This window comes from Rhodococcus sp. AB351, from assembly GCF_049538275.1.
Taxonomy (GTDB): Bacteria; Actinomycetota; Actinomycetes; order Mycobacteriales; family Mycobacteriaceae; genus Rhodococcus.
Map to the genome: position 1 here is coordinate 114,055 of NZ_JBMVFW010000006.1, position 115,343 is coordinate 229,397.

Below are 115,343 nucleotides of genomic sequence, written 5' to 3' on the forward strand. Positions count from 1 at the left end.
ACACGTCCTCGTAGGACTGCACGCGCTCGGCGATGAGCAGCGTGTTGTCGCACGCACCCGGCACCTCGCGGTCCCACTGCTCGCGCATCTCCTGCGCCGACTTGAGGTAGTAGCCGTCGCCGTCGAACTTGAAGCGGGTGGGGTCGGAGAGGGTCTTACCGGTCTGGATGCACAGCAGCGCCTCGTGGTTCGCGGCCGCATCCTTGGTGACGTAGTGGCAGTCGTTGGTCACCAGCGGCGGGATGTCGAGCTTGCGGCCGATCTCGATCAGGCCCTCACGCACCCGGCGCTCGATGGACAGGCCGTGGTCCATCAGCTCGAGGAAGAAGTTGTCCTTGCCCCAGATCTCCTGCCACTTCGCGGCGGCCTCGAGCGCTTCGCGTTCGTGGCCGAGGCGCAGGCGCGTCTGGATCTCGCCCGACGGGCAGCCGGTCGTGGCGATGATGCCCTCGTGGTGGTGGGCGATGAGCTCTTCGTCCATACGGGCCCACTTGCCGAGCTGACCCTCGATCGACGCGAGCGAGGACAGCTTGAACAGGTTCCGCAGACCCGTCGAGTTCTCGGCGACCATCGTCATGTGGGTGTAGGCACCCGAGCCGGAGACGTCGTCGGACTTCTGGCCGGGATCGCCCCACTGCACACGCTTGGTGGAGAAGCGCGACTCCGGCGCGACGTACGCCTCGATACCGATGATCGGCTTGATGCCGAACTTCTTGGCGACGTTGTAGAACTCGCTGGCGCCGTACATGTTTCCGTGGTCGGTCATGCCCACGGCCGGCATCCCCAGCCGTTCGGCCTCCTTGAACAACGGTCCGACCTTCGCGGCACCGTCGAGCATCGAGTACTCGGTGTGGGTGTGCAGATGAACGAACGAGTCAGCCACGCGTGCCTCTCCCGGGATGTCTGTGGGCAGAGACGAGTCTAAGCCGCGCGAGGCTCCGCGGTGACCACGGCACGCTGACGACGGGCCCGCACGAGCGCGTCCGTGCTGTAGACCGCCAGTGCGATCCAGATCAGGACGAAACCGATCCACCGCGAGGCGGGCATGTCCTCTCCGAGCACCACCACACCCCACGTCATCTGCAGGCTCGGCGTGAGGTACTGCAGCATGCCGAGTGTCGCGAGCGGGACCCGCTGTGCGGCCGCGCCGAAGAGCAGCAGCGGTACGGCGGTCACCAGGCCCGCCGACACGAGCAGGGCGGTGTGATCGATGCCGTGCCCGAGGAAGGTGCCGGTGCCGGTCACCGCGAGGAAGATCACGTACCCGAGCGCGAACGGGGCCGCGACGATCCCCTCCCCTGTGAGGGAGGTGCGCGGATCGAGCGGCACGATCTTCTTGATCACCCCGTAGGACGCGAACGACAGCGCCAGGGTCAGGGCGATGATCGGCGGTCGGCCGTAGTCGACGGTGATGACCACCACCGCGCACACCGCGAGCACCAGCGCCGCGATCTGCGCCGGCCGCAGTCGTTCCCGGAAGAACAGGACACCGAACACCACGCTGACGAGCGGGTTGATGAAGTAGCCGAGCGCGGTCTCCACGACCCGGCCCGAGACGACGCCGTAGATGTAGACGCCCCAGTTGACCGCGATCGCGGTGGACGCCGCGGCGACCAGGCCCCAGGTGCGGGCGGACAGGCCGCGCAGGGTGCCCAGGCGTCCCATGACGCCGAGCACGATCAGCATGAGCACGAGGGTCCACAGCACGCGGTGCGCGAGGATCTCGACGGCGCCGGCGGGTTCGAGCAGACCGAAGTAGGCGGGGAACAGTCCCCACAATCCGTAGGCGCCCAGACCGCACAGCACCCCCGTGCGCACGATGTTCCGCTGCCCCGAGTCGTTCCGTTCCCCCGAGTCGCCCTGTTGCCCCGAGTCGCTCACCGGCTCACCCTACGGCGCCGCCGTTGCGCTGTCGTTTCGAGACACCGTCGTTTCGAGACACCGCTGTTCGAGACACCGCCGTTTCGGGACGGGATCGCACCGCGCCTTCACACCTCCCCGTCGTCCGGTCCGGGCACGACCGTCTCGACGTGGGTGGGCAGCAACGGGGTCACCGCGAAGCGTCCGGCGATCGCGTCGGCGGGCAGGACCTCCACGGCCCGCACGTCCGGCGCGTCGGCGACGGCCCGGAACTGTGCGGGAGTGCCACGGAGCACCGCCGCGACGACACAGTCGCAGCCGTCGGCAAGACTTTGCGCGGAGACCGCCCCGACCCGTGCGGCGCGTTCGGTCCCGAACTCCACCAGGCTCAGCCGGCCCGCGGCGACCGAGGGGGCACGACGCACCGCCTCCGCGTTCTCCGGCACCGCGACCGGCACCAATGGTGTCTGGACGCGGTCGATCGGCACACGGAGGAGCACCTGCGCCACGCGCACCTCGTCGGTGAGTTCGACGACCCGGTCGATGCCGACGGTGTCGGTGAACGACACCAGTCCCCAGTGTTCGAGGTCTCCGTCCGCCTCGGCCTCGGCCAGGCTGTCCGCGGCCCGTGCCAGATAGTCGGCGACCACTTCCCCGTTGTCGGGACCGAGGGTGTCGCTGCCGACCGGGGTCGGCCGCGGCGGTGAGGTCCACCCGGCGACGAGCACGGCGACCACGAGAACGACGACCGCCGCCCAGGGCAGGACGCGTCCCATCGGTCAGGCGTTGCGCAACACGGCGAGCGCGTGTTCGAGATCCGGCGGGTACTTGCTGGTGATCTCGACCCAGTGCCCACGCGTGGGGTGCGAGAACCCGAGGGTGCACGCGTGCAGCCACTGCCGCTCGAGACCGAGACGCGCCGCGAGACGCGGGTCGGCTCCGTAGGTGAGGTCGCCGCAGCAGGGATGACGCAACGCCGAGAAGTGCACCCGGATCTGATGGGTGCGACCGGTCTCGAGATGGATGTCGAGCAGGCTCGCGGCCTGGAACGCCTCGATCGTGTCGTAGTGCGTCACGCTGGGCTTGCCGTCTGCGGTGACCGTGAACTTCCAGTCGCTGCTGCGATGGCGGCCGATCGGGGCGTCGATGGTGCCGCTGCTCGGATCGGGATGCCCCTGGACGAGCGCGTGGTACCGCTTCTCGACCGTGCGTTCCTTGAACGCGCGCTTGAGGACGGTGTAGGCACGTTCGGACGTCGCGACCACCATGACGCCGGAGGTGCCCACGTCGAGCCGATGCACGATGCCCTGGCGTTCGTGGGCGCCGGACGTGGAGATCCGGTAGCCGGCGGCGGCGAGGCCGCCGATCACCGTCGGTCCGGTCCAGCCGACGCTCGCGTGGGCGGCGACACCCACGGGCTTGTCGACCGCGACGATGTCGTCGTCGGCGTAGAGGATCTCCATGCCCTCGACGGGCTGGGCCTCGATGGTCAGGGGGCGGGGCGGCTCGGGCAGTTCCACCTCGAGCCAGGAGCCGGCGGACAGTCGGTCGGACTTGCCCACCGCCGCGCCGTCGACCACGACGGCGCCCTCCTCGGTGAGCGTGGCGACCACGGTCCGGGACAGACCGAGCAGGCGCGCGAGGCCTGCATCGACACGCATCCCGTCGAGCCCGTCGGGTACGGGCATCGCGCGGGTTTCCCTCACTGGTGTGATTCCTTTCTCGTTTCGTCCGCATCCGGCGCTGCGCCCCGGCCCTTCGAGGCACCACCGTCGGGTTCGACGCCGAAGACGGTCAGGGCCACGAGCAGGATCGCTCCGCACACGATGGCCGAGTCGGCGACGTTGAACACCGGCCACCATCCGACCGACACGAAGTCGACGACGTGGCCCTGCAGCGGTCCGGGCGAGCGGAACAGACGGTCGGTGAGATTGCCGAGCGCTCCCCCGAGGACGAGGGCGAGGCCGAGTGCCCACCATCCCGATCTCAGGGTCCGGCCGATCTTCACGACACCGACGACGACGGCGATCGCGACCAGCGTGAGCAGCCAGGTCATGCCCGTGGCCATGGAGAACGCGGCACCGGGATTACGGACGAGTGTCAGGGTGATCGTGTCGCCGACGATCGAGATCGGGTCGGCGGGGTCGATGTAGTGGACGGCGAGCACCTTCGTCACCAGATCCGCGACGTAGACGACGAGCGCCACGAGCAGCAGCGGCCGCAGCATGCGCCGGCCGATGGACGGGGACGGCTCGTCGGCACGACCGGGAACCGGCGTCTCCGCGTCGCGGTCGGGTCGGGAAGCTTCGTTCGTCACCGCTCCATCATCCCCTACCGGACGACCGCGGCGGTTCCCCCACCCGCCGTGGCTACCCTGGGTGGCGTGCCTGCGCTGTCCAGATTCCCCCGCTCGGGGCCATGTGCCCTCGCGGCTGTGCTGTCCCTCTCCGCTCTCGTCGCCGGTTGCGGTGGTCCTTCGGACGGCGCGCCCGCCGTCACGGCGGCGACATCGACGGAGGTGACGGTGCCGGTGTCGGCAGTGACCACGACGGTGCTCGACCCCGGCGCCGAACCCCGATCGGTGGTGCGGCTCGCACCCGAGGCGGGAATGCAGCAGGGCGTCGTCCTCACCACCCGGTCCGAGGTCTTCCAGCGCGTCGGCGACGACCCGCAGCAGGACTTCTCCACTCCCGAGCTGACCCTTCCGCTCTCGGCGACGGTCGAGCAGGCGGTCTCCGACGAGAATCCGAGCACCGTGGTCGACATCACCGTCGGATCGGCCACGTCGCCGGACGAGACGCTCGGCTCCGCGCTGGCCGATGCAGAGGGTTCCGGAGCCGGACTGACGATCGGGCCGACCGGCGCGATCAGTGCGCTGCGCCTCGAGCCCGCTCCAGATGCGGCGAACATCGCACGGTCGGCGATCGAGCAGGCGTTCTACCAGGCCGTCTACCGCATCGTCTCGTTCCCGGAGGAAGCCGTCGGTGTCGGCGCCGTGTGGGAGATCCACCAGCAGGTGATGAGCGCGGGGATCACCCTCGACCAGGTCGGGACGGCGACGCTCGTCGAGCGGGACGACGACCGCATCACGGTCGACGTGAGGGTCGAACAGACACCGCGCGAGTCCACCTGGGTGCTGCCGAACGGGCAGGGCCGTCTCGACATCGAGCAGTACACGATGGCCGGTGAGGGGTCGATGACGATCGACGCGTCGCTCCCCCTGCCCGTCGGCGGAGAACTGACGGTGCGGGGCGATCAGACCTACGTCGAGCCGGACGGCGGAACACGCCTGTCGCAGTCGCAGGTCGACCGGGTGGGCTGGAACACCCCGGAGCAGTAGTCCGGGAGACGGACCGACGAACGCCGACGGCCGGCGCGGACATTCCGCGCCGGCCGTCGGGTCGTTCGGGACGAGTACTACATCACGCGCAGGCCGGGGACTGCAGCTGCGCCATGTTGATGACGATGGAGCACGCGTAGTCCTTCGACACCTTCCAGGTGCCGTCCTCGGCGACGAAGTCGACCGTGCCGAAGGACGGCTGGTCGCTGCCCGCGAGCGCCATCTCGACACCGGCGGTGATCGTGCCGTTCTCGTTGTCGGTCACGTCGACGACGTTGACCTGCACACCGGCGTCGTTGGCCGCCTGGGCGACCATGTTGATCAGCTCCGGATCCTCCTCGGCGCCCTGGACCAGGTCGGTCTTCTCGGCGGCCGGGACGCTCAGGTCGAAGGCGCGCGCGAGATCGGCGTTGAGCTCCTCGACGGTCGGCACCGGCGGGTAGTCGACGGCCGGGGCCGCGGCGGTCGTGGTCGTGCTGGTCTTCGCGGTCGTCTCGGAGGAGCTACCGCCGTCGTCCGAGCTGCAGGCGGACATCGTGAGGGCGGCGGCGAGCGCCACGGTGGCGACGGTGATCTTGCGAAGCTTCAACTTCTCGTCCTTCTCGTTCGGTCGTGCACGATGTGTTCGTCGTGCTCGGTCATCCGGCAGCGGATCGCCCGCAAGAGTACCCGGCGGTAGTAAGAAGACCACGAGGGCGCCGGGAACATGTTTCAGTTCAGGCTCGCGAGCGGATCGGCGACAGTGAGGTCGGGATCGTTCTCGTCGAGCGTCCGCGCTGGTCCCGGACCCGTGCTGCGTGTCTCGAAGCGGACGGTGACCACACCGTGCCCCGCACCCTGCACCCATCCGTGCCCGAATTCCGGATGGCAGACGTCGGCGCCCGGCGTCCACCGCGTGGCCGGTCCGCTCGCCGCGACGCGCTCCTCGTCGTCCTCCTCGGCCGGCCCGGTCTCCTCGGTCGTCGTCCGGTCCAGTTCGGGGAACAGGGTGTCCTGCGCGATCGCGGACAGACCCGCATAGCCCACCCCGACGAGCCGGACGGGACCGATCTCGAGGGGATCGAGCGCGAGGCGCTGGGCGGCGGCGGTGAGCACCTGCACGTCCTCGGTGGCGTAGGGCAGGGTCGACGACCGGGTGAGCACCGACATGTCGGCCTTACGCAGCTTGAGCACCACCGTGCGGGCGGCACGCCCGTCCTTGCGCAGGCGCGTGTGCGCGGCGGTCGCGGACGCGGCGATCGCCCGTCGCAGTCCGGGCATCGCGACGATGTCCGTGGGGAAGGTGGTCTCGGCGCTGACCTGTTTCGCCTCGGCGCGTTCGGCGACGGGCCGGTCGTCGAATCCGTTGGCGAGCCGGTGCAGTCCCGGCCCGATGGTGCCGCCGAGGATCGACGCCGCCTCGGCGACGGGCAGCGCCGCGAGATCTCCGATGGTCTCGATACCGAGTCGCCGCAACCGGTCCTCGGCCACCGGACCGATCCCCCACAGCTTGCGCACCGGCAGGCTGTGCAGGAGCGGAAGTTCGCCTTCGGGCCGGACGACGAGCAACCCGTCCGGTTTCGCGAGACCGGATCCGATCTTCGCGATCTGCTTACCCGATCCGGCTCCGATGGAGGCGACGAGACCTGTTTTCTCCCTGACGTGTTCGCGTAGCTCCGAACAGAAGCGTTCGACCTCGTCGGCGTCGGCGCCGGCCAGTTCGAGAGGTTCGGCGAACGCCTCGTCGAGCGAGAGGGTCTCGAGGATCGGGATCCGGGCGCGCAGGGTGTCGAAGACGAGTCCGCTCAGTTCGCGGTACAGGATTCCGCGCGGAGGCAGCATGACCGCCGCCGGTCCGACGAGGCGGCGTGCGCGGCTCATCGGCATGGCCGAGCGCGCACCGTAGACGCGGGCCTCGTAGCTCGCGCCGGCCACCACCCCGCGGGCACCGAGCCCACCGACGAGGACCGGCCGGCCCCGCAGGGTCGGCCGGGTCAACTGCTCGGCGGACGCGAAGAACGCATCGAGATCCAGGTGCAACACCCAGCGCCGACTCACGGAAGCGGGCACGTGTCGAGACTAGTGCGCCGCACCCACACGTCCGGTGGGAGGCCGCAGGTCGGTGCTTCCGGAAGGGCACTCGGCCCTTCCGGAAGCACCGGCCCGGTCACGCCTTGACGATGGACGCGCGGGTTCCTTCGCCGAGTTCGATCGCCTCGCCCTCGGGAGCACCGAGTTCGAAGGTCGTGGCGAGGATCTCGCCGGCGATCAGATCCCGGTGGCGGGCAGCCCATTCGGCGCGTTCGGCGGGAACCTCGAACCGCACCGAGATGCGGTCGGAGACCTCCAGGCCGAGGTTGCGGCGCGCGTCCTGGAACTCGCGGATGCGGTCCTTGGCCCAACCCTCGGCCTCGAGTTCCTCGGTGACGGCCGTGTCGAGGACCACCAGGCCGTTGCCACCCGGCAGCGCGGCGGTGGATTCCGGCTCGGCCGCGACGAGACGGCTGGTGTACTCCTCGGGCAGCAGGGCGATGCCGGCCGCGGTGACCGTGCCGTCCTCCGCCTGCGTCCAGTCGCCCGCCTTGACGGCCTTGATGACCTTCTGCACGTCCTTGCCCAGACGCGGACCGGCGGCACGCGCGTTGACGACCACCTCGAACCGGCCGTGGGCCTCGACGTCGTCGGTGGTCACGACCCGCTTGACGTTGACCTCGTCCTTGATGAGGTCGACGAACGGATCGAGATGCGACGAACCCGGCGTCGCGACCGTCACCTCGGGCAGCGGCAGCCGCACGCGCAGCTTCTGGGCCTTGCGCAGCGACAGCACGGTCGAGCACACACCGCGCACCTCGTCCATCGCCGCGACGAGCGCGGGATCCGAGGGCAGGTCGTCGGCCGCAGGCCAGTCCGCCAGGTGCACCGACCGGCCACCGGTCAGACCCCGCCAGATCACCTCGGAGGCCATCGGCAGCAACGGCGCGGCCAGGCGCGTGACGACCTCGAGCACCGTGTGGAGGGTGTCGATCGCGTCGGTGTCCTCGTCCCAGAACCGGTTCCGGGAGCGGCGCACGTACCAGTTGGTCAGCGCGTCGCAGAAGGTGCGCAGCTCGTCGCACGCCCCGGCGATGTCGACGGTCTCGAGTGCCTCGGTGATGACGTCGCGGGTCTGCGCGAGCTTGGCGAGGATGTACCGGTCGAGCACGTTCGTCGAATCGGTCCGCCAGGTGCCCGGCTTCGACGCGTACAGCTGCAGGAAGCTCCATGCGTTCCACAACGGCAGCAGCGCCTGCCGCACGCCCTCGCGGATGCCCTGCTCGGTGACGACGAGGTTGCCGCCGCGCAGGATCGGCGAGGACATGAGGAACCAGCGCATCGCGTCGGAGCCGTCGCGGGCGAAGACCTCGTTGACGTCGGGGTAGTTGCCCTTCGACTTGCTCATCTTCAGGCCGTCGTCGCCGAGGACGATGCCGTGGGCGGCAACGCATTTGAAGGCGGGACGGTCGAACAGCGCGGTGGCCAGGACGTGCAGCGTGTAGAACCAGCCGCGGGTCTGGCCGTTGTACTCGACGATGAAGTCGCCCGGGTAGTGGGTGTCGAACCAGTCGCGGTTCTCGAAGGGATAGTGCACCTGGGCGAACGGCATCGAGCCGGACTCGAACCAGCAGTCGAGGACCTCGGGGACGCGACGCATGGTCGACTTCCCGGTCGGGTCGTCGGGATTCGGCCGGGTCAGTTCGTCGATCATCGGCCGGTGCAGGTCGGTGGGCCGCACACCGAAGTCGCGTTCGAGTTCGTCGAGCGAACCGTAGACGTCGACGCGCGGGTACTCCGGATCGTCCGAGACCCACACCGGGATCGGGCTGCCCCAGTAGCGGTTACGGCTGATGTTCCAGTCGCGGGCGCCTTCGAGCCACTTGCCGAACTGACCGTCGCGGATGTGTTCGGGCACCCACGTGATCTGCTGGTTGAGCTCGACCATGCGGTCGCGGAAACGGGTGACGGCGACGAACCACGACGGCACCGCCATGTAGATCAGCGGCTGACCCGACCGCCACGAGTGCGGGTAGGAGTGTTCGATGGTCTCGTGCCGCAACAGCTTTCCGGCGGCCTTGAGGTCCTTGATGATGACCGGGTTGGCGTCGAAGACCTGCAGGCCCTCGTAGGGCGGCACCATCGAGGTGAACTTGCCGCCCGGATCGAGCGGCTGCACGAGCTCGATGCCGTTGCGCTGGCAGTACTCCATGTCCTCTTCACCGAAAGCCGGTGCGAGGTGGACGATTCCGGTACCGGACTCGGTGGTGACGTAATCGGCGGCGATCACCCGGTGCGCGTTCTCACGGCCGGTGAAGAAGTCGAACGGCGGCTCGTAGGCGAGGCCGACGAGGTCGGTGCCGCGGTAACGGCCGAGCACCTCGGGCTCCTCGCCGAGTTCGCGGGCGTAGTGGCCGAGACGGTCCTGCGCGAGCACGTAGGTCTTGTCGTCGGCGCCGCGCACGGCGACGTACTCGATCTCGGGGTGCACCGCGATCGCGAGGTTGGACGGCAGGGTCCAGGGCGTGGTGGTCCAGATGAGCGCGCACGCGCCGTCGAGTTCGGAGCCGGGTGCGCGCAGCACCATGTCGACGGTGACCGCCGGGTCCTGACGCATCTTGTAGGCGTCGTCGAGGCGGGTCTCCTGGTTCGACAGCGGCGTCTGCTCGTACCAGCTGTAGGGCAGCACGCGGAAGCCCTGGTAGATCAGGCCCTTCTCGTACAGCGACTTGAACGCCCACATGACCGACTCCATGAAGTCGAGGTCGAGGGTCTTGTAATCGTTGTCGAAGTCGACCCAGCGGGCCTGACGGGTGACGTAGTCGCGCCACTCACCGGTGTAGCGCAGCACCGACTGCTTGCAGTAGGCGTTGAACTCGGCCAGTCCCATCGAGTCGATCTCGGACTTGTCCTTGATGCCGAGCTGCTTCTCCGCCTCGAGCTCGGCGGGCAGGCCGTGGCAGTCCCAGCCGAAACGGCGGTCGACCTTCTTGCCGAGCATGGTCTGGAAGCGCGGGACGACGTCCTTGACGTAGCCGGTGAGCAGGTGCCCGTAGTGCGGGAGGCCGTTCGCGAAGGGCGGGCCGTCGTAGAAGACGAACTCGTCGGCGCCGTCGCGGTTGCGCAGCGAGGCCTCGAAGGTGCCGTCGGAGGCCCACTGTGCGAGCACACGCTCCTCGAGCGCCGGGAAGTCGACACCCGAATCGCGCGGCAGGTCGTAGTCGACGCGCGGATATCCGGCAGTACTGCCGGCGGTTGCTGCGGTGGGATCCGGTGCAGCGTGGTTCTCGGTCACAGCGTGGCTCCTCCGTGCCTGGATACGTCTCGGCACGGGGACGATCGCCGTACGCGTGCACGGCCACCGCGGTACCACCCCGCTTGCACGTCCCGAGGGACGGCCACTCGTTCGGGCTGTGACGGGCCCACCCGTCCGGTTCTACTGGGCGACCGGCAAGGTCGCCGTTCTTCCGGAGGCTCCCCGGTGATGGCCGGATCGACGCCGCCCGCGATCGCGGGATCGAGCTTCACGCTCGGTGATGCATATTGTAGGACGCTTCAGCGATCCGACGAATTCCGGTCGCCGGGACGCCGGCGCGGTGCGCGTCGACCGGGACGTCCGCCCGAGGTGCCGGCCTGCCCGACGGAACGGGGATCGGCCCACTCACCTTCGGCCGAACTCCGTCCGCCGAGTGCGCTCGCCAGCAGGAGCACCGCTCCCACGACGCACACCGCGATACAACCCCATGCCCAGAGCACCGAACCGGTCATCAACGCGATCACGAGAAGACCGAATCCGACAGCTGCGAGTACCAGCGTGACGACGAGCACGACGCTCCTCCTCTACCGAGGTACAGCACCAGGCCGTACAGCACCAGCCGGAGAGACCGTCGGTCAGCTGTTGCCCTTCGCGAAGGACGACGATCCGAACGACGACGACGAGTTGGACTGGTTGAACACTTCCTGTCCACCGTCCACCGGAACGGCGGAACCGCGCTGCTCGAGCTCTTCGAGCTGCGACTCCAGGTAGGACTTCAGGCGCACCCGGTATTCGCGCTCGAACGTCTTGAGCCGCTCGATGCGCTCCTCCAGCACCGAACGCTGCTGGTTGATCGTGGCCATGATCTCGGTGTGCTTCTTCTCCGCGTCGGCCTGCAGCGCATCGGCCTTCTCCTTGGCCTGACGCAGCTGGGTCTCCGAGCGGGTGCGCGCATCGGCGAGCATCGCGTCGGACTTCTGCCGCGCGTCGGCGATCATCGCCTCGCTGCGGGTGCGGGCGTCGGAGACGAGCTGCTCGGAGTTGGTCCGGGCGTTGCGCACGAGCTCCTCGGCCTCGGCCTTGGCGTCGCCGGTGAGGCGGTCGGCCATCTCCTGCGCGAGTCCGAGGACCTTGGCGGCCTGCATGCTCGCGTCGCCGCTCGACGGTGCCGCGGCGACCGGGGCGGGTGCCGGAGCCGGCGCCGGAGCGGGTTCCGGCTTGGGTGTCTCCACGACACGTGCGGGTTCGGGTTTGGACGGGGCCGCCGGCGCGGACGACGACGCGCTGCGCGGCGCCTTCTTGGCCTCGGCGAGCTCCTGGTCGAGTTCGGCGACCCGCTGACGCAGGTCGGCGTTCTCCTCGATGAGGTTCGTCAACTCCTGCTCGACGAGATCGAGGAAGGCGTCGACCTCGTCCTCGTTGTAACCACGCTTCCCGATCGGAGGCTTGCTGAACGCGACATTGTGCACATCAGCTGGTGTCAGCGGCATGGAAGGATCCCTTCACGCGTCGAGTAAGCGGTCAAGCAGGCGTTCTGAGTAATCGACAGTGCGTTACGCGTATCAAAACCCACTGTATATGGCACTCCATTGTGGCACACGGCAGCTCCGGGACGGCCCGACACGACGTCGGACACAGGCATCATGCTGCGCCGCCCCTGGGCAGGAATGCCATGAGGAAATACACGATGAACAGCAAGACCATGATGGACAGATCGAGCCGTACACCACCGAGATTGAGCGGCGGAATCAGTCTCCGCAGCAGCTTCACCGGCGGATCCGTGACCGTGAAGATCGCCTCGAGAACGACGACCACGAAGCCGGACGGCTTCCACTCCCGCGCGAAGGTTCTGATGAACTCGACGATGATCCGTCCGATCAGCAGAAGCCAGAAGATGAACAGCAGGAACCACAGCACCTCGAAAACGGCCACCTGCCCACAATGCCCGACGATGACGGGTCGATCAAAACCGAAACGCCCGGCCTGCAGTGATCTGCATCATGGCCGGGCGTGTCGGGACGCTCGAGGGACAGCGGCGGGCATGCGGCGACGGACGTGCCGTGTGCACGCCTGCGCAGCGCGCGTCGACTACTGCTGGTTGTAGAAGCCGGTCTCGGCGATACGCCGACGTTCCTCGGCGGAGACGTCGATGTCGGCGGGCGAGAGCAGGAAGACCTTCGTGGCCACCTTGTCGAACGAACCGCGCAGCGCGAAGGCGAGCCCGGCCGCGAAGTCGACGAGACGCTTGGCGTCGGCGTTGCTCATCTCGACGAGGTCCATGATGACCGGCGTTCCGTCGCGGAAACGCTCACCGATCGTGCGCGCCTCGCTGTAGTCGCGGGGGCGCAACGTGGTGATCTTGGACAACGGACCTCCCTCGTCGAAGAGCGCACCACGCCGAGGCTCGGCACGCTCGAGCCGGCTCTCGGCCGTCAGTGGTGCACGGCTGGGAACCGCGCGGGCCGGGGTGGGCGCCGGACGGGGGCTGCGGGCCGTGATGGGTTCGACCCGCGGACGCGGTGCCGGCTCGTACCGGTCGAACTCGTCGTGCTCGAACTCGCGAACCGGTTCCTCGCGGTGCGACGGGGCGTACTCGTCGCGGTGCGACGGCGCGTAGCCGCCGTAGGTGGCCTCGCCGTAGTCGCGATTACGGTCGCGGCGGCCACTCGCCGGATCGTCGAGGTACTCGTCCTCGTAATCCTCGAGCGGCACCATCCCGAAGTACGCCTTGAACTTGTGGAGTGTGCTCATCGATCGCCTTTCCCTCGCGCGGCGGATGTCATTCAGGCTAACGGTCGATACCCCAAGACGGCCGTTCCGACACGCACGCACGTCGAACCCCATCGAACCGCGTGTTCGAGGTCACCCGACATGCCGGCGGACAACTCCGCCGCCGCCGGGTGGTCCTGCAGCAACCGGGCGTGCATGTCGTGCAGCTGCTCGAATGCCCGCTTGGGCTCCCACCCGAGCGGCGGCACCCCCATCAGGCCTCCGAGTTCGAGGACCTCGGACGCGGCGACCGCCTCGGCGAGGGCGGGAAGATCCTCGGCGACCACGCCACCGCGCTCCCGATCGCCGTCGAGGCTGACCTGCAGCAACGCCCGCAGCGGGGCGGTGCGTTCGCCGGCGTCGAGGGCGGCCCGCACCCCCTTCTCGAAGGCCTGCACGAGACGGAGACTGTCGACCGAGTGCACCGTGTGCGCCCAGCGGGCGACGGCACGGGCCTTGTTGCGCTGCACCCGCCCGATCATGTGCCACTCCACCGGCGCGGTGACGCTCTCCCGGAACTCGGCGATCTTCGCGCTCGCCTCCTGCTCGCGGGACTCGCCGAAGCGTTCGCATCCCAGCTCGTGGAGGAGCACGGCGTCGGAGGCGGGAAAGAACTTGGTGACCGTCAGCAACGCGACGTCCGACGGATCACGTCCGGCCGCGCGCGCCGCGGCGTCGAGCCGCTCGCGTACGGCGGCGAGACGTCCGGCGAGTTCGTCGCGCCGCTCCTCGGAGGTGGGGGCGCTCACGCCGTTCCCTCCTCGCCGGCCTCCTCGAGCCAGACGACCGAGGCGAACCGACCCGTGGGTGCCGAGCGCCGGTGACTGAACAGAGAGGTGTCCTCGATCGTGCAGCGCGGATCCTCCACCACGGCGGTCACGCCGTGATCGGCGAGCTGGCGGCGCAGTCCGGCACGCAGGTCGAGTCCGGGAGTACCGCGGTTCGTGCGGGTCGCGCTGCCGGGCAGGTGTGCCTCGACATCGGCCCTCATCGCCGCGGGCACCTCGTACTGCCGGCCGCTCGCGGCCGGTCCGAGCAGCGCGCCGATGCGATCGGGGCGGGCGCCGAGATCGACCATGACGTCGAGCACGCGCGGGAGGATCCCGATGCGCGCCCCCACCCGGCCGGCGTGCACCGCGGCGATCACCCCGGCCACCTCGTCGGACAGCAGGATCGACACGCAGTCGGCGCTGAGGGTCACGAGCGCGAGCCCGGTCTCGCGGGTGACGAGCGCATCGGTGGCAGGAACGGGTTCGGACACCGGCCCGTCGACCACGGTGACGTTGCGGCTGTGGATCTGTTCCATCCAGACGAACCGCTCGGGCGGCAGCCCGATGACGGACGCGAGCCGCCGCCGGTTGGCGGCGACTGCGGCCGGATCATCACCGACGTGGTCGGCGAGGTTGAAACTGTCGTACGGAGCTGCGGACACCCCGCCGGCTCGTGTGGTCACGACCCGGCGGGCGCGCAGCAGGCGGTGCGGAGCCGTCAACGGCGCATGAAGATCGGCACGTCGACGTCGTCGTCACCGTCGTCGTCGATGTCCACACTGCGAGGTGCGTTGCCGCCTCCGGCCGGCGGCTGGTTGCCGACGGGGGGCTGCTCACGCACCGGGGTGGGTTCGACGGGCTCGCGCTCGGGACGGCCGAGTTCGCCGGCACGCGCCACGCCGATCGCACCGGGCCGACCGGTCGGCTGCTGCTGTTGCTGGGGCTGCTGCTGCGCCTGTCCCGGCTGCTGCTGCCCCACCTCGACGGGACGACGAGTGGGCGTTCCGCCCTCGAAACCGGCGGCGATGACGGTCACGCGGACCTCGTCGCCGAGCGAGTCGTCGATGACCGTGCCGAAGATGATGTTGGCGTCGATGTGCGCGGCCTCCTGCACGAGCGAGGCGGCCTCGTTGATCTCGAACAGGCCGAGATCGGATCCGCCGGCGATCGACAGCAGAACACCGCGCGCGCCTTCCATCGACGCTTCGAGCAGCGGCGAGTTGATCGCGGCCTCCGCGGCCTTGATCGCACGACCCTCACCGCGCGACGAACCGATGCCCATCAATGCGGAGCCGGCACCCGACATGACGCCCTTGACGTCGGCGAAGTCGACGTTGATCAGACCCGGGGTGGTGATGAGGTCGGTGATGCCCTGGACACCGTTGAGGAGCACCTCGTCGGCGGAGCGGAAGGCGTCCATGAGGCTGACGGCGGCGTCGCCGAGCTGGAGGAGCCGGTCGTTGGGGATGACGATGAGCGTGTCGCAGGACTCGCGCAGCGTCTGGATGCCGGTGTCGGCCTGGCTGCCGCGGCGCTTGCCCTCGAAGGAGAACGGACGCGTGACGACACCGACGGTGAGCGCACCGAGCTTGCGGGCGATGCTCGCGACGACGGGAGCGCCGCCGGTACCGGTTCCACCACCCTCGCCTGCGGTCACGAAGACCATGTCGGCGCCCTTGAGCACCTCTTCGATCTCGTCCTTGTGATCCTCGGCGGCCTTGCGGCCGACCTCCGGGTCTGCGCCGGCGCCGAGTCCGCGGGTCAGTTCGCGGCCGACGTCGAGCTTGACGTCGGCATCCGACATGAGCAGGGCCTGCGCGTCGGTGTTGACGGCAATGAACTCGACTCCCTTGAGTCCCTGCTCGATCATGCGGTTGACCGCGTTCACGCCGCCACCGCCGATACCGACGACCTTGATTACGGCGAGGTAGTTGTGCGGGGGCGTCATGTGCTCTCGCCTTCCTGAAGTTCCGGGTGGTGCATGGTGTCCGGGTGGTGCTGGGTCTGGGTCTGGCTCGATGTCGGTCACGTCCGCCGGTCGGGCGGACGGCTCCGCAGCGCGCTGCCCCGACAAACCCTCAACCACAGCTTGAAGGTTATGTCAAGTAACGCGACTGTCCGAAACGCTATGGCACGGGTACCGGGATTAGCCAGTAGACGCGCCGGACACGCCGGACGAATTTCGTCGATCCCTCACCTCACCGTCGGCAGGTCGGGACTCGCCACGTCGAATCGCTCCCCCGGCTGCGTCAGCAGCGGGCCGACGACCGCCGCCTTCCGCTCGGAACGATCGGTTCCGCCCCACACCACGACACGCCCGTCGGTGAGGACGATCGAGATGTCGGACGGGGAGGGCGCTTCGATCGTCTCCACCTGCACGCGCAGCTCGGGCGGCAACCTGTCGAGCACCTCCACGGCGGCGCGGGTCGCGGGATCGCCGGTGCCCGGCGTCGGGGTGACGAGGCGGGGAGTGAACATCGGAGGCGGCTCGACCGCGAAGTCGACCCCCTCGATGTCGACCGAATGGGTGCCGTCGGGTGCATCGAAGAAGACCATCGCCTCGCGCTCGGTCACCGTCACCCGCACGGTGGAGGGATAGACCCGCTGGACCCGGACCGACGCCGCGCGCGGAATCGTCGCGACCCGCTGGGCCGCCCCGGCCGTGTCGACCCGGAGCAGCGGCGTGCCCTCGGCGACCGCGAGCGCGTCGACCACCTCGTCGTAGGTGACGACCTCGATCCCGTCCACCTCGATCACCCGCACGGACAGCAACGGCGACAACCAGGCCACCGCGATGCCTCCGAGGAGCACCGCCACGACAGCCGCCCCGACGAGCACGGTCCGCAGGCGCACCGACCGCCCGGACGGGCGCCGGGCGGTGCTGCGTTCACGGGCTTCGTCGGGCTCACGGGATTCGCGTGACGGTCGCCCGCGACGGCGGCGTGACGAGACGGCGGCGGGCGTCACGAGCCGATCGGCTCCGGTCCGGAACCGCCGGGTGCGCGGAATCCACCGGGCTCGGGAACCGCCCCGGCCGGACGGAAACGACCCGGTTTGCTGTGCAGCGCGTCGAGGATCTGCCGCCCCAGCATCGTGACGTCACCGGCGCCCATCGTGATCACGACGTCGCCCGGCCGGGTCAGGCGCGCGACCTGCCGGGGCACCGCGGACAGATTCGGCTGGTAGTGCACCGGCTTGCTCACCGCCCGCGCGACCAGCGCACCGCTCACCCCGGGGATCGGTTCCTCCCGGGCGCCGTAGACGTCGAGCACCACGACCTCGTCGGCGAGGTCGAGCGCCTGCCCGAACTCGGTGGCGAACGCCTCGGTGCGCGAGTAGAGGTGCGGCTGGAAGACGACGATCACGCGGGGTCGTTCGGTGCCGGTCTCGGTGTAGCGCAGCGGCTCTCCGGCGACGAGTTCGGCCGCGGCCGCGAGGACCGCGCGGACCTCGGTGGGATGGTGGGCGTAGTCGTCGAACACCCGCACGCCGTGTTCGCGGCCGGTGTACTGGAACCGCCGGTGCACACCGCCGAAACCGGCGAGTCCCTCCAGCGCCTCGTCGACCTGCGCTCCCGCTTCGAGCGCGGCGAGCAGCGCAGCCAGAGCGTTGAGCGCCATGTGCCGGCCGGGGACGGACAGTCGCACGGTGCGCGGCGAATCCTCACCCGCGAGGTGGAACTCGGCGACGCCGCCGACATCCTTGGCCTCCCAGCCGAGCAGCCGCACCCCGACGGGAACGCCGCGGTGGTCGCCTGCCGTGCCGATGACGTCGGCGGTGCCGTAACCCTGCACCCGCAGGTCGTCGCGGCCGAGGGCGACGACGCGTTCGGCGAGGGCCGCCGAGCCGGGATCGTCGAGGCACACGACGAGCAGGCCGCCGGGCGCGATGCGGGCGACGAACTCGTCGAAGACCGCCGTGTACGCCTCCGGCGTGCCGAAGTAGTCGAGGTGATCGGCCTCGATGTTCGTGACGATCACGGTGTTCGGGTCGTACTGCAGCAGCGAGCCGTCGCTCTCGTCGGCCTCGGCGACGAAGACGTCCCCGCTGCCGTGATGCGCGTTGGTCCCGGATTCGTTGAGTTCACCGCCGACCGCGAAGGACGGATCGAAGCCGCAGTGCTGCAACGCGACGACGAGCATCGACGTCGTGGAGGTCTTGCCGTGGGTGCCCGAGACCAGGAAGGTGCGGTTCCCTCGCATCAGCGAGGCGAGGACCGCGGGGCGCAACAGGATCGGGATGCCCCGCTCGCGGGCGGCGACCAGCTCGGGATTGTCCTTCGGGATGGCCGCGAACGTCGTGACCAGGGCGGTGGGGCCACCCTCGAGCAGGTCGAGCGCCTCGGCGGCATGGCCGATGCGGACCTGCGCACCGCGCGCCCGCAGCGCGAGCACACCGCGGCTCTCCTTCGCGTCGGAACCCGACACCTGTCCCCCACGGGCGAGCAGGATCCGGGCGATGCCCGACATCCCGGCACCGCCGATACCGACCATGTGCACCCGCTCGAGTTCGGCGGGCAACTGCGCACTCATCGTTCACTCCTGTTCGGTTCCACTCCGGCAACCTCGAGCACTATGCGAGCCATCTCGTCCGCGGCACTGCGGTGACCGGCGGCCGCGGCGCTGCGCCCCATCTCCACGAGTCTCCGCTCGTCGCCGAGCAACGACACCACTTCCGTGGCGACATAGTCCGAACTCAGGTCGCCGTCGGCGACGATCCTGCCACCACCGGCCTCGACGACGGGCCGGGCGTTGAGTTCCTGTTCACCGTTCCCGTGCGGGAGCGGCACGTACACGGCGGGCAGCCCCACCGCCGAGACCTCCGCGACCGTCATGGCCCCGGACCGGCAGACCACCGCGTCGGCGGCGGAGTACGCGAGGTCCATCCGTTCGAGATAGGGCACGGTGACGTACGGGGCGCGGGCGTGACCGGGATGGGCGGGGATGTCCACGGTGTTCTTCGGTCCGTGCGCGTGCAGCACGGCGATGCCGGCCTCCGCGAGCGCCGCGGACGCGCCGGCCACGGCCTCGTTCAGCGAGCGGGCACCCTGCGACCCGCCGAACACGAGCAGCACGGGCACGTCGTCGGGCAGACCGAAGTGCCGTCGTGCCTCCGCGCGCAGCCCGGCGCGGTCGAGACCGGTGATCGACGAGCGGACCGGGATCCCCACGATCTGCGCGTCGCCACGCCGGACGATGCCCGAGCGCGGGACGGCGGCGAGCACACGCTCGGCCCGCAGGGCACCGATCCGGTTGGCGATGCCCGCGCCGGCGTTGGCCTCGTGGACGACGACCGGGATGCGCCGGCGTCGACGCAGCGGACCGGCGCCGGCTGCGAGATAGGCGGGCAGCGCCACGTACCCGCCGAAACCGACGACGACGTCGGCTTCGACCTCGTCGAGGATCTGCCGGGTGCGGCGCACCGACGAGACGACCCGGCCCGGCAACTTCAGCAGGTCGGTCGTCGGCTTGCGGGGCAGCGGCACCGGTGGGATGAGTTCGAGAGGATATCCGCGGCGCGGCACCAGCGTCGTCTCGAGTCCCCGTTCGGTGCCGAGCGCGGTGATCCGCGCGTCGGGCACGAGTGCGCGGACGGCGTCGGCCACCGCGAGCGCCGGTTCGATATGACCGGCCGTGCCGCCTCCGGCCACCACCACCGACAGTGCCGGCCTCTCCCCACTCACCTACGGTTCCCTCTCTCTCCGCTTCGTCCGTTCGATCCGCGTGTCGTGCGGTTCGTCTGCTGCCGGCCCCGGGCGGGTTCGCGCGCGGGTTGCGTGCGCCGGGCCCGGCCGGTCCCCTCGCGGGGTTGCGTCCGGCCCGCCGATCCCCGGCGGTCCTGCGCAGCTCCCCGTTGCCGCTCGTTCGGCGCCGGGGTCTGCCGCTTGCGCGAGCCCCCACCACCCGCCGCGGGGCGGGCACTGCGCTCGGGGACCGCGGCCCGTGCTCGTGGCTGTCGTGCTGCGACCGTACGCGCCGCCGAGGAACGACCGGCCCGGTAGGCCTCCGGCTTGCGCAGGCGCAACAACCGGGCGAACCGGCCGTCCTGTCCCGCGTGCAGCGCCGCGATCGCTTCGGGTTCGTGTCTGGCCGCATTGGCGATCAGACCGAACATCAGCAGGGTGGTGGCCGTCGAGGTGCCACCGGCCGACACGAGCGGCAGCTGCAGGCCGGTCACGGGCAGCAGTCCCACGACGTAGCCGATGTTGATGAAGGCCTGGCCGATGATCCACGTCGTCGCAGTCGCGGTGAACAGGCGCAGGAAGGGGTCGGCCGAGCGCATCGCGATCCGCAGTCCGACATAGGCGAACAGACCGAACAGGCCGATGACGGCCACTCCGCCGAGGAAGCCGAGTTCCTCACCGATGATCGCGAAGATGAAGTCGTTGTGGGCGTTGGGCAGATAGCTCCACTTCGCGCGGCTCTGGCCGAGCCCGCGACCCCACAGGCCGCCGTCGGCGAGGGAGAACTTCGCCTGTCGCGCCTGATAACCGGCGCCCTGCGGGTCGTCGCCGGGGTTGAAGAAGGCCCGCACACGCTGCGAGCGGTAGCCGGCCGTCAGAGCGAGGATCACCGCGAGTGTGGCGGCCGTGCCGACGATCCCGAGGAACACCTTGAGCGGCAGGCCCGCGAACCACAGCAGGGCGAGCACGATGATCACGATCGACACGGTGGTGCCGAGGTCGGGCTGGAGCACGATCAGGCCGGTCACGAGCAGGGCGGCCGGGACGAGCGGGACGAGCATCTCGCGCAGCGTCGAGTTCTCGCCGCGCCGGGACGCGAGCAGGTGCGCGCCCCATACGGCGAGCGTGATCTTGGCGATCTCCGCCGGCTGCAGCGAGATACCGGCGATGACGAACCAGCCCCGGGTGCCCTGCGAGACCGTACCGATGCCCGGTATGAGCACGAGCACGAGCAGCACGACCGAGAACGCGAACGCCGGGAAGGCGAAGCGTCGCATCACCCGGACCGGGATCTGCAGCGCGATGTAGAAGATCACCATGCCCAGGACGGCGAAGATCACCTGGGAGGTGAACAGTCCGTAGGCCGATCCCGCCGCGGCCACCGCGCCGACGCTCGACGACGACAGCACCATGACGAGGCCGAGCACGGTGAGCAGGACGGCGATCGTCACCACGAGATGGAACGACGCGAGCGGTCGCGCCATCCAGGCCCCGAACCGGCCGCGTACTCCGACCACCGGCTCGTCGGTGTTCGCCCCTGCTCGGGTCGCTCCTGCCCGAGGGGTCACGGTTGCGTCCCGCCCCCGCGGAGTTCCTCGACCGCGGACGCGAAGCTACGGCCGCGTTCCGCGTAATCGGCGAACATGTCGAGCGATGCCGCGGCCGGCGCGAGCAGCACCGTCTCCCCCGGCGAGGCGAGCGCGGCCGCTTCCCGGACCGCCACGCGCATCGCGGCGGGACCGTCGGCGCCCGGCGCCGCGGCCCTCCGCACCGGAGCAGTGCCTGTCGCGTTCACCGAAGCGGTGTCGGTCTCGCTCGTCGCATCGGTCATCGCTTCATCGTCGCCCGTGTCGACGACGACGACCGGGACCTGCGGGGCGTGTCGCGCCAGCGCTTCGGCGATTTCGCCGGCATCGCGGCCGAGCAACACGGCTCCGGACAGTCGTGGCGCCACCTCGGCGACCAGGTCGTCCACGCGGGCGCCCTTGAGCAGACCACCGGCGATCCACACCACGCGGTCGCGGGCGAGCAGCGAACTGCGGGCCGCGTGCGGATTGGTCGCCTTCGAGTCGTCGATGTACTCGACGCCGTCGACCTGTCCGACCGGCGCGGCGCGGTGCGGGCCGACGCGGTGCCGTCGCAGGCCGTCGTGCACCGCCGAGGCCGGCACGTCGATCGCCCGCGCGAGGGCGGCGGCCGCGAGGGCGTCGGACAGTCCCGCGGGGCCGGGCGGCGTCACGTCGTCCACGCGAGCGAGTACAGCGGAATCGGCGAACGCCCGGTCGACGAGCAGTTCTCCGCTGATCCCGAGTTCACCCTCCTGCGGATAACCCAGGGTGAAACCCACGGTGAGGACGGCACGGGAACGGTCGCCGAGACCACCGGCGATCGGGTCGTCGAGACCGATGACGCCGACGGCGCCGGTGAGGGCACCGAGTTTGGCCTCGATGTAGTTCTCGATGCCGCCGTGCCAGTCGAGATGGTCCTCGGCGATGTTGAGCACGACACCGGCCTCGGGCCGAACCGAGGGCGCCCAGTGCAGCTGGAAGGACGACAACTCGACGGCGAGGACATCGGCCCGCGGCTCGTCGCGGCGCAGGGCGTCGAGCACGGGAAGACCGATGTTGCCGCACGCGACGCTGCCGAGACCGGCGGCCTCGAGGATCGCGTGCAGCATCATGGTGGTGGTGGTCTTGCCGTTCGTCCCGGTGACCACCAGCCAGCGTCGGGCCGGACCGTAGACCTCGGCGCGGTCGATGCGCCAGGACAGTTCGATGTCGCCCCAGATGGGTATCGCCGCACCGGCCGCACGCGAGAGCAACGGCGCGTCGGGCGGGAATCCGGGACTCGTGACCACCAGGGCGAACTCCCGCAGCGCGGTGGGGTCGTCGAGGAGGCTGTCGTGGTCGACAGTCCGGGCGCCGAGCGCCGCGCACTCGGCCAGTGCCCGCTCGTTGCGGTCGGTGACGGTGACGTGGGCGCCGAGATCGGTGAGGGGTTGGATCGTCGCGCGGCCGGACACCCCTGCCCCGGCGACGAGCACCGCCCGTCCCCTGAGCCGTTCGAGTTCGTCGGTCACGGTCAGTCCCCGATCGCCGCGAGGTATTCGCTGTAGAAGAGGGCCAGACCGATCGCCGAGGCGATGGCGGCGAGCAACCAGAACCGGATGATCACCGTGGTCTCGGCCCATCCACCGAGTTCGAAGTGATGATGGAAGGGTGCCATCCGGAACACCCGCCTGCGGCTGGACCGGAAGACCGCGACCTGGATGACCACCGAGGCGGCCTCCGCGACGAACAGCGCGCCGATGACCACCATGAGCAGCTCGGTGCGGGTCGTGATGGACAGACCGGCGAGCATGCCACCGAGGGCGAGCGAGCCGGTGTCACCCATGAAGATCTTGGCCGGTGCGGCGTTCCACCACAGGAAGCCGATGCAGGCGGCGGCGCCGGCGGCGCACAGCAACGCCAGGTCGAGCGGGTCGCGGACGTCGTAGCAGCCGGCGGTCGGTTCCACGGCGCACGCGTTGCGGTACTGCCAGAAGGTGATGATGACGTAGGCGCCGAGCACCAGCGCCATCGAACCGGCAGCGAGACCGTCGAGGCCGTCGGTGAGGTTCACCGCGTTAGACCATGCGCTGACCAGCAGGTAGACGAACAGGATGAACACGATCGAGCCCATCGAGACCGTGGCGATGTCGCGCACGTAGGACAGATCGGTGCTGGCCGGGGTGAGGCCGTCCGCATTGCGGAACTGCAGCGCGAGGATGCCGAAGCCCACGGCGACGACGAGCTGGCCGACGAGCTTGGCCGTCTTGTTCAGGCCGAGATTGCGTTGCTTGCGGATCTTGATGAAGTCGTCGAGGAAGCCGACGCCACCGAGCGCGGTCGTCAGGCCGAGCACGAGCAGACCGGAGGCGGTGGGACCTTCCGCGTCGTATCCCATGCCGATGAGATGCGATCCCCAGTAACCGGCCCACAGACCGGCGAGGATCGCGACGCCGCCCATGGTGGGGGTGCCGCGCTTGGACTGGTGGCTCTGTGGGCCCTCGACCCGGATCTCCTGCCCGAAGCCCTGCCGGGAGAACATCTTGATCAGGACGGGGGTGAGCAGGATCGAGACTGCGAGCGCGATGCCCGCCGCGAACAGGATCTGTCTCACCGGGCGTCCTCCGTCCCCACAGCAGCGTCGTTGTTTCCGTTACCGGCCGGGTCGTCCGCGAGGACGGCCTCGGCGACGGTCCACAGTCCCACGGACTGCGATGCCTTCACGAGCACGATGTCGCCCGGTTCCAGTTCGTCGCGCAGCAACGCGATCGCGGCGTCGGCATCGGGGACGTGGCTCGCTTCCTCACCCCACGATCCTTCCATCACGGCGCCCTGGAACAGACCCCGGACCGGTCGGGTGGCGCCGACGGCGATGATGCGGGTGACGTCGAGGCGCACGGCGAGGCGTCCGATGGCGTCGTGGGCGACGACGGCGTCGTCCCCGAGCTCGGCCATCTCCCCCAGCACCGCGAAGGTGCGCCGGGGAGCCGGGCCGGACCGCGCCATGGTGACCAGGGCCTTCACGGCTGCGCGCATGGAATCGGGATTGGCGTTGTAGGCGTCGTCGATGACGGTCACCCCGTCGGATCGGGTCTGTACCGCCATGCGGTGCGCCGAGACGGGACCCGCCGTCGCGAGCGCCTCGGCGGCCTGCTCGACCGTCGCACCGCATTCCACGGCGACGGCGATCGCCGACAGGGCGTTGCCGATCTGGTGTTCGCCGTGCACGGCCAGGCGCACGGGCACACGCCGCTCCTGTCCGTCGGCGCCGGGAACGACGGCGGTGAAGGAGGCACGCGCCTGATCGTCGAGGTGGATGTCCTCGGCGCGGTAGGCGGCACCGGACCCGGTCCCGACGGTCACCACGCGACCGGTGGTGCGGGTCGCCATCTTCGACACGAGGGTGTCGTCGGCGTTGAGGATCGCCACTCCCCCGTCGGCGGCGCTGGGCAGCGCCTCGACGAGTTCGCCCTTCGTCTTGGCGATGACCTCCTGCGAACCGAACTCGCCGAGGTGGGCGGTACCGACGTTGAGCACGACACCGATCCGCGGCGGGGCGATGCGGGTCAGGGTCGCGATGTGCCCGGGGCCCCGCGCCGACTTCTCGAGGACGAGGAACCGGGTGGATTCGGTGGCGCGCAGCGCGGTCCAGGGGTGGCCGAGTTCGTTGTTGAACGAGCCGGGCGGGGCTACGACCTCCCCGAGCGGTGCGAGCACGGCGGCGATCATGTCCTTCGTGGACGTCTTGCCCGCCGAACCGGTGACACCGACGACGGTGAGGCCGGCGTCGGTGAGCGTGTCCACCACGGTGCGGGCGAGCTTCGCGAGGCCGGCGAGCACGGCCGCGCCGGATCCGTCTCTGTCGTGTTCGAGCGCGAGGGCGTTGGTCTCGGTCGGCGGGATCGGCGGCACCACGATGGCGGGCACACCCACCGGCCGTGCGGCCAGGACCGCGACCGCACCGGCGGCGACGGCGGCCGCGGCGTGATCGTGTCCGTCCGAGCGCGCACCGGGCAGCGCCAGGAACAGGCCGCCGGGACCGATCCGTCGCGAGTCGAACTCGACGGAACCGGTCACCTCGGCGGACGGATCGTCGACGTCGTGCAGGGTGCCCCCGACGACCTCCGCGATCCGAGCCAATGTCATCGGGATCATGCCTTGCCTCCGTGATGCGAACCGCCCGCAGCAGGCGGATGGTCACCGTCGGGTCCTGCGGTCCGGTACTTGTCGAGAGCTGCGCCGAGGACCTCGCGGTCGTCGAAGGGATGCTTCACTCCGTCGATCTCCTGCCCCGTCTCGTGGCCCTTGCCGGCGACGAGGACGACGTCGCCCGGGCGCGCCCACGCGACCGCGGCGGCGATCGCCGCGGCGCGGTCGCCGATCTCGAGGATCTCGCCGCGTTCGGCCGGCGGAACGGAGTGCGCACCGTCGAGGACGGCCGCGCGGATGGCGGCGGGGCTCTCGGTTCGGGGGTTGTCGTCGGTCACGACCACCAGATCGGCGGCCCGCGCCGCGACCTCGCCCATGATCGGCCGTTTCGTCCGGTCGCGGTCGCCGCCCGCACCGACGACGACGGCGATGCGTCCCTCGGTCGCGGCGCGCAGGGTTCCGATGACCGCTTCGAGTGCGGCGGGCTTGTGGGCGTAGTCGACGACGGCGAGGAAGTCCTGTCCGCGCTCGACCCGTTCGACCCGGCCGGGCACCGCGACATCGGCGATACCGCGGATCGCGGCGTCGATGTCGGCGCCCACCTCGGCGCAGAGCGCCACGGCGAGAGCGGCGTTGGTGACGTTGTAGCGGCCCGGCAGGCCGACGGTGGCGCGGCGGGCGATCCCGTCCGGACCGGTCAGGGTGAACTGCTGCACGCCCGTCTCTTCGGGGACCTCGTCGGTCACCGTCCAGTCGGCACCGGCGCGACCGGCGGCACCGGATGCACTGTCGCCACCCGTGGTGACCGTGCGGACTGCGGTCGCGTCGTCGCGGCCTGCCGATGCGACCTCGGCCATGCGGCGTCCCCACGCGTCGTCGGTGCACACCACCGCGCGGTGGGCCCGGACCGGCGAGTCCTCGGCGAACAGCCGGGCCTTCGCGCCGAAGTAGTCGTCGAGGTCCTTGTGGAAGTCGAGATGGTCCTGGGACAGGTTGGTGAACCCGCCGACGGCGAACTCGGTGGCGTCCACGCGACCGAGCGCGAGGGCGTGGCTGGAGACCTCCATCACGACGGTGTCGACACCGCGTTCGCGCATGACGGCGAACAGGGCGTGCAGCTGCGGTGCCTCGGGGGTCGTGAGGGTGCTCGGCACGCGGATCCCCTCGATCCGGGTCTCCACCGTGCCGACGAGACCCACGACGCGTCCGGCCGCGACCAGACCGGCCTCGACGAGATAGGAGGTCGTGGTCTTACCGGACGTGCCCGTGATGCCGATGACCTGCATGCTCCGGGAGGGGTGTCCGTAGACGGTGGCCGACGCCGCCCCCAGCGCGGCACGCGGCTCGGGATGGACGAGGACGGCGACCGGATCCGAGGTGGCCTCGGCGACGAGATCGCGACCGGCCTCGTCGGTCAGCACGGCGACCGCTCCGCGCTCGAGCGCGGTGCCCGCGAAGGAGGCGCCGTGGGCGCGCGCGCCGGGCAGCGCGGCGAAGACGTCGCCGGGGCGGATGCCCTGGGCGCGCAGGTCGATGCCGGTGACCGCGGCCGCACGGGCCGCATCATCTCCGGCGGCTGCATTGACGATCTCGACGCGCGCCCCGATGGCGTCGGCGAGAACCGAGATCTGCGTCATCGGTGGGTGCTCGGGTCTCCGCCCCTCCTCCGGAGGAGCCGGATCCGGACTCGATGGCACAGGCACCAGTTTCCTCTCGCTTCGCTGCAGCTCGTCTGCAGGCACTCCGACGGATGTTCCCGGGTTCGTTCCCGATGCGGTCTCGGCGACGATCGTCGTGTCACGTTACCGACGTGTCAGCCTACCGAGGCGCCACGGTCACCTCGTCAGTCGACCTGGAGGATCAACTTGCTCTCCGGTTCGGCCGACAGCGGCACGCCGTCGCGCTGCAGCAACCACGACGCGATGTTGCGGAACAGCGGCGCAGCCGATTGGCCACCGCTGCCGTCGGAGCTGCGGGTCGGGGCGTCGAGCATGATGCCCACGACGTAGCGCGGATCGTCGGACGGCGCGATGCCGGCGAAGGTGATCCAGTAGTCGGAGTTCGAATAGCACTTGCAGTTCTGGTCGATCTGCTGGGCGGTGCCCGTCTTGCCCGAGATCCGATAGCCCTCGATGGCGGCGCCCGCGCCGGTGCCCTGCTGGTTGCCCGTGTCGGACTGGACGACGGAGCGGAACATGTCGCGCACCGTCGCGGCGGTCTGCGGGCTCACCACCCGCACCGGATCGGGGCGGGGTGTCTCGGTGCGCGTGCCGTCCGGCGCGACGGTCGCGCGCACGACCCGCGGCGGGACACGCTCGCCGTCGTTCGCGATGGTCTGGTAGATCGCGGTCATCTGCAGCAGCGTCATCGACAGACCCTGGCCGATGGGAAGGTTCGCGAAGGTGCCGCCCGACCACTGCTCCCGGCTGGGCAGCAGACCCGCGGATTCGCCGGGCAGGCCGACGTCGGTGCGCTGGCCGAGACCGAACAGTCGCAGCATCTCGGCGAAGCGGTCCTCGCCGATCCGCTCCGCGAGCATGAGCGTGCCGACGTTCGACGACTTCCCGAACACACCCGTCGTGGTGTACGGCACGACCCCGTGATCCCAGGCGTCCTTGACGGTCGCGCCGGCCATGGTGATCGTGCCGGGGACCTGCAGGACCTCGTCGGGTCGGGTCAGACCGTCCTCGATCGCCGCGGCCGCGGTGATGATCTTGTTCACGGATCCGGGTTCGAACGGCGAACTGACCGCGAGATTGCCCTGTTCGGCGTCGGGCGGGTTGTTCGCGACACCGATCGACGGGTCGAAGGTGCTGTCGTTCGACATGGCGAGCACTTCGCCGGTGTGCGCGTCGAGCACCACGGCGGAGGCGTTCTTCGCTCCGGACAGGTCCTTCGCGCGCTGCACCTCCTGCTGCACGTGGTACTGCAGGTCGTTGTCGATCGTGAGCTCGACGGAGGAACCGTCGACGGCGGGCTGACGGTCGCGCCAGCTGCCCGGGATGACGGCGCCGTCGGACCCGCGGTCGTAGGTGGATGAACCGTCGGTACCCGCCAGCACGGCGTCCATCGACGCTTCGAGCCCGATCAGGCCGTGTCCGTCCCAGCCGGTCGCGCCGACGAGATTGGCGGCGAGCGATCCGCCCGGATACAGACGGATGTCCTGACGCTCGGTGCCGACCTTGTCGTACTCGTCGACGATCTCCGCCGCGACCCCCGGATCGACGCCGCGGGCGAGGTAGACGAAGGTCTCGTCGCTCTCGAGCATCTCGAGCACGTCCCTCTCCGGCGCCGCAGCACCGAGCGCCTCGTGGACCGCCGACGCGACACCCTCGAGATATTCGGAGACCTCGGGCCGGGACGGGTCCTTCGCGCGTTCCTCCTCGAGTTCCTTTCGCACCCGCACGGGTTGGAAGGTCAGTGCCTTCGCCTCCATGGTGTAGGCGAGCGGTTCGCCGTTGCGATCGGCGATGGTGCCGCGGGTCGCGGGTTCGACGAGTCGGGTGGTGCGCTGGCTGGCGGCTTCGGCGGACAGTGCGGGAGCCTGGACGAGCTGCACGGACAGCAACTGGGCGACGGCTACGCCCAGAATGCCGAACATGCCGATCCGGCCCCACTTGTTGCGGAACGCGAAACTCGTCCGGTCGCGCTGCTTGCGATCGCGCGGCGCGGGCATTCGAGCCCGGCCGCCGCGCGTCGCCGGGGTGGAACGTCGCTGCGGTGCACGCCGAGGGGTGGAGCGGTTGTTCACCGAGGCCCGCCCTCGGGTTCCGTCGGCACGGCCTGGACAGGTGCTTCGGGCGCCGCCTCACGGGGCGCTTCGGATTGCGGCAGTTCGCTCACGGGTACCGATTGTCCTGCCGCGGGCGGTACAGGTGCGGCACCCTCGACGTCCGGCGTGGCGGCCGCGGGAGCCTCCGCCGCGGGTGCGGGGACGGGAGCCGGTGCCGGTTCCTCGCCCACCGGGCGGCCGTCGGCCGACGGCGCGGCCCGACGCGTGTCCTCGGTGTCGGTGCGCGGCCGAGGTTCCTCGCTCACGTCACCGAGCGGCCGCGGAGTCTCCGCCCCGGCGCTGCCGGCCAGCGGGGTCTGGACGCGGGCGTCCTCCCGGGCGGGCGGGTCCAGCGGGACCGGCGGGGCACCCTGGGCCGGGACCGGATCGCCCACCACCTGCACCGAACCGTCCGGAGCGACGACGATCCGTGCGACCTGCCCGGTGGGGATCATCCCCAGTTCCGCCGCGGCGACCGCGAGCGCGGGAGCCGACTCGGCCGTGGCGACGTCGCGCTGGAGCACCGCCCGCTTCTGGGCGAGCTCCTCGTTGAGCGACCGCGCCGCGCTGAGCTCGTAGGAGTCCTCGGTCGCCCGAGTGGTCAGCAACAGCGTCACGGCCATGCCCACGCCCAGAAGCCCGATGATGGTGGCGACGAACGGGATCCGGGTGCGGACACGTCCGGCGCCCGTCGTGCGCCCGCGGGTCTGCACCTGTTCGACCCCGAGCTGCGCTGCGCGCTGCGACCGTCGCTGATAGGCACGCTGCGCTGCGGTCGATCGCCCCGGGTTCCGGCGCTGCGGGGGTGCCACCTGTACGGTCATCGGTTACCTCCTGGCGATTCGTTCTGCAGCACGCAGGCGGACGGGCGCCGAACGTGGGTTGGCCTCGATCTCGTCGTCCGTCGCCCGCTCCGCACCGCGGGTGAGGATGCGCAGTTCCGGTCCCATCCCGGGCAGTTCGACCGGAAGCCCTTCGGGACTGCGGGACTTCGCACGGGGTGTCAGTTCCTGTTTGACGACCTTGTCCTCGAGCGACTGGTAGGACATGAAGACGATCCGGCCGCCCACCGCGAGAGCGTCGAGAGCGTCGGGGATCGCATTGCGCAACGAGTCGAGCTCCGCGTTGACCTCGACCCGCAACGCCTGGAAGGTGCGCTTGGCCGGGTGACCACCGGTACGGCGGGTCGCGGCCGGGATCGTGCGGTACAGCAGTTCGACGAGTTCGCCGCTCGTCCGGAACGGAGCCTTGGCCCGGGTCCGCACGATCTCGGAGGCGATCTTGCCGGCGAAGCGCTCCTCGCCGTAGGTGCTCAGGATGCGGGCGAGGTCGCCGTGGCTGTAGGTGTTGAGGACATCGGCCGCGGTGATGCCGGTGGTGGCATCCATCCGCATGTCGAGCGGGGCGTCCTTGGAATAGGCGAAGCCGCGCTCCGCCTCGTCGAGCTGCATCGAGGACACGCCCAGATCGAACAGGGCCGCGTGGACCGAGCCGTACCGGTCGAGGCCGACGCTCTCGAGCGCGTCGGCGATCCCGTCGTAGCGGGTGTGGACGAAGTCGGTGCGGTCGGAGAACCGTGCGAGTCGCTCGCGGGCGATCGCGAGTGCGTCGGTATCGCGGTCGAGGCCGACAAGCCTCAGCTTCGGGTAGATCGTCAGGAAGTGTTCGGAGTGCCCACCGAGACCGAGCGTCGCGTCGACGTAGACCGCGCCCTCACCGTCGGGACCGACGCTCTCGATAGCGGGGCCGAGAAGATCGACGGCCCGCTGGAGCATGACGGGCACGTGGCCGAACTCCGCCGCAGATGTCACATCGGCACCGGTGGCCTCATCCGTACCATCGACGGATTCGTGCTCGCCGTCCACCATGTGTCCTCCGGAATCCTGCTCGGGCCGCTTACGGTCTGTGGGGTACTCGTCGGGTGGACGGTGGTGTGCCTCGTGCCTGCCTGTCGCTCGTCTCGCTACCGTGCTCGCCGCCACGGGGGTGGATACGGAAGACGGCGAATGCCTCGAGGTCTCTGTCCGAGTCCGAAGAGACCTGACGCCGGGGAAGTGCGTCAGGGCCCTCCGGTCCGTACCTGGCGCTGGGGAAGTGCGTCAGGGCCGGCACATCGGGCAGAGGCCTCGCGGCACTCGCCGCGCAGCCCGAGCCGTGGTTACAAGATGTCGCGTAGTGCTTCGTCTCTCGCTTCCGAGAAGTCTTCTTCGTGCTCGGCGAGGTAGGTCTCCCATGCCGTCGCGTCCCAGATCTCGAGGTACCTGACCGAACCGATCACCACGCAGTCCTTGGTGAGACCGGCGTACTTGCGGTGGGCCGACGACAGCGTGATCCGGCCTTGTGAGTCGGGTCGCTGCTCCTCCGTTCCCGACGCGAGACTCCGCAGGAACGCACGTGCCTGCGGGTTGCTCCGTGAGGCACTCGCAGCGCGTTCGGCCAGAGCGGCGAACTCGTCGCGAGGGAACACGGTGAGGCTGTGATCCTGCCCCTTCGTGATCATCAACCCTCCCGCCAGCTCGTCTCGGTACTTCGCCGGCAGCGTGAGCCGGCCCTTGTCGTCCAACTTCGGGGTGTAGGTACCGAGGAACACTCGGCGCCTCCCCGCTGCCGGACGGATGCTTCGCGCGACAGGACACCTTGTCCCGCCGCGCCCCACATTACCCCACTTTGCCCCACCGGAAACGGATTACTGCCGCCCGGCCACGCGTGTTGTCGTCACATTCCCAGCTCAGAGCAGGTGGCGAAAAATGGGGACACGCCCTCGCGCGACGACACCGGATTGACCGTCGTCGGCGCCCCGACGCTCCGCCCCACCGGCGGAGCGAGGACCGAGCAATCGGCGACCAGGGAAAACACTGCGTCCGGAGCCGGGGTGGGAGGCGGTGGGGAGACGGGGAACGCGCGGGTGGGGCACGGTGGTGGAGGGACAGTGGAGCGGACGGACGGGCAGAGGTCCAGAGGTCGGTCGACAGAGAAACGACGACGGCGCGACCCGTGGGTCGCGCCGTCGTCGATACACCTGATGGTCGAGGAGGTCAGTCCTGCTCGAAACGCCTCCGGAACCGCTCTTCCATGCGGTTGGTGAAGCCACCACCCGAGGACTTCTTGCCGCCGCGGGAACTTCGACCGGTCTTTCCGGAACCGGAACTACCGCCCGTCGCCCCTGGAGTCGACGACCGACGACCGCCGAGGAGCAACAGGACTCCGGCGGCGAACATCACGAGGAACCCGAGCAGACTGATGATCGGGAAGCCGCCCGGCTTGAGCGGCAGGGCAACGCCGGCGATCAACAGCGTCAGGCCCAACACGAACAAGGCGCCGGCCTGCAGCCGCCGCCGGTTCGACGCCATCCCCAACCGGCTGCCACGCACGGTCGAGGCGAACTTGGGATCCTCAGCATAGAGCGCGCTCTCGATTTGATCGAGCATGCGCTGCTCGTGCTCGGAGAGTGGCACGGTACCTCCCCCGGCACTAAACGGTGGCCACCGGATCCGTGGGGCGAATCCGGCGGGGGGCCGTCCGTACGGCCGCCTGAGTCAATAATACGAGCAGATGTCGCTGTGGACCACAAACTCCACACGTGAGTTCGATCCCCTCTTCGGCGAAGGCCCTCGTGAGGGGGCGAAAGTCACCCACCGACACCGACCTCCGGCTCTGCTTCGGCGTCGAGATAACCCTCCACGTCGTGCAGGAAGTGGCCCACCTCGTCGTAGAACGCACCGGATTCGTCGGCTCCCACCGCCTGCGCGACCCCCGCCTCGACCGCGGTGCGGGTGGCGGAACGATCGGCGAAGTAGTCGGCCCAGACGGCGAAGGACTCGTCGGCGCGCGCCATGAGTGCCCATGCGTTGCGCGTGGCGGGGCGGCGGGGCCGGATCCCGGACCGCAGCTCCGCGGCGGCGACCACCGCACCGGCACCGCGCAGCGCTGCCAGATAAGCGAGCCGGAACCGCTCGCCCGGATCGCCGGCACCGGCGGCACCCGAGAGCAGATCGTCGGCCTTGCGCAACAGCGTCGCCGCGCGCGCCGAGGTGGCACGGTCGATGCATGCGGACGGTCCGAGCGTGGGAGACGTCCGACGCGGGCCTCGACTCGCGACCTGACCGTTGGCCATGTTCACGCACCTCCTCGGCGTGGTCTCACCACTCGTTACAACGAGCGGTATCCGGTGGCATTCCCGCCGAAACGCCGAGGAACGGAGATCACTGTCCTCGAGTGAGGCCCGACACGGACGCCGAGCGGGAGACCCCAGGGTGATCCGGGGATGTTCGCTTCCCTCGAACATCCCCGGATCACCGGTGTCGAACATGCGTTCGACGTATTCAATATAGCTGGACCCACCGACAACCCGTCAAGAGAAAGCGGCCACGTCATCCCGAACGATCAGCGAGACCCGAGCACCTCCGACGCAGCGCGAGCCACCCGAACGAGTCACGCATGACCACCGACCCCCGCCACGACGCCCCGATCCTCACCGAACTCTCCCCCGCGGACTTCCGTGCGCGCCTGCCCCAGCTGCTGGCCGTCTACGTCGCGGCGATGCGGTATCCCCGCGGCACGGAGTACCACCGCGCGCCGATGTGGTCCGAGCATTCGGCCCGCGCGGGATGGCAGGCGTTCGCCGCGAGTCTCCCCGAGGATCCGGACACCGTCGTCGGAATCGCGTACGGCTATCGGGGCGACACCCGCCAGTGGTGGAACCAGCAGGTGCGCGCCGGCATGCGCCATTCGGGACGGTCCCCCGAGGAGATCGATCGCGTCCTCTCCGACTACTTCGAGCTCACCGAACTGCACGTCCGACCCGACATGCAGGGTCGCCGCATCGGTGAACTGCTCCTGTCGGCGCTGCTGCGGGAACGCACCGAAGCAGCCGTACTGCTGTCCACCCCCGAGGTGCCGGGCGAGGACAACCGGGCGTGGCGGCTGTACCGTCGGTTCGGATTCCAGGATGTCGTCCGCCGGTTCGTCTTCACCGGCGACGCCCGCCCGTTCGCGGTCCTCGGCAGGAGCCTGCCCCTCGAGCCGGACCTCGTTCCGCACCACCACCACACGATCGACGATCCGGACGGAAGCGGTACCCCATGAACTCCACACTCGACGTCGTCGTCGTCGGCTCGGGCCACAACGCCCTGGTCTCCGCGTGTTATCTCGCCCGCGACGGATGGTCGGTGGAGATCCTCGAACGCGACACCGTGCCGGGCGGCGCCGTCTCCACCGTCGAACGTTTCCCCGGATATGCCGTCGACCGGGGTTCCTCGGCGCACATCATGGTGCGCCATTCGGGGATCGTCGAGGAACTCGATCTCGCCGCCCACGGCCTGCGCTACATCGACTGCGACCCGTGGGCGTACGCGCCGCCGCCGGCGGACTCCGACCGTCCCGGCATCGTCTTCCACCGCGATCTCGACCGGACCTGCGCCTCCGTCGAGGCCGCCTGCGGACGTCGCGAGGCCGACGCGTACCGCCGCTTCGTGCAGGACTGGGGCCCGCGCAGCGCGGCGGTGATGAAGTCGTTCACCCGTCCCCCGACCGGCCGGCACCTGCTGTCGTCGTTCTGGGGACTCGACGCCGGTGAGGGCGGCAGCGCCCTGTCCCGCCGGTTCCTCACCACCGGCGACAGCCTGCTCGACGAGTACTTCGACGACGAACCTCTCAAGGCGGCCCTCGCCTGGTTCGGCGCGCAGTCCGGGCCGCCCATGTCCGAACCCGGCACCGCGGCGATGGTGGGCTTCGCAGCCCTCATGCACACCCTGCCCCCGGGCCGCGCGATCGGCGGGAGCGGCGCGCTCACCCAGGCCCTGCTGTCGCGGCTGCGGTCCGACGGCGGCACGGTGACCTGCGGCGACGCCGCCACCGAGATCCGCCGGACCGGCGATGTGTGGACCGTGCGCACCGAATCGGGACGCTCGGTGCAGGCCCGCAGGGTCGTCGCCGGATGCCACGTGCTGACCACGCTGGATCTGCTCGACCGCGGCGGATACGACCGCGACCGGCTCGAGGGCTGGCGTCGCAGCATGCGGGTCGGCCCGGGCATCGGCATGGTCCTGCGCCTCGGCACCGACTCGCTGCCCCGCTACCGCGGCTGCGACGAGCCCGAACTGACGACCTCCGGTCTGCAACTGCTCGTCGACGACCGCGCCCACCTGCGCGCCGCGCACGGTGCCGCGATGGCGGGAGACCTGCCGCCGCGACCGGCCGTCCTCGCGATGAGCTTCTCCGCCCTCGACCCGACGATCGCACCCGACGGCAAGCACCAGATCACGCTGTGGTCCCAGTGGCATCCGTACGCGCTGCGCGGCGGACGTCGCTGGGCGGACATCGCCGGCGCCGAGACCGACCGCATCCTCGCCGAGATGGAGACGCGCTCTCCCGGCTTCACCGCGAGCGTGGAGCACTGTCACGTGCAGACCCCCGCGGATATCGAGAGCGAACTCGGCCTGCTCGGCGGGAACGTCATGCACGTGGAGATGTCGCTGGACCAGATGTTCCTGTGGCGCCCGCTGCCGGAGCTGTCCGGTTACCGGGTGCCCGACGCGCCCGGCCTCTACCTCACCGGCGCCTCCACCCATCCCGGCGGTGGTGTCTCCGGTGCGAGCGGACGCAATGCCGCCCGGGTCGCCCTCGCCGACGCCAAGGGGAGCCTCGTCGACCGCGTGAAGGGCTGGGTGTCGCGGTGACCGACACCCGCGTCCCCGCACCGCCCCGGCCGGCCCGTCGGCGGACGATCCTTCCGATCGTCCCGGCCGTCGCCGCGGTCCTCGCCCAGATCGCTTATCCCCTCACCGCGGGTGATGCCCGGGACGCCGCGACCGTCGCGGTCGTCACGCTGCTCACCGCCGCGTGCCTCGTCCATGCCGCGCTGAACCGCGGCCTCACCTTCGCCGTCGTCCTGTTCGTCAGCTCGGCCGGCATCGGATATCTGTCCGAGGTGGTCGGCACGATGACCGGCTATCCCTACGGCTGCTACAGCTATGTCACCGACCGGCTCGGACCGGCCGCCTTCGACGTCCCGCTGGTGGTGCCGCTGGCGTGGTCGGCGGGTCTGTACCCCGTCTGGTGCGTGGCCTCCCGCCTCGTCCGCAACGGTCCCGGCCGGATCGCGGCGGTCACCGTCGGCATGCTGGGCTGGGATCTCTACCTCGACCCCCAGATGGTGGCGGACGGTCACTGGTCGTGGTGCAACGCCGGCGGCCTACCCGGGATCGAGCACATCCCGCTCACCAACTACGCGGGCTGGATCCTCGTCGCCGCGATCATGGCGACCGTGCTCGTGCTCGTCGATTCCCGGTCGGACCGTGCCGACACGCCCCGGCACGATGCCGTGCCCATCGCGCTGTTCCTGTGGACGTGGCTCGGTTCGGCGCTCGCCCACAGCGTCTTCCTCGACGCTCCCGAACTCCGCTACTCCGCGGTGTACGGGTTGCTCGTCATGGGGGTACTGGGTGTTCCCCTGCTGGTCTCGCTCGTCCGGTCGTGGCGCGGACGCGTGTCCGGTCCCGGTCGGGACGAGGCACGACTCGCCGCGAGCGACCCGAACGACCGACGAGGATGACCGTGCCTGGCACCATGTTCTCCGTGCAGTCGTCCAACCTGTCCGTCCGCCGTCGTGTCGTCGCGGTCGTGGGGCTCGTGCTCCTCGGCCTCCCGCTCCTCACCGGCTGCCTGCGTGTGCAGGCGACGATGGGGATCTCCTCCGACGACCGTGTGTCGGGGCAGATCGTCGCCGCGACCATCCCCGCCGACGAGAACGATCCCGGTCCCGAGCTCACCGCCCCCTCGGCTCTGGCCGGGAAGGTGCGGGTGCAGGAGTACTCACAGGACGGCTACGTCGGGAGCCAGGTCTTCTTCAACGACCTCACCTTCGGCGACGTCCAGCAGCTCGCCACGATGTCCGATCAGAGCGCCGGCATGTTCCAGCTCAATCTGCAGCGCTCGGGCGATCTGGTCGCCCTGAACGGACGTGTGGATCTCGAATCCGCTCCCACCCAGGGCACCGACGTGCAGTTCACCATCGCGTTCCCCGCCCGGGTGGCGACCACCAACGGCACCCGCGAATCGGATTCGATCGTGACCTGGAAGCTTCCGGCCGGTGAGGTGAGCAGCCTCCGCGCGGAGGTGCGCTACGCCGATCCCAACACGCGCGGTTTCGCGGGCTGGGCCGGGATCATGGCCGGCGCCGCCTTCGGTGTCACGCTGATCATCGCGGGCGTGGCCTGGTTCACCCGTAATCCCGCGCCGCAGTGGTCGTCGGCGAACGGGACGCGGTCCTGACCCGCCTTCCGCGCGACCCGTCCCCCGGTCTCACGCGACTCGTCGCCGGTGGCGCTCTCGTCGCCTCCTACGGCGCGGCCGTCGCTCTCGCGAACCGCGTCGCGCTCCCCAGCCTCGTGCCGGGACCGGTGGTCGACGAGCAGGTCACCGTCGTCGTCCCCGCCCGCGACGAGGCGCCCCGCATCGCCGCGATCGTCTCCGACCTGCGGGCCCAGACAGGACTGCGCGCCCTGCGCGTGGTGATCCTCGACGACGACTCGTCCGACGGCACCGCCGAGGTGGCCGGGGCCGCCGCCGAGGGCGACGAGCGCATCACCGTCGTCCGGTCGACACAGCCGCCTCCCGAGGGATGGACCGGAAAGGCGGCCGCGTGTGCCGCAGCCGTCGCCCACGCCGGAACGGCAGCCGACAGCGGCGTCGTCGTGTTCGTCGACGCGGACGTCCGGCTCGCACCCGACTCGCTCGCCGCCGCCGTCGCTCCGCTGCGCCGCCAGGACGCCGCGCTCGTCTCACCGTTCCCGTACCAGCTCACGGGATCGGCGCTCGAACGGCTCGTGCAGCCGCTGCTGTTCTGGTCGTGGTTCTCGGTGCTGCCCGTCGCGGTCTCGCACCGCACCCACCGGCCGTCGATGGCGGTTGCGTGCGGGCAGTTCCTCGTCTTCGACGCGCGCGCCTACGCGGCGATCGGCGGGCACGCCGCGGTCGCGGCGAGTCCCACGGAGGATCTGGATCTGGCCCGGGCACTGCGTCGCGCCGGACTGCGTACGACGGTCGCGGCCGCGGGCGGGCTGGCGTCGTGCCGGATGTACGACGGGCCCCGCCCGCTGATCGGCGGTTACACCCGCTGGTTGTGGTCGGCGTTCGGTTCCCCGGCCGGCGCGGCCGCGGTGGTCGCGCTGTATCTCCTCGCCTATCTCGTGCCCCCGGCGGCGGCGCTTCTCGGCGAGGGGCGGACGCGGCGCTGGGGCGTGGCCGGTACCGCCGCGGGCATGGCGTCACGGCTCCTTGCGCGCGCCACCGAACGGGGAGGACGCACACACCCGGATGCTCCGGACCGTCCCGTCGACGACCTGCTGGACGCCGCGGCACACCCGGCATCGGTCCTGGCCTTCGGTGCGCTCACGGCGTCGTCGATCCGAGCCCGGCGCAGCGGACGCGCGGCGTGGAAGGCCCGCGTCCTGCCCTGACCCCCAGCCGGAACGGGACGGATGTCAGGCTGGCTGCACCACGGCGGGAGCTTCGAGTTCGTAGCCGAGACGGTCGAGCACCTCGCCGGTCGCGCGGGCGAAGTTGAGCGTGATGAAGTGCAGGCACGGCGCACCCTCGGAGATCAGCCGCTCGCACATCTCCGTCGCCACCTCGATGCCCACCTCGCGCACCGCGGCCCGATTCTCCTCCGGACCGTCGCCCGCCGCGCGCCGCAGCCGCTCCTCGAGTACGGGCGGCAGATGCGAACCCGACAGTTCGAGGCTGCGCCGCGCCGAGCGCAGCGAGGTGATGGGCATGATCTCGGGGATGATCGGCTTGAGTCCCTGCTCGGTGTCGCAGGCCACGACCCGGTCGCGCAGACGCAGGTAGTGCTCGACGTCGAAGAACATCTGGGTGATCGAGTACTCGGCACCCGCACGCAGCTTCTGCACGAGATAGCGGGTGTCGTGGTCGAGGTCCGGGGACCGATGGTGTCCTTCGGGGAACGACGCGACGCCCACGTGGAAGTCGCCGAGATCGCGCACCAGCCGCACGAGTTCGTCGGCGTATTCGAGACCCTCCGGGTGCTTCTCCCACTCGCCGAGCGGGTTACCCGGCGGGTCGCCGCGCAGGGCGAGGATGTTGGTGATGCCGCGATCGGCGTAGGCGCCGACCATCGCGCGCAGTTCGTCGATGCTGTGCCCGACGGCCGTGAGGTGCGCGACCGGCAGGAGGGTGGTCTCCTCGGCGAGACGTCCGGTGACCCGGACCGTACGGTCGCGGGTGGATCCCCCGGCGCCGTAGGTCATCGATACGAAGGCCGGACCGAGACGTTCGAACGTCCGCACGGCACGCCACAGTCGTCCCTCGGCCTCGGCGTCGCGAGGCGGGGAGAACTCGACGGAGAACGGAATGCGGCCCGAACGCGCGGACCCGAGACGGTCCACGATCGACGGGGTCCGAGAAATCCCGCCGTCCTCGGTTGCCCTGACGAAGTCGCTTGTCACCGGTCCAGCATAGGTGGCGCCCCCGGGGCGGTCGCTACCGGCGACGACCCGACTGTGCGGATAGGCTGGTCGCGGCACCTCCGGCTCACCCGCCTCCGAGGCGCCGTCACCCATCGACCTGGAGGTTTCGTCCTGTCTACCGGCGCCGATCACTTGTCTGCCGAGCAGCTCCCCCATCGGGTGGAGGACTCCCTCCGGCAGTTCTTCACCTCACGCTCCGACCTGGTCGACTCGGTGGGCGGTGGATACCGGCAGGCCGTCGACACTCTGGAGGCGTTCGTGCTGCGCGGGGGCAAGCGGGTGCGTCCGCGCTTCGCGTGGACGGGCTGGCTCGGCGCCGGCGGTGACCCGACCGGGCCGGAGGCCGAGGCCGTCCTGCAGGCGTGCTCCGCGCTCGAGCTCGTGCAGGCCGCGGCACTCGTCCACGACGACATCATCGACGCCTCCACCACGCGTCGCGGATTCCCCACCGTGCACGTCGAGTTCACCGAGCAACACCGGAAGGCCGGCTGGCACGGCAGGTCGGAGCAGTTCGGCGAGTCGGTCGCGATCCTGCTCGGCGACCTCGCCCTCGTGTGGGCGGACGACATGCTGCACTCGGCCGGGCTCGACCCCGCGACCGTCGCGCGCGTGGTCCCGGCCTGGGCCGCGATGCGCACCGAGGTGCTCGGCGGGCAGTACCTCGACATCGCCAACGAGGTGGCGGCGGACGAATCGGTGGAGGCCGCCACTCGGGTCAACCGGTTCAAGACCGCGGCGTACACGATCGAACGCCCGCTGCACATCGGCGCTGCCCTCGCCGGCGCCGACGACGACCTCATCGCCGCCTACCGCCGCTTCGGCACCGACATCGGCCTGGCGTTCCAGCTGCGCGACGACCTGCTCGGTGTCTTCGGCGACCCCGAGGTCACCGGCAAGCCCTCGGGCGACGACCTGCGCTCGGGCAAGAGGACCGTCCTGTACGCGCTGGCGCTCGAGACGGCCGACGCGTCCGATCCTGCCGCGGCCGAGCTGCTGCGCACCTCCATCGGGACCGATCTGTCCGACGGGCAGGTCGAGCAGCTCCGCTCGCTGCTCGTCGATCTCGGCGCGGTCGCCCGGATCGAGAACCGCATCACGGCACTGACCGACAGCGCGTTCGAGGCGCTCGAGTCGTCCGGCGCCACCGAGGAGGGCAAGGCCCTCCTGCGCGAGTCGGCGGTCGCCGCGACCCGACGGGTGGCGTGAGGACGGTGCGGACGGTTCCCGGCGCCGACCGGGTCGTCGTGGTCGGTGCCGGTCTCGCCGGTCTGTCGGCGGCCCTGTACCTGCGCGGTGCCGGTAGGGACGTGACGGTGCTCGAACGCGCCGACGACGTCGGTGGCCGGGTCGGCAGCTATCGAGGCCCGGGCTACGAGATCGACAACGGAGCCACCGTGCTGACGATGCCCGAGCTGATCGACGACGCGCTCGCCGCGGTCGGCGCCGACCGGAACTCCGTCCGGCCGGCCCTGCGCACCCGGCGACTGTCCCCCGCCTATCACGCACGGTTCGCCGACGGCACCTCGATCGACGTGCACTCCGATCCCGACGCCATGGTCGCGGAGATCTCGCGGGTGTGCGGACCGGAGGAGGCACGCCGCTATCTGCGGTTGCGCGCGTGGCTCGCCGACATCTTCGACGCCGAGTTCGACCGCTTCATGGACGCGAGTTTCGACTCGCCGCTCGACCTGGTCTCGTCCCCGGCGGCGCTGCGCGACCTGGCGCGTCTGCTCCGGCTGGGTGGGTTCGGCAGGCTCGGCGCTCAGGTGAACCGCAGGATCACCGACCCGCGCCTGCGCCGCGTCTTCACGTTCCAGGCGCTGTACGCGGGGGTTGCTCCGGCGCGGGCCCTCGCCGTCTACGGGGCGATCGCGCACATGGACACCTCGCTGGGCGTGTACGCGGTGGACGGCGGTATGCGGTCCGTCGCCCGCGCGATGGCCGCGGCGTTCGTCGAGGCCGGTGGACGGCTCGAACTCGGGCGGGAGGTGACCTCGCTCGATCTGTCCGGCGGACGGGTCGACGGTGTCCGCACCCGCGACGGTGAGCGTTTCCCGTGCGACGCGGCCGTTCTGACCCCCGACACCCCGGTGGTCGACGGGTTGCTGCCCCGCCGACGGCGCCGCCGCACGCTGGCCGCACCGTCGGCCGTGGTGCTGCACGGGTCGATCCCCACCGGGGTGACCCGCGGCTGGGCGGCGCAACACCACCACGTGATCGACTTCGGTGGCGAGTGGGACCGCACCTTCGCGGAGATCACCCGCAGCCGCGGACGCGGCCGGCCGATGTCGGATCCGTCGCTGCTCATCACGCGACCGGCCCTGTCCGATCCCGGCCTGCGGTTCACCCGTGAGGGGGTCGAACACGAACCGTTGTCGGTGCTGGCGCCGTGCCCGAACCTCGACAGCGCTCCGCTCGCCTGGGCCGAGCTCGCGGTGCCCTACCGCAACGAGCTGCTCGACGTCCTCGCCCGCCGCGGATACGGCGGGATCACGGACGGTTTCCGCGTCGACCACATCGACACGCCCGCCACCTGGCACGCTCGTGGCATGCAGGCGGGCAGCCCGTTCTCGAGCGCCCACGTCTTCCGGCAGACGGGACCGTTCCGGCGTCGCAACCTCGATCCGGCCGTTCCCGGCGTGGTGCTCGCGGGGTCGGCGACGGTGCCGGGCGTCGGTGTCCCCACCGTGCTGTTGTCCGGAAGGCTCGCCGCCGAACGTCTCGGTGTTCCGCGAAGGCGGTGACACCGGGCGCACCGTGCTCCGCGTCTCCACTAAACTGTCCTCGTTCGCCAGCTATCTGCGCGCCGCGCATCCACACGTCCACGGGGGAGGAACCGTACCGATGTCGTCCCCTGCCTCGCCCGACGCCGAGCCGCAGACCTCGACCGCGCCGGAGGGGACGGTGGCGCCGACGGGTGAGCGTCCGAAGCAGGCATTCCTGAGGAGTCCCGCCGGCCACGCCGCGTTGCTCGGCGCGTGGGGCGCGGTACTCATGACCTTCGGCAGTTTCGGGTCGGGCAGTGTCCGCCGCGTCGACCCGCTGCTCGAGGACATCTACCTGTCGTGGTTGCGCTTCGGCCACGGCCAGCTACTCTCGCGGATCATCCTGTGGGTCGGTGTGCTCGTCATGATCGCGGCGTGGGTGCGCGTCGGCCGGGCGACCCTCGCCGGCCACGTCACGGTGCGCGATCTGTGGACGGTGCTGCCCGCATGGACCGCTCCTCTGCTGGTCGCGACCCCGATGTTCAGCCGCGACGCCTACTCCTACCTCGCGCAGGGCGCACTGCTGCGCGGCGGCTTCGATCCGTACGAGGTGGGCCCGGTCGTCAATCCGGGCGTCCTGCTCGACAACGTCAGCAACGTGTGGACGACGACCACCACGCCGTACGGGCCCGTCCACCTCCTGCTCGGTGCGGGCATCACGTCCATCACCGACGACAACGTGGTGACGGGCACCTGGTTGTGGCGCCTGACCATGCTTCCCGGCCTGGCGCTCATGGCGTGGGCCGTGCCGAAACTCGCCCGTCGCATGGGTGGGAATCCCGCGATCGCCCTGTGGCTCGCGGTCCTGAACCCGCTCGTGCTGATCCACCTCGTCGGCGGTGTGCACAACGAACTGCTGATGGTCGGTCTCATGATCGCCGGCATCGTGCTCGTGCTCGAGGGCCGGCACATCAGTGGCATCGCCCTGGTCTCGCTCGGCGCCGCGATCAAGGCCACCGCAGGATTGGCGCTGCCCTTCCTGGTGTGGGTGTGGATGATCCACGAACGCGATCGTGCGCGCGCCGAGGGACGCGAGCCGGCAGCGCCCGTCCGACTGTTCGCCAAGGCCGCCGGTCTGGGACTGGTCGTCTTCGCCGCGGTCTTCGGCGGCACCTCGCTGCTCGCCGGTGTGGGCATCGGGTGGCTCACCGCCCTGTCCGGCTCGTCGAAGATCATCAACTGGCTGTCGCTACCGACGATGATGGCGCACGCCGTCACCTGGGTCACCCCGTGGCGGCTCGGATCGGTCCTCGACATCACGCGCATGCTCTGCGCGATCGCGCTGGTGGTGATCCTCGTGTGGGCGTGGTGGCGTTTCCGCCGCACCGAACGCGACGCGATCTTCGGGATCGTGGTGGCACTGACCGCGGTGACCCTGCTCTCGCCCGCCGCGCTGCCCTGGTACTACTCCTGGCCGCTCGCCGTCGCCGCCGCCTTCGCGATGTCCCCCCGGGTGCTCATGGTGCTCGTCGCGTTGTCGACCTGGCTGATGCTGATCTTCAACCCCGACGGGTCGATCGGGATGTACAACATCGCGCACGTCGCACTCGCGGTGTTCGCCTCGATCGTCGCGGCCCGGTCGCTGGTCACCTACGACCCGCTGCGTCTGCGGTTGCGGCCACGAGCGGCATCGCCCGCCGGCGCTGCCCGGGACGACCGTGCCTGACCGCCCCACCGGGATCGCGGCCGACGATCTCACCCGGGCCTACGCCTACTGCGCCGAGCTCACCGCCGAACACGGACGCACCTACAACCTCGCGACCCGGTTGCTGCCGGCGCCGCGACGACACGCCGTGCACGCGCTCTACGGCTTCGCCAGACACGTCGACGACATCGTCGACGTCACCGCCGTGGACGACCCCGAGGCCGCGATCCGCGGTGTCGACGACGCGCACACCCGCCTGCACGTCGCACTCGCGGGTGATCCCGGCCCACTCGACGACACGGGTCTCGTGGTCCGCGCGCTCGCCGACACGATCCGGCAGTACCGCATCCCGATCGAGTACTTCGACGCCTTCATCCGCTCCATGCGCATGGACGTGCCCGGCACACCCGAGTTCCGGCCCCACTACCGGACCATGGAGGAACTGCGCGAGTACATGTACGGCTCGGCGGCGGTGATCGGTCTCGAACTGCTGCCGATCCTCGACGTCGACGATCCGGCCGCCCCGCCGGCCGCAGCCGCGCTCGGGGAGGCGTTCCAGCTCACCAACTTCATCCGCGACGTGGGCGAAGATCTCGAACGCGGACGCGTCTACATCCCGCTCGACCTGTGGTCGGCGTTCGGGGTCGACATCGACCTGCTGCAGGAGTGCCGGCGCACCGGCGCGGTGGATCCGAGGGTCCGGCGGGCGCTCGCCCACGCGGTCGCGCTGACCCGCGCCGAGTATCGCAGGGCCGAACCCGGACTGGTGGTCCTCCCCGACCGGATCCGGCCCGGTATCCGCGCGGCCTTCACGCTCTACGGACGGATCCTCGACGAGGTCGAACGCAGCGGGTTCCGGGTGCTCGACCGGCGCGCGACGGTTCCGCGCCGCACGCGTGCCGCGGTCATGCTCACCGAGTACGTCGCCGGCTCACTGCTCCGGCAGCGGTAACGGCGCCCCGGAGACTCAGAAGGCGCGGAGACTCAGAAGGCCCGGAGACTCAGAAGGCGAGCGCCTGCGCCCGACGCATGACCTCGCGCGCGGACTGCGTGTGCATCGCGGCCACGGGGCATCCACCGGGAAGGGAATCGTCCTCGGTGAAGAGCCACCGCAGGATCTCGTCGTCCTCGTAACCGCCGTCGTGCAGCACCGCGATCAGGCCGGGAAGACCCTTGAGAACGTCCCCCTCGTCGTCGAGGAATGCCTCGGGCACGACCGGCACGCGGTCGCGCTTGAACGCCAGCAGCTGCCGGTCGCGCACCATCTGCTGCACGCGGGAGGTGGCGACGCCGAGGCTCTTGGCCACGTCGACGAGCTGCACCACGGGGACGGAGCGGTCGAGAACGTCGTCGCAGTAAGGGATTGCACTCACCCCACCACGTTATCGCTGCGGCCTCGCGGGCAGCTACGCGGCTACCGTCCACGGGAGCTGGCTACGATCGACGGGGACGAAATCGCTCCGCCGACGCGGAGCCGGAGCTTCGTCACGTCGATACCTCGAAGGCCCGGGTACCGGCGTCCCACCATCACGAGACACGGGGGTACACCGGGTGACCGCTGGAGGCGACCGACTGGTCGGCGTCGTGCTCGACCGGCGTTATCGCATCGAATCGCAGATCGCGCGGGGCGGCATGTCGACCGTCTATCGCGGCACCGACCTGCGTCTCGACCGCCCCGTCGCCGTGAAGATCATGGATCCGCAGTTCGCGGCCGATCCCCAGTTCCTGGCACGGTTCGAGTTCGAGGCCAGGTCCGTCGCACGACTGACGCATCCCGGGCTCGTCGCGGTCTACGACCAGGGCCAGGACGGCGATCACGTCTTCCTCGTGATGGAGCTCGTCGAGGGCGGCACCCTGCGCGAACTGCTGCGCGAACGCGGGCCGATGCCGCCGCACGCCGCAGCTGCCGTGGCCGCGCCGGTCCTCGGAGCCCTCGCGGTCGCCCACCGGGCGGGTCTCGTGCACCGCGACATCAAGCCCGAGAACATCCTCATCTCCGGCAATGGTGAGGTGAAGATCGCCGACTTCGGGCTCGTCCGGGCGGTCGCCGCCGCGACCACCACCTCGCGCAGCGTGATTCTCGGCACCGCGGCGTACCTGTCCCCGGAGCAGGTGACCGTCGGCAGCGCCGACGCGCGCAGCGACGTCTACTCCGCCGGTGTGCTCGTCTACGAGATGCTCACCGGCCGCACCCCCTTCACCGGCGACACGTCCCTGTCGGTGGCATACCAGCGCGTGGAGAAGGACGTGCCGGATCCGAGTTCGGCCATCGACGGGGTCCCGCCCGAACTGGACACCTTCGTCCGCCGGGCCACCGAACGCGAACCGTCGGAACGCTACGCCGACGCGCAGGTGATGGCCGACGCGCTCGGCGAGATCTGCGACACGCTCGATCTCCCCCGCTACCGGGTTCCGGCTCCGAGACGATCCGCGGTGCGGACGCCTCCCGTGGTGGACTCCGACGCCGCGGCACCGACCCGCACCGTCGACGGCGCCGCTGCCGGGCACGCCGATCCTGCTCCGGCGACGACGGTCCTTCCCGGCTCCGCCGCCGCGAACTCGCACGCGCCGACGACCGTGCAGACCGCCGTGCCGGTTACGCCCGACCCGGATGCACCGGCCACACGTCCGCATCCGACCAGGGTCGCGACCCGCACCCATCCGCGTCCCGACACCGAACCGGTGGCACCCCGGCCCGACTACGCCGCCGACCGTCGCCGTCAACGCCGGTTCGCCGCAGGCTGGATCGCCGCGATCATCGTGCTCGCGTTGTTCATGGGGATCGCCGGGTGGTGGCTCGGCGCCGGCCGCCTCACCGACGTCCCGACCGTCCTGGGACTCGACCGGGCGGCGGCCGTGTCCGCGATCGAGACGGCCGGGTTGTCCAGCGAGATCCGGGGCGAGTACTCCGACGACGTTCCCGTCGACACCGTCCTGGGCACCGACCCCACCGCGGGCTCACGTGTCCCCGACGGCGACACGATCGCGTTGCTCGTGTCGCTCGGCAGGCCCACCGTCCCGTCCATTCCCGGCGCCGGCGAGAGGTCCGTCGTCGAGGACGAACTGCGGAGCCGCACCTTCGAACCGGTCGAGGGCGGCACCGCGTTCAGCACCACGGTGCCCGAGGGTGGAGTGGCCGCGCTCGACCCCGCCCCCGGAACCGTCCTGCCCGTAGGCGCGGAGGTCGCGCTCGTGATCAGCAAGGGATCACCCCCGGTGACCCTGCCCGACCTCACCGGACGCCCGGTCGACGAGGCGCGTCGCATCCTCGACGAAGCGGGACTGACCGTCGGCGAGATCCGTGAGGTCTTCGACGCCGACGTCGACGAGGGACGGGTCGTCGGCACCGACCCGGAGGAGGGCGAAGACGTTGGTGCCGGCGGAACCGTCACCCTCCTTGTATCCAATGCAGTGAAGGTGCCGTCGATGTTGGGACGCTCGGTGGGCTCGGCCCGCGACGAGCTCACCCGCCTCGGATTCGAGGTCGAGGTGCGGCAGCTCGGCGACTCCGACCGCTCGGTCGTGATCGGCCAGAATCCCGGGGCGGGCCGGAGAGCAGAACAGGGCAGCACGGTCACGCTGACCGCACTGCCCTGATCCGACCGCCTTTCCCCTACCCGCGGGGCATCTCCGCTGTCATCAACCGCGGAGCATCTCCCCTGTGGTCAACCGCGGAGCATCTCCCCTGTGATCAACCGCGGAGCATCTCCGCCACGAGGAACGCGAGTTCGATCGACTGCTGCGTGTTCAGCCGCGGATCGCACGCCGTCTCGTAGCGACCGTGCAGGTCGAGATCCGAGATGTCCTGCGCACCGCCGAGGCACTCGGTGACGTCCTCGCCGGTGAGCTCGACGTGGATGCCACCGGGATGCGTGCCGAGCGCGCGATGCACCTCGAAGAAGCCCTGCACCTCGTCGACGATGCGGTCGAAGTGACGGGTCTTGTAGCCGGTGGACGCCTCGTGGGTGTTGCCGTGCATCGGGTCGCACTGCCAGATCACCTTGTGACCGGAGGCCTCGACCCGCTCGATGATGCCGGGCAGCAGGTCGCGGACCTTCGAATGACCCATCCGGGAGATCAGGGTCAGCCGGCCCGGCGTGTTGTGCGGATCCAGGCGCTCGACGTACTCGACGGCCATCTCCGGGGTGGTCGACGGACCGATCTTCAGACCGATCGGGTTCGACAGCAGCTCCGCGAACGCGATGTGCGCACCGTCGAGCTGACGGGTGCGGTCGCCGATCCACAGGAAGTGGGCCGACAGGTCGTACAGGCGCGGCTTGTCGCCCGAGTTGTCGAGGCGCAGCATCGCGCGCTCGTAGTCGAGGACGAGAGCCTCGTGGCTGGCGTAGATCGTCGCCGCGCGCAGGTTCGGGTCGACGACACCGCAGGCGTCCATGAACCGCAGGCCGCGGTCGATCTCGGAGGCGAGCGCCTCGTACCGGGCACCGGCGGGCGAGGCCGAGACGAACGCCCGGTTCCAGTCGTGCACGCGATGCAGGTCGGCCTCACCGGCGGCGGTGACGGCACGCACGAGGTTCATCGCGGCGCTCGCGTTCGCGTAGGCGCGCACGAGGCGCGACGGATCGTGCCTGCGCACCTCGGCATCGGCGACCAGCGAGTTGACCATGTCGCCGCGGTAGGACGGCAGACCGAGCGCGTCGGTGTCGGACGAACGCGGTTTGGCGTACTGGCCGGCGATCCGCGCGACCTTCACGACCGGCGTCGACGCACCGTAGGTCAGCACCACCGCCATCTGCAGCAACGTGCGGATGTTGCCCTTGATGTGCGGCTCGGTGTTGTCCGCGAACGTCTCGGCGCAGTCGCCACCCTGGAGGAGGAAGGCCTCACCGCGAGCGACGGCGGCGAGCTGGGTCTGCAGCTCCTCGACCTCGCGGGGCACGGTGATGGGGGGCACGCTCTCGAGCACGGTGCGCATCGCCGCGGCCTGTTCCTCGGGCCAGCTGGGCTGCTGCAGCGCCGGCTTTGCGAGCGCCGCGTCGAGGTCGGCACGCAGCTCCTCGGGCAACGGGGGAAGTTCGGGCAAGCGGTCGATCGGCACGTCGACAGTCCAGTTCACCCGTCCAGGATATGGCGTGACGGCCGAAAGCGGCGCAGCACCCCGTTACCCGCGTCACCGCGATCGGCGAGCAGCCTCGATCGCCTCGAACTTCGCGAGGTTGTGACGGGCGTCGGCGAGCGCGTCGTGGTTGTCGTCCGGCGCCGGGGGCAGGGGCGGGGAGCCCGAGTCCTCCCAGTACTGCCGGAGCTCACGGGTGAAGCGGGGCAGGACGTCCGGGAGTTCGGGCATGGTCCCCCAGAGCTGAACGAGCACGACGTGGTCGTAGGCCCCGATCCACGCCCACAGTTCGGGCCGGATGCCCGGTCGGGGCACGAGGAACTTCAGCAGGTCGTCGCGGATCCTCGATCGCGACTTCCAGGCGGGGTGCGCCGGGGGCGGGAGCTTCGGGAGGACGTTGCGACGCACCCAGGCACCGGCCCGGGTCGGGTCGAACTCGGTCGACACCGCGTAGAACTCGCGGCCGTCCTCGCAGGCGACACCGATCGAGACGAGTTCGATCGTGCGTCCGTCCTCGATGAACTCGCAGTCGTAGAAGTAGCGCACCTGCTCACCCGGCACGCGTGTCGGGAACACGGTCCGCGACGGAACCGTCCTGCGGCGCAGTCGCGGCACTGCCGTTCGTCGACGCGTCCGTGTTCCCGGCCGTGCCCGACTCGTCCGCCGAGCTCTTGTTCTTGAGGGAGGCGGCGTAGATGTCGACGTACTCCTGGCCCGACAACTGCATGAGCGAATACATGACCTCATCGGTGACGGTGCGCTCGACGAAGCGGTTGCCGCCCATGCCCTCGAACCGGGAGAAGTCGATGGGCTCGCCGATCCGCACGGTGATCTTCGCCGGTCGCCACATCTTCGACCCGATCGGGTTCATCCGGTCGGTGCCGATCATGGCGACGGGGATCACCGGGACGCCGGTCTCCAGCGCCAGTCGCGCCAGGCCGGTCTTGCCCTTGTAGAGACGGCCGTCGGGCGAGCGGGTGCCCTCGGGGTAGATGCCGAGCAGCTTGCCCTGGCCGAGCACCCGAACCCCGGCGTTGAGCGCGTCCTGCGCGGCGTCGGCGCCGGTGCGGTCGATGGGGACCTGCCCGACCGAGGAGAAGAACCAGCGCTGGAAGGCGCCCTTGAGTCCGGTACCGGTGAAGTACTCGCTCTTGGCCAGGAAGGTGATCCGCCGGCGCACGAGGAGGGGAAGGTAGAACGAATCGAGGACGGCCCGGTGGTTACTGGCCAGGATCGCCGGTCCGTGGGCCGGAATGTTCTCGCCGCCTTCGAACTTCGGACGTCCTATGAGCCACAGCAGCGGTCCCAGGAGGACGTACTTGAACAGCCAGTACCACATGGCATCCTTCCCGAATCCGATCATCCCCCACGCGGATCGGTGCAGCACCGCCCGCCGGTCGACTCTACGACGACGCGACTACCACTCGCACATCGCCTCAGTGCCCGACCCCACCCTTTCACCGTCGACGTGACGATAATCTCACCTACAGCGAATCTCACCTACAGCGGCGGTCGTGAGGTTTCGATCGCGGATCGGGCGAGATCGGCGGCACCGATGAGCCCGGCGGCGTCGCCGAGCTGCGCGACCCGGACGCGCGCGAGGGGACGATGGCCGGAGCCGGTGGTCACGGCCGCGTAGTGCTCGCGCGCGGCGTCGAGGAACAGCGGCGCGGAACCGGAGACCCCTCCCCCGATGACGACGAGCTCGGGGTCGTAGACGTCGGCGACGAGCGCCAGTCCGAGCCCGAGCCTGCGGGCGAAATCGTCGAAGGCCGCGAGCGCGACGGGGTCGCCGTCGTGGGCCGCGCCGGCGATCCGCCGGCCGGTGAGCGATCCGGGATCCGAGGCGATCTCGCCCGCGAGAACGGACCGCCCGGGTTCGGCCGCGAGCATCTCAACGGTCGTGTCCACGAGACCCGTTCCGCTGCAATACCTTTCCCAACACCCCTGCTTGCCGCACGGGCAGGGTCGACCGTCGGGCACGACCTGCAGGTGACCGAGTTCGGGCGCCACACCGTAGGCACCGCGATAGATCCTGCCGTCGAGCAGCAGCGCGGCGCCGATGCCCGTTCCGAGCGCGACCATCACCGCGATCGTGCTACCCGCGGCGGCGCCGAAGCGGTACTCGGCCCAGGCGGCTGCGTTGGCGTCGTGCTCGAGGACGACCGGCAGTCCGAAACGGTCGGTGAGAGTCTCGGCGAGCGGCGTGTCGCGCCAGGGCAGGTGCGGCGCGAACCGCACGGTGGTGCGGTCCTCGGTGAGGAAACCCGCGACCCCCAGCCCGACCGCCGCGATGTCGTTGCGGTCGCGCAGATGCTCGACGAGCCGGTGCAGCGCGTTTTCGAGGGCGACCGCGGAGGACGGCGTCTGCGTGCGCACACTGTCGATGACGTCGCCGTCCCGGTCGACGGCCGAGGCCCGGATGCTCGTGCCCCCGATGTCGATCCCGACGGTGAGGCGGGGATCGTGCGTGTTCACGTGCGGAGGTTGACGGAGATCGGCTCGAAGGCCGGACGATCCCGCGTCGGCGGATCGGGTGTCGGTTCGGGCGGGACGCCGCCGGTCGAGGGCAGGAACTGTGCGAGGAACTCCCGCAGGAGCGCGATCAACGCCGCCAGTTTCGACGCCAGCCTGCTGACCAGTTCGTGGTTCTCGCCGCGAACGAGGGCTGCGGCGGCGCAGAGCGGGCACCACGCGCATCCGCTCGGGGACGTCGCGGTATCACCCGGCGCCGCCGAACCGGTCGCGGCATCGGGGGCGGGATGCGGAGCTGCTTCGCCGGTCGCAGCGACGAACTGCTGCACCGTGCCCTCGACACGGTCGAGCACGGCGTCGGCGAGCAGCAACAACTCGGAGATCAGGGCTTCGTGATCGTCCCTCACAGCGGCCACACCGCCGGATCCGGTACGAATCGCACCACCAGATCGGTTCCGTCGAACTCGGCGTCGGAGACGGTGCACCGGCGCAGCCCCGACGCGAGTCGCACCCGGCGGCGCATGCCGTCGGCGCCGACGACGAGATCGTCGCCGATCCGCCCGAGTGTCAGGGACGCGGGGTCGGCGAGCGGCAGGTACATGCGCATCGCGTACACCGACCCCACCCCCGTTCCCGATTCGTGCTGCACCCGGACCGGCTCGTCGGTCTCCGACGAGGGAACGGGCGCGTCGCGGCGGAGCGCCGTGGCGAGCTCCTCCAGAGCTACCAACCCTACCGGCTCCGCGGCACGGCGCTCGCACACGATCACGGGGACGTCGGTGACGGTCGCCCCGATCTCGGCGACGATCGCCTCGTGCGCGGCCCGCTGGTCGGCGAGCAGCCGCGCGGCCGCACCCGAACCGCCGATCGCAGGGACGACGCCGTTGACGACGACCGCGTCGACACGGAGACCGGACAGGGCGAGCCACGACCGCACCCGAACGAGCTCGGCACGACCGGCGCGGTCGGGCGTCGCCACGATCACCGCGGCGCTGCGTCCGCGATCGTCGAGCAGGTCGCGTACCGCGGCGATCCCCGACAGCAACCGATCGAACAGGGCGACGAAGACACCCGTGCGGGGGTCCGGACCGGTGGCCGCCGCCACCCGGCTGTGCTGGGGCCAGATCCGTTCGAGGGAGTCGGCGACGGTACGCGGCGCGGTGAGGGTGCGCAGGGCGTCGCCGGAGGCCGGGGCGTCGACGACGACGAGAGCCCACCTCCCGCTGTCCGCGAGTCGCGCGACCTCCGCGAGCACCAGCAGTTCCTCGACGCCGGGAAGTCCGGTCAGTTCGTCGGGCTCGGGCAGGTCGAACCGATCGGCGTGCTCGTGCGTCCCGGCGAGCGCCGCCATCGACGCGAGGACCGCGTAGCGCGAGCGGAGCAGCTGCAACGAGTCGATCTCGACCATGTCGAGGTTGTCCTCGACGGTGCGGATGTCCGTCGCGCCGGCGTCCCGGTTCGTGGCCGGAGGCAGGTCGAGCACGTCGCCGAGGGAGTGCGCCCGGTCGATGGACACGACTAGCACGGGCTCTCCCGCACGGGCGGTCGCGAGCGCCTCGGCCGCGGCCAGGGTCGTCTTCCCGGCGCCGCCCTTGCCGAGGAACCATCGCACGCGGGCCGGGGCGTGCCGGACGTTCAGCCCTCCACCTGCTTCTTGAGTTCCTTCAGCGCGGTGTCGGTGATGACCTTCTCCGCCTTGCGCTTGAACAGACCGATCATCGGGATCGTGAGATCCACGGTGAGCTGGTAGTCGACGACCGTGGTGCCGTCGGGGGTCTCGGTCAGCACGTACGAGCCGGACTGGGCCTTCTGGATCTCACCGCTCTCGAGTTCCCAGCTCACGGCACGGTTGTCGGACGCCCACTTGTACCGCAGGACGTAGGTGTCCTTGACGATGCCGGCGTCGAGGACGAAGCGCACGCGCTCGGCCCGGCCGTCGGGACGATGCTCCACGACCTCCACGGTCTTCGCCGCCGACACCCACGTCGGATAGGCATCGAAATCTGCGATGACCTCCATGACACGCTCGGCCGGCGCGTCGATGGTGATCGACCTCTTCGTCTTCTCGGCCATGTGGTGACGGCTCCCTTTCTCGGTCCCTCGGGTGTACACCGATCAGTCCCGCCCCGAGGGTCTATCACACACGTGGGAACAACGGTATCGGGACGACGCTCCTTCGGTGGCTTCAGTGTCGCGGCGGCTCACCGGCCGGACGACCGGCCTCGAGACGCTGCTTGACCTCGAAGGTCATCACCTTCCCCTGGACCCGACGCGTGCGGTTCATTCCCGCGAGGTCGAGACCCGCGACGCGCTCGGGCGCGACACCCACCGGCTCGCAGTGCAGGAAGTAGTGGATCACCGCGCCGTCGAGGACCGGCTCGATCCACACCTCCATCGTCCCTTCGAGCGGACCCGACACCGCCCACCGGATGCCCTTCTCGGCCCGGTCCTCCCGCACGGTCAGTGCGAGATCGGGCCACCACGCACGCCACCGATCGAGGGCCGCGACCTCCTCGGCGATGCGCTCCGGGGGCGCCGCTACGAAGGTCTGATCCGCCACCTGAATGCTGCTCACGCAGGACAGCTTCACATATCGTCCCGGCGGCCCGTCCGGTCACCCCGCCGACGGCGCCACGGTCTCGTTCGGGGGCGCCGAGGCGTCGAGGTAACCGCGCAATCTGGCGCCCAGGACGTCCCATCTCCAATCGGTGGAGACCCACTCACGACCGGCTGCCCCCATCGTGGCGGCCCGATCGGGATCGGCCAGGACACCGGACACCGCGGTCGCCACGGCCGTGACGGAGGTGCCGTCGACGACGTAGCCGGTGCGCCCGTCGCGCACCGTCTCCGGGGCACCGCCCGACCGGCCGGCCACGACGGGCACGCCGGTCGCGGACGCCTCGAGGTACACGATGCCCAGGCCCTCGACGTCGAGACCGCCGCCGCGGGTCCGGCACGGCATCGCGAACACGTCGGCGATGGTGTGGTGCGCGGCGAGCTCGGCCGACGGCACGGTACCGGTGAACACGACGTGCTCCTCGACATCCGTGCGGCGGGCGAGCTCCCGCAGGCGCGACTCGTACGGTCCGCCGCCGACGATCACGAGGACGGCACCGTCGATCCGCTTCCGGATCGCGGGCAGCGCGCGGATGAGCACGTCCTGCCCCTTGCGCGGCACGAGGCGCGACAGGCACAGCACCGTCGGCCGGTCGCCGAGGCCGTAGCGTGCCCGCAGTTCGGCGCGCGCCGCCGGATCGGGCCGGAAGACGTCGGTGTCCACCCCGGACGGCAGATGTTCGAGACCTGCTTCGGGGCCGAAGGCGGAGGCGAACCGCCCCCTCGTGTAGCGACTGACGTAGGTGACGGTGTCGGTGTGCTCGCCGATCTGCCGCAGCGCCTGCCGGGCGGCGGGCAGCATCGACCATCCCACCTCGTGGCCGTGCGTGCTGGCGACGATGCGACGGGCGCCGGCGCGGCGCAGCACGGGGGCCAGCAGCGCCAGCGGCGCGGCCGCTCCGAACCAGACGGTGTCGCAGTCGTGTTCGGTGAGCAGCCGCGTGGCCCGTCGCGCGACGTCGGGGGTCGGCAGCATCAGGGTGGTGGGATGACGGACGACCTCGAAGGGGACCCGCGCGTCGAACTTCACGTGGCTGTCGCCGCGCCACCGCGGCGCGTAGACGACCAGGTCGTCGGACGGAAGCTGGTTCGCGAAGGCGTGCAGATAGGACTGGATGCCCCCGGGTCGGGGCGGGAAATCGTTCGTCACCAGCAGGGTCCGCGACATGGGACCACCGTAGAAGCAGCGCGACGGGAAGGCGTCGACGGGTCCCGGGCGGTGGCGGCGGTCGCAGGTTCCGGACGGTGCCCCGTCAGCGGATGTCGCGGATGCGCTCCCCGAGCCAGCGACCCCAGCCGTCCACGAACTCGGCGGTGTCGACGCCGAGCAGGTCGACGAGCACGTCGTCGAGCCGCTCGTCGGTGACGGGACCCGCGGCGAGGGCGCGGTACAGGGAGACGAGGCTGTCGTGTCCGAACTCGTCCGCGGTGTACGCGGCGATCGACCACGAGCTCTCGTAGGCGAGCGCCGACCGGTCGCCGGTGAAGTCGCCATCGGCGGGCAGCGACGTCGGTGCACCCGACGCCCGCATCTGCCGGGTCAGCGTCGGCGCGATCCGCTGCACGTCGACCGGCCCTGTGCCGAGACCCTCCGCGGTCGTGCGGTGGCCGACGTAGTCGGCGAAGCCCTCGAGGACCCACATCGGTGAGCCGTCCACCGTGCCGGCCCGCGCGGCGACGTGCACCGTCTCGTGCGCGAGCACGATCCGTCGGGAGGTGTCGTCGAGCCGCTCGCTCGCAGCCGGATTGAAGACGATGCGCTGACCGGTGGCGATCCCGCGCTCGTGGTCGACATCGTCGGAAACCGCGACGGCCGCGATGTCGTCGCCGTCGTGCCGCGGACCGACGAGGTGCGAGAACTCCTCGCGTGAGGACGTCACGACCACCAGTGCGCGTCGCGGCCAGGAATCGCCCCACAGGTCGTCGACGGCCTCGACCACCGACGGCAGGTCCTCGGCCAGGTCGTCCACGAAGGCGGCGTTGTCCGGGTGTCCGATCACGAGTGAGCGACCACCCTCGGTCTGCGCGGTCGCGAGATGCAGGCGGCCGTGGTCCCACGGCCCTCGCCAGGTCACGGTCTGTGCCCCCGCGAGGTCGGGTGCGTCGTCGGCGATCCGCCAGCCCTGCGGCCGGTGGACGAACAGCACGGTGACCGGTCGCCGGGTGGGTACGTCGTCGACACCGTCCACGGCGTACCGCAGATGGACGCGGTGCGCCCGTACCTCGTCGGCTGCGAACCGGGCGACCGTCCCGGGCGGCAGGGGCAGCGCGGGTTCGGAGGTGAGTTCGTAACCGAGATCGGCGAGGGGGACGGCGGAGATCGCCGCGATCCGCTCCCGCTCGGCGTCGAGGAATTCCGGGGACGCGTCGTCGATCAGCTCCGCGAGGGATCCGTCGTCGCCGGTCCGGACGGCGTGCGCCCAGTCGTCGAGCACGACCTGCAGTTCGGCCCGTACCCGGCTGTCGGCGTCGTCGGTGTCCACGGGGTCGACGGCCAGCAGCAGTCCTGCCGTGACCAGGGCGACCACGAGTCCGGCCAGGCCGAGACGTTCCCACTCGCGGGTACCGGCGGTGAAGGACGATCGCGCGGGCACCGCGTCAGTCTAGGTCGGTGTCCGAGGGTGGTCCCGTACGCCCTCGCCCACCGGCGGCGATCCCGCCTCTACCCGGTCAGTACCGCCGGGCGCTGTGGAACGGGAAGCGATCGATCGACTGGACCTTCACCGGCACGCCGAAGGTCGAGGCGTGCACCATGTTGCCATCGCCGACGTACATGCCGACGTGGGAGGCGTCGTCGTAGAAGATCACGAGGTCGCCGGGCTGCAGATTGTCGCGGGAGACGGGGATGCCGCCCTGCGCCTGGGCCTGACTCGACCGGGGCAGCGACTTGCCGACCTGCTGGTACGCCCACACCATCAGACCGGAGCAGTCGAACTGGTCGGGGCCGGTAGCGCCCCACACGTACGGCGAGCCGATGCGCGACAGCGCGGCGCGGAGCGCGGCGCCGTTGCTGCCGGGGACGAGGTGCTGGAGGATCTTCTCGGCGTCGAGGCCCGGAGGGAAGGGAGTGCCGGCGAGTTCGGCCTTCTCGGCGTCGCTCAGCGCCTCGAAGGCGTTCAGGACCCCTTCGATCTGCTCCTCGAGTTCGGCCTGTCGCCGCTGGAGTTCGTCGCGGAGGGTCTGGGCCTGCTCGGCGGCGGCACGTGCCTCGTCGGCGGCGTGCTGTGCGGCCACGGCCGCCTCGGCCGCAGCGGCGGTGGCCGCCCGGAAGCCTTCGACCTCACGCGAGGTCTGTTCACCCAGGACGTCGAGCAGGACCATCTGGTCGAGCATCTGCTGGGGCGAGTCGCTCACCATCACGGCGAACAACCGGTTGGTGCGCGCACCGCGGTAGTTGGCCCGCGCGAGCTTGTCGACGGTGGGCTTGAAGCGGGCGATCTCGGCGCGAGCGGCGCCGAGGGCCTCGTCGGCCTGGCCTGCACGCACCTCGGCCTCGTGCTGCGCCGCGACCTTCGCTTCGAGATCCGCACCGGCGGCGTGCAGTGCCTCGGTGGCCTGTTCGCTGCGACGCGACAGATCCGCGAGGTGCTCCAGGCGTGCGGCCGGACTCTCACCTGCGGGTTGCGCCGTGGCCGGCGCCAGAGTGAAACCGAGGACCATCATCACGAGGGCGACGACGAGCGCCGGACGGCCGGTCCGTCGCCTGTCCTGCACTCGTACGAGGTGTTTCGTCCTGTCGGAAACCACGTGGGCTCGCATCCTTTCCCAAAGGTCTCGATCAGGTTACGGAATTGCATAGGTTTGTGTCTACCTGCGAGTAGCCCTCCCGCGCCACGGCCGTTTGTGCAAGCAGTTCCTGCACCGGGAAGGACGGGCAGACACACGAGGAGGGTGGGTCCGGTACGTACCGGACCCACCCTCCTCGCGAAGTGCGTCGGCGCTGGAGCGGGGGGAGCTTCGGCCGATCAGAAGCGACGTGCGCCGACCGATCAGAAGCGACGGGCGCCGTCGACAGGCATCGAGTTCAGCGGTGCGATCTTGACCGGCTGGCTCGAGGTGGACGCGTGCACGATGTTGCCGCCGCCGATGTAGATGCCGGTGTGGCTGCCGCCGTAGAAGGACACGACGTCACCGGGCTGCAGAGCCGCGACGTCGACCGGAGCACCGGCGGAGGCCTGCTCGTAGCTGGTGCGCGGGACGCTCAGACCGGCCTGCTTGTAGGCCCACTGCACGAGACCCGAGCAGTCGAAGGAGCTCGGGCCGGCAGCGCCGTAGACGTAGGGGGCACCGATCTTCGACTGTGCGGCGTCGGCAGCGCGCTGGCCGACGGAGCTGAAGGGGGCGGTGAAGGAACCGGCCTGGGGCGCGGGGGCGGCCTCGGGGGCCGGCGGAACGATGTTGGCGATCTCCGGCGGCACGGTCACACCGGCCGGGAGGTCGAACGTTCCGACACCGGGAATGTTGATCGGCTCGGCCATCGCCGGGCCGGCCGAGACGGTGACTGCTCCGAGAGCAATGGCACCGGCGACGAGTGCGCGCCGGACGGTGCGCTTGCTGTTGTTCGAAACCACGAGGGGACGTTCTCCGTTTCTTCCGTTCACCCGCCGACCGAGTTAGCTGACGGGTTCGGGCCGGAAGATCAGCCCTACCCCTCCCCGCGAGCGGCGGAGGGGATTCACCCCGAGTACTACGTGTGGGTCCCCGGCTCGCCGCTCCCGAGGACGGGGAGAAGCGATTAGGCGGTAACCGTGCGGCTCCGACCCGGGGGTGGGGCGGAAAACTCTCCGCTCGGTCTCGAAAAGATTACGAAACGGCATCGGTGAAGTCGACCGCCTCGCCGTGCGAGCCGACCGTTTCGGCCCGCTCCTGGGGGAATGCCGTCGCGGAGCAACGGTCCGATAACGGCGCGGTAACGGCCCCTGTTCGGCACACCTCTACCCGAGGGAGGTCCGGCGCCCGTTTCACCCGAGTCCTTTCCGGAAGAACCAGGTCAGAACGTCCGGACCCACCGGCTGTTCACGAGGCGAGGCGCCCGATTCGCCGGTTTGTCGTGCTCGGAGGCCGATCGGTCTGTTTTCCGGCCTTCGTCTACCCCCTATCGGGCCGAGAAAAGCGCGATGTGATCCTCGTCTCCACCCCCTCCGGCGGCCGCTCCGAAGCCCGCTCGGCGGTGTGTCGGTGACGCTTCCTAGGCTCTGCCGCATGACCTCGCCGCAACCATCCGCCCTCGGCGTGCAACTCGGTTTCGACGAGCTCGACACTCCCCTGCGCGAGACCACCTTCGTCGTCGTCGACCTCGAGACGACGGGAGGGAAGGCTGCCGAGGACGCCATCACCGAGATCGGCGCGGTGAAGATCCGCGGGGGCGAGGTGCTCGGCGAGTTCGCGACCCTCGTCGATCCGGGACGACCCATTCCCCCGTACATCGTGCAGCTCACCGGCATCACCACTGCGATGGTCTATGCGGCGCCCAAGATCGAGGAGGTGCTGCCCGCCTTCCTGGAATTCGCGTCCGGAGCGGTGCTCGTCGCACACAACGCCGGATTCGATGTCGGCTTCCTCAAGGCCGCCACCGCGAAGTGCGAACTCGCGTGGCCCCGCTTCCAGGTGCTGTGCACCGTCAAGCTGGCCCGCCGCGTCCTCGGACGCGACGAAGCGCCGTCGGTGAAGCTGTCCGCATTGGCCGAACTGTTCCGGGTCTCCACCGTGCCCACCCACCGCGCCCTGGACGACGCGCGCGCCACCGTGGACGTCCTGCACGCCCTCATCGAGCGGGTCGGCAACCAGGGCGTCCACAGCCTCACCGAACTGCGCGACTACATGCCGGTGGTCACCGCCGAGCAGAGGGCCAAACGCGCGCTCGCCGCGCATCTGCCGCGCAGACCGGGCGTCTACATGTTCCGGGGACCGTCCGACGAGGTGCTGTACGTCGGCACGGCGGTCGATCTGCACCGGCGTGTCCGTACCTATTTCACCGGCTCCGAGACACGACCGCGGTTGCGCGAGATGGTCGCGCTCACCACGCGCATCGATCACGTCGAATGCGCCCACGGGCTCGAGGCAGGTGTCCGCGAACTCCGCTTGATCGCGGCCCACACACCTCCTTACAACCGCAGATCGAAGTATCCGATGCGCGGTTGGTGGATCATCCTCACCGATGAGGCGTTCCCGCGCCTGGCCGTGAGCCGCACCCCCGGACCCGACTCGGTCGGCCCGTTCTCGGTGCGCGCCGACGCCGCGGACGTCGCGGCACTGCTCGCGGAGATGTGCGGTCTGCGCACATGCACGCGCAGGATCGGCCGTACGGCCCGCCACGGCGACCGCTGCCCGCCTGTCGCCGTCGGGGGCTGTGCCGCCGCCTCCTTCGGGGTCCAGGACGCTTCCGCCTATGCGGCCCAGGTCGAGCGTGCGCGCGCAGTCGTCCGCGGGACCGCCGACGATGCCGTCGAGACGGCGCAGGAGCGCCTCGATGCCCTCGTACGCGACCAACTGTTCGAGAACGCCGCCCGCCTGCGCGACCGCCTCGCCGCCGCTCTCGTCGCACTGCGGCGCACGCAACGCCTCGCGGCACTGGCGGCTGTCGACGAACTCGTCGCCGCGCGACCGCGGGCCGAGGGCGGGTGGGAGTTCGCCGTCGTCCGCGCCGGTCGTCTCGCGTCCGCCGGAGTGGCACCGCGCGGTGTGCGCCCGATGCCCGTCGTCGAGGCGATCGTCGCCGCGGCCGAGACGGTGCGGCCGTCACCCGGCCCGCTCCGCGGCGCGTCCCCGGAGGAGATCGGTCTGGTGGCGCGATGGCTCGACGGCGAGGGCATCCGCATCGTCCGGGCCAGCGACGGCTGGTGCGAACCGACGCGGGGTGCGGGCCGGTGGAGCGCGTGGGCCGAGCTCGCACGCGACGCCCGTGCTGTCCGCAGGCTCCTCTCCGCCGACGAGCCGCACCGCTTAGGCTGATGCAATCCCCGAGGAAGGTTGAAGGAGACCCCATGATCAACGCGATCGTCCTGATCGATGCCGAGGCGAACCGTATCCCCGAGACCGCGCAAGCGGTGGCCGACCTCGACGGCGTCGACACGGTGTACTCCTGCGCGGGCGACGTCGACCTCGTGGCCGTCGTCCGGGTCCGCGATCACGAGAAGATCGCCGACGTCGTCACCCGGGGCATCAACAAGATCGACGGCGTGACGAAGACCGTCACCCACATCGCGTTCCAGTCGTACTCGAGCGCCGACGTCGAGGCCGGCTTCTCGATCGGGAACTGACACCGGCAGCATCACCGACGACCGACGGGCCCGCACCTGTGCAGTGCGGGCCCGTTCGTGTGTCCTTACTGTTCTCCGGTCACTTCTGTCCGGAACCGGCACCCAGCCGCGTGGTGACCTCGGCCCACCGCTCCAGGACGGCCGTGGCCCGGCCGCTGTCGATCGCCTCCGCCGCCGTCCCGAGTCCGGCCGCGAGGGCATCCTCGAGCACGCCGTCGACGCCTCGGAAGGCTGCGATCGCCCCGGCAGCGTTGAGGAGCACGGCGTCGCGCACCGGTCCCTTCTCCCCTGCCAGGACGGCCCTCGCGACCGCCGCGTTCTCCGTGGCGTCGCCCCCGCGGAGCGCCTCGAGCGGAACCCGTTCGATACCCAGGTCGCGCGGATCGAGCGTCACGACCCGAACCTCGCCACCGTGGACGATGTGCACGCTCGAGGTCGTGGAGGTGGTCAGTTCGTCGAGACCGTCGTCGCCGCGCACGACGAGCGCCGAGTTGCCGCGCTGCGCGAGCACGCCCGCGACGGTCGGGACGAGCGGTTCGAAGGCGCATCCGATCAGGCCGGCGCTCGGACGGGCCGGATTGGTGAGCGGGCCGAGGACGTTGAAGACCGTCGGGATACCGATCTGCTTGCGCGGTGCGGCCGCGAAGCGCAGTGCCGGGTGGTAGACCGGCGCGAAACAGAATCCGATCCCTGCCTCGGCGACCGAGTGGGCCACCTCGTCGGGCCCGAGGTCGATGTGCACCCCGAGCGCTTCGAGCACGTCGGCGCCGCCGCTCTTGGACGAGGCGGCGCGGTTGCCGTGCTTGACCACGCGGATACCGGCTGCAGCGACGACCAGCGAGGCCATCGTGGAGATGTTGACGGTGTTCGCCCGATCGCCACCGGTGCCCACGACGTCGACGACATCACCGTCGACCGGGACCAGCCGGGCGTAGTCGAGCATCGTGTCGGCGAGTGCCCGCACCTCCTCGGGTGTCTCGCCCTTCATCTTCAGAGCGACACCGAAGGCCGCGATCTGGGCGGGGGTGGCGTTGTCGGAGAAGATCTCGCTCATCGCCCATCGCGCCTCGGCGGCGGACAGGTCCTGCCCGGCGGTGAGTACCCCCAGGACGGAGGGCCAGTTCTGCGTCACCTCGTCCGCGTCTCGCGTCGCGTTCATCGCACCTGCCCTCGCCGCATCTCGCTCCTCACCGGGCACCGGCGTGCCCTCCGACCGGTCAGCTTAGCCAGCGGAATCCTGCGGTTGCAGAGCGTCCCATCCCAGGGCCGTTCCGCCGAGCCGCTGGGCGAGCGAGGCCATCCGCGACTTCTCCTGTGCACAGTGCAGCGCATCGAGGATCTGGACGCGTTGCAGGATCACGGAAGCACCACCGACGACGGCAGCGGGTGGAACGTTCCCGTCGTCGGTTCCGGCCACGACGTAACCGTCCTGCCCGGCCAGTTCCGCCGCCCGGTCCACCGTGCCGGCGGGCAGGGCCAGGTGGTGCCGCATAACCGCCTCGTCCTCGGCCCGCCACGCAGGCGTCGCCTCGGCGGCACGCTCGAGTGCCGTCGAACACGCCTCCGCGTCGTCGAAGGACGAGACGACCACGACCAGGTCGGCCCGGTTCGCGTCGAGCGGTTCGCTGCGCCGGCCGACCAGGGACCGCAGCCACCCCCGAAGACCCTTTCCGGTACTCATGTCACCACGATCGCACGTGACCTCCGCGACCCTCCGAAATGTCCCGTGTGACACCCCTCCGAGCACCCGCCATCGAGTGCCCACCTGGAGAAATACAGGTCCGGGACCTGCACGGACGCGCCGATTTCGGCCCCGATTGCCCAAGACGTACTACGACGGGTCATACTAGCCAGCGTGACGAGCGCAGTAGGGACTTCAGGATCTGCAATCACACAGCGCGTGCACTCGTTGAACCGGCCCAACCTGGTCAGCGTCGGCACCATCGTGTGGTTGTCCAGTGAGCTCATGTTTTTCGCAGGGCTCTTCGCCATGTACTTCGTGGCACGGGCACAGGCCCCGGAGGGCATGTGGCCTCCGCCTCCGACCGAGCTGAACCTGTGGCTCGCCGTGCCGGTGACCATGGTGCTGATCGCGTCCTCCTTCACCTGCCAGCTGGGCGTGTTCGCTGCCGAGCGCGGCGACGTGTTCGGACTGCGACGGTGGTACATCGTCACCCTCGCCATGGGCACCTTCTTCGTGCTCGGCCAGGGCTACGAGTACATCCACCTGGTGGAGCACGGCACGACCATCCCGGGCAGCGTCTACGGCTCGGTGTTCTACATGACCACCGGCTTCCACGGCCTGCACGTCATCGGCGGCCTCATCGCATTCGTGTTCCTGCTGTTCCGCACGAAGGTCAGCAAGTTCACGCCTGCGCAGGCCACTGCAGCCATCGTCGTTTCGTATTACTGGCACTTCGTCGACATCGTTTGGATCGCGCTGTTTGCCACGATTTATTTCATCCGTTAGCCAGCTGAACGCCCAGGCAGCCCCCTGACGTCCAGTCCGTCCCGACATAAAAAAAGGGATACAGATGAGTTCATCCCCACCTCTCGCCTCCGAGGGTGACATGCCCGGTCGATCCTCTGCAGCAGACGCTGCGAAGTCCCGCCGCCAGCGCAAGATGCGCCGGCGCGTCACCGGAGCGTTGGTCCTCGCGCTCGGTCTCCTCAGCGCAGGCTTCATCGCCTCCGCGCTGACGCCTGCCCCGCAGGTGGCCACCGCGCAGGACGACCAGAGCGCTCTGATCCGCGAGGGTCAGCAGCTCTACGAGACCTCCTGCGTGACCTGTCACGGTGTCAACCTCCAGGGCGTCCAGGACCGTGGCCCCAGCCTGATCGGTGTCGGTGAGGCCGCCGTCTACTTCCAGGTCTCCTCGGGCCGCATGCCGATGATGCGCAACGAGGCCCAGGCGCTCCGCAAGGACCCGAAGTTCGACGGTGCACAGGTAGACGCCCTCGGCGCGTACATCCAGGCCAACGGTGGAGGCCCGACGGTCATCCGCGACGAGAACGGCGAGATCGCCCAGTCGTCGCTGCGCGGCAACGACATCGGACGCGGTTCGGAGCTCTTCCGCCAGAACTGCGCGTCCTGCCACAACTTCACCGGACGCGGCGGCGCGCTCTCGTCCGGCAAGTTCGCACCGAACCTGGATCCGGCCAGCGAGCAGCAGATCTACACCGCGATGCTCACCGGCCCCCAGAACATGCCGAAGTTCTCCGACCGTCAGCTGACGGTCGAGGAGAAGCAGGACATCATCGCGTACATCAAGTCCGCCAGTGAGACGAGGGACCCGGGTGGCTACGGGCTCGGCGGCTTCGGCCCCGGTGCCGAAGGGCCGACCATGTGGGTCGTCGGCATGGTCGCCGTCGTCGGCGCTGCACTGTGGATCGGAGCAAGGTCATGAGTGGCGGCGAAACGCCGAACAAGCACACGGTCGAAGATCTCGACCGGATGAGCCGGGACGACCTCGTCACGCTCGGCACGAACCTCGACGGTGTCGACGTCGCGTTCCGCAAGGACCGCTGGCCCGTCGAGGGCACCCGTGCCGAGAAGCGGGCCGAGCGCAACGTCGCCTTCTGGTTCGCCCTCGCGGGCATCGCGGGTGTCGCGTTCATCGCGATCTACCTGTTCTGGCCGTGGGAGTACCAGGGCATCGGCGACGAGAACTACGGCTGGTACAGCCTCTACACCCCGATGCTCGGCCTGACCCTGGGTCTGGCCATCCTCGGCATCGGTGTGGGCGCGGTGCAGTTCACCAAGAAGTTCATCCCGGAAGAGGTGTCGATCCAGGATCGGCACGACGGCGGCTCGCCCGAGGTCGATCGCAAGACGATCGTCGCCGAGCTCTCCGACTCGCTCGAGACGTCGACCCTGCCGCGTCGCAAGCTGATCAAGCGCACCGCGATCTTCGGTGGTGGCGCGCTCGGCCTCGGTCTGATCATGCCGCTCGGCGGCCTGATCAAGAACCCGTGGGCCGAGGGTGACCAGTCGTCGCTGTGGGTGTCGGGCTGGACCCCGCGCTACCCCGGCGAGACCATCTACCTGCGTCGCGACACCGGCCGCCCCCAGGACATCGTCCTGGTGCGCCCGGAGGACCTCGACGCCGGCGGTATGGAGACGGTGTTCCCGTTCCGCGAGTCCGATCGCGGCGACGACCACGCTCTGCTGCAGGGCCTGCGCGGCATCCGCAACGCCGTCATGCTCATCCGTCTGCGCACCGAGGACACCGAGCGTGTCGTCAAGCGCAAGGGCCAGGAGAGCTTCAACTACGGCGACTACTTCGCGTACTCGAAGATCTGCACGCACCTCGGCTGCCCGACCTCGCTCTACGAGCAGCAGACGCACCGCATCCTGTGCCCGTGCCACCAGTCGCAGTTCGATGCGCTGGAGTACGGCAAGCCGATTTTCGGTCCCGCTGCTCGCGCACTGCCGCAGCTTCCGATTACAGTGAACGAAGAGGGCTTCCTGGTCGCCAACGGTGACTTCATCGAGGCACTCGGCCCGGCATTCTGGGAGCGTCGCCCGTGAGTACTGCAACCCCGTCCCGCGCCGCACAGATCGGCGAGAATCTCGATTCTCGCTACCACCTGTCCGCGGGCATCCGCCGCCAGATCAACAAGGTGTTCCCCACCCACTGGTCCTTCCTCCTGGGTGAGATCGCGCTCTACAGCTTCGTCATCCTGTTGATCTCGGGTGTCTTCCTCACCCTGTTCTTCGATCCGTCGATGGCGCACGTCGTCTACGACGGCGTCTACACGCCGCTGCGCGGCGTGGGTATGTCCCGCGCCTACGAGACGACCCTGAACCTCTCCTTCGAGGTCCGCGGTGGTCTGTTCGTGCGACAGATCCACCACTGGGCAGCACTGATGTTCGCAGCGTCGATCGTCGTCCACCTGCTGCGCGTGTTCTTCACCGGTGCGTTCCGGCGTCCGCGCGAAGCCAACTGGGTGATCGGCTCGCTGCTGCTCATCCTGGCGATGTTCGAAGGCTTCTTCGGTTACTCGCTCCCCGACGATCTGCTCTCGGGCACCGGCCTCCGCGCCGCGTTCTCGGGCATCACGCTCTCGATCCCGATCATCGGTTCGTGGATGCACTGGGCGATCTTCGGTGGCGACTTCCCGGGTGAGCTGATCATCCCGCGCTTCTACGTGCTGCACGTGCTGCTCGTCCCGGGCATCATCCTGGCCCTGATCGCCGCGCACCTCGCGCTGGTCTGGTACCAGAAGCACACGCAGTTCCCCGGCCCCGGCCGCACGGAGCAGAACGTCGTCGGCGTTCGTATCCTCCCGGTCTTCGCCGTCAAGTCGGGTGCGTTCTTCGCGATGACCTTCGCGGTGCTCGCCCTGATGTCCGGTCTGCTGCAGATCAACCCGGTCTGGAACATCGGCCCGTACAACCCGTCGCAGGTGTCCGCCGGCTCGCAGCCCGACATCTACATGATGTGGACGGACGGCATGGCCCGTATCTGGCCGGCATGGGAGCTGTACCTGTTCAACCGGTACACGATCCCGCAGCCGTTCTGGATCGCGCTGATCATGGGCCTGGTGTTCGTCGTGCTCACGGTCTACCCGTGGATCGAGAAGAAGTTCACGAAGGACGACGCGCACCACAACCTGCTGCAGCGTCCGCGCGACGTGCCGGTCCGCACCGGTCTCGGGTTCATGGCCCTGGCGTTCTACGCCGTCGCCACGATCATGTGTGTCAACGACATCATCGCGTACAAGTTCGACATCTCGATCAACGCGACGACCTGGATGGGCCGCATCGGTCTCGTCCTGCTCCCGCCGCTCGCCTACTACATCGCGTACCGGTTCTGCCTGGGTCTGCAGCGCAGCGACCGCCAGGTGCTCGAGCACGGCATCGAGACGGGCATCGTCCGTCGCCTGCCGACCGGCGAGTACATCGAGATCCACCAGCCGCTCGGCCCGGTGGACGAGCACGGCCATCCGATCCCGCTGGAGTACCAGGCCGCCCCGGTTCCGAAGCGGATGAACAAGCTCGGCACCGCCGGCAAGCCCGGCTCCGGCAGCTGGTGGAGCCCGGACCCGGCCGACGAGGCCGCCGCGCTCGAGGCCGCCCACCACGAGGCCGAGCTCGAGCTGCGGAACACGCTCCGCGAGTACCAGGAGCGCGTCCACGGCAACGGAGACGGCGCAGCCCAGCTGCCCGACAAGTCGCAGCACTGATCCGCACCAGCGGCTCGTAACGGGGCCCCGGACCATTACGGTCCGGGGCCCCGTTCGTCGTTCGGGGGTCCTCCCCTCCCCCACCGGATATCGTCCGGGGCGTACGTCTTGACCTTGACACTGTGACAAGCGCTCGAATGGGTCGTGAAGGAGGTGCCTTCCATGCGCACACATCACGACCCGTCCACCCGCCTCGTCGAGGCCCTGTCCGCCGCCGACGCCTCCGTGCGTCTGCGCGCCGCACTCGAGTCGGGTACCGCAGCCGATCCCGGAATGGTGACCGCTCTCGTCGACCGGTGCGCGGTGGAGCCGGACTTCTTCGTCCGCGACATGCTGACCTGGGCACTGTGCCGCCTGCCGGCCGAGACGACCGTGCCGCATCTGCTCGCCGAGCTCGACTCGGACGTCGCGCAGGCACGCAGCCAGGCCCTGCACACGTTGTCGAAGATCGGCGATCCCGTCGCGTGGCCGAAGGTCGCGGCGACGCTCCACGACAAGCACGACGAGGTGGCACGCAGCGCGTGGCGCGCGGCGATCGCTCTCGTGCCACCGGGGTCGGAAAGCGGCCTCGCTGCCGCTCTGGGCGCCGAACTGGGTCGCGGCGACCACGACCTGCAACTGAGCCTCGGTCGCGCTCTCGCGGCGCTCGACGAGGCCGCGGTGCCGGTCCTGCGCGCGGCGACGAGCAGTCCCGATCCGCGCGTCCGCGCCCACGCGGAGGCCACCGAACGGATCCGCGTCGACCCCGACAGCGCGTTCGTCCTCTCGGTGGAGTCGGCGAAACGCGTCGCCGCACTCGGCGCGGACGCGGTCCGGGAGTGAGCCGATGCTGATCGGTGAGATCTCGCGGCGGTCCGGTGTCAGCACCCGCATGCTGCGGCACTACGACCGCCTGGGGCTCGTGACGCCGACGGGCCGCACCTCGGGCGGCTACCGCGAGTACACCGCGGACGACCTCCGGAGGCTCTTCCACGTGGAGAGTCTCCGGAGTCTCGGTCTGTCTCTCGACGAGGTCGGACGAGCGTTGCGGGAGCCGGATTTCGCGCCGGCGGAGCTGGTGCAGGAGCTGATCGCGCACACGCGCGAACGGATCGCCGCCGAGACCGAGCTCCTCGCCCGCCTGGAGGGCGTCGACTCGGCCTCCCCCACGGGTTGGGACGACGTCCTGCGCCTCGTCGCCTTGCTGCGCGCGTTCGAATCCGATTCCGGCTCGCGGCGCCAGCAGGCGATCCTGTCCCAGGACGAGGACACGACGCTGCCGGTCGCAGCGCTGGTCCGGGCGGCACTGTCGGAGGAGGATCCGTTCGTCGCCGGCGCTCTGCGTTGGTCGCTCGCCCGATCGGTGGGTGCGGTCGACGCTGCGCTGCCGGCACTTGCGGAGGGCCTGCGTTCCGACGAGGTGCCGGTGCGGCGACGGGTGATCGCGACGCTCGCGGAACTCCGTGTGCCCGAATCGACGACGCTCCTGGAGGAGGCTCTCGGCGACGCCGATGCCAAGGCGCGCGCCACGGCGGCTCTGACGCTCGGGGCGCGCGGGGTGGACGCCGCGGTACCCGTGCTCGTGGAGATGATCGTGGAGGGCCGGTCGGACGTCGAGGCCGCCGAGGTTCTGGGCGTGCTCGCGGACCGGGCGCTGTCGTCCGTCGAGATCGTGCGGTCGCTGCAGCTCGCACTCGGCGGCGCGGGCGATGCCGGTGTCCGGCTGCGTCTCACGCAGGCACTCGCGGAGATCCCCGGACCGGCCGCCGACGACGCTCTCGCGGCGCTGAGCGACGACCCGGATCGCACGGTCGCGGCGACCGCGAGGGTCGTCCTCACCACCCGCCGGGCTCCCTGAAGAACGAACCCCCGAGAACGACACCCCGAGAACGACACCCCGAGAACGACACGGGCGCCGCACCCGAAGGTGCGGCGCCCGTGTGCGTCGAGAGTGTCGGCTCAGTGCTTCTCGGGTCCTATGTGGTACTCGAACACGAGACCGGCGGCTGCAGCCAGGATGAGTGCGACCGCGAGGACGATCATCCACGGCTGGTAGAAGGCCAGCGCGATGGCGGCGAAAGCTGCCGCACCGGCGAGCAGGATCGGCCAGTAGCTACCCGCACTGAAGAATCCGAGGTCGCCCGCACCGTCGCTGATCTCCGCGTCCTCGTAGTCCTCGGGACGGGTGTCGAGACGACGTGCGACGAAACGGAAGTAGGTTCCGACGATCAGGGTCAGTCCGGCGGAGAGGACGATGGCCGTCAGGCCGGCCCATTCGATGCCCTTGTCCGACAGCCCGGTGAACGTGCCGTACACGATGGCGACGAGCACGAAGAACACCGTCACGACCTCGAAGAGCTTGGCTTCGATCTTCATATCAGCACTTGTCCTTGTCGGTGGAGGTGGCCGTCACTCGCCTGCGGCGACGGTCGCCGACCGGTCCGTGCGGTCGGTCTTGAACGGAGTCGTCGAGGTAGCGATCGGGCTCTGGCCGATGGCTTCGAGCGCACGAGCGTTCGACAGGCCTTCGCCGCCGTCCTCGACCGGCTTGCGGAGCTCGATGTACCGGGCGAAGTCCTCCGGGCTGACCGCGCGGACCTCGAAGTTCATCATCGCGTGGTAGGTGCCGCACATCTCGGCGCAGCGGCCGACGAACGAGCCCTCACGATCGATCTCGGAGATCTGGAAGACCGGATCGGAGTTGTTCTCGATCGGGTTCGGGTTCACGTCACGCTTGAACAGGAACTCCGGCACCCAGAAGGAATGGATGACGTCGGAGGACGCCAGCTGGAACTCGATGCGCTTGCCGGTGGGAAGCACGAGCACCGGAATCTCTTCGCTGGTGCCGATCGTCTCGATCTTGTCGTAGTGGAGGTAGGACAGGTCCTCCGTGGGCTTACCGTGGATGGGGCCCGGAGCCTCACCATGTCCGCCCTCGTCGTTCGAGTGCTCGCCGTCGGTGCCCGGCTCGTACGGCTGCAGTGCGACCGCGTCCTGGGCGACCTCGTCGGTGCCGTCGTACCGCGCGGTGCCGTCCTGCAGATCGATGGTCCGGTAACCGAACTTCCAGTTCCACTGGAATGCCGTCACGTCGACGACGACGTTCGGGTTGTCCTCCTTCTCCAGGACGTAGTTCTGCACCACGACCGTGAAGTAGAAGAGAACACAGACGGCGACGAACGGCGCCGCGGTGTAAGCCAGCTCGAGCGGCACGTTGTACGCCGTCTGACGCGGGAACTCCGGATCGTCCTTCCGACGCCGGTAGGCGATGATCACCCAGAAGGTGAGTCCCCACACGAGAATTCCCATGACGAGGGCGGCGACAACCGACCACGTCCACAGTTCACGCATACGCTCGGCCTGAGGAGTGATGCCCTCCGGCCAGCCGAAACGAAGGATTTCTTCGCTCGAGCACCCGGTCAGCACCAAGGCTGCAATGCCGAGTGATGCTGCGAGCCCGAACCGCCGAAGGATCCGACCTTGCGCCACGTTCACGCCTTCCTGATCGCCGCAATTCCACTAGGGCACACCCGGAGGGCCGGCCCAATTACTACGCAGCGTAGACCAAACCCGGGCGCTATCCATCGCCGGGGCACGAAGAAAGTGTCGGACTGGGCGTTTCGACCGGAAGACCCGGCTCGTGACGTCGGTCTTCTCCTGTCGGACGAGTGATCATCGGTGGCGCCCGGGCGCGGCTGCCCGGTGTCGACCGTCTGCGGCATACTTCGGTAGAACGAACGCCGGACCCCGAGTGGTAGTTCCCGGTGTCATGCGCGGTGCGGTGTCCCGCGCTGGGCACCCACCGGGGTTCTTCGCGACACCCCCGACCGGAATGAGGTAACCCACGCGTGTGCGGATTGCTCGGGTTTCTGACCACTGACGGCACCAGCGACGACGCCGTCGCGAAGGTGGACTCCGCGATGCACTGCCTGCGCCATCGCGGCCCCGACGAGCACGGCACCTGGCACGACGCCGACCTCGTCTTCGGATTCAACCGGTTGTCGATCATCGACATCGCGCACTCGCATCAGCCGCTGCGCTGGGGCCCGCCGGAGCAGCCCGACCGCTACGCGCTGACCTTCAACGGTGAGATCTACAACTATCTCGAACTGCGCAAGGAACTCACCGAGACCTTCGGCACCTCCTTCGCGACCGAGGGCGACAGCGAGGCGATCGTCGCGGCCTACCACCACTGGGGCGTGCGCGCCGTCCAGCGCCTGCGGGGCATGTTCGCCTTCGCGATCTGGGACACGCACACCCGCGAGCTGTTCGTCGCCCGCGACCAGTTCGGCATCAAGCCGCTGTTCCTCGCGACCGGTACCGGCGGTACGGCCTTCGGCAGCGAGAAGAAGAGCCTGCTCGAGCTCGCCGACGTGATCGGCATCGACACCGAGCTCGATCCCCGTGCGATCGAGCACTACACGGTGCTGCAGTACGTTCCCGAGCCCGAGACGCTGCACCGGCGGATCCGCCGCCTCGAATCGGGCTGCTACGCGCGCATCACGCCCGGCGCCGAGCCCGAGATCACGCGCTACTTCCACCCCACCTTCCCGGTCCGGCCGTTCGCGGCCGGCCGCGAGCAGGATCGCTATCGCGAGATCGCCGAGGCCCTCGAGGACTCGGTGGCCAAGCACATGCGCGCCGACGTGACCGTCGGGTCGTTCCTCTCCGGTGGCATCGACTCCACGGCCATCGCCGCGCTGGCGATGCGCCACAACCCGAAGCTCATCACCTTCACCGCCGGTTTCGAGCGGGAGGGCTACTCCGAGGTCGACGTCGCCGCGGAGTCGGCCGCCGCGATCGGTGCCCGGCACGTGGTGCGGGTGGTCTCCCCCAGCGAGTTCGCCGCGGCCATCCCGGAGATCATCTGGTACCTCGACGATCCGGTGGCCGATCCGGCGCTCGTGCCGCTGTGGTTCATCGCCCGCGAGGCGCGCAAGCACGTCAAGGTCGTGCTGTCCGGTGAGGGTGCCGACGAGCTGTTCGGCGGTTACACGATCTACCGCGAGCCGCTGTCGCTGCGTCCGTTCGAGTTCCTGCCGCCGGCGCTGCGGCGGGCCGCCGGAAAGCTGTCGGAGCGGATCCCGGAGGGCACGCGCGGCAAGAGCCTGCTGCACCGTGGCTCGATGACGCTCGAGGAGCGCTACTACGGCAACGCCCGCAGCTTCAACGACGCGCAGCTGCGCTCGGTGCTGCGCGACTTCCGTCCGGAGTGGACGCATCAGGACGTCACCGCGCCGATCTACGCGCAGTCGGCGGGCTGGGATCCGGTGGCGCGGATGCAACATCTCGACCTGTTCACGTGGCTGCGCGGCGACATCCTCGTCAAGGCCGACAAGATGACGATGGCGAACTCGCTCGAGCTGCGCGTGCCGTTCCTGGACTCCGAGGTGTTCCGGGTGGCGTCGCAGGTTCCGCTGGAGCAGAAGATCACCAAACAGACGACCAAGTACGCGCTGCGGCAGGCGTTGGAGGGCATCGTCCCGCCGCACGTGCTGCACCGCGCGAAGCTGGGCTTCCCGGTGCCGTTGCGGCACTGGCTGGCCGGCACGGAGCTGTTCGACTGGGCGCACGAGGTGATCGCCGAGTCGCAGACCGACCACCTGCTCGACAAGGCCGCGGTGGCGAAGATGCTCGACGAGCACCGCACCGGCCCGATCGATCACAGCCGCCGCTTGTGGACGGTGCTGTGCTTCATGATCTGGCACGGCATCTTCGTGGAGAAGCGCATCGTGCCGCAGATCCAGGAGCCGGCCTACCCGGTCGAGATCTGACGGTCACGACGAGACACGGCCGCGAGCTCCCCTACCGGGTGCTCGCGGCCGTTCGTCGTTCCGGGGCCGGCGATCAGGCGCCGAGGACCGCGCCGATCTCGTCGGCTGCCGCGGTGCCGTAGGCGTCGGCGAGACGCTTGAGGGCATCGGTGCGGTCGAAGGTCCATTCCTGGGTGCCGGTGGTCTCGAGGACGTGCACCGCGACCAGCGAGCCCAGCTGCGCGGCCCGTTCGATGCTCAGACCGGAGCGGTGGCCGAGCAGGAAGCCGGCGCGGAAGGCGTCGCCCACACCGGTGGGGTCGACCTTGGCGCGCTCGGGAACCACACCGACCTGCACCTGGTTGCCGTCGCGGTCGACGATCTTCGCGCCGTCGCCGCCGAGGGTGGTGATGCGCATGCCGACCTTCGCCTGCACCTCGTCCTCGCTGAGACCGGTCTTCTGCAGCAGCAGACCCCACTCGTACTCGTTGGTGAACAGGTATTCGGCGCCGTCGATGAGCTGCTCGGTCTGCTGTCCGTCCAGGCGGGCGAGCTGCTGGGACGGATCGGCGACGAACGGGACGCCGAGCCGGCGGCACTCCTCGGTGTGCCGGATCATCGCGTCGGGGTCGTTGGCGCCCACGAGCACGAGGTCGACGCCGTGCTTGTTCACCACGTCGCCGATGGAGATCTCGCGGGCCTCGGACATCGCACCGGGGTAGAACGAGGCGATCTGCGCCATGTCCAGGTCGGTGGTGCACACGAAGCGGGCGGTGTGGGCGGTCTGGGAGATCCGCACCGACGAGCAGTCGACGCCGTGGTCCTCGAGCCACGTGCGGTACTCGGTGAAGTCGGCACCGACGGCGCCGACGAGTACCGGCGTTCCGCCCAGGACACCCATCGCGAAGGCGATGTTGCCGCCCACTCCGCCGCGCCGGACGACGAGGTCGTCGACGAGGAAGCTCAAGGAGATGTGCGCGAGCTGGTCGGCGAGCAGCTGCTCGGCGAACCGGCCGGGGAAGCGCATGAGGTGGTCGGTGGCGATGGAGCCGGTCACGGCGATGGTCACGTGGCTGAGCCTTTCCGCGGATGTCGATGGTGTGGCTGCTCACACGGAGAGCCGTAGCGGTCCCACGGTACTACCGCGGAAACGACGGAACCCCGGCGCCGTGAAGCGCCGGGGTTCCGAAGTGCGTCCTCAGCTCAGTTGAACGAGTCGCCGCAGGCGCACGACCCCGTGGCATTCGGGTTGTCGATGGTGAAGCCCTGCTTCTCGATGGTGTCGACGAAGTCGATCGACGCACCCTCGACGTACGGCGCGCTCATCCGGTCGACGGCGAGCGTCACACCGGCGAATTCCTTCGTGAGGTCTCCGTCCAGCGTGCGGTCGTCGAAGAACAGCTGGTACCGCAGACCGGCACAGCCTCCGGGCTGCACGGCGATACGCAGTGCGAGGTCGTCACGGCCCTCCTGATCGAGCAGTGCCTTCGCCTTCGCAGCGGCGGCCTCGGTCAGGATGACGCCGTGAGTATCAGTCTCTTGCTGCACAGTCATGGGCGCTCCCTGTCGTTCGTGTCGAAACCCGATGGTTCAACGGTACCGCGCCGGAATCTATTCCTCGTGGACGAGTTGCGCCGAGCGTGGTATGGCGTGCGGAATTTCCCGCTTCTCTCCACTATCCCATAGCCTGGTGGTGTGAAGTTGCTACGCCGCGGTGGTTCCGACGACTCCGCCGATCACCAGGTTCCTGCGACCGAGGACTCCCCGGCCGCGACTCCCGACGATTCCGCGTCCGCGAAGACGACGACCGGTAAGGGGCGTCCGACGCCGAAGCGGCGCGACGCCGAGAACCGTCGTCGCGGTCCCGTCGCTCCTGCTCCCCTGACTGCGAAGGAAGCACGCGAGCGCCGCAAGGCCGCGCGCAAGTCGCAGAGCAAGGAGGAACGCAAGGCGGCCGCCGCGCAGCGTCGCGCCGACGCGTCCGAGCGCCGCAACCGGATGCTCGCGGGTGAGGAGAAGTACCTGCTCCCCCGCGACCGCGGCCCGGTGCGCGCCTATGTGCGCGACATCGTCGACAGCCGGCGCAATCTCGTCGGTCTGTTCATGCCGCTCGCGCTCGTGCTCATCATGTCGATGTTCCTCGGACCGGTGGTGCAGCAGTACGTCACGCTCGCGATGTTCGTGATGATGTTCCTGATGATCATCGAGGGCATCTACCTCGGGCGCATGGTCAACAAGAAGGCGCGTGAGCGCTTCCCGGATTCGACGGACGGCGGCTTCGGGCTCGGCTGGTACGCCTTCGTGCGCGCCTCCCAGATCAAGAAGCTGCGTGCCCCGCTCCCCCGGGTCGGCCCGGGCGACGCCGTCTGACCTTCCAGCGACCTCAGTTGTGAGGCGCACCGCACACGACCGGCGGTAGCCGCCGGATCTCGGCCGCGGCCTGCATGTCCTGCGACATGCGGTGCCGCGGCCGAGTCGTCCGTGCGGGGCGTTCCCAGTGGAACCGCCAGGGTGCGCGCCGGACCCAGGCCGGCGCGGGAGCGGTCCGCCGGCGGAGCACCTCGAGACCGACGACCAGGGTGGACAGAACCACGACGGTGACTGTGAGTTCGATCATGCTTCGATCCTCCGACCGAACTCGTTCGCCCGACAGTGGCAGCAATGACGCACAACGTCGGATTTCTGCCAGACCGGGCGATTGATAGCGTTCTCGCGTGAAGATCCGTCCGAGAGGTGACCTGTGACCAGCGGTTCCGATTCCCCCGCCGACGTCGAGTTCCCGCGCGTCGACCTACCCGATCTCGAAGCACGCGTCGCCGCCGAGGAACGCCAGCGGGATCTGACGAAGCCCGCCGGTTCACTCGGACGGCTCGAGGAACTCGGGTGCTGGGTCGCCGCCTGCCAGGGCGAGGTCCCACCCCATGCCTTCCGCCGGCCGCGGGTCGTGGTCTTCGCAGGCGATCACGGCGTCGCGCGCAACGGGGTCTCGGCCTACCCGCCGGAGGTCACCGCGCAGATGGTCGCGAACCTGTCCGCGGGAGGCGCCGCCGTGAACGTGCTCGCCGCCGCCGCGGGAGCGAGCGTGCGAGTCGTCGACATGGCCGTCGAGAGCGACACCTCCCCCGAGGTGTCCGAGTTCAAGATCCGGCGTTCGAGCGGCAGCATCGACCGCGAGGACGCACTGACGCACGACGAGACGGTCCGCGCGATCGCGGCCGGCCGTGCGCTCGCCGACCGCGAGGTCGACGAAGGCGCGGATCTGCTCGTCGCGGGCGATATGGGGATCGGGAACACCACTCCTGCAACCGTTCTCATCGCCACCCTCACCTCCACCGAACCCGTGGCCGCGGTCGGCCGCGGCACCGGCGTCGACGACGCGGGGTGGATGCGCAAGGTCACCGCGATCCGCGACGCCATGTGGCGGGCACGGCCCCACGTGCGCAATCCCGTCGCGTTGCTGCGCACCGCCGGTGGCGCGGACTTCGCGGCGATGGCGGGCTTCCTCGCACAGGCCGCGGTCCGCCGGACGCCGGTGATCCTCGACGGGGTCGTCGTCACCGCCGCCGCGATGGTCGCCGAGGAACTCGCACCCGGCGCGGCCCGCTGGTGGATATCCGGTCACCGGTCGGCCGAACCCGCCCACACCATCGCGTTGCGCCACCTCCGGCTCGAGCCGATCGTCGACCTCGGTATGCGCCTCGGCGAAGGCTCGGGAGCCGTGACGGCGCTGCCGGTGCTGCAGGGTGCGGTCGCGATCCTCGCGCAGATGGCCACCTTCTCCGAAGCGGGCGTGAGCACCCGCGACGAGAGCACCCCGGCGACCGCCGACTGATGATCCGCGCCTGGCTCGGCGGGGTCGCGCTGGCCCTGTCATGGTTGACGGTGCTGCCCGCGCGAGGCCCGTCGGAGATCGACCGGACGGTCGCCGGACGTGCGATCTCCGCGGCGCCGATCGCCGGTGCCGTACTCGCCGCCGCGGCCACGGCCGTCTGCCTGGTCGGTTCCGCCGTCGAGACGCCACCACTGGTGACGGGCCTGGTGTGTGTCGGGGTGTTGGCGGTCGGCACCCGGGGAATGCACGTCGACGGGCTGAGCGACACCGCCGACGGTCTCGGTTGCTACGGCCCGCCCGAGCGGGCGCGCGAGGTGATGCACAGCGGCGGCGCCGGTCCCTTCGGTGTCGCGGCGCTCGTCGTCGTCCTCGGTCTGCAGGCCGCCTCGTTCGGCGCGCTCGCCGACACCGACGCGTGGTGGGCGGTCGCGTTCGCGGTCTTCTCGGGACGTGTCGCCGTGGTCGTCGCGTGCCGGCGCGGCGTAGCGGCCGCACCCGGCAGCGGCTTCGGCGCACTCGTGGCAGGGACGCAGGGCGTCGTGCCGATCGCGGTGTGGACGGTGGCCGCGGTGGCACTGTCGCTCGTGTGCCTGCCCGGTCCCGTCTGGGCGGGACCGGTCGTCGTCACGGTGGTGCTGGTCGTCGCGGTGCTCTTCGCCCGTCACTGCGCCGCGCGGTTCGGCGGCACGAACGGCGACGTGCTCGGCGCGGTCACCGAGGGCACGGTCGCCGCCGTCGCAGTCGCAGCGGCGAGCCTCCTCTAGATCGCGCTCCCCCCGAATAGATCGCGCTCCCCCCGAAACGACGAGGGGTGCCGCCGGAATCCGGCAGCACCCCTCGCGTCGTTCGTGGCTACGTCACTTGCGCAGCGTCGTCATCCATCCGTGGGTGTCGGCGAAGGTACCGCGCTGGATGCCCGTCAGGGTGTCGCGCAGGGCCATCGTGATGGGGCCGGGCTCGCCGTCGGCGATGGTGAACTCGCCGTCCTTGTCCTTGACGCTGCCGACCGGCGTGATGACCGCGGCGGTACCGCACGCGAACACCTCGGTGATCTCACCGCTGCCGGCCTTCTCACGCCACTCGTCGGTGCTGATGCGACGCTCCTCGACCGCGAGACCGGAGTCCTTGGCGAGGGTGAGCAGCGAGTCGCGGGTGATGCCGGGGAGCAGCGAGCCGGACAGTTCCGGCGTGACGAGGCGCGCATCGGCACCGGACCCGTACACGAAGTACAGGTTCATGCCGCCCATCTCCTCGACGTACTTGCGCTCGATCGCGTCGAGCCAGACCACCTGATCGCAGCCCTGCTCGGCAGCGTGCGCCTGCGCGACGAGCGAGGCCGCGTAGTTGCCGGCGAACTTCGCGGCACCGGTGCCGCCCGGGGAGGCGCGCACGTACTCGCGGGAGAGCCACACGTTGACGGGCTTCACGCCGCGCGGGAAGTAGGCACCCGCCGGGGACGCGATGACGAGGAACTTGTACTCCTTCGCGGGCCGCACGCCGAGAGCCGGCTCGGTCGCGAACGCGAACGGACGCAGGTAGAGAGAATCCTCACCGCCGGCGGCGGGAACCCACTCGTCGTCGACCTCGACCAACTCGGTGATCGCCTTCACGAACAGCTCCGGCGGCAGGTACGGCATCGCGAGCCGCTCCGCGGACCGGTTCATGCGCGCGGCATTGGCGTTCACGCGGAACGACGCGATGCTGCCGTCGGCCTGGCGGTAGGCCTTGAGACCCTCGAAGATCGCCTGCCCGTAGTGCAGGACCATCGCGGCCGGGTCGAGCGGGATCGGCGCGTACGGCTCGACTTTCGCGTCGTGCCAGCCGATTCCGTCGGTGTAGGTGATCGACACCATGTGATCGGTGAAGTGCTGCCCGAATCCGGGATTCGACAGAATCTCCTGTCGCCGCTCCGCAGAGCTCGGTGAAGGATGCTGGACGCGGGCGAATTCGAGGACACCTGTCATGGAGGACAATGGTACAACCGCCCGCAAAACCATTATCTGGTGTGGTCCTCGACGAACGGCGGAGCCACCACTTCGGCACGCAGCGATCGTCCGCGCACATCCACGGTCACTTCGTCGCCCGGTTCGAGTCCGGCGGAGGTGTCGAGCAGCGCGAGGGCGATACCGATCTTGAGGGTCGGAGAGAAGGTGCCCGAGGTGGTCCGCCCGACCTCGTCGCCGTCGCGACGCACGGTCAGATCCTGACGCAGGACGCCGCGGTCGAGTGCCCGCAGGCCCCACAGTTTCCGCGCCGGGCCCGTCTCCTTCTCGCGGAGCAGGGCGTCGCGACCCCAGAACTGCGGCTTCTTCCAGCCCACGGCCCAGCCGACCCGCGCCTCGAGCGGGGAGATGTCGACCGAGAGTTCGTGCCCGTGCAGCGCGTAGCCCATCTCGGTGCGCAGGGTGTCGCGGGCGCCGAGACCGGCGGCCTGACCACCCTGGGCGCGGACGGCGTCGAGCAGGGCACGGAAGACGCGTTCGGCGTCGTCCCAGCGCGGCAGCACCTCGTAGCCGCGTTCACCGGTGTACCCGCTACGGCACACGCGCACCGGAGCACCCTCGTACTCGGCGTCGGCGAAGCCCATGTAGGCGATGTCGGTGGGCAGGCCGAGCGCCTCGAGGACCTCGACGGACTTCGGCCCCTGGACGGCGAACACCGCGTGGTCGCGATGCTGGTTCGTCACTGTGACGTCCGCCGGCGCCGCGGCGGACAGCGCCTCGACGACCGCCGCGGTGTTGGCCGCGTTCGGAACGAGGAAGAGTTCGTCGTCGGAGACGTGGTAGACGATCAGGTCGTCGACGACACCGCCGTTCTCGGTGCAGCACAGCGTGTACTGCGCCTTGCCGGGACCGATGCGGGTGAGGTCGTTGCTGAGCGTGGTGTCGAGGAACTCGGCCGCACCCGGTCCGGCGACGAGCGCCTTGCCCAGGTGGCTGACGTCGAACAGTCCCACGTTCTCGCGCACGGCCGTGTGCTCGGCGACCGTCCCGGCGTAGGAGACCGGCATCTCCCAGCCGCCGAACGGAGCGAAGGTCGCACCGAGTTCGACGTGCACGGTGTGGATGGGGCCCTGCTTCAGTTCCTCGTCGCTCATGGCGTACGACGCTATCCCACCGCCACCGTGTCCGACAGCGACGCCGGGCGTCGTTGTCATTAGGGTCGATGGCATCGAGGCGATTCCCCTCGCACCGAACGACGCCGCAAGAGAACGACTCGCTCGTTCCCGACCAAGCTCCAAGGAGATGCCCTGTGAGTGCACCCACTCCCGATCTTCCCGAACTCGTTCTCGCCGGTTCGGTTTCCAAACGAGCCGATGTCCTGGTGATCGGCGTGACCTCGTCCGACGGCACCCCGGAGATCCTCGCGGGCGACGCCCCGATCGACGAGGCGGTACTCGGCGAACTGCTCGACTCCCTGGTCGCCGTGGGCGCGAAGGGCCGCGGCGAGGAACTCACCCGCGTGCCGGCCCCTGCCTCCCTGCCCGTGGCGAGCGTGCTCGCCGTCGGTCTCGGCGACGCCGACAAGATCGACGCCGAGCAGGTCCGCCGCTCCGCCGGGACCGCGGCACGCGCACTGACGGGTGTGGAGACGGTCGCGACCACACTGTCCGCCGTCGACCTCGGGGCCGCGGCGGAGGGCTTCGCGCTCGGCGCCTACACCTACACCGAGTTCCGGTCGGAGAAGTCCGCCCCCAAGGAGGACGCACGGCCGGTCGCGCGGGTGGAGCTGCTCGTGCCGTCGACCCGCGACCGCGCGGCGAAAGCGGCGCTCACCCGCTCCGTCGCGATCGCCGAGGCCGTCGCGACGGCCCGCGAGTTCGTGAACACCCCGCCGAGCCACCTGTTCCCGGCCGAGTTCGCCGAGCGCGCGAAGGCACTCGGTGAGGCCGCCGGCCTGAAGGTCGAGATCCTCGACGAGAAGGCGCTCGAGAAGAAGGGCTTCGGCGGCATCGTCGGCGTCGGCAAGGGCTCGTCGCGTCCCCCGCGCCTCGTCCGTCTGTCCTACTCGTCGAAGAAGCGCAAGGCCCCGAAGGTCGCGCTCGTGGGCAAGGGCATCACCTTCGACACCGGCGGCATCTCCATCAAGCCCGCCGCCGGCATGGAGGCGATGACCTCCGACATGGCCGGCGCCGCCGCGGTCGTCGCGACCGTCGTGCTCGCCGCGAAGCTCGGTGTCGCCGCCGACGTCACCGCGACCGTGCCGATGGCCGAGAACATGCCGTCGTCGACCGCGCAGCGTCCGGGCGACGTGCTGACCCAGTACGGCGGCACCACCGTCGAGGTCATCAACACCGACGCCGAGGGTCGCCTGATCCTCGCCGACGCCATCGTGCGTGCGTGCGAGGACGATCCCGACTACCTCATCGACACCGCGACCCTCACCGGCGCGCAGATGGTCGCCCTCGGCACCCGGACGCCGGGCGTCATGGGTCACGACGAGTTCCGCGACCGCGTGGCCGCGCTGTCCCAGGAGGTCGGCGAGAACGGCTGGGCGATGCCCTTCCCGAAGGAACTGCGCGGTGATCTCGAGTCCCGCGTCGCCGACCTCGCGAACGTCTCCCCGCACCGGTGGGGCGGCATGCTCACGGCCGGCATCTTCCTGAAGGAGTTCGTCGCCGAGGGTGTGCAGTGGGCGCACATCGACGTCGCCGGCCCGGCCTTCAACACCGGCGGACCGTTCGGTTACGTCGGCAAGGGCGGCACCGGCGTGCCCGTGCGCACGATGCTCGCCGTGATCGAGGACGTCGCCGCCAACGGATGATCTCCCGCACCGGTCCTCTCGCCTACGGGCCCGCCCGGGCAAGGGAGAGGACCGGTGTGATCGGCAACAGCGGAACCCACGGTGTGAGGTGATCCGCCCCTCCCCGAACATCACCGAAAGATAGGTGCAAGGATGGGAGGGGCCATGCCCCGCCGGTATCGGCCCGACCGAACACGTGAACCAGCAGGCACGGGGTTCCCGCCCCGCGCACAATGGTCAACGACCACACAATGGTCGGCGACCACGAGTCGGTACAACTCAACACACACGAACACAACCGTCGAGGAGTCAACAGACATGGCCTTCTCCGTCCAGATGCCAGCGCTTGGTGAGAGCGTCACCGAGGGAACTGTCACGCGATGGCTCAAGCAGGAAGGAGACACGGTCGAAGTCGACGAGCCCCTGCTCGAAGTCTCCACGGACAAGGTCGACACCGAGATCCCGTCGCCTGCAGCCGGCGTGCTGGTCAAGATCGTCGCCCAGGAGGACGACACGGTCGAGATCGGTGGCGAACTGGCCGTGATCGGTGACGCCGGTGAGGAAGCCGGCGGAGATTCCGCACCCGCCGCCGAAGAGGCGCCGGCCGAGGAGGCTCCCGCGGAGGAGCCCGCAGCGGAGTCCGCTCCCGCGCAGCCCGCATCCTCGGGTGGCAGCGGCGAAGGCACCCCGGTCACCATGCCGGCACTGGGCGAGTCGGTCACCGAAGGCACCGTCACCCGCTGGCTCAAGGCCGTCGGCGACGAGGTCGCCGTGGACGAGCCGCTCCTCGAGGTCTCCACCGACAAGGTCGACACCGAGATCCCCTCCCCGGTCGCCGGCATCCTCACCGAGATCTCCGCGCAGGAGGACGAGACCGTCGAGGTCGGCGGACAGCTCGCCGTCATCGGCGGTGGCGCCCCCGCCGAGCAGTCCGCGCCCGCCGAAGAGGCGCCGGCAACCGAGCCCACCACCGAGCCGTCCGAGGAGACCGCTCCGGCGCCGTCCGAGCCCGCACAGCCCGCATCCTCGGGTGGTAGCGGCGAGGGCACCCCGGTCACCATGCCGGCACTGGGCGAGTCGGTCACCGAAGGCACCGTCACCCGGTGGCTCAAGGCCGTCGGTGACGAGGTCGCCGTGGACGAGCCGCTCCTCGAGGTCTCCACCGACAAGGTCGACACCGAGATCCCGTCCCCCGTCGCCGGCATCCTCACCGAGATCTCCGCGCAGGAGGACGAGACCGTCGAGGTCGGCGGACAGCTCGCCGTCATCGGCAGCGAGGCCCCGGCCCAGCAGTCCGCTCCGGCCGAGGAGAAGCCCGCGCCGAAGCAGGAGGCTCCGAAGCAGGAGGCTCCGAAGCAGGAAGCTCCCAAGCAGGAGGCTCCGGCGCAGAAGCCCGCCACCCAGCAGCAGGCCCCGAAGGTGGAGCAGGCCACCCCGGCTCCCGCACCGAAGCCGGTCGGGACCGCGGCGACGACGCCGAAGCCCGCGCCTCAGGAGGAGTCCACCCCGAGCGGTGCGACCCCGTACGTCACCCCGCTCGTGCGCAAGCTCGCCTCGCAGCACGGTGTCGACCTGTCGACGGTGAAGGGCACCGGTGTCGGTGGCCGCATCCGCAAGCAGGACGTCCTCGCTGCCGCCGAGAGTGGCAAGGCCGCCGGTGGCGAGCAGCAGAAGCCCGCCGCTCCGGCCGGTCCGGCTCCGGGTGTGCGTCCCGAGCTCGCCAAGCTGCGCGGAACGACCCAGAAGGTCAACCGCATCCGCCAGATCACGGCGAAGAAGACCCTCGAGTCGCTGCAGACCACCGCGCAGCTCACCCAGACCTTCGAGGTCGACGTCACCAAGATCGCCCAGCTGCGGGCCCAGGCGAAGAAGACGTTCTCCGAGCGCGAGGGCGTCAACCTCACCTTCCTGCCGTTCTTCGCGAAGGCCGTCGTCGAGGCGCTGCGCGCGCACCCGAACGTCAACGCCTCCTTCGACGACGGCAAGAAGGAGATCACCTACCACGCGGCCGAGCACCTCGGCATCGCGGTGGACACCGAGCAGGGCCTGCTCTCCCCGGTGATCCACAACGCCGGCGACCTGTCGCTGGCCGAGCTCGCCCGCGCGATCGCCGACATCGCCGAGCGTGCCCGCAAGGGTGGTCTCAAGCCCGACGAGCTGGCCGGTGGCACCTTCACCATCACCAACATCGGTAGCCAGGGCGCGTTGTTCGACACCCCGATCCTCGTGCCGCCGCAGGCCGCGATGCTCGGAACCGGCGCGATCGTCAAGCGTCCGGTCGTGGTGATCGACGAGACCGGCAACGAGTCCATCGGCGTCCGCTCGATGTGCTACCTGCCGCTGACCTACGATCACCGCCTGATCGACGGTGCCGACGCGGGCCGCTTCCTCAAGACGATCAAGCATCGTCTCGAGGAGGGCGCGTTCGAGGCCGATCTGGGACTGTAGGTTCCGGATCCGGACTGTCCGTCCGGACGACCTCCGACGGGGGCATCACCGCTGCGGTGATGCCCCCGTCGGCGTCCGCGCCACAGCGGGTGCCCTCCCCCTGCGGTGCGGCGTAGAGTTCAGGAACATGAGTGATCCCTCGTCTTCCGCCCGTTCCGATTCGGCTCCCGTCGCCGTCGCACGTCTCGGAACCATCGGTTATCTCGAGGCCTGGGAGAGGCAGCGCGAACTCGCGAACGAGCGCGCCGACGGCATCGGCGCCGACACCCTGCTGTTGCTCGAACACCCGCCCGTCTACACGGCCGGGCGCCGCACCGAGGACGGCGACCGCCCCACCGACGGCACGCCCGTCATCGATGTCGACCGCGGCGGCAAGATCACCTGGCACGGCCCCGGACAGCTCGTCGGCTACCCCATCGTCAAGCTCGCCGAGCCGATCGACGTGGTCGGCTACGTGCGTCGCATCGAGCAGGGTCTGATCCGCGTCTGTACCGACATGGGCCTGACCTGCGGCCGCGTCGAGGGACGCTCCGGCGTCTGGCTCCCCGCCGAGTTGCGCGACGGGCACTGGCTCCCCGAACGCAAGATCGCCGCGATCGGCATCCGGGTGCAGCGTGGTGTCGCCATGCACGGCTTCGCACTCAACTGCAATTCGGCTCTCGACGCGTTCGACTCGATCGTCCCGTGCGGCATCCGCGACGCCGGAGTCGCGTCGCTCACCGGCGAACTCGGCCGGGAGGTCACCGTCGACGACGTGATCCCCGCCGTCACCGAGGCCGTCATCGCTGCTCTCGACGGCCGAATCCCCGTGACCGAGTGCGACATCGAGCGGGTCACCTTCGAGCAGGCGGTCGGGACGTCCGGAATTCCCACCACCACCCCGGAATTCACGACGCACCGGTTCTGAGGGGCGGTCGCACCCGCCGGGTCCGGGCGGGACCGGCGGCGTACGATCGAGTGCGTGACTGTGGCCCCAGAAGGACGCAAGCTGCTGCGGATCGAGACCCGAAACGCGCAGACGCCGATCGAACGCAAACCCAACTGGATCAAGACCCGGGCGAAGATGGGCCCGGAGTACACCGACCTCAAGGGCCTGGTGCGACGCGAAGGTCTGCACACGGTCTGCGAGGAAGCCGGTTGTCCCAACATCTACGAGTGCTGGGAAGACCGCGAGGCAACCTTCCTCATCGGTGGCGAGCAGTGCACCCGTCGCTGCGACTTCTGCCAGATCGACACCGGTAAGCCCACCGCGCTCGACCGCGACGAGCCGCGCCGTGTCGCCGAGTCGGTCCGCTCGATGGGTCTGCGCTACTCCACGATCACCGGCGTCGCCCGCGACGATCTGCCCGACGGCGGTGCATGGCTGTACGCCGAGACGGTGAAGCAGATCCATGCGCTCAACCCGGGCACCGGCGTCGAGAACCTGATCCCCGACTTCAACGGCAAGCCCGACCTGCTGCAGGAGGTCTTCGAGTCGCGCCCCGAGGTGCTCGCGCACAACGTCGAGACCGTGCCGCGGATCTTCAAGCGCATCCGTCCGGCCTTCCGCTACGAGCGGTCGCTCGACGTGATCCGGCAGGCGCGCGATTTCGGACTGGTCACCAAGTCCAACCTCATCCTCGGCATGGGCGAGACCCCGGAGGAGGTCACCGAAGCGCTGCACGACCTGCACGACGCCGGCTGCGACATCATCACGATCACCCAGTACCTGCGGCCCTCCCCGCTCCACCATCCGGTCGAGCGCTGGGTCAAGCCGCAGGAGTTCGTCGATCACTCCGAGACCGCCCGCGAGATCGGGTTCGCCGGTGTGATGGCCGGGCCGCTGGTGCGTTCGTCGTACCGCGCCGGTCGCCTGTACGCGCAGGCGATGGCCCATCACGGCCGCGAACTTCCCGCCGACCAGGCGCATCTCGCCGAGGAGGGCACGGCGTCCCAGGAGGCCGGTGCCGTTCTCGCACGCTTCGGCAACTGACCTCGCGCCGCGCGTCGCGGTAGGTCCTCGGGCGGCCCCGGTGGTGGTAAACGTGCCATCACCGGGGCCGTATCCTTGAGTACATGGCGAAGGGCAGCAAGACCGACAAGGAAGCGAAGGCTGCGGCGAAGGCCGCACGCAAGCAGGCGTCGAAGGAGCGTCGAACCCAGCTGTGGCAGGCGTTCCAGATCCAGCGCAAGGAGGACAAGGCACTCCTGCCGTGGATGATCGGTGCCCTCGTCGGTTCGATCGTGGTGTTCTTCCTCGTCGGCCTGATCTTCGGCATCCAGTGGTTCCTGCTGCCGGTCGGCATCCTCGTCGGCGTCCTGCTGGCCTTCATCATCTTCGGGCGCCGCGTGCAGAAGAGCGTGTATGCGAAGGCCGACGGCCAGGCCGGTGCGGCCGCGTGGGCGCTCGACAACCTGCAGGGCGCGTGGCGCGTGAGTCAGGCTGTCGCGGGCACCACCCAGCTCGACGCCGTGCACCGCGTCATCGGACGTCCCGGCATCATCCTCGTCGGTGAGGGCAATCCCGGTCGCGTGAAGGGCCTGATGGCCCAGGAGAAGAAGCGGGTCGCGCGTCTCGTCGGCGACACCCCGATCTACGAGTTCGTCGTCGGCAACGAGGAGGGCCAGATCCAGCTCTCCCAGCTGCAGAAGCGTCTGAACAAGCTGCCCCGCAACATCGACACCAAGCGGATGGACACCATCGAGGGTCGTCTGTCGGCGCTGAGCACGAAGAAGTCCGGGCCGGCCATGCCCAAGGGCCCGCTTCCCGCCGGCGCGAAGATGCGCAGCGTGCAGCGCACCATGCGTCGCCGCTGATCTGCCGAACTACACCGAAGGCCGCCTCTCGTCCCGGGGACGAAGGCGGCCTTCGGTGTGTGCGGAGAGTTTCCGGAGGTCAGCGCGAACGCACGACCGCGGTGCCCGTGGCGCGATCCTGGAGACCGCGACCGTCGATGTCGGTGACGAGCGCCGGCGCGATGAACACCAGCAGCACCTGACGTGCGAGCGCGCGCACGATGCCGACCCGCACGGGGGCGTCCACCCGCACGACCTGCAGCCCGGCGACGAACTGGCCGGGGGTGAACGAGAACAGGCTCACGCATCCCACGCCTACCACGAACCAGATGATGAGGGTGTACGACGACAGCAACGGACTCTCGAGCGGGTTGCCGCCGACGAGGCCGGCGGCGATCGCCATGGACATGAACCAGTCGACCGCGAGGGCGAGGACCCGGCGGACGGTGGGCACCATGGAGCCGGGGCCGTGTTCGGGGAGGCCGAGCAGCTGCCCGGGATAGTCCTGCTCCTGCTGGAGACCTTTGGGAAGCGCCGCAGCAGGCCCGGAAAGCCAACTGCCCGTCATGCGTGCCATGGCACCAGGATAAGCTCTCATGGGCGGACCGGCGTCGACCCGTGTTGGCAGTGGTGACTTATACCACCTTTTCGACCTCACAGCAGGACGAAAGCATGTGTAACACCCGCGAAACATAGGCTTGATGGACGGGCAACACCAGATCCATAACGTCTGATCCGACGCAGGCGCCCAGCACCCATGGCGCGCACCGACTGAAGGAGCACAAGCGTGGCGTTCACCACGGCCGAAGAGGTCATCAAGTACATCGCGGAAGAGAACGTCGAGTACGTCGATATCCGCTTCACGGACCTGCCCGGCATCGAACAGCACTTCTCGATCCCGGCGAAGGCGTTCAACGAGGACGTCTTCGAGGACGGCCTGGCATTCGACGGATCCTCCGTGCGGGGTTTCCAGTCCATCCACGAGTCGGACATGCTCCTGCTCCCCGATGTGACGACCGCCCGCATCGACCCCTTCCGTGCCGCCAAGACCCTGAACGTCAGCTTCTTCGTCCACGATCCGTTCACCCGCGAGTCCTACAGCCGCGACCCCCGCAACGTCGCGCGTAAGGCCGAGGAGTACCTGGTCAGCACCGGCATCGCCGACACCGCCTTCTTCGGTGCCGAGGCCGAGTTCTACATCTTCGACTCCGTCTCCTACGACTCGAAGATGAACGGCGCGTTCTACGAGCTCGACTCGATCTCCGGCTCGTGGAACACCGGCGCCGAGTACAACGCCGACGGCACCCCGAACCGTGGTTACAAGGTCCGCCCGAAGGGTGGCTACTTCCCCGTCGCTCCGTACGACCACTACGTCGACCTGCGCGACGAGATCTCCACCAACCTGCAGCTCGCCGGCTTCGAGCTCGAGCGCGGCCACCACGAGGTGGGCACCGGCGGCCAGGCCGAGATCAACTACAAGTTCAACACGCTGCTCTCCGCAGCCGACGACCTGCAGCTGTTCAAGTACATCGTCAAGAACACGGCGTGGAAGGCCGGCAAGACCGCCACCTTCATGCCGAAGCCGCTCTTCGGCGACAACGGCTCGGGCATGCACGTGCACCAGTCGCTGTGGAAGGACGGCAAGCCGCTGTTCCACGACGAGTCCGGCTACGCGGGTCTGTCCGACCTCGCCCGCTGGTACATCGGCGGCATCCTGCACCACGCGCCGTCGCTGCTCGCCTTCACGAACCCGACGATCAACTCGTACCACCGCCTGGTGCCGGGTTACGAGGCTCCGATCAACCTCGTGTACAGCCAGCGCAACCGTTCGGCCGCCGTGCGTATCCCGATCACGGGCAACAACCCGAAGGCCAAGCGCCTCGAGTTCCGCGCTCCCGACTCCTCGGGTAACCCCTACCTGAACTTCGCGGCGCAGATGATGGCCGGCCTCGACGGCATCAAGAACAAGATCGAGCCGCTCGCTCCGGTCGACAAGGACCTCTACGAGCTCCCGCCGGAGGAGGCCAAGAACATCCCGCAGGCTCCCACCAGCCTGTCGGCCGTGATCGACAACCTCGAGCGCGACCACGAGTACCTCACCGAGGGCGGCGTCTTCACCACCGACCTCATCGAGACCTGGATCTCGCTCAAGCGCGAGCAGGAGATCGCTCCGGTCAACCTGCGTCCGCACCCCTACGAGTTCCAGCTGTACTTCGACTGCTGAGTCGAGTCCGGTAAGCACTCTTCGAGAGGCCGTCCGTCCCTTCCGGGACGGGCGGCCTCTCGCCTTGTCCGCACCCTTTCCGTTCCGGCATCCGAGATGCGTTCGTTCGTCATCGAATCCGGCGAAATCGCGACCGATTCCAGAAAAGTGGTCCATAGTGGGCACGTGCCCACGACGCGGGATTTCTCCGAGCGGTTACGCGCAGCCGGTCTTCGCGTGACCCGACAGCGTCTGGCGGTGCTCGATGCGGCGCACGAGCACCCGCACGCCGATGCCGATCGCATCTTCGAAGCGGTCGGCGCCGTCGTTCCCGGCATCGGCCGGCACACCGTGTACGACATCCTCCACGCTCTCTCGGCACACGGTCTGCTCCGACGAATCCAGCCCGCAGGTTTCCACGCGCGGTACGAGGTGCGTGTCGGCGACAGCCATCACCACCTCGTCTGCCGGTCCTGCGCCGCGATCTCGGATGTCGACCACACCATCGGCGACTCGCGTTGCCTGTCTCCGGTGGACGACGCAGGTTTCGACGTCGACGAGGCGGACGTCGTCTTCTGGGGCCTGTGCCGCGACTGTTCGACAGACGATCCACGACAACAGCCCTGAATCGGTCCGATCGCCCCTGATCCGGAAGGAAACCGCAGTGTCCGAAAGCGAAAACCCGGCAGTCCCCTCCCCCGAGCCGTCACCGCACCGGCCCAGGACCAATCAGGACTGGTGGCCGGACCAGCTGGATCTGACGGTCCTGCACCAGCATTCACCGCTGTCCAATCCGTTGGAACCCGACTTCGACTACTCGAAGGAAGTCGAATCCCTCGACGTCGAGGCGCTCCGTCAGGATCTGATCGACCTGATGACGGATTCCCAGGACTGGTGGCCGGCCGACTTCGGCCACTACGGGGGTCTGTTCATCCGCATGAGCTGGCATTCGGCCGGCACCTACCGCATCGCCGACGGTCGCGGCGGCGGCGGCAAGGGTGCGCAGCGGTTCGCGCCGCTCAACAGCTGGCCCGACAACGTCAGCCTCGATAAGGCACGTCGCCTCCTGTGGCCGATCAAGAAGAAGTACGGCCGCAAGCTCTCGTGGGCCGACCTGCTGGTCTTCGCCGGCAACTGCGCCTACGAGTCGATGGGTTTCAAGACCTTCGGCTTCGCGTTCGGCCGCGAGGACATCTGGGAGCCCGACGAGGTCTTCTGGGGTCCGGAGGACACCTGGCTCGGCGACGAGCGCTACGCCGGTGAGCGTGAACTCCAGGGCCCGCTGGGCGCCGTCCAGATGGGTCTGATCTACGTCAATCCCGAAGGCCCGAACGGTAACCCGGAGATCCTCGCGTCCGGACGCGACATCCGGGAGACGTTCGGCCGGATGGCGATGAACGACGTCGAGACGGCCGCGCTCATCGTCGGCGGTCACACCGTCGGCAAGACGCACGGCGCCGCCCCGGCCGACAATCTCGGTCCCGAACCCGAGGGTGCCCCGCTCGAACAGCAGGGTCTCGGCTGGAAGAACTCGCACGGCACCGGTGCCGGTGGCGACACGATCACCAGCGGTCTCGAGGTCACCTGGACGCCGACTCCGACGAAGTGGGACAACAGCTTCCTCGAGACGCTGTACGCCTACGAATGGGAGAAGACCAAGAGCCCCGCCGGTGCGTGGCAGTGGACGCCGAAGGGTGGCGCCGGCGCGGACACTGTGCCCGACGCCCACGACCCGACGAAGAAGCACGCGCCGGGCATGCTCACCAGCGACCTCGCGCTGCGGTACGACCCCATCTACGGGGAGATCACCCGCCGCTGGCTCGATCATCCCGAGGAACTCGAGCAGGAGTTCGCCAAGGCGTGGTTCAAGCTGCTGCACCGCGACATGGGCCCGATCTCGCGGTACCGCGGACCGTGGATCCCGGAACCGCAGATCTGGCAGGACCCGGTGCCGGACGTCGACCACGAGCTGATCGACGACAGCGACATCGCGTCGCTCAAGGCGAAGGTCCTCGACTCGGCAGCGACGATCCCGCAGCTCGTCGCCACCGCGTGGGCGTCGGCCGCGAGCTTCCGCGGCACCGACAAGCGCGGCGGCGCGAACGGTGCACGGGTGCGGCTCGAACCGCAGAAGAACTGGGAGGCCAACGAACCCGAGCAGCTCGCACAGGTGCTGCAGATCCTCGAGGGCATCCAGCAGGACTTCAACGGCTCCGCCGGCGGCGGCAAGAAGGTCTCCCTGGCGGATCTGATCGTGCTCGCCGGTAACGCCGCGGTGGAGAAGGCCGCCGAGGATGCGGGACACGACATCACGGTTCCGTTCTTCCCCGGCCGCACCGATGCGAGCCAGGAGTGGACCGACGTCGAGTCGTTCGAGGTGCTCGAGCCGAAGCACGACGGTTTCCGCAACTACCTGCGCGGTGAAGAGAAGCTTCCGCCCGAGAAGCTGTTCCTCGAGCGCGCCAACCTGCTGACGCTGACCGCTCCCGAGACGACGGTGCTCGTCGGCGGTCTGCGTGCGCTCGGCGCGAATCACGGCGGCAGCAAGCACGGGGTCTTCACCGACCGCCCGCAGACCCTGACGAACGACTTCTTCGTCAATCTGCTCGACATGGGGACCGAGTGGAAGGTCTCGCAGAACAGCGAGGGCGTCTACGAAGGACGCGCTCGGGGATCGGACCAGGTCAAATACACCGCGACCGCCGTCGACCTGGTCTTCGGGCACAACTCGCAGCTGCGGGCGCTCGCCGAGGTCTACGCGACCGACGATGCCGGCCCGAAGTTCGTCCGCGATTTCGTCGCGGCCTGGACGAAGGTGATGAACCTGGATCGTTTCGATCTGAAGAAGTGACCGCGCCGGCGGTCCACGACCGCGCCTGACGCACCGTCCCGGAGCCACCCGTCGTGTTCGGCGGGTGGCTCCGTCGTGTGCAGGGGGTCGTGCGCAGGTCCGCCGAGCCGAAACCGACTGGACAGCCGTACTGCACACGGGTGTACCGTGAGGACACAGCTTTGGTGATGTTCGTCACACCCGCTCGCGGGGGAGTGGATGCGACGTGGTCCGTATCCGAACGACACGTCTCCTCGGGAGGCCACCATGCGTAGATCCCTCGTTTCGGCAGCATGCGCCGCTGTCATGCTGTCCCCCGTCCCTCTGTCCGTCGCACTCGCAGGCACCGCAGCGGCCCAGACCGACATCTCCGTCGTCGGCATGTCGCAGGAGCAGGCACAGCAGGTGCTCTCCGACGCGGGAGTCCCCTACATCATCCTCAACCGGTCCGGCAGCACCATGCAGAACTGCAGGGTGACCGAGCAACGCGACCGCGGCTACGACGTCGAGGTCGAGTACGACTGGGACCACGAGAACAAGGAGTGGGACAAGACCGAGGTCGAGGTCTGGCGAGGACTCGCACTCGTCGTCTTCTGCGACTGATGGTCCGTCAGTCCCAGAACACCCGCTCGACGACCGCCCGCGCCCGACGCGTGACGCGTAGGTAGTGGTCGAGGAACTCCGACGCGTCCTCACCACGCCATCCCGTCACGCGGGCAACGGCTTCGAGCAGCCGTCCCGGCCCGGGGAGCTGGTCGGTCGGTTTACCGCGGACGAGCACGAGACAGTTCCGCGCATCCGTCGCGGTGATCCATGCCGTGCGCAGGAGTTCGACGTCGGTCGCGCTGAGCAGCTCGGCCGCCCCGATGCCGCCGAGCGCCTCGAGCGTCGAGGTCGTGCGGAGCGCCGGGAGCCGGTAGGCGTGCTGGAGCTGCAGCAACTGCACGGTCCATTCGATGTCGGCGAGGCCTCCCCGTCCGAGTTTGGTGTGGGTGGCCGGGTCGGCACCGCGCGGCAGCCGTTCGGAGTCCACGCGTGCCTTGATGCGCCGGATCTCGCGGACGGCCTCCTGTGAGACCCCACCCTCGGGATACCGCACCTCGTCGATCATGTGCAGGAAACGCGTGCCGAGCTCGCGGTCGCCGGCGACGGCGTGGGCGCGCAGCAGCGCCTGCACCTCCCACACCTCGGCCCACTGCGTGTAGTAGGCCCGGTAGGACGCGAACGTCCGGACGATCGGACCGCTGCGACCTTCCGGACGCAGATCCAGATCGACCTCGAGCGGCGGGTCGGTGCTCGGTGCGCCGAGCAGTCGCCGTACCTGCTCGGCGATGCTCGTCGCCCACTTGACCGCATCGGTCTCGTCGGCGTCCGGCAGCGGGTCGCACACGAACAGCACGTCGGCGTCGGATCCGTAGCCGAGTTCGCCGCCACCGAGCCGGCCCATCCCGATCACCGCGATGCGCGCCGGTGCCGGTCCGCGGGACTGCTCGGAAGCCCGGATCACCGCGTCGAGCGCGGCTTCGAGGACACCCGCCCACACCGTGGACAGCGCCCGGCACACCTGCGGCACGTCGAGCATGCCGAGGATGTCGGCGCTCGCGACGCGCGCGAGTTCGGCACGTCGCAGCGAACGCGCGGCGGCGATGGCACGAGCAGGATCGGAGTACCGCGACGACGACGCGACGAGGGCACGCGCCACCTCGGGTGGGTTCGCCTCGAGCAGTCGCGGCCCGGTCGACGCGTCGGCGTACAGACGGATGACGTCGGGAGACTTCACCAGCAGGTCGGCGACATAGGCCGACGAGCCGAGCACCGTCATGAGACGTTCGGCGACGGCCGGCTCGTCGCGCAGCACCCGCAGGAACCAGACGGTGTCGTAGAGCGCGTCGGACAGTCGCCGGTAGGCCAGCAGACCGGCGTCGGGATCGGTTGTCTCACCGAGATATTCGAGCAACTGCGGGAGCAGCAGCGCCTGGATGCGCGCTTTGCGGGAGGCTCCCCCGGACAACGCCGCCAGATGTTCCATCGCGTGCTGCGGGCCGTTGTAGCCCAGCGCGGCGAGCTGGCGGACGGCCGCGTCGGGCGACAGCCGCAATGCTTCCTTGTCGAGCTTGCTCACCGAGTCCAGCAGCGGCCGGTAGAACAGGCGCGCGTGCAGTTTCCGGATCCGGGACGAGTTGCGCTTGATCTCCGATTCGAGGACGCCGAGCGCGTCCTTGCGTCCGTCCGGCCGCATGTGCGCGGCGCGCGCGAGCCACCGCAACGCCTCGCGGTCCTCCGGCGGCGGCAGGGTGTGGGTCCGCTTGAGCCGCTGAAGCTGCAGCCGGTGTTCGAGCAGGCGGAGGAACTCGTAGGACGCCCGCATGTTCGCGGCGTCGTCGCGCCCGACATACCCGCCGTCGGCGAGCGCACACAGCGCTTCGACGGTGTTGGGCACGCGCAGCGCTTCGTCGACGCGACCGTGCACGAGTTGCAGCAACTGCACGGCGAACTCGACGTCGCGGAGGCTGCCGCGTCCGAGCTTGAGTTCGCGTTCGCGCAACTCGGGGGGCACCATCTCCTCGACCCGGCGGCGCATCGCCTGCACGTCGGGCACGAAGTCCTCGCGTTCGGAGGCGGTCCACACCATCGGACTCAGGGCGTCGATGTACCGGCGGCCGAGGTCGAGGTTCCCGGTCATCGGCCGCGCCTTGAGCAGCGCCTGGAACTCCCAGGTCTTCGCCCACCGGTTGTAGTAGGCGACGTGGGATTCGAGGGTGCGGACGAGCTCACCGCGCTTGCCCTCCGGCCGCAGCGCGGCATCGACCTCGAAGAAGGCCGACGTCCCGATACGCATCATCTCCCCGGCGATCCGGCTCGCACGGGCATCGGCGGGTTCGGCGACGAAGACGACGTCGACGTCGCTGACGTAGTTCAGCTCGCGCGCACCGCACTTGCCCATCGCGATGACGGCGAGGTCGATCGGGCACGGACCCTCCGGGATCACCGTGGACACGGCCACCGCGAGGGCAGCGGTGAGCGCCGCGTCGGCGAGGTCGGCGAGCAGCGCCCCCACCTCGAGATAGGGCAGCACCGGTTCGTTCTCGACGACCGCCGCGAGGTCTGCGGCGGCGATCAACATGAGCTGGTCGCGGTAGGTGGTGCGCAACGCCGCGACGGCGTGCGGACCGACGAGCCCGGCCCGGTGGATCAGCCGGCCGGGACGCCCGTCGGGTTCGGGTTCGGCGTCGACGCTGTCGAGCATCCGCGCCGTGAAGGTGTGCTTGTCGGGCAGTGCCGTACCGCCCGCGAGCATCTTCCAGCGATCGGGATTGGCGACGACGTGGTCGCCGAGCGCCGACGACGCCCCGAACAACCCGAACAACCGGCCGCGCAGACGCGTGTCGGAGCGCAGCGCCGAGTCGAGCTCGGCCCAGTCGTCACCGAGCGCGTCGGCCAGGCGCGTGAGGGTGCGCAGGGCCAGGTCGGCGTTGGGGGCACGGGACAGCGCCCACAGCAGTTCGACGCTGTCGGCGTCGTTCCATCCGAGTCGAGCGAGCTCGGCGGGCGCGGTCGGCTCGACGAGGCCGAGCCGACCGGGGCCGGGAACTACCGAACGCGCGCTGGGCGGTCTCACCACGCTTCCATCGTCGCTTACAACCCCAGGTACTGCTCGAGTTCGAAGGGAGTGACCTGGCTGCGGTAGTTCTCCCACTCCCGCCACTTGTTGCGCAGGAAGTAGTCGAAGACGTGCTCACCGAGGGTTTCGGCGACCAGCTCGGACTTCTCCATCTCGCGCAGCGCGATGTCGAGATCGGTGGGCAGTTCGCGGTAGCCCATGGCGCGACGCTCGGCGGAGGTCAGCGACCACACGTCGTCCTCGGCCTCGGGAGCGAGCTCGTAGCCCTTCTCGATGCCGCGCAGACCGGCCGCGAGAAGCACCGCGAAGGTCAGGTAGGGGTTGCACGCCGAGTCCGGGGTACGGATCTCCACACGACGCGACGACGCCTTGTTCGGCGTGTACATCGGGACGCGGACGAGCGCGGACCGGTTCGACGGGCCCCAGCACGCGGCCGTGGGGGCTTCTCCCCCGTGCACGAGACGCTTGTACGAGTTGACCCACTGGTTGGTGACGGCACTGATCTCGTTGGAGTGCTCGAGGACACCGGCGATGAACGCCTTGCCGGTCGCCGAGAGCTGCAGCGGGTCGTCGGGGTCGTGGAAGGCGTTGGTCTCGCCCTCGAACAGCGACATGTGGGTGTGCATCGCGGAACCGGCGTGGTCGCGGAAGGGCTTGGGCATGAACGTCGCCCGCACGCCCTCCTGCATCGCGATCTCCTTGACCACGTAGCGGAAGGTCATGACGTTGTCGGCCATGGACAGCGCGTCGGCGTAGCGCAGGTCGATCTCCTGCTGGCCGGGTGCGGTCTCGTGGTGGCTGAACTCCACCGAGATGCCCATGGACTCGAGAGCGTCGATCGCGTGGCGCCGGAAGTGCGGGGCCGAGCGGTGCACGGACTGGTCGAAGTAGCCGCCGATGTCGGCCGGGACGGGGGCGCCGCCCTCGGGGCCGTCCTCGACGAGGAAGAACTCGATCTCGGGGTGCACGTAGCAGCTGAAGCCGAGATCGGAGGCCTTGTTGAGCTGGCGGCGCAGCACGTGGCGGGGGTCGGCCCAGCTGGGGGTGCCGCCGGGCATGGTGATGTCGCAGAACATCCGGGCCGAGTACTGGTGACCCCGGTCGTCGACCCAGGGCAGCACCTGGAAGGTGGTGGCGTCGGGACGCGCGACCATGTCGGCTTCGGAGATCCGGGAGAAGCCTTCGATGGCCGAGCCGTCGAATCCGATGCCCTCCTCGAAGGCGCCTTCGAGTTCGGCCGGCGCGATCGCCACCGACTTGAGGGTGCCGACGACGTCGGTGAACCACAGGCGCACGAACCGAATGTCGCGCTCTTCGAGGGTGCGGAGCACGAACTCCTTCTGGCGATCCATACTCGCGAGACTAGGCACAATCCGTTAATTCCGTGTTACATCAGGTGACACTTGCGGATGGCGTGTCGCTCACGCCCGTCGACGCTCAGCAGTGAGGATCACTTTCCGGCACCGTCGAATCCACAAGATAGCTGGTCACGGCGGTGTCGACGCACGCGTTGCCGTCCAGGGCGACGGTGTGCTGAGTTCCCTCGAAGGTCACCAGGACACCGCCGAGCCTGGCGGCGAGTTCGACTCCTGCGCCGTAGGGCGTCGCCGGATCGCCGGTTGTCGAGACCACGAGCACGGGCGGCAGATCGCGGACGTCGGGGGTGTGCGGCTCCCCCGTCGCCGGAACGGGCCAGAAGGCACACACGTCCAGGGCCGCCGATCCGGTGCCGCGGCCGTCGTCGAGGAAGGGGGCAGCCGCGCGGAACCGCATGTCGAGTTCGCCGGCCAGGGCCCGGTCGGTCACCGGCGGGTCGTCGACGCACCGGACGGCGTTGAAGGCGTCGGTGATGTTGCTGTAGGTGCCGTCCTCGGCGCGGCCCTCGTAGAGGTCGGCGAGTCGCAGCAGGGTGTCGCCCGTGCCGGTGGTCGCGAGCGACTCCAGCCCGCCGCGCAGCGAACCCCACAGGGTCGGCGAGTACAGGCCCTGCTGCACACCGGTGATGGCGTCGCGGTGGCTCAGTCCGCGAGGGTCGGTGGTGGGTGCCGGAGCGTCGAGCAGCGGGTCGACGAGGCTGCGAAACCGCTCGGCGGCCCGGGCCGGATCGGTGCCGAGCGGGCACCCGGCGTACTGCGCGCAGTACGCCGCGAATTCGTCGAAGGCCTTCTGGAAGCCCTCGGCCTGCAACACGATCTCCTCGACCGGGTCCTGTTCCGGATCGATCGCGCCGTCGAGCACCATCGCCCGCACCCGGCCCGGGAATGCCTCGGCGTAGAGGGTGCCGAGGCGGGTTCCGTAGGAGTAGCCGAGATAGGTCAGCGCGTCGTCCCCGAGGACGCCGCGGAGGACGTCCATGTCCTGCACGACCTCCCGGGTGCCCAGGTGCGCGAGCAGATCGGTGCCGTTGCGTTCGGCGCACAACTCCGCGTACTCGCGATTGCGCTTCTCCGTCGCGGCGATGCCCTCGGGGCTCGTGTCCCCGTCGTCCACAGCGCGGTCGGCGTCGAACTCGGCGTCGGTGAGACAGCGGACCGCCGGTTCGGACGAGCCGACACCGCGGGGGTCGAAGCCGACCACGTCGAAGCGGTCGGCGAGGACGGTGCCGTCGGCCGCGAGCGCGGTGGACAGTCCCGAGGCGCCCGGGCCGCCGGGGTTGACGAGCAGGGAACCGATCCGGTCGCCACCGGCGGGCAGTCGCGACACCGCGAGGGTGATCACCTCACCGTTCGGGTCCTCGTAGTCGAGGGGAACCTCGATGCGTGCGCACTCGACACCCTGACGCACCATCATCGGCCCGTCGGCGCCGTACGAGCTGCACGACTCCCAGTCGACGTCCTGCTCGTAGAACCGCTCGAGTCCCGGAACCACTCCGACCGCCGACGGTTGCCGCTCCTCCTGCGCGGTGTCACCGCACGCGGTCGCCGCGGCAGCGGCCACGAACGCCAGGACGGACAGACGACGGATGCGCGCGCGAGCAGGGTGGGGCACGATCCGATCGTGCCACGCTCCGGCCTGCCTGCAGCGGCACGACCTGCACTCCCTCCCGAACGGTCGTGCGGTGTGACGAATCGCACCGCTGCGCGGTCTTCGTGCGCCCGGACCCGAGTGGCAGACTGAGACAGTCATCACCCGACCCGGGGACCCCGAGGGCCTCGAGGAAGAAAGGGACAGTGATGTCCGACAACGTGACGTCCGTATACGGTGGCGCGGCCTCCGCCGCAGCCCCTGCCGACACCCCCAAGCGCAAGACGCGAGTCCATCACCTGCAGGCGATGAAGGCCGAAGGCCGCCGCTGGGCAGAGTTGACGGCCTACGACTACTCCTCCGCCCGCATCTTCGAGGAGGCCGGTATCCCCGTCCTGCTCGTGGGCGATTCCGCAGCCAACGTCGTCTACGGCTACGACACCACGGTGCCCGTGACCGTCGACGAACTCCTCCCCCTCGTCCGCGGTGTCGTGCGCGGTGCCCCGCACGCGCTCGTCGTCGCCGACCTGCCGTTCGGCTCGTACGAGGCCTCGCCCGAACAGGCCCTCGCCACGGCTGTGCGGTTCATGAAGGAGGGCGGCGCCCACGCGGTGAAGCTCGAGGGCGGCGAGCGGATGGCTCCGCAGATCGCCGCGATCACCGCCGCCGGCATCCCCGTGCAGGCACACATCGGCTTCACCCCGCAGTCCGTGAACACGCTCGGCGGCTTCCGGGTGCAGGGCCGCGGCGACGGCGCCGAGCAGCTCGTCGCCGACGCGATCGCCGTCCAGGAGGCGGGTGCCTTCTCCGTCGTGATGGAGATGGTGCCGGCCGAGCTGGCCGGGCAGGTCACCCGCAAGCTGAGCATCCCCACGGTCGGCATCGGTGCCGGCAACGAGTGCGACGCCCAGGTGCTCGTCTGGCAGGACATGGCCGGCTACACCAGCGGCAAGACCGCGAAGTTCGTCAAGAAGTTCGGGCAGGTCGGCGACGAACTGCGCCGCGCCGCAACACAGTACGCAGCAGAGGTTGCGCAGGGCACCTTCCCGGGGCCCGAGCACTCCTTCTGACGATCTCCGGGGACGGGCACCATCGACGCGGTCGGTGGTGCCCGTCTCGTTTTCTCGACAGCCCCGCGATCGGTGGGCAGACTCGACGACGACCCGACCCCACGATCACCGAGGTGCCGATGACCCAGACCCGACTCCGACTCGTTCCGGCTGTGCTCGCAGCGATCGCCCTGACGGGCACCCTCGCCGCATGCGGGACCGCACAGGATCCGGCGCCCACCGGAACGTCGACCGATTCCGCGGTCGAGACGTCGAGTCCGGCCGAGTCGACGCGCTCGGCGCCGACGACGGGGTCGTCGTCCGAGGCCGGAGCGGGTGGCTTCACCGAGGCGCAGGCCGCAGATCTGTGCGCACGCCTCGAAGACCAGCTGTCGAACTGGCGCACCTACACCCCGTCGGTGGGCCGCGGTGGCCTCAACATCCTGGTCGGCGAATGGGGGGCGGCGAACGGTGTCGACCTCGTCGCGCTTGCGGGCGACCGGGGCCGCATCGATGCGGCGACCTCCGCGCAGTGCCCGGAGGTGCGCGAGGAGGCCGTGCAGGCACTCGAGATCCCCGATCTCGCGTCGGGCCTCGTCGGGTTCTGATCCGTGGAGCGACGCGAACTGTATCCGCCGGTCGAGCCGCACGAGACGGGCATGCTCGACGTCGGTGACGGCCAGCAGCTGTACTGGGAGGTCAGCGGTAATCCGCAGGGCAAGCCCGTGGTCTTCCTCCACGGCGGTCCGGGCGGCGGCACCGCGCCGCAGCACCGGCGCTTCTTCGACCCCGCCGCCTACCGGATCGTGTTGTTCGACCAGCGTGGCTGCGGCCGGTCGCAACCCCACGTGGCCGACGGCGCCGACCTGTCGGTCAACACCACCGACCATCTGGTCGCCGACATCGAGCGGCTGCGCACCTTCCTCGGCGTGGACCGGTGGATGGTCTTCGGCGGGTCGTGGGGCTCGACGCTCGCCCTCGCCTACGCCCAGCGGCACCCGGAGCGCGTCACCGAACTCGTCCTGCGCGGGATCTTCCTGCTGCGCCGCAGCGAGATCGACTGGTACTACAACGGCGGCGCCGGGCAGCTGTTCCCCGAGGCGTGGGAAGGCTTCTGTGCCCCGCTCGCGGCCGCAGAGCCGGGCGAGCATCCCGTGGACGTCTACCACCGCCTGCTGCACTCGAACGATCCGGACGTCGCCCTGGACGCGGCGATCGCGTGGTCCACCTGGGAGGGCGCCACGAGCTCACTGCTTCCGAACCCGGATCGCGTCGCGGAGACGGCCGAACCCCGGTTCGCGCTGGCCTTCGCGCGCATCGAGAACCACTACTTCCACCACCGCGGCTTCTTCGACGAGGGCGCACTCCTGCGCGACGCGCATCTGCTGCGCGACATCCCGGGCGTGATCGTGCAGGGCCGCTACGACGTGGTGTGCCCGGCGCGCAGCGCGCACGACCTGCACGAGGCATGGCCGTCCTCCCGTCTGCACATCGTCGACGATGCGGGACACGCGGCGACCGAACCGGGGATCGTGCACCGGCTCGTCGAGGCCACCGACGGCTTCCGCTGACCCGGATCGGTCGGGCATCCGCCGGCGCGGATCAGGCGGGCAGCCGCCGGGGCGGATCAGTCCGGCAGCCGCCCGAAGCCGACCACGGCGTCGTCCCCGGTCACGTCGAGTTCGTGGACGCGGATGCGGCCCATCTCGTTGCCGCCGACGGTGATCGCGGAATCACCGTCGACGGCGACGACGATGTTCGTGTGCTCGCGCTGACCGACGCCGATCCCGTTGTGGTACAGCACCACATCGCCGACCTCCGGCCGGTGGCCCGTGCCCGCCGGTTCGTAGCGGCCGGCCTGTTCGTAGAACTCCTGGAGCGTGAACACACCGGGGATCCGCCAGTGCCCCGAATGCGGATTGGACAGTGGCACACCGGCTTCCCGCATGATCCAGCTGACGAAGTCGGCACACCACGGTTCGCGGACACCCTCCGAGTAGAACGTGCCGGGATGTTGCGCCTCGTGTTGTTCCTCGAGCAGTTCGACGATCCGCACCTTCGTCGGCGACAACGCCGAGGTGTCGATCTCCGGGAATGCCGCACTGTCCCACGGGAACAGCCGGTTCGGCAGGATCCACCACACGAGCAGCGCGAGCACCGCACACAGTGCGAGCACAACGGCGAGGACGGCAGCGACCGGCCGTCGCCGCCGCGTCGTCTCACCGGTCATGGTCGAAGCGGATCTTGCGTGCCTGCGGGTCGGCGAGGGTGAGCCGCACCCGCACCGTGCCGCCCTCCTCCGGCGCACCGCCGCACGGGCCGATGACGGTCTCGGAGGCGACGAACACCTCCGCGTCGCGCCGCTCGGTGGCCTCCTTCAGGACCGTCGCCTCGAAGGTCTCCCCCACCCGCGGCGCGAGCACGACCGCCTCGGTCAGGTCGATGCATGCCCGGTTCACCTTCCCGGCGAGCGAATCGGTCGACGACATGATCTTCGGCATCGCGGACAGTTCGGCGCGGACCGCCTCCGGGACGTCCCGGCCCGACGACACCGCGAGACACACCTCGGTGGCGTAGCGGTCGGACAACCGGCGCAGCGGCGCGGTGACGTGCGCGTAGGGCGCACCGATCGCGCCGTGCAGGATCGTCTCGGGCAGTTCACCGTCGAACGCCGCATACGACGCCCCGCGCAGCAGCGTCGGCGCTTCGCTCATCAGCACGAGCGTCTTCGGGTCGTTGGCGTCGAGCGAGGCGAGGAAGGCACCGACACCGAGCCCCGACGGCCACGGCACGTCCAGCGACCGCGCGGTGCGGCGCAGAGCATCGACCGCGGCGGGATCGGCGGGCGGGAGCGTGCGCAGCAGGCCGACCCGCGCGTCGATCATCATCTGCGCGGCGCACATCCCGGTGAGCAGCGAGATCTCCGAGTTCCACTCGTCGGCCTCGGTGCGCGGCTCGATCTGCAGCGTCCAGCCGTCGCCGTGCTGCACGACGTCCTGCGCGGGCAGGCGCAGTTCGATCGCTCCACGAGCGAGCGCCGCGGCCGCCCGCAACCGCCCGAAGTCGGGCAACGCCTCGACGGACGGATGCAGCCGGCCCGCGTCGGCGTCGCGCTGCACTCCGGCGTAGTCCATGCGTGCGACCGACCGGACGAGGGCGCGCCGCACACTCACCGCGACGGGCTCGGCGCGGTGGTCGGTCTCGATCCGCCACAGCGCCGCCGGACGGCCGGCGTCCGGCAGCAGGCTCGCGGTGCCCTCGGACAGCTCGCGCGGATGCAGCGGCACGGAGCCGTCGGGCAGGTAGAAGGTCTGCCCACGGCGGTGTGTCTCGGCGTCCAGCGCGCCACCCGGTTCGACGAGTGCGTACACGTCGGCGATCGCGTAGTGCAGTACGAAGCCGTCGTCGGTGCGTTCGAGGTGCAGTGCCTGGTCGAGGTCCATCGATCCGGGTGGGTCGATGGTCACGAGAGGAAGATCGGTGCGGTCCTCACGGACGTCCGCGTAGCGGTCGGTCGCGTGTCGCGCCTCGGCGAGTGCGTCCGGCGAGAACTCGTCGACAAGGTCGAATTCGGCGCGCACGTCGGCGAAGTCGATCGCAGGCGCGACGACGATGGGAGTGGTCACCACGATGCTCGTGAACTCCTGGTGGTCCGGATGCTCGTCGTCGAACTCAGCCGTTCTTCCAGTCGTCGTCGGCGGCGTCGGCCGCCTTGTTCCGTTCTGCCGCGATCTCCAGCGCCCGCTGAGCGGTCTCCCTGTCCGGGTAGGGACCCATGCGGTTGAGGGCGTGCGGATCCTTGCCCTGGGAGACCTTCCCGGTGCGCACGTCGTAGTACCAGCCGTCGTCGCTCATGGTCTCAGTGTGCCCGAATCGCGCCTGTCTGTACGGACAACCCGTCGGCAGGCGTGGCGCGGTACTGTCGGGCCGCACACCCGTGCTCGATGTCCGAACGAAGGAGCAAGCAATGTCCTACATCCTCTACGACGCGTTGCTGCCCTGGCTGGGTCCGGATGCGGCCTCGTACTGGGCGCACCTGCTGGTCATCGATCCGATCTGACCCGACCGGTAGCAACGCGGTGGGATCGGGAGACGCCGGGCGAACGAGCCGGCCTGTAAGCCGGATCCTGTCCCCCGCCGAAACGGGGTGGCGACCATCCATCTGGGCACACCGTCGCCGGGTACCTCGAGCGGTTCACCCGCAGGCTCGGGCGAGCAGCCCTCGAACACCTGCGCAGCCGCACCGCACGCGGTGCGACCTTCAACCTTGCTCCGGGCGGGGTTTACCTAGCCGCCCCGGTCACCCGGGGCGCTGGTGCGCTCTTACCGCACCCTTTCACCCTTACCTGCCGTACGGCAGGCGGTTTGCTTTCTGTGGCACTGTCCCGCGAGTCACCTCGGGTTGCCGTTAGCAACCGCCCTGCTCTGTGGAGTCCGGACTTTCCTCGATTCAGGGCCTGGCACCATGCGGTACCGGTTCCCTGCTCCGCGGCCGCCCGGCCGACTCGTTCGCTCGACCAGACTAGCCCGCGGTGTGTCGGCGCCGCCAACTACGGTGCACTCATGACGCGACTCGTGGCCCTGCTGCGCGGAATCAACGTCGGCGGCATCCGAATCCGGATGGCCGATCTGAAGGAGGTCTTCGTCGGCCTCGGCTTCGAGAACGTCCGCACCGTCCTCGCCTCCGGCAACGTGCTCTTCGACGCCGCGGACGACCCCGCCACCGCGAAGGCCGCGATCGAGGCCGCGCTCACCGAGCGGTTCGGTTACGAGGCCTACACCTTCGTCGTCGAGCAGTCGTATCTCGCGCGGGTCGTCGAGGCGTATCCCTTCGACGCCGCACGCACCGACCGGCATTCGTACGTCGTGTTCGCCTCCGATCCCGCCGCGCTCGAACCGCTGGCCGCCCTCGCGGACGATCTCGATCCGGACCTCGAATGCATCGAAGCGGGCGAGGGTGTCCTCTACTGGCAGGTCGTGAAGGGGGCGACGCTCGACAGTGCCGTGGGGAAGCAGTCGGGTTCGGCCCGGAACAAGGCGACGACGACCGTCCGGAATCTCAACACGCTGCGGCGACTCGTCTGACCGAGCAGGTCACCGGCCTGCCGCTTCATCGGGAGGATCCATTGCACCTGCGTACAGACTGCAGGTAGCGTCCCTCCTCGACGTTCGTTCCGTTCGGAAGGTCCAGGATGCGCAGACGCACCGGAGTATTCGCCTCGATCGCCGCGGCCGCGCTCCTCGCGACCACACCGACAGTGGCGAACGCGGAGTCGGACACCGACTTCTACACGCCCCCTCCGGCCTTCGAGACGGCGCCGCTCGGCGACGTCCTGCGCACCGCACCGTCGGTCGCCGCCGTCGTCCCGAACACCCCGGCCGTCCTCGACGCGGCCGTCACCCGCGTGATGTACCGCAGCACGAACGCCACCGGGGGTCCGGTCGCCACCGTCGGCACCGTGCTCGTCCCGTCGCAACCGGGGTCCGGCCCCGGACCCCGGCCCACCGTCGTGCTCGGTCCCGGCACGCAGGGCATGGGCGACCAGTGCGCACCGTCGAAGCTCATGACCTTCGGCCAGGAGTACGAGTACATCCACATCGGTCCGATGCTCGCGGCCGGTTACGCCGTCGCGGTCACCGACTACGAAGGACTCGGCACACCCGGCGTGCACCCCTATCTCAACCGCGAGTCGCAGGGACGGGCGATGCTCGACCTCGCGCGCGCCACCCGGTCGCTCGGCGATCTCGGTCTCGACCCCGACGGCCCGATCGCGTTCTGGGGATACTCGCAGGGCGGCATGGCATCCGCATCGGCTGCCGAACTCGCCTCGACGTACGCCCCCGAACTGTCGGTGGTCGGCGCCGTGGCGGGCTCACCGCCCGCCGACCTGGGCGATCTCGCCGTGGCCGGCGACGGATCCCTGCTCTCCGGCGGGATCGGCTGGGTCGTCGACGGTTTCATCTCGGCCTACCCCGAGCACGCCCCGTCGCTGCTGGCGGCGTTCAATCCTGCCGGACTCGACGTCCTGCGTCGTGCCGAGACGTCCTGCGTCTTCGACGCGTTCACCCTGAATCCGTTCGGGCAGACCTCGTCGTACACGGTCGACGGACGGCCCATCGCCCAGCACCTCGGTGACGAGCCGTGGGCGTCGCTGGTCGCCGAGCAACAACTCGGCAACCGCGCCCCGTCGATGCCGGTCTTCGTGGCGCAGAGCACCGGCGACGACTTCGTGCTCGTGCAGGGTGTCGACACGATGGTCGACAAGTGGTGCTCGGCCGGCGCCGACGTCACCTACCGCCGCTACGACGTCGGACCCGTCCTGACGAAGACCGGGACGGGCCACCTGATCGGCATGTTCCCGGCCGTCGTCGAAGGCCTCGACTGGCTCGCTCAGCGATTCGCCGGCCAGGAATCCCGGTCCGGTTGCACCACCTGACATCCCCGCCGGAAAAAATTTTCCGGCAACCGTGTAACACGGTCGGGCGGCCGACAGATAAGCCTGATGAGTGGCCGCGCAGGCAACCCCCCGACATGTCTGCGCGGCCACTTTTCGTTTCGCGACCGCTACCCGTTCACAGGTGCGAGGTGTCGTTGACGAGCCGCACCGACGAGCCACCGTCCGCGTAGAACTCGGTGATGCTGAGCGACGCGAGATCCAGGTGCAGGCGGTACAGCAGCGACGGCCCCGATTCGAGCGCCATCTGCAGGAACGTCTTGATGGGCGTGACGTGCGAGACGACGAGCACGGTCGTGCCGGCGTAGTCGGTCAACAGGTCGTCGCGCACCGACGCGATCCGCTTGGCCACCTCGTCGAAGCTCTCGCCGTTCGGGGGTCGCACGGAGGTGTCGCCGAGCCAGCGCCGGTGCAGTTCGGGGTCGCGACGAGCGGCCTCGGCGAAGGTGAGACCCTCCCAGTCGCCGAAATCCGTCTCGATGAGTCCGTCGTGCACCGTCACCGGGAGATCGAGGGCGTCCGCGGCCGCAGCGGCGGTCTCCCGCGCGCGCCCCAGTGGAGACGACAGCACCGCGGTGATCCCCCCACGGGCACCGAGCCGCCGGGCCGCGGCGACCGCCTGGTCGCGACCGAGTTCGGTGAGCTCCGGGTTGCCCCGCCCCGAGTAGCGACGCTCGACCGACAGCGAGGTCTGCCCGTGACGCAGCAGCAGCAGACGGGTCGGTGTCCCGACCGCACCGGTCCAGCCGGGCGAGGCGGGAACGGCCGGATCCGGCACCGGCACGACCGGCGGGGTCGTGACGTTCTCCGTCCGCGCGCCCACCTGCACCGGGCGCGCCACGGTGTCGGACGCGACGTCCAGCATCGCTTCGGCCGCCGCGTCCATCGCGGCGTTGGCCAACCGGTCGGCGTGGGCGTTCTCAGCACGCGGGATCCACGTGTAGTCGACACTGCGGAACCGGCCGGCCAGCTCACGTGCCCGCGCGGCCAGCGGGATCATGTCGGCATGCTTGACCTGCCACCGGCCGCTCATCTGTTCGACGACGAGCTTGGAATCCATACGGACGTGCACTTCGTCGGCGCCCAGTTCGGCGGCGGCGGTGAGACCGGCGATCAGGCCCTTGTACTCGGCGACGTTGTTCGTCGCGCGCCCGATGCTCGCCTGACGTTCGGCGAGGACGGTGCGATGGTCGGCATCGAAGACCACGGCACCGTAGCCGGCCGGTCCGGGATTCCCGCGGGAACCGCCGTCCGCTTCGACGACGACCGTCGTCACAGCCCGGATTCCTTGGTGCGGACCAGGATCGCGTCGCACTCCGGGCACCGGACCAGCAGGTCGGCGGGTGCGGCGGCGATCCGGGCGATCACACCGCGGTCGAGCTCGATACGGCACGCGCCGCAACGACGGGCCTGCAACAGTGCGGCGCCGATGCCGGACTTCTCGCGCTGCTTCTCGTAGAGGGTCACCAGTTCCGCGGGGAAGACGGCGAGCAGTGCCTCGCGGTCGCTGCGGCACCGCTGCTCGGCCACCTCGATGTCGGCGAGCGCCTCGTCGCGGGCGCGGACGGCGTCGCCGAGCTGGTCGTCGACCTGCGAAACCTGCGCGCCGGCGTGGTCGTGGTCGGCCTTCGACGCCTCGCGTCGCTCCATGACCTCGAGCAGGTCGTCCTCGAGTGCCGCCTGACGACGCTCGAGGCTGGTGAGCTCGTGCTGCAGTTCGGTGAGCTGCTTCGATCCCACCGAGCCGCTCTGGAGCATCGACCGGTCGCGGTCGGCGCGCATGCGCACGGCCTCGATCTCGCCCTCGAGCTTCCGGATGTCCCGGTCGAGGTCGTCGAGGATGATCTCGACGGCCACCGCGGCGTCCTTGCGCGCGTTGCGCTCGGTCTGCAGGCGGTCCACCTCCTGCTGTTCGGGCAGTGTCCGACGGCGATGCGCGAGGCGGTTCAGCTCTGCGTCCACGGCGGCGAGGGACAGCAGCTTGGCCTGCACGGTGGGTTCGACGTTCACTCGGGTGGTTCCTGCTTTCGATGGTGGGCCGGGAGTCGGCGGCCACGCGGGACGTGTCGTAGCTGATTACCGTACCGCGCCCGCCGCGGTCGTCCAGGGATCGGTGCGCAACTCGCTGACCCGCGCCTGCCAGCCGTCCCGATCGGCGAACGCCCCGTCGAGGACGTCGCGGGCCTGCGCGCACCACGGGTACTCGCTCGCCCAGTGCGCGACATCCACCAGCGCGGGACCTCCGGCGCGCAGATGCTCGTCGGCGGGATGGTGCCTCAGATCGGCGGTGACGTAGACGTCGGCACCCTGCGCGGTGGCGAGTCCGAGGAAGGAATCACCGGATCCGCCGCACACCGCCACGGTCCGCACCGGCCGCTCGGGGTCGCCCGCACCGCGCACACCCCATTCGGTGGCCGGCAGTGCGGCGGCGACGTCGGCAGTGAACTCGCGCAACGTGCGGGTGTGCGGCAGCTCCCCCACCCGGCCCAGACCGCGATCGCTCGGCAGGTCGGCGAGTTCGATGATGTCGAAGGCCGGTTCCTCATAGGGGTGCGCATCGCGCAGGGCCGCGAGCACCGCCGCGCGCGACCGGCGCGGCGCGATGACCTCGATCCGGTCCTCGGGGACGCGTTCGAGGTCACCGACCGAGCCGATGGCCGGATCCGCGCCGTCGACCGGGCGGAACTGGCCGGTGCCCGTGGTGGACCAGCAGCATTCGCGGTAGTTGCCGAGGGCACCCGCGCCCGCCGCGAACAGTCCCGCGCGCACCGCGTCGGCGGCGTCGGACGGCACCATGACGACCCACTTGTCGGTCGCCGGTTCGGGCTTGGCCTCGAGCGGTCGCAGCCCGGTCAGGCCCAGCGCCCCGGCGAGCGCGTCCGAGACGCCGGGGTTCGCGCGGTCGGCGTTGGTGTGCGCGGTGAACAGGGCGCAGCCGCCGCGGATGAGGCGGTGGATCAGCGCGCCCTTGGGGGTGTGCGCGCCCACGGTGTCGACTCCGCGCAGCAGCAGCGGGTGGTGCACGAGCAGCAGTTGCGCGCCCCATTCGAGTGCCTCGTCGACGACGGCCGCGGTCGCGTCGACGGCGAGCAGCACCTTGCGCACCGGCTCGTCGGGGTCGCCGGCGACGAGTCCCACCGAGTCCCAGCTCTCCGCCAGCGACGGCGGGTAGGCCGTCTCCAGAACGTCGATCACCTCACGCAGCGTCGCCGCCGTCACGTCCACCTCCAGCTGGTCCGCTCTCTCCTACGCGCACGACCCTACGCGGCGGAAGACCGGACGAACGGGGAGAATGGCCCGGTGACCGTTCTCGCTGCCACCCAGCCGCTCGTGCTCCCCGCTCCCGTCGTCCTGTTCGATCTGGACGGCACGCTCACCGATTCCGCGACCGGGGTGATCAACGGGTTCCTCCACGCCGCCGAGACGACCGGTTTCGAGGCACCCGACGGCGACCTGCAGTGGCTGCTCGGACCGCCCATGCGCGACACCCTGCAGAATCTCGGACTCGACGAGGAGCAGGTCGCTGCGGGACTCGCGGCCTACCGGGACTACTACTCCGCGACCGGCTGGGCGGAGAACGCCGTCTTCGACGGCATCGACGCGGTGCTCGAGGCCGTGCGCGGGGCCGGGAGCCGCCTGGCGGTGGCGACGTCGAAGTCCCAGACGTTCGCCGAGCGGATCCTCGACCACTTCGGTCTGACCGGATACTTCGAGTTCATCGGGGGTGCGAGCGACGACGGCGCCCGGCGGCACAAGTGGGAGGTCGTCGCGCACAGCCTCACCGCTCTCGGGATCGAGCCGCAGGATGCCGAGGCCGGTGGCACGACCGGTGTGGTGATGGTGGGCGACCGCGAGCACGACATCCACGGTGCGGGCCGGTTCGGCATCCCCACGGTCTTCGTCGAGTGGGGCTACGGCACCGAGACCGAAGGTCGTGCGGCGGCGCGGACGACCGCCTCGGTCCAGGAACTGCGGGAGGTGCTCACGGGTGGACGCTGACGACCGCTTCCACGTGACCTTCGTGTGCACCGGCAACATCTGCCGGTCGCCGATGGCCGAGAAGATCTTCGCGGAGCACCTGCGGCGGGAGGGACTCGACGACCGGGTCCGGGTGAGCAGCGCCGGCACGCACGGCTGGCACGTCGGGTCGGAGGCGGATCCGCGCACCGACGCGGTGCTGCAGCGGCACGGCTATCCGACCGGTCACCGCGCCGCGAAGCTCGGTGCCGAGCACCTGTCGGCCGACCTCGTCGTCGCCATGACCACCACCCACGAGCGGGCACTGGCGCAGCTCGGTGTCCCGTCCGATCGCCGTGTGCTGCTGCGTTCGTTCGATCCCGACGCCGACGACGATTCGGTGCCCGATCCGTACTACGGCTCCCTCGACGAGTTCGAGCAGGTCCGCGAGCAGATCGAAGCCGCTGTTCCGGGCCTGCTCGAGCGGGTGCGGCAGCAGTGAGACGCACCTCACCGGCTACCGTGGATCTGTGCGCCGATTGACATTTCTCCTACGCCCCGGCTGGTTGGTCCTGGCACTGGTGGTCGTCGGCTTCGCCTACGCGTGCTTCACGGTCCTCGCGCCGTGGCAGCTCGGTAAGAACACGAGCACCGAGGACCGCAACGGCCGCATCTCTGCGTCGATGGCACAGGACCCGGTTCCCGTCGGCGAACTGCTGGGCGGCGACGGTCCGACGATCGAGGACGAGTGGCGCCGCGTGCTCGCGCAGGGCTCTTATCTGCCCGAGTCGGACGTGCTCGTGCGGTTGCGCAACGTCGAGTCGCGGCCGGCCTACGAGGTGCTGACCCCGTTCGTCCTCGATTCCGGTGGCACGATCCTGGTCAACCGCGGGTACGTGCGTCCCGTGCGCGGCACCGAGATCCCGGAGATCCCGGTCGCGCCGTCCGGCACCGTCACCCTCGACGCCCGCATCCGGATGTCCGAGGGAACGGTCGAGGACAAGGCCCCCTTCGTGGACGCCGGCTACCAGCAGGTGTACTTCATCGACGCCCCGCAGGTCGCGTCCATCACGGGTCTCGACCTCGAGGACGTCTACCTGCAGCTCGACGCCGATCAGCCCGGTGGTCTCGGCGTGATCCCGCTCCCCCAGCTCGACTCCGGCCCGTATTTGTCGTACGGCCTGCAGTGGCTGGCGTTCGGGATCATGGCTCCGCTGGGTCTGGGCTACTTCGTGTGGGCCGAGCTGCGGGAGCGCAGGAAGACCAAGGGTCAGCAAGACGGTGGTGACGCAGCCGGGGCCCCGGCGGAAGCGGCACCGCGCACCGCGAGCGAGAAGCTCGCCGATCGATACGGCCGGCCGCGGTGACCGAGCCGACCACCCTGCCCCGATTCGAGGAGCTCCCGATGTACGCGACCGTCGACGACTACCTGGCCGACAAGGATCCGGCCGCCGTCGATGTGTTCCGGCACGTGCGCGCCATGATCCTCGACCTCGGCGACGACGTCACCGAGCACGTCCACGCGTCGGAGATCTCCTGGTCGCGGGGTCGCCCGTTCGCGGCGGCGTTCGTCTACGCCTCGCGTCTCGAGGTGGCCCTGGACCTGCCGCGGCGCATCCACCACGCGACGCTGCGTGAGGCGTTCCCGAAGAAGGGGACGGTCACGACGCACCGCCTGAGCGTCTCGTCGGTCGACGAACTCGACGACCACTTCGTGGAGTTGCTCGACGTCGCCTACCGCACCGCGGCGGAACCGCGCGACTGACGCCCCACGGCTCCCTTCCGCACGAAGGAGACGAGATGGACGAGGTCAGCGGAGCGATCCGGTTCCTGTCGGCGTTCACGGCCATCGAGAACCACTTCAAGTGGCAGTTGCAGACGGACGAGGAGCACATGAGCTTCGTCCGGATGGCCAAGGAGTACGCCCGGCGTCACCGCACCCAGGTCGATCTGCCCGCCCTCCGGGCCTTCGCGGACCTGCGCAACGCGCTCGTGCACCAGGACTACTACGGGGGCAAGCCGGTCGCCGATCCGGTCCCGGAGGTCGTCGAGGCGATCGAGAGACTGCGCGACAGGATCATCGATCCGCCGAAGGTGCTGCAGGTCCTGCCGAGACGGGCACCCGCCGTGTTCGAGACGGGCACACCGCTGAATGAGGTGCTCGACGAGATCCGACGCCACGACTACTCGCAGTTCCCGATCTACGAGGACGACACCTATCTCGGGTTGCTGACGACGAACTGCATCGCCCGGTGGCTCGCGCATCGTCTCGCGACGGACGAGATCGTCGAGGGCGAGACCGTCGGAGCGGCCCTGGAGTTCGCCGAACCACACGAGCGGGCCGCGCACCTGCCCCGCACCATCACCGTGCCGCAGGCGATCAAGAAGCTATCGCCGCCCGCGGGCGGGCAACTGCCGCCGACGGCGTTGATCGTCACGCACAGTGGCAGCGCGAAGGAACGGCCGCTCATGATCGTCGTCGCCGACGACCTGCCGACGCTCGTCGCGGCGGTGAATGCGGGACATTAGATCTGGGTGGATCCGACCCCGCTGAGCGGGGCTCGATCCACCGGAATCGCACAGAGGATTGTGGGCGCGGAGGGTTTCGAACCCCCGACCGCTGGTGTGTAAAACCAGAGCTCTACCACTGAGCTACACGCCCGAAAGACGGCGGCAGGTGCCGCCGACTTCGCATCAGGACTTTAGCGCGGCGAGCGCTCTGGCCCAAGCTCCCTGGTCACGGGCCTCTCCGGGCTGGTTCTCCTCCGCGAACTGCACGATGCCGTCCTTGTCGATGACGAACGTGCCGCGGTTGGCGAAACCGAACTTCTCGTTGAACACACCGTAGGCCTGCGCGACCTCGCCGTGCGGCCAGAAGTCGGACAGCAGCGGGAAGGTGTAGCCCTGCTCGGCCGCCCAGATCTTGTGGCTCGGCGACGGGCCGACCGACACCGCGAGAATCGCAGTGTCGTCGTTCTCGAAGGTGGGTAGGTCGTCGCGGACGGCGCACAGCTCGCCCTGGCAGACGCCGGTGAAGGCGAGCGGGTAGAAGACCAGGAGCACGTTCTTGCTGCCCCGGAAGCTCGACAGCGTCACTTCCTGGTTGTTCTGGTCCTTGAGGGTGAAATCGGGGGCTTCGGTGCCCACGGCGATCGGCATGCGTGTGGATCCTTACGTTCTGGGAGCCGGTTCAGCGGCGGGGACGGCCGGCCTTGGGCTGGACGAGGCGGCTGCCGATCCAGTCACCGAGGTTGGTGGCCGTGGTCTGGGTGAGGCCGGCCGTGGTGGCCGACTCGGCGATCTCGCTGGGCTCGACGTGATCGGGGCGACCGGTCTTGGGGGTGAGAACCCACACGACGCCCTCGTCGGCGAGGGGACCGATCGCGTCCATGAGGGTGTCCACCAGGTCGCCGTCGCTGTCGCGCCACCACAGCAGCACGACGTCGACGACCTCGTCGGAGTCCTCGTCGAGCAGCTCGGTACCGGTGACCTCTTCGATCGCAGCTCTCAACTCGTCGTCGGTGTCCTCGTCCCAACCGAGTTCCTGCACCACGTGGTCGTGAGTGATACCGAGCTTGGAGACATAGTTCTTGGCATCCGCCGCGGCGACCACGGTGGCTCCTCCTAAGGGTTGTGGTGCGCGAATCGGATCCGCGTACCGGCGTGACGATCAATTGGTCAAAGCGAACATCGTCGGAAGCCTCAACGCAACCCGAATCGCTGGGAAAAGCGGGAGAATCTTTGGAGAGGGACCCATTGCACCACCCCGCACCGTGTCCGATCCGTCCTGTTGGCCGGGCCACGGCGTGATCCTTCGTCGCGGATGGGGGAAGATGAGGGGTGCATCATGTTCAGATGTCGATTGCGTCGGCTCCCACAAGAGCCGGCCGACGGAGAGGGCGCTCCACCTACGCGCCCACCACGATGAGGAGCAGACGTTGACAGACCTGATCCACGGATCCGACTCCCGACAAGGCGCCGCACCGGGCGCGTCGGGACCGGGTTCCTCGGCCAAGCCGGCATCGACCAAGGACAATCGTGTCCGGGTGATCCGCGAGGGCGTGGCCTCCTACCTGCCGGATATCGATCCGGCGGAGACCGACGAGTGGCTCGAGTCGTTCGACGGGATGCTCGAGGCCGCGGGTCCCACCCGCGCGCGCTACCTGCTGCTGCGCATGCTCGAGCGTGCCAACGAGCGCAAGGTCTCCCTTCCCGCCCTGACCTCCACCGACTACGTCAACACCATCCCCACCGAGAGCGAACCGTGGTTCCCCGGTGACGAGGAGGTCGAGCGTCGCTTCCGCGCGTACATCCGGTGGAACGCGGCGATCATGGTCACCCGCGCGCAGCGTCCGGGTGTCGGCGTCGGTGGTCACATCTCCACCTACGCGTCGTCCGCCGCCCTGTACGAGGTCGGCTTCAACCACTTCTTCCGCGGCAAGGACCATCCCGGCGGCGGCGACCAGGTCTTCATCCAGGGCCACGCCTCCCCCGGTATCTATGCCCGCGCCTTCCTCGAGGGCCGTATCGGCACCGAGCAGCTCGACGGCTTCCGTCAGGAGCACAGCCACGCCTCGCTCGGCGGCGGCCTGCCGTCGTACCCGCACCCGCGCCTGCTCCCGAACTTCTGGGAGTTCCCGACGGTGTCCATGGGCCTGGGCCCGATGAACGCGATCTACCAGGCACGGTTCAACCACTACCTGCACGACCGCGGCATCAAGGACACCTCCGACCAGCACGTCTGGGCCTTCCTCGGTGACGGTGAGATGGACGAGCCGGAGTCGCGCGGCCTGGCGCACGTCGCGGCCACCGAGGGTCTCGACAACCTGACCTTCGTCGTCAACTGCAACCTGCAGCGTCTCGACGGCCCGGTGCGCGGCAACGGCAAGATCATCCAGGAGCTGGAGTCGTTCTTCCGCGGCGCCGGCTGGAACGTCATCAAGGTCGTGTGGGGCCGCGAGTGGGACGCCCTGCTGCACGCCGACAAGGACGGCGCGCTGGTCAATCTCATGAACGTCACGCCCGACGGCGACTACCAGACGTACAAGGCCAACGACGGCGCGT

107 protein-coding genes, 1 tRNA gene, 1 other RNA gene and 1 riboswitch (2 of these 110 only partly in view) are annotated in these 115,343 nt (G+C 69.7%); of the genes, 43 read left to right on the forward strand and 66 right to left on the reverse strand.

Translation table 11 applies throughout. The features are described from left to right. From dnaE to lspA, 5 genes are all read right to left on the reverse strand, one after another. Positions 1–883, reverse strand: partial view of a DNA polymerase III subunit alpha gene (gene dnaE, locus ACPCXD_RS14610; protein WP_160875776.1) — the start only. It extends 2,654 nt beyond the left edge of the window; 883 of the gene's 3,537 nt are visible here — the first part of the coding sequence; it begins with the start codon at positions 881–883; its stop codon lies beyond the left edge, outside the window. Between the two features lie 38 nt (positions 884–921). Further along, a complete protein-coding gene (rarD, locus tag ACPCXD_RS14615; protein WP_026061060.1) occupies positions 922–1,821 on the reverse strand; it encodes an EamA family transporter RarD in 900 nt (299 codons plus the stop codon). A gap of 167 nt (positions 1,822–1,988) precedes the next feature. Further along, positions 1,989–2,636, reverse strand: coding sequence for a hypothetical protein (locus ACPCXD_RS14620; RefSeq protein ID WP_160875774.1), 648 nt, complete (start codon positions 2,634–2,636; stop codon positions 1,989–1,991). 3 nt (positions 2,637–2,639) lie between these two features. After that, on the reverse strand, positions 2,640–3,548 hold the full coding sequence (locus ACPCXD_RS14625) for an RluA family pseudouridine synthase (protein WP_016691814.1): 909 nt from the start codon (positions 3,546–3,548) through the stop codon (positions 2,640–2,642). A gap of 14 nt (positions 3,549–3,562) precedes the next feature. Beyond that, a complete protein-coding gene (gene lspA, locus ACPCXD_RS14630; RefSeq protein WP_423660099.1) occupies positions 3,563–4,177 on the reverse strand; it encodes a signal peptidase II in 615 nt (204 codons plus the stop codon). 66 nt (positions 4,178–4,243) lie between these two features. On the opposite strand from lspA, the gene ACPCXD_RS14635 reads away from it, so the two are divergent. Then, the gene (locus ACPCXD_RS14635) at positions 4,244–5,200 is read left to right on the forward strand and encodes a hypothetical protein (protein WP_229565038.1); all 957 of its coding nucleotides are present in this window, start codon (positions 4,244–4,246) and stop codon (positions 5,198–5,200) included. Positions 5,201–5,282: 82 nt separating this feature from the next. Here the strand turns inward: ACPCXD_RS14635 and ACPCXD_RS14640 are convergent, their stop codons facing one another. From ACPCXD_RS14640 to ACPCXD_RS14755, 24 genes are all read right to left on the reverse strand, one after another. Next, positions 5,283–5,789, reverse strand: coding sequence for a WKL family lipoprotein (locus ACPCXD_RS14640; RefSeq protein WP_006554127.1), 507 nt, complete (start codon positions 5,787–5,789; stop codon positions 5,283–5,285). A gap of 122 nt (positions 5,790–5,911) precedes the next feature. Continuing rightward, a complete protein-coding gene (locus tag ACPCXD_RS14645) occupies positions 5,912–7,222 on the reverse strand; it encodes a DNA polymerase IV (protein WP_160875902.1) in 1,311 nt (436 codons plus the stop codon). 124 nt (positions 7,223–7,346) lie between these two features. Continuing rightward, a complete protein-coding gene (gene ileS, locus ACPCXD_RS14650; RefSeq protein WP_160875772.1) occupies positions 7,347–10,505 on the reverse strand; it encodes an isoleucine--tRNA ligase in 3,159 nt (1,052 codons plus the stop codon). A 260-nt stretch (positions 10,506–10,765) separates the two neighbouring features. Further along, a complete protein-coding gene (locus tag ACPCXD_RS14655; protein ID WP_088898463.1) occupies positions 10,766–11,038 on the reverse strand; it encodes a hypothetical protein in 273 nt (90 codons plus the stop codon). Positions 11,039–11,101: 63 nt separating this feature from the next. Beyond that, entirely contained in the window at positions 11,102–11,956 is an 855-nt protein-coding gene (gene wag31, locus ACPCXD_RS14660) for a DivIVA-like cell division protein Wag31 (RefSeq protein ID WP_016691808.1), read from the reverse strand. A gap of 151 nt (positions 11,957–12,107) precedes the next feature. Then, positions 12,108–12,398 carry a YggT family protein gene (locus ACPCXD_RS14665; RefSeq protein WP_006554132.1) on the reverse strand — a complete coding sequence of 97 codons (291 nt, stop codon included), beginning with the start codon at positions 12,396–12,398 and terminating at the stop codon, positions 12,108–12,110. A gap of 156 nt (positions 12,399–12,554) precedes the next feature. Next, the gene (locus ACPCXD_RS14670) at positions 12,555–13,217 is read right to left on the reverse strand and encodes a cell division protein SepF (RefSeq protein WP_160875770.1); all 663 of its coding nucleotides are present in this window, start codon (positions 13,215–13,217) and stop codon (positions 12,555–12,557) included. A 32-nt stretch (positions 13,218–13,249) separates the two neighbouring features. Continuing rightward, positions 13,250–13,984, reverse strand: coding sequence for a YggS family pyridoxal phosphate-dependent enzyme (locus tag ACPCXD_RS14675; protein WP_423660103.1), 735 nt, complete (start codon positions 13,982–13,984; stop codon positions 13,250–13,252). Beyond that, complete coding sequence (pgeF, locus tag ACPCXD_RS14680) at positions 13,981–14,727, reverse strand: peptidoglycan editing factor PgeF (protein WP_016691805.1); 747 nt, start codon at positions 14,725–14,727, stop codon at positions 13,981–13,983. The genes ACPCXD_RS14675 and pgeF overlap by 4 nt, the downstream gene beginning before the upstream one ends. Further along, a complete protein-coding gene (gene ftsZ, locus ACPCXD_RS14685; RefSeq protein ID WP_160875766.1) occupies positions 14,724–15,953 on the reverse strand; it encodes a cell division protein FtsZ in 1,230 nt (409 codons plus the stop codon). The genes pgeF and ftsZ overlap by 4 nt, the downstream gene beginning before the upstream one ends. A gap of 245 nt (positions 15,954–16,198) precedes the next feature. After that, positions 16,199–16,972, reverse strand: a complete 774-nt coding sequence (locus ACPCXD_RS14690; protein ID WP_419957092.1) for a cell division protein FtsQ/DivIB — start codon at positions 16,970–16,972, stop codon at positions 16,199–16,201. Further along, the gene (gene murC / locus ACPCXD_RS14695; RefSeq protein WP_160875764.1) at positions 16,969–18,537 is read right to left on the reverse strand and encodes a UDP-N-acetylmuramate--L-alanine ligase; all 1,569 of its coding nucleotides are present in this window, start codon (positions 18,535–18,537) and stop codon (positions 16,969–16,971) included. The genes ACPCXD_RS14690 and murC overlap by 4 nt, the downstream gene beginning before the upstream one ends. After that, a complete protein-coding gene (murG, locus tag ACPCXD_RS14700) occupies positions 18,534–19,688 on the reverse strand; it encodes an undecaprenyldiphospho-muramoylpentapeptide beta-N-acetylglucosaminyltransferase (RefSeq protein WP_016693807.1) in 1,155 nt (384 codons plus the stop codon). The genes murC and murG overlap by 4 nt, the downstream gene beginning before the upstream one ends. Further along, positions 19,685–21,172, reverse strand: a complete 1,488-nt coding sequence (gene ftsW, locus ACPCXD_RS14705) for a putative lipid II flippase FtsW (RefSeq protein WP_160875898.1) — start codon at positions 21,170–21,172, stop codon at positions 19,685–19,687. The genes murG and ftsW overlap by 4 nt, the downstream gene beginning before the upstream one ends. Before the next feature lie 80 nt (positions 21,173–21,252). Next, a complete protein-coding gene (gene murD / locus ACPCXD_RS14710) occupies positions 21,253–22,767 on the reverse strand; it encodes a UDP-N-acetylmuramoyl-L-alanine--D-glutamate ligase (protein ID WP_229565041.1) in 1,515 nt (504 codons plus the stop codon). Positions 22,768–22,769: 2 nt separating this feature from the next. After that, positions 22,770–23,849, reverse strand: coding sequence for a phospho-N-acetylmuramoyl-pentapeptide-transferase (mraY, locus tag ACPCXD_RS14715; RefSeq protein ID WP_016693810.1), 1,080 nt, complete (start codon positions 23,847–23,849; stop codon positions 22,770–22,772). Then, complete coding sequence (locus tag ACPCXD_RS14720; protein WP_423660108.1) at positions 23,846–25,390, reverse strand: UDP-N-acetylmuramoyl-tripeptide--D-alanyl-D-alanine ligase; 1,545 nt, start codon at positions 25,388–25,390, stop codon at positions 23,846–23,848. The genes mraY and ACPCXD_RS14720 overlap by 4 nt, the downstream gene beginning before the upstream one ends. Next, complete coding sequence (locus ACPCXD_RS14725; protein WP_258260647.1) at positions 25,387–27,021, reverse strand: UDP-N-acetylmuramoyl-L-alanyl-D-glutamate--2,6-diaminopimelate ligase; 1,635 nt, start codon at positions 27,019–27,021, stop codon at positions 25,387–25,389. The genes ACPCXD_RS14720 and ACPCXD_RS14725 overlap by 4 nt, the downstream gene beginning before the upstream one ends. 206 nt (positions 27,022–27,227) lie before the next feature. Continuing rightward, the gene (locus ACPCXD_RS14730) at positions 27,228–29,060 is read right to left on the reverse strand and encodes a peptidoglycan D,D-transpeptidase FtsI family protein (RefSeq protein ID WP_423660110.1); all 1,833 of its coding nucleotides are present in this window, start codon (positions 29,058–29,060) and stop codon (positions 27,228–27,230) included. Between the two features lie 71 nt (positions 29,061–29,131). After that, positions 29,132–29,980, reverse strand: coding sequence for a cell division protein FtsL (gene ftsL / locus ACPCXD_RS14735; RefSeq protein WP_258260645.1), 849 nt, complete (start codon positions 29,978–29,980; stop codon positions 29,132–29,134). 3 nt (positions 29,981–29,983) lie between these two features. Continuing rightward, positions 29,984–31,024 carry a 16S rRNA (cytosine(1402)-N(4))-methyltransferase RsmH gene (gene rsmH, locus ACPCXD_RS14740; RefSeq protein WP_016693815.1) on the reverse strand — a complete coding sequence of 347 codons (1,041 nt, stop codon included), beginning with the start codon at positions 31,022–31,024 and terminating at the stop codon, positions 29,984–29,986. A gap of 290 nt (positions 31,025–31,314) precedes the next feature. Further along, the gene (gene mraZ, locus ACPCXD_RS14745; protein ID WP_006554148.1) at positions 31,315–31,746 is read right to left on the reverse strand and encodes a division/cell wall cluster transcriptional repressor MraZ; all 432 of its coding nucleotides are present in this window, start codon (positions 31,744–31,746) and stop codon (positions 31,315–31,317) included. 445 nt (positions 31,747–32,191) lie between these two features. After that, on the reverse strand, positions 32,192–32,611 hold the full coding sequence (locus tag ACPCXD_RS14750; protein ID WP_088897283.1) for an SCO2097 family morphological protein: 420 nt from the start codon (positions 32,609–32,611) through the stop codon (positions 32,192–32,194). A gap of 173 nt (positions 32,612–32,784) precedes the next feature. Next, positions 32,785–33,270, reverse strand: coding sequence for an SAV_6107 family HEPN domain-containing protein (locus tag ACPCXD_RS14755; protein ID WP_160875754.1), 486 nt, complete (start codon positions 33,268–33,270; stop codon positions 32,785–32,787). A gap of 323 nt (positions 33,271–33,593) precedes the next feature. Here ACPCXD_RS14755 and ACPCXD_RS14760 point away from each other — a divergent pair, with 323 nt between their 5' ends. From ACPCXD_RS14760 to ACPCXD_RS14780, 5 genes are read left to right on the forward strand one after another with little or no spacing between them, the layout of a single operon-like run. Continuing rightward, on the forward strand, positions 33,594–34,241 hold the full coding sequence (locus tag ACPCXD_RS14760) for a GNAT family N-acetyltransferase (RefSeq protein WP_016693817.1): 648 nt from the start codon (positions 33,594–33,596) through the stop codon (positions 34,239–34,241). Continuing rightward, positions 34,238–35,833 (forward strand): phytoene desaturase family protein, encoded by a 1,596-nt coding sequence (locus ACPCXD_RS14765; protein WP_301845435.1) that lies wholly within the window; start codon positions 34,238–34,240, stop codon positions 35,831–35,833. The genes ACPCXD_RS14760 and ACPCXD_RS14765 overlap by 4 nt, the downstream gene beginning before the upstream one ends. Then, a complete protein-coding gene (locus tag ACPCXD_RS14770; RefSeq protein ID WP_423660115.1) occupies positions 35,830–36,708 on the forward strand; it encodes a carotenoid biosynthesis protein in 879 nt (292 codons plus the stop codon). Before ACPCXD_RS14765 ends, ACPCXD_RS14770 begins: the two co-directional genes overlap by 4 nt. Continuing rightward, positions 36,705–37,427, forward strand: coding sequence for an LppM family (lipo)protein (locus ACPCXD_RS14775; protein ID WP_120283258.1), 723 nt, complete (start codon positions 36,705–36,707; stop codon positions 37,425–37,427). Before ACPCXD_RS14770 ends, ACPCXD_RS14775 begins: the two co-directional genes overlap by 4 nt. Continuing rightward, the gene (locus tag ACPCXD_RS14780) at positions 37,397–38,614 is read left to right on the forward strand and encodes a glycosyltransferase family 2 protein (RefSeq protein ID WP_160875748.1); all 1,218 of its coding nucleotides are present in this window, start codon (positions 37,397–37,399) and stop codon (positions 38,612–38,614) included. Before ACPCXD_RS14775 ends, ACPCXD_RS14780 begins: the two co-directional genes overlap by 31 nt. 24 nt (positions 38,615–38,638) lie before the next feature. Here the strand turns inward: ACPCXD_RS14780 and metF are convergent, their stop codons facing one another. Continuing rightward, entirely contained in the window at positions 38,639–39,583 is a 945-nt protein-coding gene (gene metF, locus ACPCXD_RS14785; RefSeq protein ID WP_423660223.1) for a methylenetetrahydrofolate reductase [NAD(P)H], read from the reverse strand. Between the two features lie 219 nt (positions 39,584–39,802). Here metF and ACPCXD_RS14790 point away from each other — a divergent pair, with 219 nt between their 5' ends. The 4 genes from ACPCXD_RS14790 (at position 39,803) to ACPCXD_RS14805 (ending at position 45,005) form a co-directional block, all read left to right on the forward strand. Continuing rightward, positions 39,803–40,849 (forward strand): polyprenyl synthetase family protein, encoded by a 1,047-nt coding sequence (locus ACPCXD_RS14790; protein WP_160875746.1) that lies wholly within the window; start codon positions 39,803–39,805, stop codon positions 40,847–40,849. Between the two features lie 5 nt (positions 40,850–40,854). Further along, positions 40,855–42,387 (forward strand): phytoene desaturase family protein, encoded by a 1,533-nt coding sequence (gene crtI, locus ACPCXD_RS14795; RefSeq protein ID WP_229565045.1) that lies wholly within the window; start codon positions 40,855–40,857, stop codon positions 42,385–42,387. 100 nt (positions 42,388–42,487) lie between these two features. Beyond that, entirely contained in the window at positions 42,488–44,074 is a 1,587-nt protein-coding gene (locus tag ACPCXD_RS14800) for an alpha-(1->6)-mannopyranosyltransferase A (RefSeq protein WP_172414879.1), read from the forward strand. Continuing rightward, positions 44,067–45,005 carry a phytoene/squalene synthase family protein gene (locus tag ACPCXD_RS14805; RefSeq protein WP_423660119.1) on the forward strand — a complete coding sequence of 313 codons (939 nt, stop codon included), beginning with the start codon at positions 44,067–44,069 and terminating at the stop codon, positions 45,003–45,005. Before ACPCXD_RS14800 ends, ACPCXD_RS14805 begins: the two co-directional genes overlap by 8 nt. 49 nt (positions 45,006–45,054) lie before the next feature. On the opposite strand, the gene ACPCXD_RS14810 is transcribed toward ACPCXD_RS14805, so the two are convergent. Continuing rightward, positions 45,055–45,426 carry an Rv2175c family DNA-binding protein gene (locus tag ACPCXD_RS14810; RefSeq protein ID WP_189637404.1) on the reverse strand — a complete coding sequence of 124 codons (372 nt, stop codon included), beginning with the start codon at positions 45,424–45,426 and terminating at the stop codon, positions 45,055–45,057. 178 nt (positions 45,427–45,604) lie between these two features. Between ACPCXD_RS14810 and pknB the strand changes: the two genes are divergently transcribed. Then, complete coding sequence (gene pknB, locus ACPCXD_RS14815) at positions 45,605–47,650, forward strand: Stk1 family PASTA domain-containing Ser/Thr kinase (protein WP_423660121.1); 2,046 nt, start codon at positions 45,605–45,607, stop codon at positions 47,648–47,650. A 94-nt stretch (positions 47,651–47,744) separates the two neighbouring features. On the opposite strand, the gene ACPCXD_RS14820 is transcribed toward pknB, so the two are convergent. From ACPCXD_RS14820 to ACPCXD_RS14875, 12 genes are all read right to left on the reverse strand, one after another. Continuing rightward, a complete protein-coding gene (locus tag ACPCXD_RS14820) occupies positions 47,745–49,130 on the reverse strand; it encodes a class II 3-deoxy-7-phosphoheptulonate synthase (RefSeq protein ID WP_016693829.1) in 1,386 nt (461 codons plus the stop codon). Between the two features lie 54 nt (positions 49,131–49,184). After that, positions 49,185–49,676 (reverse strand): polyadenylate-specific 3'-exoribonuclease AS, encoded by a 492-nt coding sequence (locus ACPCXD_RS14825; RefSeq protein WP_026061497.1) that lies wholly within the window; start codon positions 49,674–49,676, stop codon positions 49,185–49,187. A gap of 4 nt (positions 49,677–49,680) precedes the next feature. Next, positions 49,681–50,469, reverse strand: a complete 789-nt coding sequence (locus tag ACPCXD_RS14830) for a lysophospholipid acyltransferase family protein (RefSeq protein ID WP_088897298.1) — start codon at positions 50,467–50,469, stop codon at positions 49,681–49,683. A 161-nt stretch (positions 50,470–50,630) separates the two neighbouring features. Continuing rightward, a complete protein-coding gene (locus ACPCXD_RS14835; protein WP_423660124.1) occupies positions 50,631–51,608 on the reverse strand; it encodes an ROK family glucokinase in 978 nt (325 codons plus the stop codon). Continuing rightward, the gene (locus ACPCXD_RS14840; RefSeq protein WP_016693833.1) at positions 51,605–52,021 is read right to left on the reverse strand and encodes a hypothetical protein; all 417 of its coding nucleotides are present in this window, start codon (positions 52,019–52,021) and stop codon (positions 51,605–51,607) included. The genes ACPCXD_RS14835 and ACPCXD_RS14840 overlap by 4 nt, the downstream gene beginning before the upstream one ends. Then, entirely contained in the window at positions 52,009–53,217 is a 1,209-nt protein-coding gene (locus ACPCXD_RS14845) for an ArsA family ATPase (RefSeq protein ID WP_423660126.1), read from the reverse strand. The genes ACPCXD_RS14840 and ACPCXD_RS14845 overlap by 13 nt, the downstream gene beginning before the upstream one ends. A gap of 23 nt (positions 53,218–53,240) precedes the next feature. Beyond that, positions 53,241–53,678, reverse strand: a complete 438-nt coding sequence (locus ACPCXD_RS14850; RefSeq protein ID WP_016693835.1) for an SRPBCC family protein — start codon at positions 53,676–53,678, stop codon at positions 53,241–53,243. 112 nt (positions 53,679–53,790) lie between these two features. Then, positions 53,791–54,180, reverse strand: coding sequence for a polyketide cyclase / dehydrase and lipid transport (locus ACPCXD_RS14855; protein WP_186455103.1), 390 nt, complete (start codon positions 54,178–54,180; stop codon positions 53,791–53,793). A gap of 39 nt (positions 54,181–54,219) precedes the next feature. Further along, positions 54,220–55,389 (reverse strand): glycosyltransferase family 4 protein, encoded by a 1,170-nt coding sequence (locus ACPCXD_RS14860; protein ID WP_088897274.1) that lies wholly within the window; start codon positions 55,387–55,389, stop codon positions 54,220–54,222. Positions 55,390–55,474: 85 nt separating this feature from the next. Continuing rightward, entirely contained in the window at positions 55,475–56,815 is a 1,341-nt protein-coding gene (locus ACPCXD_RS14865; protein ID WP_423660129.1) for a hypothetical protein, read from the reverse strand. Positions 56,816–56,891: 76 nt separating this feature from the next. Further along, on the reverse strand, positions 56,892–57,935 hold the full coding sequence (locus tag ACPCXD_RS14870) for a C40 family peptidase (protein WP_016693839.1): 1,044 nt from the start codon (positions 57,933–57,935) through the stop codon (positions 56,892–56,894). A gap of 275 nt (positions 57,936–58,210) precedes the next feature. Beyond that, entirely contained in the window at positions 58,211–58,792 is a 582-nt protein-coding gene (locus ACPCXD_RS14875; RefSeq protein ID WP_059380920.1) for a C40 family peptidase, read from the reverse strand. A 15-nt stretch (positions 58,793–58,807) separates the two neighbouring features. Then, a riboswitch (cyclic di-AMP (ydaO/yuaA leader) is annotated at positions 58,808–58,973 on the reverse strand. 450 nt (positions 58,974–59,423) lie between these two features. On the opposite strand from ACPCXD_RS14875, the gene ACPCXD_RS14880 reads away from it, so the two are divergent. After that, positions 59,424–61,172, forward strand: a complete 1,749-nt coding sequence (locus tag ACPCXD_RS14880) for a DEDD exonuclease domain-containing protein (RefSeq protein ID WP_160875732.1) — start codon at positions 59,424–59,426, stop codon at positions 61,170–61,172. 32 nt (positions 61,173–61,204) lie between these two features. Continuing rightward, on the forward strand, positions 61,205–61,480 hold the full coding sequence (locus tag ACPCXD_RS14885; RefSeq protein ID WP_016693842.1) for an Lrp/AsnC family transcriptional regulator: 276 nt from the start codon (positions 61,205–61,207) through the stop codon (positions 61,478–61,480). Positions 61,481–61,559: 79 nt separating this feature from the next. Here the strand turns inward: ACPCXD_RS14885 and trpD are convergent, their stop codons facing one another. Beyond that, on the reverse strand, positions 61,560–62,639 hold the full coding sequence (gene trpD / locus ACPCXD_RS14890; protein ID WP_016693843.1) for an anthranilate phosphoribosyltransferase: 1,080 nt from the start codon (positions 62,637–62,639) through the stop codon (positions 61,560–61,562). A gap of 63 nt (positions 62,640–62,702) precedes the next feature. After that, positions 62,703–63,161, reverse strand: a complete 459-nt coding sequence (locus ACPCXD_RS14895) for a hypothetical protein (RefSeq protein WP_423660132.1) — start codon at positions 63,159–63,161, stop codon at positions 62,703–62,705. A gap of 174 nt (positions 63,162–63,335) precedes the next feature. On the opposite strand from ACPCXD_RS14895, the gene ctaE reads away from it, so the two are divergent. The 6 genes from ctaE (at position 63,336) to ACPCXD_RS14925 (ending at position 69,506) form a co-directional block, all read left to right on the forward strand. Continuing rightward, positions 63,336–63,950, forward strand: a complete 615-nt coding sequence (gene ctaE, locus ACPCXD_RS14900) for an aa3-type cytochrome oxidase subunit III (RefSeq protein WP_026061499.1) — start codon at positions 63,336–63,338, stop codon at positions 63,948–63,950. Between the two features lie 100 nt (positions 63,951–64,050). After that, complete coding sequence (gene qcrC, locus ACPCXD_RS14905) at positions 64,051–64,887, forward strand: cytochrome bc1 complex diheme cytochrome c subunit (protein ID WP_423660135.1); 837 nt, start codon at positions 64,051–64,053, stop codon at positions 64,885–64,887. Further along, positions 64,884–66,011, forward strand: coding sequence for a cytochrome bc1 complex Rieske iron-sulfur subunit (gene qcrA, locus ACPCXD_RS14910; protein WP_120283295.1), 1,128 nt, complete (start codon positions 64,884–64,886; stop codon positions 66,009–66,011). The genes qcrC and qcrA overlap by 4 nt, the downstream gene beginning before the upstream one ends. Next, complete coding sequence (gene qcrB, locus ACPCXD_RS14915; RefSeq protein WP_423660137.1) at positions 66,008–67,669, forward strand: cytochrome bc1 complex cytochrome b subunit; 1,662 nt, start codon at positions 66,008–66,010, stop codon at positions 67,667–67,669. The genes qcrA and qcrB overlap by 4 nt, the downstream gene beginning before the upstream one ends. A gap of 162 nt (positions 67,670–67,831) precedes the next feature. Then, positions 67,832–68,491: a HEAT repeat domain-containing protein gene (locus ACPCXD_RS14920; protein ID WP_423660139.1), complete on the forward strand. Its 660-nt coding sequence runs from the start codon at positions 67,832–67,834 to the stop codon at positions 68,489–68,491. A gap of 4 nt (positions 68,492–68,495) precedes the next feature. Further along, positions 68,496–69,506 carry a MerR family transcriptional regulator gene (locus tag ACPCXD_RS14925; protein WP_423660141.1) on the forward strand — a complete coding sequence of 337 codons (1,011 nt, stop codon included), beginning with the start codon at positions 68,496–68,498 and terminating at the stop codon, positions 69,504–69,506. A gap of 101 nt (positions 69,507–69,607) precedes the next feature. Here the strand turns inward: ACPCXD_RS14925 and ACPCXD_RS14930 are convergent, their stop codons facing one another. Both ACPCXD_RS14930 and ctaC read right to left on the reverse strand, forming a co-directional pair. Next, positions 69,608–70,024: a cytochrome c oxidase subunit 4 gene (locus ACPCXD_RS14930; RefSeq protein ID WP_145691205.1), complete on the reverse strand. Its 417-nt coding sequence runs from the start codon at positions 70,022–70,024 to the stop codon at positions 69,608–69,610. A gap of 33 nt (positions 70,025–70,057) precedes the next feature. Next, positions 70,058–71,143 (reverse strand): aa3-type cytochrome oxidase subunit II, encoded by a 1,086-nt coding sequence (gene ctaC / locus ACPCXD_RS14935; RefSeq protein ID WP_106199391.1) that lies wholly within the window; start codon positions 71,141–71,143, stop codon positions 70,058–70,060. A 353-nt stretch (positions 71,144–71,496) separates the two neighbouring features. Between ctaC and asnB the strand changes: the two genes are divergently transcribed. After that, positions 71,497–73,422 (forward strand): asparagine synthase (glutamine-hydrolyzing), encoded by a 1,926-nt coding sequence (asnB, locus tag ACPCXD_RS14940; protein WP_106199390.1) that lies wholly within the window; start codon positions 71,497–71,499, stop codon positions 73,420–73,422. Positions 73,423–73,495: 73 nt separating this feature from the next. Here the strand turns inward: asnB and ACPCXD_RS14945 are convergent, their stop codons facing one another. Together ACPCXD_RS14945 and ACPCXD_RS14950 are read right to left on the reverse strand one after the other, a co-directional pair. Further along, positions 73,496–74,470, reverse strand: coding sequence for a carbohydrate kinase family protein (locus ACPCXD_RS14945; RefSeq protein ID WP_088897267.1), 975 nt, complete (start codon positions 74,468–74,470; stop codon positions 73,496–73,498). A 134-nt stretch (positions 74,471–74,604) separates the two neighbouring features. Then, positions 74,605–74,955: a HesB/IscA family protein gene (locus ACPCXD_RS14950; protein ID WP_006554400.1), complete on the reverse strand. Its 351-nt coding sequence runs from the start codon at positions 74,953–74,955 to the stop codon at positions 74,605–74,607. Positions 74,956–75,096: 141 nt separating this feature from the next. Here ACPCXD_RS14950 and ACPCXD_RS14955 point away from each other — a divergent pair, with 141 nt between their 5' ends. After that, the gene (locus ACPCXD_RS14955) at positions 75,097–75,771 is read left to right on the forward strand and encodes a DUF3043 domain-containing protein (protein WP_088897266.1); all 675 of its coding nucleotides are present in this window, start codon (positions 75,097–75,099) and stop codon (positions 75,769–75,771) included. A 13-nt stretch (positions 75,772–75,784) separates the two neighbouring features. Here ACPCXD_RS14955 and ACPCXD_RS14960 read toward each other — a convergent pair whose 3' ends face one another. Beyond that, complete coding sequence (locus ACPCXD_RS14960) at positions 75,785–76,018, reverse strand: hypothetical protein (RefSeq protein WP_016693857.1); 234 nt, start codon at positions 76,016–76,018, stop codon at positions 75,785–75,787. 123 nt (positions 76,019–76,141) lie between these two features. On the opposite strand from ACPCXD_RS14960, the gene cobT reads away from it, so the two are divergent. Together cobT and ACPCXD_RS14970 are read left to right on the forward strand one after the other, a co-directional pair. After that, positions 76,142–77,233 carry a nicotinate-nucleotide--dimethylbenzimidazole phosphoribosyltransferase gene (cobT, locus tag ACPCXD_RS14965; RefSeq protein WP_229565053.1) on the forward strand — a complete coding sequence of 364 codons (1,092 nt, stop codon included), beginning with the start codon at positions 76,142–76,144 and terminating at the stop codon, positions 77,231–77,233. After that, positions 77,233–77,997: an adenosylcobinamide-GDP ribazoletransferase gene (locus ACPCXD_RS14970; protein ID WP_229565054.1), complete on the forward strand. Its 765-nt coding sequence runs from the start codon at positions 77,233–77,235 to the stop codon at positions 77,995–77,997. Before cobT ends, ACPCXD_RS14970 begins: the two co-directional genes overlap by 1 nt. Before the next feature lie 93 nt (positions 77,998–78,090). Here the strand turns inward: ACPCXD_RS14970 and ACPCXD_RS14975 are convergent, their stop codons facing one another. Together ACPCXD_RS14975 and gcvT are read right to left on the reverse strand one after the other, a co-directional pair. Further along, positions 78,091–79,197: a branched-chain amino acid aminotransferase gene (locus ACPCXD_RS14975; RefSeq protein WP_088897263.1), complete on the reverse strand. Its 1,107-nt coding sequence runs from the start codon at positions 79,195–79,197 to the stop codon at positions 78,091–78,093. Positions 79,198–79,229: 32 nt separating this feature from the next. Further along, positions 79,230–80,330 (reverse strand): glycine cleavage system aminomethyltransferase GcvT, encoded by a 1,101-nt coding sequence (gcvT, locus tag ACPCXD_RS14980; protein ID WP_088897262.1) that lies wholly within the window; start codon positions 80,328–80,330, stop codon positions 79,230–79,232. A 155-nt stretch (positions 80,331–80,485) separates the two neighbouring features. Here gcvT and ACPCXD_RS14985 point away from each other — a divergent pair, with 155 nt between their 5' ends. From ACPCXD_RS14985 to ACPCXD_RS15005, 5 genes are all read left to right on the forward strand, one after another. Next, positions 80,486–81,997 carry a leucyl aminopeptidase gene (locus ACPCXD_RS14985; RefSeq protein WP_160875714.1) on the forward strand — a complete coding sequence of 504 codons (1,512 nt, stop codon included), beginning with the start codon at positions 80,486–80,488 and terminating at the stop codon, positions 81,995–81,997. Positions 81,998–82,294: 297 nt separating this feature from the next. After that, a complete protein-coding gene (gene sucB / locus ACPCXD_RS14990; protein WP_423660148.1) occupies positions 82,295–84,424 on the forward strand; it encodes a 2-oxoglutarate dehydrogenase, E2 component, dihydrolipoamide succinyltransferase in 2,130 nt (709 codons plus the stop codon). Positions 84,425–84,551: 127 nt separating this feature from the next. Continuing rightward, positions 84,552–85,331 carry a lipoyl(octanoyl) transferase LipB gene (gene lipB / locus ACPCXD_RS14995; RefSeq protein WP_016694975.1) on the forward strand — a complete coding sequence of 260 codons (780 nt, stop codon included), beginning with the start codon at positions 84,552–84,554 and terminating at the stop codon, positions 85,329–85,331. A gap of 54 nt (positions 85,332–85,385) precedes the next feature. Continuing rightward, positions 85,386–86,396, forward strand: a complete 1,011-nt coding sequence (lipA, locus tag ACPCXD_RS15000) for a lipoyl synthase (protein ID WP_026061742.1) — start codon at positions 85,386–85,388, stop codon at positions 86,394–86,396. Between the two features lie 83 nt (positions 86,397–86,479). Continuing rightward, a complete protein-coding gene (locus ACPCXD_RS15005; RefSeq protein ID WP_016694973.1) occupies positions 86,480–87,220 on the forward strand; it encodes a DUF4191 domain-containing protein in 741 nt (246 codons plus the stop codon). 79 nt (positions 87,221–87,299) lie between these two features. Here ACPCXD_RS15005 and ACPCXD_RS15010 read toward each other — a convergent pair whose 3' ends face one another. Next, positions 87,300–87,776, reverse strand: coding sequence for an RDD family protein (locus ACPCXD_RS15010; RefSeq protein ID WP_016694972.1), 477 nt, complete (start codon positions 87,774–87,776; stop codon positions 87,300–87,302). 210 nt (positions 87,777–87,986) lie between these two features. On the opposite strand from ACPCXD_RS15010, the gene glnA reads away from it, so the two are divergent. The 4 genes from glnA (at position 87,987) to ACPCXD_RS15030 (ending at position 92,835) form a co-directional block, all read left to right on the forward strand. Next, complete coding sequence (glnA, locus tag ACPCXD_RS15015; protein ID WP_016694971.1) at positions 87,987–89,423, forward strand: type I glutamate--ammonia ligase; 1,437 nt, start codon at positions 87,987–87,989, stop codon at positions 89,421–89,423. A gap of 216 nt (positions 89,424–89,639) precedes the next feature. After that, positions 89,640–90,029: a Fur family transcriptional regulator gene (locus tag ACPCXD_RS15020; RefSeq protein ID WP_016694970.1), complete on the forward strand. Its 390-nt coding sequence runs from the start codon at positions 89,640–89,642 to the stop codon at positions 90,027–90,029. A gap of 37 nt (positions 90,030–90,066) precedes the next feature. Next, positions 90,067–92,253 (forward strand): catalase/peroxidase HPI, encoded by a 2,187-nt coding sequence (katG, locus tag ACPCXD_RS15025; RefSeq protein WP_172414878.1) that lies wholly within the window; start codon positions 90,067–90,069, stop codon positions 92,251–92,253. A gap of 246 nt (positions 92,254–92,499) precedes the next feature. Then, a complete protein-coding gene (locus ACPCXD_RS15030) occupies positions 92,500–92,835 on the forward strand; it encodes a hypothetical protein (RefSeq protein ID WP_039958655.1) in 336 nt (111 codons plus the stop codon). 7 nt (positions 92,836–92,842) lie between these two features. On the opposite strand, the gene ACPCXD_RS15035 is transcribed toward ACPCXD_RS15030, so the two are convergent. The 3 genes from ACPCXD_RS15035 to ACPCXD_RS15045 form a co-directional block, all read right to left on the reverse strand. Further along, positions 92,843–95,854: a bifunctional [glutamine synthetase] adenylyltransferase/[glutamine synthetase]-adenylyl-L-tyrosine phosphorylase gene (locus ACPCXD_RS15035; RefSeq protein ID WP_423660152.1), complete on the reverse strand. Its 3,012-nt coding sequence runs from the start codon at positions 95,852–95,854 to the stop codon at positions 92,843–92,845. A gap of 14 nt (positions 95,855–95,868) precedes the next feature. Next, positions 95,869–97,206: a glutamine synthetase family protein gene (locus ACPCXD_RS15040; protein WP_016690827.1), complete on the reverse strand. Its 1,338-nt coding sequence runs from the start codon at positions 97,204–97,206 to the stop codon at positions 95,869–95,871. 85 nt (positions 97,207–97,291) lie between these two features. Continuing rightward, positions 97,292–98,842 carry an alpha/beta hydrolase gene (locus ACPCXD_RS15045; protein ID WP_088897258.1) on the reverse strand — a complete coding sequence of 517 codons (1,551 nt, stop codon included), beginning with the start codon at positions 98,840–98,842 and terminating at the stop codon, positions 97,292–97,294. A 185-nt stretch (positions 98,843–99,027) separates the two neighbouring features. Here ACPCXD_RS15045 and panB point away from each other — a divergent pair, with 185 nt between their 5' ends. The 3 genes from panB (at position 99,028) to pip (ending at position 101,438) form a co-directional block, all read left to right on the forward strand. Further along, a complete protein-coding gene (gene panB, locus ACPCXD_RS15050; RefSeq protein ID WP_016690829.1) occupies positions 99,028–99,888 on the forward strand; it encodes a 3-methyl-2-oxobutanoate hydroxymethyltransferase in 861 nt (286 codons plus the stop codon). Positions 99,889–100,007: 119 nt separating this feature from the next. After that, positions 100,008–100,475: a hypothetical protein gene (locus ACPCXD_RS15055; protein ID WP_423660155.1), complete on the forward strand. Its 468-nt coding sequence runs from the start codon at positions 100,008–100,010 to the stop codon at positions 100,473–100,475. Positions 100,476–100,526: 51 nt separating this feature from the next. Beyond that, positions 100,527–101,438 carry a prolyl aminopeptidase gene (gene pip / locus ACPCXD_RS15060; RefSeq protein ID WP_420714497.1) on the forward strand — a complete coding sequence of 304 codons (912 nt, stop codon included), beginning with the start codon at positions 100,527–100,529 and terminating at the stop codon, positions 101,436–101,438. A 56-nt stretch (positions 101,439–101,494) separates the two neighbouring features. Here pip and ACPCXD_RS15065 read toward each other — a convergent pair whose 3' ends face one another. The 4 genes from ACPCXD_RS15065 to rnpB form a co-directional block, all read right to left on the reverse strand. Then, the gene (locus tag ACPCXD_RS15065; RefSeq protein WP_088897254.1) at positions 101,495–102,097 is read right to left on the reverse strand and encodes a CHAP domain-containing protein; all 603 of its coding nucleotides are present in this window, start codon (positions 102,095–102,097) and stop codon (positions 101,495–101,497) included. After that, on the reverse strand, positions 102,087–103,496 hold the full coding sequence (locus ACPCXD_RS15070; protein WP_160875580.1) for an RNB domain-containing ribonuclease: 1,410 nt from the start codon (positions 103,494–103,496) through the stop codon (positions 102,087–102,089). The genes ACPCXD_RS15065 and ACPCXD_RS15070 overlap by 11 nt, the downstream gene beginning before the upstream one ends. A 43-nt stretch (positions 103,497–103,539) precedes the next feature. Beyond that, the gene (locus ACPCXD_RS15075) at positions 103,540–103,722 is read right to left on the reverse strand and encodes a hypothetical protein (RefSeq protein WP_006554424.1); all 183 of its coding nucleotides are present in this window, start codon (positions 103,720–103,722) and stop codon (positions 103,540–103,542) included. 245 nt (positions 103,723–103,967) lie between these two features. Further along, positions 103,968–104,375: RNase P RNA component class A (rnpB, locus tag ACPCXD_RS15080), an RNA gene on the reverse strand. Between the two features lie 55 nt (positions 104,376–104,430). Here rnpB and ACPCXD_RS15085 point away from each other — a divergent pair. Beyond that, positions 104,431–104,952 carry a DUF1697 domain-containing protein gene (locus ACPCXD_RS15085; RefSeq protein WP_088897252.1) on the forward strand — a complete coding sequence of 174 codons (522 nt, stop codon included), beginning with the start codon at positions 104,431–104,433 and terminating at the stop codon, positions 104,950–104,952. 107 nt (positions 104,953–105,059) lie between these two features. After that, positions 105,060–106,304: a lipase family protein gene (locus ACPCXD_RS15090; RefSeq protein WP_423660159.1), complete on the forward strand. Its 1,245-nt coding sequence runs from the start codon at positions 105,060–105,062 to the stop codon at positions 106,302–106,304. 136 nt (positions 106,305–106,440) lie between these two features. Here ACPCXD_RS15090 and ACPCXD_RS15095 read toward each other — a convergent pair whose 3' ends face one another. The 3 genes from ACPCXD_RS15095 to ACPCXD_RS15105 form a co-directional block, all read right to left on the reverse strand. Next, positions 106,441–107,598, reverse strand: coding sequence for a bifunctional RNase H/acid phosphatase (locus tag ACPCXD_RS15095; RefSeq protein ID WP_160875584.1), 1,158 nt, complete (start codon positions 107,596–107,598; stop codon positions 106,441–106,443). Continuing rightward, positions 107,595–108,332 (reverse strand): zinc ribbon domain-containing protein, encoded by a 738-nt coding sequence (locus tag ACPCXD_RS15100; RefSeq protein ID WP_016690838.1) that lies wholly within the window; start codon positions 108,330–108,332, stop codon positions 107,595–107,597. The genes ACPCXD_RS15095 and ACPCXD_RS15100 overlap by 4 nt, the downstream gene beginning before the upstream one ends. A 66-nt stretch (positions 108,333–108,398) precedes the next feature. Next, positions 108,399–109,547 carry a Nif3-like dinuclear metal center hexameric protein gene (locus tag ACPCXD_RS15105; protein WP_088897249.1) on the reverse strand — a complete coding sequence of 383 codons (1,149 nt, stop codon included), beginning with the start codon at positions 109,545–109,547 and terminating at the stop codon, positions 108,399–108,401. 75 nt (positions 109,548–109,622) lie between these two features. Here ACPCXD_RS15105 and ACPCXD_RS15110 point away from each other — a divergent pair, with 75 nt between their 5' ends. From ACPCXD_RS15110 to ACPCXD_RS15130, 5 genes are read left to right on the forward strand one after another with little or no spacing between them, the layout of a single operon-like run. Then, a complete protein-coding gene (locus ACPCXD_RS15110) occupies positions 109,623–110,321 on the forward strand; it encodes an HAD hydrolase-like protein (protein ID WP_088897248.1) in 699 nt (232 codons plus the stop codon). Next, positions 110,311–110,781 carry a low molecular weight protein-tyrosine-phosphatase gene (locus tag ACPCXD_RS15115; RefSeq protein ID WP_016690841.1) on the forward strand — a complete coding sequence of 157 codons (471 nt, stop codon included), beginning with the start codon at positions 110,311–110,313 and terminating at the stop codon, positions 110,779–110,781. The genes ACPCXD_RS15110 and ACPCXD_RS15115 overlap by 11 nt, the downstream gene beginning before the upstream one ends. Positions 110,782–110,809: 28 nt before the next feature. Further along, positions 110,810–111,646, forward strand: a complete 837-nt coding sequence (locus tag ACPCXD_RS15120) for an SURF1 family cytochrome oxidase biogenesis protein (protein ID WP_172414876.1) — start codon at positions 110,810–110,812, stop codon at positions 111,644–111,646. Then, positions 111,643–112,044: a DUF5655 domain-containing protein gene (locus ACPCXD_RS15125; protein ID WP_016690843.1), complete on the forward strand. Its 402-nt coding sequence runs from the start codon at positions 111,643–111,645 to the stop codon at positions 112,042–112,044. Before ACPCXD_RS15120 ends, ACPCXD_RS15125 begins: the two co-directional genes overlap by 4 nt. 35 nt (positions 112,045–112,079) lie before the next feature. Continuing rightward, positions 112,080–112,808, forward strand: coding sequence for a CBS domain-containing protein (locus ACPCXD_RS15130; protein WP_088897246.1), 729 nt, complete (start codon positions 112,080–112,082; stop codon positions 112,806–112,808). A gap of 61 nt (positions 112,809–112,869) precedes the next feature. On the opposite strand, the gene ACPCXD_RS15135 is transcribed toward ACPCXD_RS15130, so the two are convergent. The 3 genes from ACPCXD_RS15135 to ACPCXD_RS15145 all read right to left on the reverse strand — a co-directional run bounded on the left by ACPCXD_RS15135 (position 112,870) and on the right by ACPCXD_RS15145 (position 113,892). Continuing rightward, a tRNA-Val gene (locus ACPCXD_RS15135) sits at positions 112,870–112,941 on the reverse strand. A gap of 32 nt (positions 112,942–112,973) precedes the next feature. Then, positions 112,974–113,438, reverse strand: a complete 465-nt coding sequence (locus tag ACPCXD_RS15140; protein WP_016693279.1) for a peroxiredoxin — start codon at positions 113,436–113,438, stop codon at positions 112,974–112,976. A 31-nt stretch (positions 113,439–113,469) separates the two neighbouring features. Continuing rightward, entirely contained in the window at positions 113,470–113,892 is a 423-nt protein-coding gene (locus ACPCXD_RS15145; protein WP_016933310.1) for a DUF3052 domain-containing protein, read from the reverse strand. Between the two features lie 325 nt (positions 113,893–114,217). Between ACPCXD_RS15145 and aceE the strand changes: the two genes are divergently transcribed. After that, a protein-coding gene (gene aceE, locus ACPCXD_RS15150) for a pyruvate dehydrogenase (acetyl-transferring), homodimeric type (RefSeq protein WP_088897245.1) crosses the window boundary here: on the forward strand, positions 114,218–115,343 show its beginning. It continues 1,724 nt past the right edge of the window; only the first 1,126 of its 2,850 coding nucleotides appear in the window; its start codon is at positions 114,218–114,220; its stop codon lies beyond the right edge, outside the window.

Excerpts from the sequence above, each read along its gene's own strand:
- ACPCXD_RS14620 (WP_160875774.1), bottom strand. The coding sequence starts at position 2,636 with ATGGGACGCGTCCTGCCCTGGGCGGCGGTCGTCGTTCTCGTGGTCGCC.
- ACPCXD_RS14625 (WP_016691814.1), bottom strand. The coding sequence starts at position 3,548 with ATGCCCGTACCCGACGGGCTCGACGGGATGCGTGTCGATGCAGGCCTC.
- wag31 (WP_016691808.1), bottom strand. The coding sequence starts at position 11,956 with ATGCCGCTGACACCAGCTGATGTGCACAATGTCGCGTTCAGCAAGCCT.
- ACPCXD_RS14670 (WP_160875770.1), bottom strand. The coding sequence starts at position 13,217 with ATGAGCACACTCCACAAGTTCAAGGCGTACTTCGGGATGGTGCCGCTC.
- ftsZ (WP_160875766.1), bottom strand. The coding sequence starts at position 15,953 with ATGACGCCCCCGCACAACTACCTCGCCGTAATCAAGGTCGTCGGTATC.
- murC (WP_160875764.1), bottom strand. The coding sequence starts at position 18,537 with ATGAGTGCGCAGTTGCCCGCCGAACTCGAGCGGGTGCACATGGTCGGT.
- ftsW (WP_160875898.1), bottom strand. The coding sequence starts at position 21,172 with ATGGCGCGACCGCTCGCGTCGTTCCATCTCGTGGTGACGATCGCCGTC.
- ACPCXD_RS14720 (WP_423660108.1), bottom strand. The coding sequence starts at position 25,390 with ATGATCCCGATGACATTGGCTCGGATCGCGGAGGTCGTCGGGGGCACC.
- ACPCXD_RS14725 (WP_258260647.1), bottom strand. The coding sequence starts at position 27,021 with ATGACGCAGATCTCGGTTCTCGCCGACGCCATCGGGGCGCGCGTCGAG.
- ACPCXD_RS14730 (WP_423660110.1), bottom strand. The coding sequence starts at position 29,060 with ATGCCCGCGCCGCGCGATCGCAAGCAGCGCGACCGGACGAGTTTCGCG.
- ftsL (WP_258260645.1), bottom strand. The coding sequence starts at position 29,980 with ATGACCGTACAGGTGGCACCCCCGCAGCGCCGGAACCCGGGGCGATCG.
- rsmH (WP_016693815.1), bottom strand. The coding sequence starts at position 31,024 with ATGGTGGACGGCGAGCACGAATCCGTCGATGGTACGGATGAGGCCACC.
- ACPCXD_RS14755 (WP_160875754.1), bottom strand. The coding sequence starts at position 33,270 with ATGGCCAACGGTCAGGTCGCGAGTCGAGGCCCGCGTCGGACGTCTCCC.
- ACPCXD_RS14760 (WP_016693817.1), top strand. The coding sequence starts at position 33,594 with ATGACCACCGACCCCCGCCACGACGCCCCGATCCTCACCGAACTCTCC.
- ACPCXD_RS14765 (WP_301845435.1), top strand. The coding sequence starts at position 34,238 with ATGAACTCCACACTCGACGTCGTCGTCGTCGGCTCGGGCCACAACGCC.
- ACPCXD_RS14775 (WP_120283258.1), top strand. The coding sequence starts at position 36,705 with ATGACCGTGCCTGGCACCATGTTCTCCGTGCAGTCGTCCAACCTGTCC.
- ACPCXD_RS14800 (WP_172414879.1), top strand. The coding sequence starts at position 42,488 with ATGTCGTCCCCTGCCTCGCCCGACGCCGAGCCGCAGACCTCGACCGCG.
- ACPCXD_RS14830 (WP_088897298.1), bottom strand. The coding sequence starts at position 50,469 with ATGTGGTACTGGCTGTTCAAGTACGTCCTCCTGGGACCGCTGCTGTGG.
- ACPCXD_RS14850 (WP_016693835.1), bottom strand. The coding sequence starts at position 53,678 with ATGGCCGAGAAGACGAAGAGGTCGATCACCATCGACGCGCCGGCCGAG.
- ACPCXD_RS14860 (WP_088897274.1), bottom strand. The coding sequence starts at position 55,389 with ATGTCGCGGACCCTGCTGGTGACGAACGATTTCCCGCCCCGACCCGGG.
- ACPCXD_RS14880 (WP_160875732.1), top strand. The coding sequence starts at position 59,424 with ATGACCTCGCCGCAACCATCCGCCCTCGGCGTGCAACTCGGTTTCGAC.
- ACPCXD_RS14885 (WP_016693842.1), top strand. The coding sequence starts at position 61,205 with ATGATCAACGCGATCGTCCTGATCGATGCCGAGGCGAACCGTATCCCC.
- trpD (WP_016693843.1), bottom strand. The coding sequence starts at position 62,639 with ATGAACGCGACGCGAGACGCGGACGAGGTGACGCAGAACTGGCCCTCC.
- ACPCXD_RS14895 (WP_423660132.1), bottom strand. The coding sequence starts at position 63,161 with ATGAGTACCGGAAAGGGTCTTCGGGGGTGGCTGCGGTCCCTGGTCGGC.
- qcrC (WP_423660135.1), top strand. The coding sequence starts at position 64,051 with ATGCCCGGTCGATCCTCTGCAGCAGACGCTGCGAAGTCCCGCCGCCAG.
- qcrA (WP_120283295.1), top strand. The coding sequence starts at position 64,884 with ATGAGTGGCGGCGAAACGCCGAACAAGCACACGGTCGAAGATCTCGAC.
- ACPCXD_RS14920 (WP_423660139.1), top strand. The coding sequence starts at position 67,832 with ATGCGCACACATCACGACCCGTCCACCCGCCTCGTCGAGGCCCTGTCC.
- ACPCXD_RS14925 (WP_423660141.1), top strand. The coding sequence starts at position 68,496 with ATGCTGATCGGTGAGATCTCGCGGCGGTCCGGTGTCAGCACCCGCATG.
- ACPCXD_RS14930 (WP_145691205.1), bottom strand. The coding sequence starts at position 70,024 with ATGAAGATCGAAGCCAAGCTCTTCGAGGTCGTGACGGTGTTCTTCGTG.
- ACPCXD_RS14950 (WP_006554400.1), bottom strand. The coding sequence starts at position 74,955 with ATGACTGTGCAGCAAGAGACTGATACTCACGGCGTCATCCTGACCGAG.
- ACPCXD_RS14960 (WP_016693857.1), bottom strand. The coding sequence starts at position 76,018 with ATGATCGAACTCACAGTCACCGTCGTGGTTCTGTCCACCCTGGTCGTC.
- ACPCXD_RS14970 (WP_229565054.1), top strand. The coding sequence starts at position 77,233 with ATGATCCGCGCCTGGCTCGGCGGGGTCGCGCTGGCCCTGTCATGGTTG.
- ACPCXD_RS14975 (WP_088897263.1), bottom strand. The coding sequence starts at position 79,197 with ATGACAGGTGTCCTCGAATTCGCCCGCGTCCAGCATCCTTCACCGAGC.
- gcvT (WP_088897262.1), bottom strand. The coding sequence starts at position 80,330 with ATGAGCGACGAGGAACTGAAGCAGGGCCCCATCCACACCGTGCACGTC.
- sucB (WP_423660148.1), top strand. The coding sequence starts at position 82,295 with ATGGCCTTCTCCGTCCAGATGCCAGCGCTTGGTGAGAGCGTCACCGAG.
- lipB (WP_016694975.1), top strand. The coding sequence starts at position 84,552 with ATGAGTGATCCCTCGTCTTCCGCCCGTTCCGATTCGGCTCCCGTCGCC.
- ACPCXD_RS15005 (WP_016694973.1), top strand. The coding sequence starts at position 86,480 with ATGGCGAAGGGCAGCAAGACCGACAAGGAAGCGAAGGCTGCGGCGAAG.
- ACPCXD_RS15010 (WP_016694972.1), bottom strand. The coding sequence starts at position 87,776 with ATGGCACGCATGACGGGCAGTTGGCTTTCCGGGCCTGCTGCGGCGCTT.
- ACPCXD_RS15030 (WP_039958655.1), top strand. The coding sequence starts at position 92,500 with ATGCGTAGATCCCTCGTTTCGGCAGCATGCGCCGCTGTCATGCTGTCC.
- ACPCXD_RS15040 (WP_016690827.1), bottom strand. The coding sequence starts at position 97,206 with ATGGATCGCCAGAAGGAGTTCGTGCTCCGCACCCTCGAAGAGCGCGAC.
- panB (WP_016690829.1), top strand. The coding sequence starts at position 99,028 with ATGTCCGACAACGTGACGTCCGTATACGGTGGCGCGGCCTCCGCCGCA.
- ACPCXD_RS15055 (WP_423660155.1), top strand. The coding sequence starts at position 100,008 with ATGACCCAGACCCGACTCCGACTCGTTCCGGCTGTGCTCGCAGCGATC.
- pip (WP_420714497.1), top strand. The coding sequence starts at position 100,527 with ATGCTCGACGTCGGTGACGGCCAGCAGCTGTACTGGGAGGTCAGCGGT.
- ACPCXD_RS15065 (WP_088897254.1), bottom strand. The coding sequence starts at position 102,097 with ATGACCGGTGAGACGACGCGGCGGCGACGGCCGGTCGCTGCCGTCCTC.
- ACPCXD_RS15075 (WP_006554424.1), bottom strand. The coding sequence starts at position 103,722 with ATGAGCGACGACGGCTGGTACTACGACGTGCGCACCGGGAAGGTCTCC.
- ACPCXD_RS15085 (WP_088897252.1), top strand. The coding sequence starts at position 104,431 with ATGACGCGACTCGTGGCCCTGCTGCGCGGAATCAACGTCGGCGGCATC.
- ACPCXD_RS15090 (WP_423660159.1), top strand. The coding sequence starts at position 105,060 with ATGCGCAGACGCACCGGAGTATTCGCCTCGATCGCCGCGGCCGCGCTC.
- ACPCXD_RS15130 (WP_088897246.1), top strand. The coding sequence starts at position 112,080 with ATGGACGAGGTCAGCGGAGCGATCCGGTTCCTGTCGGCGTTCACGGCC.
- ACPCXD_RS15140 (WP_016693279.1), bottom strand. The coding sequence starts at position 113,438 with ATGCCGATCGCCGTGGGCACCGAAGCCCCCGATTTCACCCTCAAGGAC.